The organism is Pseudoxanthomonas koreensis (assembly GCF_041890415.1).
Taxonomy (GTDB): domain Bacteria; phylum Pseudomonadota; class Gammaproteobacteria; order Xanthomonadales; family Xanthomonadaceae; genus Pseudoxanthomonas; species Pseudoxanthomonas koreensis_A.
Map to the genome: position 1 here is coordinate 57672 of NZ_CP169056.1, position 111978 is coordinate 169649.

The 111978-nt window shown below is 70.7% G+C and carries 105 protein-coding genes, 1 tRNA gene and 1 riboswitch (2 of these 107 running past the window's edge); of the genes, 67 read left to right on the top strand and 39 right to left on the bottom strand.

The genetic code is table 11. The features are described from left to right. Positions 1-943, top strand: the 3' portion of a protein-coding gene (locus tag ACEJ41_RS00255; protein WP_374012810.1) for an NAD(P)H-dependent glycerol-3-phosphate dehydrogenase. The gene continues 95 nt to the left of window position 1, outside the view; only the last 943 of its 1038 coding nucleotides appear in the window; the start codon falls outside the window, past its left edge; it ends in the stop codon at positions 941-943. 643 nt (positions 944-1586) lie between these two features. On the opposite strand, the gene ACEJ41_RS00260 is transcribed toward ACEJ41_RS00255, so the two are convergent. From ACEJ41_RS00260 to ACEJ41_RS00270, 3 genes are all read right to left on the bottom strand, one after another. Then, positions 1587-2144, bottom strand: a complete 558-nt coding sequence (locus ACEJ41_RS00260) for an Ax21 family protein (RefSeq protein ID WP_374012811.1) — start codon at positions 2142-2144, stop codon at positions 1587-1589. A gap of 197 nt (positions 2145-2341) precedes the next feature. After that, entirely contained in the window at positions 2342-2818 is a 477-nt protein-coding gene (trmL, locus tag ACEJ41_RS00265) for a tRNA (uridine(34)/cytosine(34)/5-carboxymethylaminomethyluridine(34)-2'-O)-methyltransferase TrmL (RefSeq protein WP_374012812.1), read from the bottom strand. A 43-nt stretch (positions 2819-2861) separates the two neighbouring features. Further along, the gene (locus tag ACEJ41_RS00270) at positions 2862-3227 is read right to left on the bottom strand and encodes a hypothetical protein (RefSeq protein ID WP_374012813.1); all 366 of its coding nucleotides are present in this window, start codon (positions 3225-3227) and stop codon (positions 2862-2864) included. 203 nt (positions 3228-3430) lie between these two features. Between ACEJ41_RS00270 and ACEJ41_RS00275 the strand changes: the two genes are divergently transcribed. The 3 genes from ACEJ41_RS00275 to ACEJ41_RS00285 all read left to right on the top strand — a co-directional run bounded on the left by ACEJ41_RS00275 (position 3431) and on the right by ACEJ41_RS00285 (position 7820). Continuing rightward, on the top strand, positions 3431-6277 hold the full coding sequence (locus ACEJ41_RS00275) for a M16 family metallopeptidase (protein ID WP_374012814.1): 2847 nt from the start codon (positions 3431-3433) through the stop codon (positions 6275-6277). 114 nt (positions 6278-6391) lie between these two features. Then, entirely contained in the window at positions 6392-6712 is a 321-nt protein-coding gene (locus tag ACEJ41_RS00280) for a DUF4156 domain-containing protein (RefSeq protein WP_374012815.1), read from the top strand. Positions 6713-6803: 91 nt separating this feature from the next. After that, positions 6804-7820 carry a 3-oxoacyl-ACP synthase III gene (locus tag ACEJ41_RS00285; protein WP_374012816.1) on the top strand — a complete coding sequence of 339 codons (1017 nt, stop codon included), beginning with the start codon at positions 6804-6806 and terminating at the stop codon, positions 7818-7820. A gap of 184 nt (positions 7821-8004) precedes the next feature. Here the strand turns inward: ACEJ41_RS00285 and ACEJ41_RS00290 are convergent, their stop codons facing one another. Next, on the bottom strand, positions 8005-8568 hold the full coding sequence (locus tag ACEJ41_RS00290) for a uracil-DNA glycosylase family protein (RefSeq protein WP_374014018.1): 564 nt from the start codon (positions 8566-8568) through the stop codon (positions 8005-8007). 34 nt (positions 8569-8602) lie between these two features. Continuing rightward, on the bottom strand, positions 8603-9334 hold the full coding sequence (locus ACEJ41_RS00295; RefSeq protein ID WP_374012817.1) for a UPF0149 family protein: 732 nt from the start codon (positions 9332-9334) through the stop codon (positions 8603-8605). A gap of 120 nt (positions 9335-9454) precedes the next feature. Here ACEJ41_RS00295 and ACEJ41_RS00300 point away from each other — a divergent pair, with 120 nt between their 5' ends. Beyond that, the gene (locus tag ACEJ41_RS00300; protein ID WP_374012818.1) at positions 9455-10387 is read left to right on the top strand and encodes an alpha/beta fold hydrolase; all 933 of its coding nucleotides are present in this window, start codon (positions 9455-9457) and stop codon (positions 10385-10387) included. Positions 10388-10518: 131 nt separating this feature from the next. On the opposite strand, the gene ACEJ41_RS00305 is transcribed toward ACEJ41_RS00300, so the two are convergent. After that, the gene (locus ACEJ41_RS00305; protein ID WP_374012819.1) at positions 10519-10947 is read right to left on the bottom strand and encodes a YkgJ family cysteine cluster protein; all 429 of its coding nucleotides are present in this window, start codon (positions 10945-10947) and stop codon (positions 10519-10521) included. A gap of 129 nt (positions 10948-11076) precedes the next feature. On the opposite strand from ACEJ41_RS00305, the gene oleC reads away from it, so the two are divergent. The 5 genes from oleC to ubiB all read left to right on the top strand — a co-directional run bounded on the left by oleC (position 11077) and on the right by ubiB (position 16448). After that, on the top strand, positions 11077-12723 hold the full coding sequence (gene oleC / locus ACEJ41_RS00310; protein WP_374012820.1) for an olefin beta-lactone synthetase: 1647 nt from the start codon (positions 11077-11079) through the stop codon (positions 12721-12723). Further along, complete coding sequence (gene oleD, locus ACEJ41_RS00315; protein ID WP_374012821.1) at positions 12720-13727, top strand: 2-alkyl-3-oxoalkanoate reductase; 1008 nt, start codon at positions 12720-12722, stop codon at positions 13725-13727. The genes oleC and oleD overlap by 4 nt, the downstream gene beginning before the upstream one ends. Before the next feature lie 68 nt (positions 13728-13795). After that, positions 13796-13954 carry a DUF1328 domain-containing protein gene (locus tag ACEJ41_RS00320; protein WP_374012822.1) on the top strand — a complete coding sequence of 53 codons (159 nt, stop codon included), beginning with the start codon at positions 13796-13798 and terminating at the stop codon, positions 13952-13954. 203 nt (positions 13955-14157) lie between these two features. Beyond that, on the top strand, positions 14158-14790 hold the full coding sequence (locus ACEJ41_RS00325) for an SCP2 domain-containing protein (RefSeq protein WP_374012823.1): 633 nt from the start codon (positions 14158-14160) through the stop codon (positions 14788-14790). After that, on the top strand, positions 14787-16448 hold the full coding sequence (gene ubiB, locus ACEJ41_RS00330) for a ubiquinone biosynthesis regulatory protein kinase UbiB (protein WP_374012824.1): 1662 nt from the start codon (positions 14787-14789) through the stop codon (positions 16446-16448). The genes ACEJ41_RS00325 and ubiB overlap by 4 nt, the downstream gene beginning before the upstream one ends. 16 nt (positions 16449-16464) lie before the next feature. On the opposite strand, the gene ACEJ41_RS00335 is transcribed toward ubiB, so the two are convergent. After that, positions 16465-19236 (bottom strand): M16 family metallopeptidase, encoded by a 2772-nt coding sequence (locus ACEJ41_RS00335; RefSeq protein ID WP_374012825.1) that lies wholly within the window; start codon positions 19234-19236, stop codon positions 16465-16467. Positions 19237-19330: 94 nt separating this feature from the next. Between ACEJ41_RS00335 and ACEJ41_RS00340 the strand changes: the two genes are divergently transcribed. Further along, positions 19331-20035: a pseudouridine synthase gene (locus ACEJ41_RS00340; protein WP_374012826.1), complete on the top strand. Its 705-nt coding sequence runs from the start codon at positions 19331-19333 to the stop codon at positions 20033-20035. Positions 20036-20046: 11 nt separating this feature from the next. On the opposite strand, the gene ACEJ41_RS00345 is transcribed toward ACEJ41_RS00340, so the two are convergent. The 3 genes from ACEJ41_RS00345 to ACEJ41_RS00355 all read right to left on the bottom strand — a co-directional run bounded on the left by ACEJ41_RS00345 (position 20047) and on the right by ACEJ41_RS00355 (position 23096). Then, positions 20047-21600: a PH domain-containing protein gene (locus tag ACEJ41_RS00345; RefSeq protein WP_374012827.1), complete on the bottom strand. Its 1554-nt coding sequence runs from the start codon at positions 21598-21600 to the stop codon at positions 20047-20049. Then, positions 21597-22115: a PH domain-containing protein gene (locus ACEJ41_RS00350; RefSeq protein WP_374012828.1), complete on the bottom strand. Its 519-nt coding sequence runs from the start codon at positions 22113-22115 to the stop codon at positions 21597-21599. The genes ACEJ41_RS00345 and ACEJ41_RS00350 overlap by 4 nt, the downstream gene beginning before the upstream one ends. A 72-nt stretch (positions 22116-22187) precedes the next feature. Then, positions 22188-23096: a lauroyl acyltransferase gene (locus tag ACEJ41_RS00355; protein WP_374012829.1), complete on the bottom strand. Its 909-nt coding sequence runs from the start codon at positions 23094-23096 to the stop codon at positions 22188-22190. A 58-nt stretch (positions 23097-23154) separates the two neighbouring features. Here ACEJ41_RS00355 and dtd point away from each other — a divergent pair, with 58 nt between their 5' ends. The 3 genes from dtd to ACEJ41_RS00370 all read left to right on the top strand — a co-directional run bounded on the left by dtd (position 23155) and on the right by ACEJ41_RS00370 (position 25773). Further along, on the top strand, positions 23155-23595 hold the full coding sequence (dtd, locus tag ACEJ41_RS00360; protein WP_374012830.1) for a D-aminoacyl-tRNA deacylase: 441 nt from the start codon (positions 23155-23157) through the stop codon (positions 23593-23595). Positions 23596-23708: 113 nt separating this feature from the next. After that, the gene (gene rpoD / locus ACEJ41_RS00365) at positions 23709-25577 is read left to right on the top strand and encodes an RNA polymerase sigma factor RpoD (RefSeq protein WP_374012831.1); all 1869 of its coding nucleotides are present in this window, start codon (positions 23709-23711) and stop codon (positions 25575-25577) included. Positions 25578-25697: 120 nt separating this feature from the next. Next, positions 25698-25773 (top strand) — tRNA-Ile (locus ACEJ41_RS00370). Positions 25774-25828: 55 nt separating this feature from the next. Here ACEJ41_RS00370 and ACEJ41_RS00375 read toward each other — a convergent pair. After that, complete coding sequence (locus ACEJ41_RS00375; protein WP_374012832.1) at positions 25829-26305, bottom strand: hypothetical protein; 477 nt, start codon at positions 26303-26305, stop codon at positions 25829-25831. A 43-nt stretch (positions 26306-26348) separates the two neighbouring features. Further along, positions 26349-29822, bottom strand: a complete 3474-nt coding sequence (locus ACEJ41_RS00380) for a PAS-domain containing protein (protein WP_374012833.1) — start codon at positions 29820-29822, stop codon at positions 26349-26351. Positions 29823-29986: 164 nt separating this feature from the next. Between ACEJ41_RS00380 and ACEJ41_RS00385 the strand changes: the two genes are divergently transcribed. The 3 genes from ACEJ41_RS00385 to ACEJ41_RS00395 are packed head-to-tail and all read left to right on the top strand — an operon-like array spanning position 29987 to position 34325. Beyond that, positions 29987-31378, top strand: a complete 1392-nt coding sequence (locus ACEJ41_RS00385; RefSeq protein ID WP_374012834.1) for an MFS transporter — start codon at positions 29987-29989, stop codon at positions 31376-31378. Further along, positions 31375-33798 carry a GH36-type glycosyl hydrolase domain-containing protein gene (locus tag ACEJ41_RS00390; RefSeq protein ID WP_374012835.1) on the top strand — a complete coding sequence of 808 codons (2424 nt, stop codon included), beginning with the start codon at positions 31375-31377 and terminating at the stop codon, positions 33796-33798. The genes ACEJ41_RS00385 and ACEJ41_RS00390 overlap by 4 nt, the downstream gene beginning before the upstream one ends. Then, on the top strand, positions 33795-34325 hold the full coding sequence (locus ACEJ41_RS00395) for a gluconokinase (protein WP_374012836.1): 531 nt from the start codon (positions 33795-33797) through the stop codon (positions 34323-34325). The genes ACEJ41_RS00390 and ACEJ41_RS00395 overlap by 4 nt, the downstream gene beginning before the upstream one ends. A gap of 171 nt (positions 34326-34496) precedes the next feature. On the opposite strand, the gene rpmG is transcribed toward ACEJ41_RS00395, so the two are convergent. From rpmG to ACEJ41_RS00425, 6 genes are all read right to left on the bottom strand, one after another. Next, positions 34497-34661, bottom strand: coding sequence for a 50S ribosomal protein L33 (gene rpmG, locus ACEJ41_RS00400; RefSeq protein ID WP_374012837.1), 165 nt, complete (start codon positions 34659-34661; stop codon positions 34497-34499). A gap of 13 nt (positions 34662-34674) precedes the next feature. Next, positions 34675-34911, bottom strand: coding sequence for a 50S ribosomal protein L28 (gene rpmB, locus ACEJ41_RS00405; protein WP_013536506.1), 237 nt, complete (start codon positions 34909-34911; stop codon positions 34675-34677). Positions 34912-35129: 218 nt separating this feature from the next. Continuing rightward, complete coding sequence (locus ACEJ41_RS00410; RefSeq protein ID WP_374012838.1) at positions 35130-36053, bottom strand: ParB/RepB/Spo0J family partition protein; 924 nt, start codon at positions 36051-36053, stop codon at positions 35130-35132. Beyond that, positions 36053-36853, bottom strand: coding sequence for a ParA family protein (locus ACEJ41_RS00415; RefSeq protein WP_374012839.1), 801 nt, complete (start codon positions 36851-36853; stop codon positions 36053-36055). The genes ACEJ41_RS00410 and ACEJ41_RS00415 overlap by 1 nt, the downstream gene beginning before the upstream one ends. 54 nt (positions 36854-36907) lie before the next feature. Beyond that, positions 36908-37549, bottom strand: a complete 642-nt coding sequence (gene rsmG / locus ACEJ41_RS00420; protein ID WP_374012840.1) for a 16S rRNA (guanine(527)-N(7))-methyltransferase RsmG — start codon at positions 37547-37549, stop codon at positions 36908-36910. 133 nt (positions 37550-37682) lie between these two features. Next, entirely contained in the window at positions 37683-38282 is a 600-nt protein-coding gene (locus ACEJ41_RS00425; RefSeq protein ID WP_374012841.1) for a 4'-phosphopantetheinyl transferase superfamily protein, read from the bottom strand. 120 nt (positions 38283-38402) lie between these two features. Here ACEJ41_RS00425 and ACEJ41_RS00430 point away from each other — a divergent pair, with 120 nt between their 5' ends. Continuing rightward, positions 38403-38654, top strand: coding sequence for a GlsB/YeaQ/YmgE family stress response membrane protein (locus tag ACEJ41_RS00430; RefSeq protein ID WP_374012842.1), 252 nt, complete (start codon positions 38403-38405; stop codon positions 38652-38654). A 64-nt stretch (positions 38655-38718) separates the two neighbouring features. On the opposite strand, the gene xth is transcribed toward ACEJ41_RS00430, so the two are convergent. After that, entirely contained in the window at positions 38719-39489 is a 771-nt protein-coding gene (gene xth, locus ACEJ41_RS00435; protein WP_374012843.1) for an exodeoxyribonuclease III, read from the bottom strand. Between the two features lie 294 nt (positions 39490-39783). Here xth and ACEJ41_RS00440 point away from each other — a divergent pair, with 294 nt between their 5' ends. The 8 genes from ACEJ41_RS00440 to ACEJ41_RS00475 all read left to right on the top strand — a co-directional run bounded on the left by ACEJ41_RS00440 (position 39784) and on the right by ACEJ41_RS00475 (position 47543). Further along, the gene (locus tag ACEJ41_RS00440) at positions 39784-40359 is read left to right on the top strand and encodes a gamma carbonic anhydrase family protein (RefSeq protein WP_374012844.1); all 576 of its coding nucleotides are present in this window, start codon (positions 39784-39786) and stop codon (positions 40357-40359) included. Between the two features lie 124 nt (positions 40360-40483). After that, complete coding sequence (locus ACEJ41_RS00445; RefSeq protein ID WP_374012845.1) at positions 40484-41209, top strand: RDD family protein; 726 nt, start codon at positions 40484-40486, stop codon at positions 41207-41209. After that, on the top strand, positions 41206-42213 hold the full coding sequence (locus ACEJ41_RS00450) for a stage II sporulation protein M (protein ID WP_374012846.1): 1008 nt from the start codon (positions 41206-41208) through the stop codon (positions 42211-42213). Before ACEJ41_RS00445 ends, ACEJ41_RS00450 begins: the two co-directional genes overlap by 4 nt. Then, the gene (locus ACEJ41_RS00455; RefSeq protein WP_374012847.1) at positions 42203-43771 is read left to right on the top strand and encodes a DUF4129 domain-containing protein; all 1569 of its coding nucleotides are present in this window, start codon (positions 42203-42205) and stop codon (positions 43769-43771) included. The genes ACEJ41_RS00450 and ACEJ41_RS00455 overlap by 11 nt, the downstream gene beginning before the upstream one ends. Continuing rightward, positions 43768-44901 (top strand): DUF4350 domain-containing protein, encoded by a 1134-nt coding sequence (locus tag ACEJ41_RS00460; RefSeq protein ID WP_374012848.1) that lies wholly within the window; start codon positions 43768-43770, stop codon positions 44899-44901. The genes ACEJ41_RS00455 and ACEJ41_RS00460 overlap by 4 nt, the downstream gene beginning before the upstream one ends. Then, positions 44898-45887, top strand: coding sequence for an AAA family ATPase (locus ACEJ41_RS00465; protein ID WP_374012849.1), 990 nt, complete (start codon positions 44898-44900; stop codon positions 45885-45887). Before ACEJ41_RS00460 ends, ACEJ41_RS00465 begins: the two co-directional genes overlap by 4 nt. A gap of 28 nt (positions 45888-45915) precedes the next feature. After that, entirely contained in the window at positions 45916-47214 is a 1299-nt protein-coding gene (locus ACEJ41_RS00470) for a DUF58 domain-containing protein (protein ID WP_374012850.1), read from the top strand. An 89-nt stretch (positions 47215-47303) separates the two neighbouring features. Beyond that, the gene (locus ACEJ41_RS00475; RefSeq protein WP_374012851.1) at positions 47304-47543 is read left to right on the top strand and encodes a hypothetical protein; all 240 of its coding nucleotides are present in this window, start codon (positions 47304-47306) and stop codon (positions 47541-47543) included. 71 nt (positions 47544-47614) lie between these two features. On the opposite strand, the gene ACEJ41_RS00480 is transcribed toward ACEJ41_RS00475, so the two are convergent. The 5 genes from ACEJ41_RS00480 to ACEJ41_RS00500 all read right to left on the bottom strand — a co-directional run bounded on the left by ACEJ41_RS00480 (position 47615) and on the right by ACEJ41_RS00500 (position 52229). Beyond that, positions 47615-48412, bottom strand: a complete 798-nt coding sequence (locus ACEJ41_RS00480; RefSeq protein ID WP_374012852.1) for a ThuA domain-containing protein — start codon at positions 48410-48412, stop codon at positions 47615-47617. Positions 48413-48458: 46 nt separating this feature from the next. Then, positions 48459-48824, bottom strand: coding sequence for a hypothetical protein (locus ACEJ41_RS00485; RefSeq protein ID WP_374012853.1), 366 nt, complete (start codon positions 48822-48824; stop codon positions 48459-48461). A gap of 41 nt (positions 48825-48865) precedes the next feature. After that, positions 48866-49717 (bottom strand): shikimate dehydrogenase, encoded by an 852-nt coding sequence (aroE, locus tag ACEJ41_RS00490; RefSeq protein WP_374012854.1) that lies wholly within the window; start codon positions 49715-49717, stop codon positions 48866-48868. A gap of 75 nt (positions 49718-49792) precedes the next feature. Then, positions 49793-50806, bottom strand: coding sequence for a porphobilinogen synthase (gene hemB / locus ACEJ41_RS00495; RefSeq protein ID WP_374012855.1), 1014 nt, complete (start codon positions 50804-50806; stop codon positions 49793-49795). 67 nt (positions 50807-50873) lie between these two features. Next, positions 50874-52229: a hypothetical protein gene (locus tag ACEJ41_RS00500; RefSeq protein ID WP_374012856.1), complete on the bottom strand. Its 1356-nt coding sequence runs from the start codon at positions 52227-52229 to the stop codon at positions 50874-50876. Between the two features lie 287 nt (positions 52230-52516). Here ACEJ41_RS00500 and ACEJ41_RS00505 point away from each other — a divergent pair, with 287 nt between their 5' ends. Continuing rightward, positions 52517-52954, top strand: a complete 438-nt coding sequence (locus ACEJ41_RS00505) for a hypothetical protein (protein ID WP_374012857.1) — start codon at positions 52517-52519, stop codon at positions 52952-52954. 205 nt (positions 52955-53159) lie between these two features. Here the strand turns inward: ACEJ41_RS00505 and ACEJ41_RS00510 are convergent, their stop codons facing one another. After that, positions 53160-55379 (bottom strand): DPP IV N-terminal domain-containing protein, encoded by a 2220-nt coding sequence (locus tag ACEJ41_RS00510; RefSeq protein ID WP_374014019.1) that lies wholly within the window; start codon positions 55377-55379, stop codon positions 53160-53162. Positions 55380-55551: 172 nt separating this feature from the next. On the opposite strand from ACEJ41_RS00510, the gene ACEJ41_RS00515 reads away from it, so the two are divergent. Further along, positions 55552-55989 carry an MAPEG family protein gene (locus ACEJ41_RS00515; protein ID WP_374012858.1) on the top strand — a complete coding sequence of 146 codons (438 nt, stop codon included), beginning with the start codon at positions 55552-55554 and terminating at the stop codon, positions 55987-55989. A gap of 36 nt (positions 55990-56025) precedes the next feature. On the opposite strand, the gene ACEJ41_RS00520 is transcribed toward ACEJ41_RS00515, so the two are convergent. Beyond that, positions 56026-56712, bottom strand: coding sequence for a glutathione binding-like protein (locus tag ACEJ41_RS00520; RefSeq protein WP_374012859.1), 687 nt, complete (start codon positions 56710-56712; stop codon positions 56026-56028). Between the two features lie 108 nt (positions 56713-56820). On the opposite strand from ACEJ41_RS00520, the gene ACEJ41_RS00525 reads away from it, so the two are divergent. The 3 genes from ACEJ41_RS00525 (at position 56821) to ACEJ41_RS00535 (ending at position 60508) form a co-directional block, all read left to right on the top strand. Further along, positions 56821-57456 carry a TIGR00645 family protein gene (locus tag ACEJ41_RS00525; protein ID WP_374012860.1) on the top strand — a complete coding sequence of 212 codons (636 nt, stop codon included), beginning with the start codon at positions 56821-56823 and terminating at the stop codon, positions 57454-57456. Positions 57457-57771: 315 nt separating this feature from the next. Next, positions 57772-59964, top strand: coding sequence for a DNA helicase II (gene uvrD, locus ACEJ41_RS00530; RefSeq protein WP_374012861.1), 2193 nt, complete (start codon positions 57772-57774; stop codon positions 59962-59964). Between the two features lie 97 nt (positions 59965-60061). Further along, complete coding sequence (locus ACEJ41_RS00535; protein ID WP_374012862.1) at positions 60062-60508, top strand: universal stress protein; 447 nt, start codon at positions 60062-60064, stop codon at positions 60506-60508. Positions 60509-60523: 15 nt separating this feature from the next. Here the strand turns inward: ACEJ41_RS00535 and ACEJ41_RS00540 are convergent, their stop codons facing one another. The 3 genes from ACEJ41_RS00540 to ACEJ41_RS00550 form a co-directional block, all read right to left on the bottom strand. Then, positions 60524-61087, bottom strand: coding sequence for a manganese efflux pump MntP family protein (locus ACEJ41_RS00540; protein ID WP_374012863.1), 564 nt, complete (start codon positions 61085-61087; stop codon positions 60524-60526). 77 nt (positions 61088-61164) lie between these two features. Beyond that, positions 61165-61272, bottom strand: a riboswitch (yybP-ykoY riboswitch). A 71-nt stretch (positions 61273-61343) separates the two neighbouring features. Continuing rightward, positions 61344-63188, bottom strand: a complete 1845-nt coding sequence (locus ACEJ41_RS00545; protein ID WP_374014020.1) for an ABC transporter ATP-binding protein — start codon at positions 63186-63188, stop codon at positions 61344-61346. A 116-nt stretch (positions 63189-63304) separates the two neighbouring features. Further along, entirely contained in the window at positions 63305-63598 is a 294-nt protein-coding gene (locus ACEJ41_RS00550) for a DUF2782 domain-containing protein (protein WP_374012864.1), read from the bottom strand. Between the two features lie 91 nt (positions 63599-63689). On the opposite strand from ACEJ41_RS00550, the gene polA reads away from it, so the two are divergent. Then, positions 63690-66500: a DNA polymerase I gene (gene polA / locus ACEJ41_RS00555; protein WP_374012865.1), complete on the top strand. Its 2811-nt coding sequence runs from the start codon at positions 63690-63692 to the stop codon at positions 66498-66500. A 1129-nt stretch (positions 66501-67629) separates the two neighbouring features. Here polA and hemF read toward each other — a convergent pair. Then, complete coding sequence (gene hemF / locus ACEJ41_RS00560; protein WP_374012866.1) at positions 67630-68556, bottom strand: oxygen-dependent coproporphyrinogen oxidase; 927 nt, start codon at positions 68554-68556, stop codon at positions 67630-67632. A gap of 53 nt (positions 68557-68609) precedes the next feature. Next, positions 68610-69173 (bottom strand): hypothetical protein, encoded by a 564-nt coding sequence (locus tag ACEJ41_RS00565; protein WP_374012867.1) that lies wholly within the window; start codon positions 69171-69173, stop codon positions 68610-68612. A 220-nt stretch (positions 69174-69393) separates the two neighbouring features. Here ACEJ41_RS00565 and ACEJ41_RS00570 point away from each other — a divergent pair, with 220 nt between their 5' ends. After that, positions 69394-70809, top strand: coding sequence for an AMP-binding protein (locus ACEJ41_RS00570; protein ID WP_374012868.1), 1416 nt, complete (start codon positions 69394-69396; stop codon positions 70807-70809). 97 nt (positions 70810-70906) lie between these two features. After that, the gene (locus ACEJ41_RS00575) at positions 70907-71908 is read left to right on the top strand and encodes a patatin-like phospholipase family protein (RefSeq protein WP_374014021.1); all 1002 of its coding nucleotides are present in this window, start codon (positions 70907-70909) and stop codon (positions 71906-71908) included. A 21-nt stretch (positions 71909-71929) separates the two neighbouring features. Here the strand turns inward: ACEJ41_RS00575 and ACEJ41_RS00580 are convergent, their stop codons facing one another. Both ACEJ41_RS00580 and ACEJ41_RS00585 read right to left on the bottom strand, forming a co-directional pair. Further along, positions 71930-73231: a serine hydrolase domain-containing protein gene (locus ACEJ41_RS00580; protein ID WP_374012869.1), complete on the bottom strand. Its 1302-nt coding sequence runs from the start codon at positions 73229-73231 to the stop codon at positions 71930-71932. A 106-nt stretch (positions 73232-73337) separates the two neighbouring features. Continuing rightward, positions 73338-74381 carry a pteridine-dependent deoxygenase gene (locus ACEJ41_RS00585; protein WP_374012870.1) on the bottom strand — a complete coding sequence of 348 codons (1044 nt, stop codon included), beginning with the start codon at positions 74379-74381 and terminating at the stop codon, positions 73338-73340. Positions 74382-74596: 215 nt separating this feature from the next. Between ACEJ41_RS00585 and ACEJ41_RS00590 the strand changes: the two genes are divergently transcribed. From ACEJ41_RS00590 to fabG, 8 genes are all read left to right on the top strand, one after another. Then, positions 74597-74866 (top strand): phosphopantetheine-binding protein, encoded by a 270-nt coding sequence (locus ACEJ41_RS00590; RefSeq protein WP_374012871.1) that lies wholly within the window; start codon positions 74597-74599, stop codon positions 74864-74866. Between the two features lie 49 nt (positions 74867-74915). After that, the gene (locus tag ACEJ41_RS00595) at positions 74916-75599 is read left to right on the top strand and encodes a ketosynthase (protein WP_374014022.1); all 684 of its coding nucleotides are present in this window, start codon (positions 74916-74918) and stop codon (positions 75597-75599) included. Between the two features lie 9 nt (positions 75600-75608). Next, positions 75609-75920, top strand: a complete 312-nt coding sequence (locus tag ACEJ41_RS00600) for a hypothetical protein (RefSeq protein WP_374012872.1) — start codon at positions 75609-75611, stop codon at positions 75918-75920. After that, positions 75913-76923, top strand: a complete 1011-nt coding sequence (locus tag ACEJ41_RS00605) for an acyltransferase (protein ID WP_374012873.1) — start codon at positions 75913-75915, stop codon at positions 76921-76923. Before ACEJ41_RS00600 ends, ACEJ41_RS00605 begins: the two co-directional genes overlap by 8 nt. 19 nt (positions 76924-76942) lie before the next feature. Next, positions 76943-77509 (top strand): LolA-related protein, encoded by a 567-nt coding sequence (locus tag ACEJ41_RS00610; RefSeq protein WP_374012874.1) that lies wholly within the window; start codon positions 76943-76945, stop codon positions 77507-77509. A gap of 10 nt (positions 77510-77519) precedes the next feature. Continuing rightward, a complete protein-coding gene (locus tag ACEJ41_RS00615; protein ID WP_374012875.1) occupies positions 77520-79862 on the top strand; it encodes an MMPL family transporter in 2343 nt (780 codons plus the stop codon). Positions 79863-79870: 8 nt separating this feature from the next. Beyond that, a complete protein-coding gene (locus ACEJ41_RS00620; RefSeq protein WP_374014023.1) occupies positions 79871-80302 on the top strand; it encodes a phosphotransferase in 432 nt (143 codons plus the stop codon). A gap of 80 nt (positions 80303-80382) precedes the next feature. After that, positions 80383-81120 carry a 3-oxoacyl-ACP reductase FabG gene (gene fabG, locus ACEJ41_RS00625; RefSeq protein WP_374012876.1) on the top strand — a complete coding sequence of 246 codons (738 nt, stop codon included), beginning with the start codon at positions 80383-80385 and terminating at the stop codon, positions 81118-81120. Between the two features lie 13 nt (positions 81121-81133). Here fabG and ACEJ41_RS00630 read toward each other — a convergent pair whose 3' ends face one another. From ACEJ41_RS00630 to ACEJ41_RS00645, 4 genes are all read right to left on the bottom strand, one after another. Beyond that, positions 81134-82384 (bottom strand): cation:proton antiporter, encoded by a 1251-nt coding sequence (locus ACEJ41_RS00630; protein ID WP_374012877.1) that lies wholly within the window; start codon positions 82382-82384, stop codon positions 81134-81136. 93 nt (positions 82385-82477) lie between these two features. Continuing rightward, entirely contained in the window at positions 82478-83236 is a 759-nt protein-coding gene (locus ACEJ41_RS00635) for a glycosyltransferase family 2 protein (protein ID WP_374012878.1), read from the bottom strand. Next, on the bottom strand, positions 83229-84014 hold the full coding sequence (locus ACEJ41_RS00640; RefSeq protein ID WP_374012879.1) for a beta-ketoacyl synthase chain length factor: 786 nt from the start codon (positions 84012-84014) through the stop codon (positions 83229-83231). The genes ACEJ41_RS00635 and ACEJ41_RS00640 overlap by 8 nt, the downstream gene beginning before the upstream one ends. Continuing rightward, entirely contained in the window at positions 84011-85192 is a 1182-nt protein-coding gene (locus ACEJ41_RS00645) for a beta-ketoacyl-ACP synthase (RefSeq protein ID WP_374014024.1), read from the bottom strand. The genes ACEJ41_RS00640 and ACEJ41_RS00645 overlap by 4 nt, the downstream gene beginning before the upstream one ends. A 209-nt stretch (positions 85193-85401) precedes the next feature. On the opposite strand from ACEJ41_RS00645, the gene ACEJ41_RS00650 reads away from it, so the two are divergent. The 5 genes from ACEJ41_RS00650 (at position 85402) to ACEJ41_RS00670 (ending at position 91657) form a co-directional block, all read left to right on the top strand. Beyond that, positions 85402-85653, top strand: a complete 252-nt coding sequence (locus tag ACEJ41_RS00650; RefSeq protein WP_374012880.1) for a YcgL domain-containing protein — start codon at positions 85402-85404, stop codon at positions 85651-85653. Continuing rightward, positions 85646-88957 (top strand): ankyrin repeat domain-containing protein, encoded by a 3312-nt coding sequence (locus tag ACEJ41_RS00655; RefSeq protein WP_374012881.1) that lies wholly within the window; start codon positions 85646-85648, stop codon positions 88955-88957. The genes ACEJ41_RS00650 and ACEJ41_RS00655 overlap by 8 nt, the downstream gene beginning before the upstream one ends. Positions 88958-89144: 187 nt before the next feature. Next, the gene (locus ACEJ41_RS00660; RefSeq protein WP_374012882.1) at positions 89145-89723 is read left to right on the top strand and encodes a hypothetical protein; all 579 of its coding nucleotides are present in this window, start codon (positions 89145-89147) and stop codon (positions 89721-89723) included. A 146-nt stretch (positions 89724-89869) separates the two neighbouring features. Beyond that, entirely contained in the window at positions 89870-90625 is a 756-nt protein-coding gene (locus tag ACEJ41_RS00665; protein WP_374012883.1) for an energy transducer TonB, read from the top strand. Between the two features lie 144 nt (positions 90626-90769). After that, the gene (locus tag ACEJ41_RS00670) at positions 90770-91657 is read left to right on the top strand and encodes a hypothetical protein (protein WP_374012884.1); all 888 of its coding nucleotides are present in this window, start codon (positions 90770-90772) and stop codon (positions 91655-91657) included. A gap of 365 nt (positions 91658-92022) precedes the next feature. Here ACEJ41_RS00670 and rho read toward each other — a convergent pair whose 3' ends face one another. After that, the gene (rho, locus tag ACEJ41_RS00675) at positions 92023-93771 is read right to left on the bottom strand and encodes a transcription termination factor Rho (protein ID WP_374012885.1); all 1749 of its coding nucleotides are present in this window, start codon (positions 93769-93771) and stop codon (positions 92023-92025) included. A 233-nt stretch (positions 93772-94004) separates the two neighbouring features. Next, on the bottom strand, positions 94005-94343 hold the full coding sequence (trxA, locus tag ACEJ41_RS00680; RefSeq protein WP_374014025.1) for a thioredoxin TrxA: 339 nt from the start codon (positions 94341-94343) through the stop codon (positions 94005-94007). Between the two features lie 213 nt (positions 94344-94556). Between trxA and rhlB the strand changes: the two genes are divergently transcribed. The 20 genes from rhlB to trpC all read left to right on the top strand — a co-directional run. After that, entirely contained in the window at positions 94557-96356 is a 1800-nt protein-coding gene (gene rhlB, locus ACEJ41_RS00685; RefSeq protein WP_374012886.1) for an ATP-dependent RNA helicase RhlB, read from the top strand. An 81-nt stretch (positions 96357-96437) separates the two neighbouring features. Then, on the top strand, positions 96438-97124 hold the full coding sequence (gene ftsE / locus ACEJ41_RS00690; RefSeq protein ID WP_374012887.1) for a cell division ATP-binding protein FtsE: 687 nt from the start codon (positions 96438-96440) through the stop codon (positions 97122-97124). Then, positions 97121-98077 (top strand): permease-like cell division protein FtsX, encoded by a 957-nt coding sequence (gene ftsX / locus ACEJ41_RS00695; protein ID WP_374012888.1) that lies wholly within the window; start codon positions 97121-97123, stop codon positions 98075-98077. Before ftsE ends, ftsX begins: the two co-directional genes overlap by 4 nt. Then, positions 98077-98919, top strand: a complete 843-nt coding sequence (locus ACEJ41_RS00700) for a response regulator (RefSeq protein WP_374012889.1) — start codon at positions 98077-98079, stop codon at positions 98917-98919. Before ftsX ends, ACEJ41_RS00700 begins: the two co-directional genes overlap by 1 nt. A 13-nt stretch (positions 98920-98932) precedes the next feature. After that, on the top strand, positions 98933-99661 hold the full coding sequence (ung, locus tag ACEJ41_RS00705; RefSeq protein ID WP_374012890.1) for a uracil-DNA glycosylase: 729 nt from the start codon (positions 98933-98935) through the stop codon (positions 99659-99661). Between the two features lie 197 nt (positions 99662-99858). Then, positions 99859-100569: a pirin family protein gene (locus tag ACEJ41_RS00710; protein ID WP_374012891.1), complete on the top strand. Its 711-nt coding sequence runs from the start codon at positions 99859-99861 to the stop codon at positions 100567-100569. Positions 100570-100758: 189 nt separating this feature from the next. After that, positions 100759-101637, top strand: a complete 879-nt coding sequence (gene rpoH / locus ACEJ41_RS00715) for an RNA polymerase sigma factor RpoH (protein WP_374012892.1) — start codon at positions 100759-100761, stop codon at positions 101635-101637. A 377-nt stretch (positions 101638-102014) separates the two neighbouring features. Further along, complete coding sequence (locus ACEJ41_RS00720) at positions 102015-102335, top strand: hypothetical protein (RefSeq protein ID WP_374012893.1); 321 nt, start codon at positions 102015-102017, stop codon at positions 102333-102335. Positions 102336-102390: 55 nt separating this feature from the next. After that, positions 102391-103191, top strand: a complete 801-nt coding sequence (atpB, locus tag ACEJ41_RS00725) for a F0F1 ATP synthase subunit A (RefSeq protein ID WP_374012894.1) — start codon at positions 102391-102393, stop codon at positions 103189-103191. Positions 103192-103275: 84 nt separating this feature from the next. After that, complete coding sequence (gene atpE, locus ACEJ41_RS00730) at positions 103276-103557, top strand: F0F1 ATP synthase subunit C (RefSeq protein ID WP_162311566.1); 282 nt, start codon at positions 103276-103278, stop codon at positions 103555-103557. Positions 103558-103669: 112 nt separating this feature from the next. Beyond that, on the top strand, positions 103670-104140 hold the full coding sequence (locus ACEJ41_RS00735) for a F0F1 ATP synthase subunit B (RefSeq protein ID WP_374012895.1): 471 nt from the start codon (positions 103670-103672) through the stop codon (positions 104138-104140). Position 104141: 1 nt separating this feature from the next. Then, entirely contained in the window at positions 104142-104669 is a 528-nt protein-coding gene (locus ACEJ41_RS00740) for a F0F1 ATP synthase subunit delta (protein ID WP_374012896.1), read from the top strand. A gap of 75 nt (positions 104670-104744) precedes the next feature. Continuing rightward, entirely contained in the window at positions 104745-106307 is a 1563-nt protein-coding gene (gene atpA, locus ACEJ41_RS00745; RefSeq protein WP_374012897.1) for a F0F1 ATP synthase subunit alpha, read from the top strand. 108 nt (positions 106308-106415) lie between these two features. Beyond that, on the top strand, positions 106416-107279 hold the full coding sequence (gene atpG, locus ACEJ41_RS00750; protein WP_374012898.1) for a F0F1 ATP synthase subunit gamma: 864 nt from the start codon (positions 106416-106418) through the stop codon (positions 107277-107279). A 98-nt stretch (positions 107280-107377) separates the two neighbouring features. Beyond that, entirely contained in the window at positions 107378-107770 is a 393-nt protein-coding gene (locus tag ACEJ41_RS00755; RefSeq protein ID WP_374012899.1) for a DUF5339 family protein, read from the top strand. Positions 107771-107876: 106 nt separating this feature from the next. Beyond that, the gene (gene atpD, locus ACEJ41_RS00760; protein WP_374012900.1) at positions 107877-109286 is read left to right on the top strand and encodes a F0F1 ATP synthase subunit beta; all 1410 of its coding nucleotides are present in this window, start codon (positions 107877-107879) and stop codon (positions 109284-109286) included. 16 nt (positions 109287-109302) lie between these two features. After that, positions 109303-109728 carry a F0F1 ATP synthase subunit epsilon gene (locus ACEJ41_RS00765; protein WP_374012901.1) on the top strand — a complete coding sequence of 142 codons (426 nt, stop codon included), beginning with the start codon at positions 109303-109305 and terminating at the stop codon, positions 109726-109728. A 236-nt stretch (positions 109729-109964) separates the two neighbouring features. Then, on the top strand, positions 109965-111008 hold the full coding sequence (gene trpD, locus ACEJ41_RS00770) for an anthranilate phosphoribosyltransferase (RefSeq protein ID WP_374012902.1): 1044 nt from the start codon (positions 109965-109967) through the stop codon (positions 111006-111008). After that, a complete protein-coding gene (locus ACEJ41_RS00775; RefSeq protein WP_374012903.1) occupies positions 111005-111352 on the top strand; it encodes an antibiotic biosynthesis monooxygenase in 348 nt (115 codons plus the stop codon). The genes trpD and ACEJ41_RS00775 overlap by 4 nt, the downstream gene beginning before the upstream one ends. A 67-nt stretch (positions 111353-111419) precedes the next feature. After that, positions 111420-111978, top strand: partial view of an indole-3-glycerol phosphate synthase TrpC gene (gene trpC / locus ACEJ41_RS00780; RefSeq protein WP_374012904.1) — the 5' portion only. 236 nt of this gene lie beyond the right edge of the window; only the first 559 of its 795 coding nucleotides appear in the window; it begins with the start codon at positions 111420-111422; its stop codon lies beyond the right edge, outside the window.

Below are 111978 nucleotides of genomic sequence, written 5' to 3' on the forward strand. Positions count from 1 at the left end.
CCATCCCACCACCCTGTGGGGACGCGATGCGGCGATCGTCGAGGCGATCGACCGCGAGCACCTCAATCCCCGCTACCTGCCCGGCATCGAGCTGCCGGGCACGCTGCGCGCCACCACCGACCTGGCCGCCGCCCTGCGTGGCTGCGCATGGGTACTGGTGGTGGTGCCCTCGCACGCATTCACCGAAACCCTGCACGCGCTCAAACCGCACCTGCCCGCTGGTGTCGGGGTGGCGTGGGCGACCAAGGGCTTCGAGCCCGGTTCCGGGCGGTTCCTGCACGAGGTGGCCGAGGACGTGCTTGGTGCCGACGTGCCCCTGGCCGTAGTCACCGGCCCGTCCTTCGCCAAGGAAGTCACCCTGGGGCTGCCGACCGCGGTGACCGTGCACGGTGCCGCGCCGCTGTTCGCCAGGCAGGTGGCCGCTGCACTCCACGGCCCGGCCTTCCGCGCCTACACCGGCAACGACATGGTCGGCGCCGAGCTGGGCGGGGCGATGAAGAACGTGCTGGCGGTGGCCACCGGCGTATCCGACGGCATGGAGCTGGGGCTCAACGCCCGCGCCGGTCTGATCACCCGCGGCCTCAACGAGATGCTGCGCCTGGCCGCAGCCATCGGCGCGCGCCCGGAAACCCTGATGGGCCTGGCCGGCCTGGGTGACCTGGTGCTCACCTGCACCGGCGACCTGTCGCGCAACCGCCGCCTGGGCCTGGCCCTGGGCCGTGGCCAGCCGATGGACCAGGCCATCGCCCAGATCGGGCAGGTGGTGGAATCGGTGCAGACCGCCGACGAGGTGATGCGCCTGGCCGGGCGCCACGGCATCGACCTGCCGATCTCGGCCGGCGTGCAGGCGGTGCTGCACGGCGACATCACCCCGGTCGATGCCCTGCGCCAGTTGCTGGCGCGCGAGCAGAAGCCCGAATACCCCGACGCGCTGTTCCGCTGAGCGCGGTGTCAGCGCCGCGCGCGGCAGCGGGCTGACCTGGACGAAAGCAGCGGGCTCTTCTTCCAGGAGCGGGTAGGGCGCGGATGCGGTGCTGCAGCGCTTTGTACGTGCCAAATCGTTCCAGCCGGGCTGGCGGCAAGGCGCCTCTTGCAGGAGCCGGCCTTGCCGGCGACCCGATGCAGGCTGCGGCATTGCGACACACCGCCCCGCACCGCGGTCGCCGGCAAGACCGGCTCCTACATGCGGCGGTCGAGGAACGTTGGACGGTGTGGTGCGATGCCTGCTGACGGGAAGTCAAGGAGGAGGCTGCGGCCGCAGGCCGCAGCCGGGGGACATGAACGGCAGCAGGCATCGCGCCGCACCGCCACGATCAAGCCACCCGCCCCGCTTCGTTCCGGCGACATGAGCGACAGCAGGCATCGCTCTGCGCTGCCGCGGTCACGCCACCCGCATCGCTGCGTTCGGTACAAGGCGCTGCCGCGCCGCATCCGGGTACATCCGTTCCTGGTCGGGGAGCCAGCAAAGAAAGAGCCCGGCTTGCGCCGGGCTCCGGTACTGGCGTGGAGGGAGGGACACGCCAGATGCGTCGCGCGGGGCCAGGGCGGGGAGAGAGGCCGCCCCGGCCCCGCGCATTTGAGCGATGTCACCAGGTGTAGCGCGGGCCCACCAGCCACTGGGTGTCGCCATCGACGAACTTCACGTCGCCGCTCACGCCCCAGCTCGGGCTGAACTTCACCTGCGCGCCGAGGCGGCCGTAGAACTCGCCGTCGTATGCGTCGCCGTCTTCGTAGCCGGCCATCACGTAGCCTTCGAAGTTGCTGGCCAGCGCGCCGCGCACGCCGACCTCGGCGCTCCAGCCGTCGTAGTCGAAACCGCTGCCGGCATCGAACTTTTCGTAGGCCACGCGGGTGACCAGGTCCGCGCGCGGGGCGATTTCGCGGTTGTAGCCCACGCCCAGGCGGTACTGGTCGAAGTCGATCGAGGTGTGGTCGATCTCCTGGCTGGTGTAGCCGCCGAACAGATGGAAGTTGGGCGCGATCGCGACCGAGCCGTCCGCGCCCCAGCCGTCGGCATCGTTGCCGTCGGTGTTGGTGGCGGCGTAGCCACCCTGGATGTAGTTGTACGACATGCCATCGGCAGCGGAGGCGGCGAAGGGGAGGGCGGCCAGCAGGGCCAGGGCAAGGATGTTCTTGTTCTTCATTCGGCTGGTTCCGTTGTTGTTCTTGTGGGGCCTGGTGCGGCAATGCCGGATCCAGGCCGGCGCATTGTTTCGAAGCGCCGCGCAACCTCGCCTGAATACAGAACTGACTAGTACATGAATTGCCGCAGCGACCATGCCTGATGGGGGATGCGCTGCGGCGGTGTACGCAGCCGTGGCTTGCCGGTCGCGCTGCCGGGTTACAGCCCGCCGGCGAAACCGGCCTGGCGCCAGGCTTCGAACACCACCACGGCAACCGAGTTGGACAGGTTCAGGCTGCGGTTGTCCGGGCGCATGGGCAGGCGCAACCGCTGCGCCTCGGGGATCGCCTCCAGCACCCGGTCCGGCAGGCCGCGGGTTTCCGGGCCGAACAGGAAGGCATCGCCGTCGCTGTAACAGGGCTGGTCATAACGCACCTGGCCTCGGGTACTCAGGGCGAACAGGCGCCGGGGGCGGATCGTGTCCAGGGCCGTGTCCAGATCCGGGTGGACCCGCACCCGCGCGAACTCGTGGTAGTCCAGGCCGGCGCGGCGCAGGCGCTTGTCATCCATCTGGAAGCCCAGCGGCTCGATCAGGTGCAGGCGCGCGCCGGTATTGGCGCACAGCCGGATCACGTTGCCGGTGTTGGGCGGGATCTCGGGCTGGAACAGCAGGACGTCGAAGGTGGGCGCGGGCATCCCACCCATTCTATTGCTGCCGCCATGCCCGCCGGGCCGCGCCTCAAGGCCGGGCCTGCGCGGCCAGCTCGGCAGCCAGTTCCGAGGCCAGCGCGGTGGCCGCCGCCCCGGCCTGGCGGCTGGCCAGCACGGAGGCGCGTTCGGCTAGTTGCTGGGCGGTGGGCCGGACATGGACGGTGGCCAGGGTGACCACGCGCGCGCTGGCCTGCGCCAGCATGCCGGCCGCAAGCCCTGCCTGCGGGCGCACGTGCACGGTCGGCAGGGTCACGATGTGGTCGACCCGCGGGGCCGGGGCGCGGACCTGGACGGCCGGGAGATCGACGATATGGTCGACGCGGGGCTCGGCGGCGTGGACGCAGGGGGCGGCCAGGGCGAGGATCAGGGCGAAGGCGGAAGTCTTGGTGTTCATGGTGTTCCTGTGTTCTTGGTATGTGGTGTTGTAGTGAAGTAAAACACTTGGGCAGGGAGCTTGCAAGTGGCCAGCGCAGATGCGGCCGGAAGATTCATGTTTTGTTCATTCAAGCGGGCCGTGCGCGGCCGCATGCCTTGTGGCCCATGCCGAGCCAAGTGGCCACTGGGTAGGATCGGGCATCCCCGCCCTGGAGCACCCCCATGAAGGCATTCCGCCGGTCACGCACCGCTGCCCTGGTCCTCGCCGTTGCCGCCTCCCTCGGCGCGACCGGCCTGGCACCGCTGCACGCCATGGAAGATGCCGCCCCAGCCGAGGCGCTGATTCCCTATGAGCGGTTCACTCTTCCCAATGGCCTGCGCGTGGTGGTCCACACCGACCGCAAGGCGCCGATCGTGGCGGTGAACATCTGGTACCACGTGGGCAGCAAGGACGAGCCGGCCGGCCGCAGCGGCTTTGCCCACCTGTTCGAGCACCTGATGTTCAACGGCTCGGAGAACCACCGCGGCGAGTACTTCGAGCCGTTCGAACTGGTCGGTGCCACCGACATGAACGGCACCACCTGGCTGGACCGCACCAACTATTTCCAGAACGTGCCCACCACAGCGCTGGACCTGGCGCTGTGGATGGAGTCCGACCGGATGGGCCACATGCTCGGCGCGATCGACCAGAAGACCCTGGACGAACAGCGCGGCGTGGTCCAGAACGAAAAGCGCCAGGGCGAGAACCAGCCCTATGGCCAGGCCGACGACGCGATCTACCGCGCGCTGTACCCGAAGGGCCACCCGTACCACCACAGCACGATCGGCTCGATGAACGACCTCAATGCCGCCTCGCTGGAGGACGTCAAGCAGTGGTTCCGCGCCTGGTACGGCCCGAACAACGCGGTGCTGGTGCTGGCCGGCGACATCGACCTGGCCACCGCCAGGCAGAAGGCCGCCCGCTACTTCGGCCACATCCCGGCCGGCCCCCGCCTGGAGCGGGTCAGCGCCGGCCCGGCCCGACGTGCCACCTCGCACGAGACGATGACCGACCAGGTGCCGCAGGCACGCATCTACCGCGCCTGGAGCGTGGACCGCTATGGCAGTGCCGATGCCGACTACCTGGCCGTGCTTGCACGGGTGCTGGGCGGCAGCCGCAGCTCGCGCCTGGACCGCCGCCTGGTGTTCGAGGAAAAGCTCGCCGACAAGGTGAGCGCCTACGTGCAACCGTTCGAGCTGGCGTCCACCTTCTACGTCACCGCCGACGTCAAGCAGGGCGTGGACCCGGCGAAGGTCGAGGCGATCGTGGCCGAGGAAATCGACCGGTTGCTGGCCGACGGCCCCACGGCCGGAGAGCTGCAGCAGGCCCGGACCGTGATCAAGGCGCAGGTGGTGCGGGGGGCCGAGCGCATCGGCGGCTTCGGCGGCAAGGCCGATGCCCTGGCCGAATGCGCCGTGTACACGGGCGACCCGGGTTGCTACCGCCACAGCCTGGCGCTCATCGAGCAGGCCACGGTACGCGACCTCCAGGCCGCAGGCCGGCGCTGGCTGGGCGAAGGCTCGCACACGCTGGTCGTGGTCCCCGGTGCACGCACCGTGCTGGCCGAGGAGCCCTCGCCGACCCCGGCGCCGTTCGAGCTGCCGCCGGCCGACCCGCGCTTCAGTGCCAGCCCGACGGCTGTGGACCGCAGCCTCGGCGCGCCGATGCCCGAGCGCTTCCCGGAGCTGAAGTTCCCGGCCCTGGAGCGCGCGCGCCTTGGCAACGGCACCGAAGTGATCCTGGCCCGCCGCGATGCGGTGCCGGTGGTCCAGTTCAGCTACGAGTTCAAGGGCGGCTTTGCCGCCGACCAGGGCCGCAAGCTGGGCACCTCCAGTTTCACCATGGGCATGCTCGACGAAGGCGCCGGCACGCTGGACGCCCTGGGCTTTGCCGACCGCGCCGAGTCACTGGGTGCGGCACTGGGCGCGGGGGCGTCGCTGGATGGTGGCAATGCCTACCTGTCGGCGCTGAAGGACAACCTGGACCCGTCACTGGCCCTGTTTGCCGACATGCTGCAGCGGCCACGCTTCGAGCAGAAGGAGATCGAGCGGGTGCGCGCCACCTGGCTGGCCGGCATCGCCCAGGAGAAGGCGCGCCCCAACGGCGCCGCCCAGCGCGTGCTGCCGCCGTTGCTGTACGGTGCCGGCCACCCGTATGCGATCCCCTTCAGCGGCAGCGGCAACGAGGCCTCCATCGCCGCACTCACCCGCCAGGACCTGGTGGATTTCCACGCCCAGTGGGTGCGTCCGGATGGCGCCACCCTGATCGTGGTGGGCGATACCACCCTGGAAGAGGTGATGCCGCTGCTGGACAAGCACTTCGGCCACTGGAAGGCGGCCAGCCCGGCGCCGGCCACCAGCACCATTCCGGTGGTGCAGCGTCCGGCCGCAGCGGCGGTGTACCTGATCGACCAGCCCGGCGCGGTGCAGGCCACCATCCTGGCCGGCCAGGTGGTGCCCTCGACCACCGACCCCGACACCATCGAATTCGACGTGGCCAACGCGGTGCTGGGCGGGGAGTTTTCCTCGCGCCTGAACATGAACCTGCGCGAGGACAAGCACTGGGCCTACGGCGCCTACAGCTACGCCTCCGGTGCGCTGGGCCAGCGGCCGTGGCTGGCGTTCGCGCCGGTGCAGATCGACCGCACCGCCGATGCGCTGGCCGAGCTGGACCGGGAGATGCGCCAGTACACCAGCGGCAAGGCGCCGCCGACCGCCGCCGAAGTGGCGAAGATCCAGGCCACCGAGAGCCGCAGCCTGCCCGGCGCATTCGAGACCGGGCGTGCAGTGATGGGGGCCATCGGTGGCATCGTCCGCTACGGCCGGCCCGACGATTACGTGTTCCAGCGCAAGGCCCGGATCGAGGCGCTGACCCCGCAGCAGGTCGCGCAGGCCGCCACTACCCTGGACCCGGACCGCCTGGTGTGGGTGGTGGTGGGCGACCTGGACCAGGTCGAGCAGCCGGTGCGCGCACTGGGCCTGGGCAAGGTGCAGGTGGTGGACGCCGACGGCAACCCGCCGGCCCCCTGACCGCCCGGCACCTGCAGGCGCGCATACGCACACCATGCAGTGGCCCCGCTACCATGGCGTTCATCCTGCGCCCGGCAGCCTTGGCCTGCCGACCGCCCAATCCGGACCCGTCCCATGACCCTGCGCCTTGCCGCCCTGCTCGTTCCCGCCCTGCTCCTGGCCGCCTGTACCTGGGTGCCGCTCCAGCCCGATGCCAAGGCGGTGCGGGTGATTGCCGCAGGCGCGGCGCCCGCCGGCTGCACCAGGCAGGGCGAGGTGGAGGTGTCGGTCAAGCACAACGTGGCCTTCTACCGGCGCAACCGGGTCAAGGTCCGCGACGAGCTGGAAACCCTCGCCCGCAATGAGGCTCCGGGCCTGGGCGCCAACGTCCTGCAGCCCCTGGGCGAACCCGTCGGCGGCAGCCAGCGCTTCGCCGGCTGGCGCTGCGCTCCCTGAACGGGCGCGGCATTTCCGTACCCGCAGGTGCGGTAACGCCATCCAACCGGTAGAATTGTCGGTCCTTTCGCCGACTGGCGCGCGTGAAGCCATGCTTTTCAAGAACGTCTCCATCGCGGGGCTGGCGCATGTCGATGCGCCGCACACGCTGACCTCGCAGGAAATCAACGCGCGCCTGAAGCCGACCCTGGACCGGCTCGGCATCCGCGTGGACGTGCTCGGCGACATCGCCGGGATCCACGCCCGACGCCTGTGGGACGACGGCATCCAGGCCTCCGACGTGGCCACCCTGGCCGCGCGCAAGGCGCTGGAGGATGCCGGCATCGGCGTGGAGCGGGTCGGCCTGCTGGTCAACACCTCCGTCAGCCGCGACTACCTGGAGCCATCCACCGCGTCCATCGTGTCCGGCAACCTGGGCGTGGGCGACGAGTGCCAGACCTTCGACGTCGCCAATGCCTGCCTGGCCTTCATCAACGGCATGGACATCGCCGCCCGCATGCTCGAGCGCGGCGAGATCGACTACGCGCTCGTGGTCGATGGCGAGACGGCCAACCTGCTGTACGAAAAGACCCTGCAGCGGATGATGGCGCCGGACGTCACCGCGCAGCAGTTCCGCGACGAGATGGCCGCCCTGACCCTGGGTTGCGGTGCCGCCGCCATGGTCCTGGCCCGGCGCGAGCTGGTGCCGGACGCACCGCGCTACAAGGGCGGGGTGACCCGCTCGGCCACCGAGTTCAACCAGCTGTGCCGCGGCAACCTGGACCGCATGGTCACCGACACCCGGCTGTTGCTGATCGAGGGCATCAAGCTGGCCACCAAGACCTTCTCCGCGGCCAAGATCGCGCTGGGCTGGGCGGTGGACGAGCTGGACCAGTTCGTCATCCACCAGGTCAGCCGCCCGCACACCCAGGCCTTCATCAAGGCACTGGGCGTGGACCCGAAGAAGGTCATGACCATCTTCGGCGAGCACGGCAACATCGGCCCGGCCTCGGTGCCGATCGTGCTGAGCAAGCTCAAGGAACTGGGCCGCCTGAAGAAGGGCGACCGCATCGCCCTGCTGGGGATTGGTTCGGGCCTGAACTGCTCGATGGCCGAGGTGGAGTGGTAAGCCAGGCCCGGAGACGCTGACCGGCTTCGCCCGACGCCCGCCTTGCGCGGGCGTCGGCATTTCTGCTGCAAGGAAAATTTCCGGCCTGTTTTTTTCCCTGGACTCGGGCGCGGCACCTGCAAGGAAAGCCGGACGCCGGGCCAGGCCACGCGTCGTTACGTCCCCGGCCCGGTGACGACCACCCTCACCCGATCGCCTCTGCCACGCGCCGCTGCAGTTCCGGCAGCACCTCGGCCTCGAACCACGGGTTGCGCTGCAGCCACAGCCGGTTGCGCGGGCTCGGGTGGGGCAGCGGCAGCACGCCGCGCTCCAGGTGCTGGCGCCAGTCATGCACGGTGTCGGTGAGGGTGCGCCCGCGCCTGCCCACCAGCACGCCGGCGTGCGCGTACTGGCCGATGGCCAGGGTCAGCCGCACCTGTTGCAGGTGTGCCAGCAGCGGGCGGTGCCAGGTCGGGGCGCACTCCGGTCGCGGCGGCAGGTCGCCGCTCTTGCCGGTGCCGGGGAAGCACAGCCCCATCGGTACGATGGCAAACCTGTCCGCGTCGTAGAACGCGGCCGGGTCCACGCCCAGCCATTGGCGCAGGCGCTGGCCGCTGGCGTCGTTGAAGGGGACGCCGGTGTCGTGGACCTTGCGCCCGGGGGCCTGGCTGACGATCAGCACGCGTGAGCGCGGCGAGGCCTGCAGCACCGGGCGGCAACCCAGCGGCAGGTGCGCCTGGCACAGGCAGCAGGCGCGCACGCGCGCCATCAGGGCGTCGAAGGATCCACTCACGGCGCCGGCTTCAATGCACCGCGCAGCACTTCTTGTACTTCTTGCCGCTGCCGCAGGGGCAGGGGTCGTTGCGGCCGGGGCCTTCTTCGCGGCGGATCGGTTTGCGCGGGGTCAGGGCGTGCACGCGGTGGTGGTTGAGGTCGGCCAGCATCGAGGGCAGGTCCATAACGATGGCCAGGCGTTCGCGGTAGCCCACCGGCGTGGCCGCTGCGGTCGGGTCGTCGGGGTTGATCGCCTCGCCACTGGCCAGGCGGTCGAGGTGGTCGAAGATCTCCTCGATCCAGTCGTGCTCGTCCAGCCACAGGTCCCAATCCTGCTCGCGCAGCATCACTGCGGTGAAGAAGCCCAGCGCCCAGTCGCGGCCCACGTCCAGCTCGTCCTCGTGCAGGGCTTCCTCGCCGGTCAGCTCCGGGTCTTCGGGCAGCCACAGCAGCGGCGCCAGGTGGTCGGGCAGGGAATCGCCGTCCAGGCGCGTGCGCGCGGCGCACATGTTCCAGTGGCCCATCAGCAGCAGCTGCACCTGCAGCGCTTCGTCCTCGCTTTCCCAGCGCGGCGCCTGGCCACCCCAGACCAGCGGCTGCCATTCGCTGGGCATCACCAGCGACGGCGACACCACCAGGGCCGAGAGGAATCCATCCAGGGCTTCCAGGTTGAGGCCTTTGAACGGCACCGCACGCTGCTCGAGCAGGTCGGACAGGTGCTGGATCTGGTCGTCTTCGAGATAAGGCGGGGGCGTGGGCATGGCGTCGGTTCCGGTGCGGGCGTGCATGGTATCGCTGGCGGTCGTCGCAGGCACGGCAGCGCCGGGACGGCCCCGCGCCGCACTGGCCTACAATGCGCGGTCCCCGCACAAAACGCCGCCGTGCCCCAGTTCCCCGGCTACCCTTCCCATCCGCAGCGCTTCTACGTGCGCCCCGGCATCGCCATGTCCTACCTGGACGAGGGCCCGCGCGACGGCGAGGTGGTCGTGGCCCTGCACGGCAACCCGTCGTGGAGCTATTACTGGCGCACGCTGGTGGCCGGGCTGGTCGACCCCGCGCCCGGCAAGCCGTACCGGGTGATCGTGCCCGACCAGGTCGGCATGGGGCTGTCGGACAAGCCCGACGACCGCCCGGGTGCGACGCCGCGTTACGACTACACGCTGCAGTCGCGGGTGGACGACCTGCAGGCTCTGCTGCACCACGCCGGCATCGACGACGACACCCCGGTGACCCTGGCCGTGCACGACTGGGGCGGGATGATCGGTTTCGGCTGGGCGCTGGCGCACGCCGCCCAGGTGAAGCGGCTGGTGATCCTCAACACGGCCGCCTTCCCGATGCCGGCGGCCAAGCCGATGCCGTGGCAGATCGCACTGGGGCGCGACTACTTCGTCGGCGAGGTGCTGATCCGCAGCTTTAATGCGTTTTCGTCCGGTGCCTCGTACCAGGGCGTGCAGCGCAGGATGCCGGCGGACGTGCGCGCCGCGTATGTCGCGCCCTACGACAGCTGGCGCAACCGCATCTCCACCGTGCGTTTCATGCAGGACATCCCGCTCTCGCCGAAGGATCCGGCCTGGCCGCTGCTGGAAGCGGCGGGCCATGCGCTGGCGTCGTTCGCCGACCGCCCGGCCTTCATCGGCTGGGGGCTGAAGGACTTCGTGTTCGACCATCATTTCCTGCAACGCTTCCGCACCGACCTGCCGCAGGCGCAGGTCATGGCCTTCGATGATGCGGGCCACTATGTGCTGGAGGACAAGCACGAGGTGCTGGTCCCGGCGATCCGCGCCTTCCTCGACGCGCATCCGCTGCCGGCCTGACGTCTACCCTCGTAGGAGCCGGCCTTGCCGGCGACCGCGGCGAGGTGTGACGCGGCGGAGTTGTTCCGTGCTGCGAGGTCGCCCGCAAGACGGGCTCCTGCAGGAGCAGTGTCACCTGGCTCGTCGTGTGGTCATGCTGCGATCGGCGTGACCGGCGGCGAGGTCGGGCTGTTGCCGTTGTCGTCCGGGTGGTCGTCGTCGTTGCCGGCATCGTCGCGCCAGCGCCAGTGCGCGGCGGTGAGCACCGGCAGGCCGTGGGCCAGGCGGGCGCGGTCGCACTGCGGGCTGGGCACGCCGAACTCCCATGAAGCATCCACCTCGCGGCACACCGAGGGCCGGTTGGGATGGATGCTGCAGCGCGAGCGCACGCCGATCTCCGCATCCAGGGCCACGCACCGCACCGGCGCCGAATAGGTGCCGCGCATGCACAGGCGATGGGCATCCAGGCGCTCGGTCATGCCTGCCGGCACCCCGCCGCCGGTGCATTCGTCCGACTCCATCCAGTGGAAGGCGACGCGGTACTGGGTACAGCAGGCACCGCAGGTCAGGCAGGGATGCATGGGGAGCCGGGCCTTGCGCGGCAATGCTGGGGATGGATGCGCGATTCTGCCGCAACTGGCGCCCGTGCAGGAGCCGGCCTTGCCGGCGACCTGCCGTGGCGGACGCGCGCCATCGGCGATAATCGGCCGATGACCGATCCCTGCAACATCGCCGCAGCCTTGCCGCGGCTGGCGGCCGCCGCGCCCGGGCGGGTGGCGATGCATTGCCCCGGCCGCGACGGTGCCTATTCCCTCACCCTGACCTATGGCGAACTGGACGCACGCAGCGACGCCATCGCCGCCGGGCTGGCCGGCCACGGCATCGGCCGCGGCACCCGCACGGTGGTGATGGTGCGCCCCTCGCCTGAGTTCTTCCTGCTGATGTTCGCGCTGTTCAAGGCCGGGGCGGTGCCGGTGCTGGTTGATCCGGGCATTGCCCGGCATGCGTTGAAGCAATGCCTGGACGAGGCCCAGGCCGAAGCCTTCATCGGCATTGCGCTGGCGCACCTGGCGCGGCGCCTGCTGGGCTGGGCCAGGTCGGCGGACAAGCTGGTCACGGTGGGCACGCGCTGGGGCTGGGGTGGCCCCACGTTGGCGCAGGTGGAGCGCGCCGGCGCCGGCAGCGGTCCGCAACTGGCGGACACCGCGCCGGACGAGGTGGCCGGCATCCTGTTCACCAGCGGCTCGACCGGCGTGCCCAAGGGCGTGGTGTACCGCCACCGCCATTTCGCCGCCCAAGTCTGGTTGCTGCGCGAGGCCTTCGGCCTGGAACCGGGCGGGGTGGACCTGCCGACCTTCCCGCCGTTTGCCCTGTTTGATCCGGCGCTGGGCCTGACCTCGGTGATCCCGGACATGGATCCCACCCGCCCGGCCCGCGCCGACCCGCGCAAGCTGCATGCGGCCATCGCCCGCTTCGGGGTGACCCAGCTGTTCGGCTCGCCGGCGCTGATGAAGGTGCTGGCCGACCACGGTGCGCCGCTGCCCACGGTGCGTCGGGTCACCTCGGCCGGGGCGCCGGTGCCGGCCGAGGTCGTCGCCAGGATCCGCACCCTGCTGCCGGACGACGCCCAGTTCTGGACGCCCTACGGCGCCACCGAATGCCTGCCCGTGGCGGTGATCGAAGGCCGCGAGCTGGAAGGCACGCGCGCCGATACCGAGTCCGGCGCCGGCACCTGCGTGGGCCGGCCGGTGCCGCCCAACCAGGTGCGGATCATCGCCATCGACGATGCGCCCATCGCGGACTGGTCGGCGGTGCGCGAACTGGCGGCCGGCGAGGTCGGCGAGATCACCGTGGCCGGGCCCACCGCCACCGACGCCTACTTCAACCGCGAGGCGGCCACGCGCGCGGCCAAGATCAGCGAGCGCCTGGGCGATGGCAGCGTGCGCATTGTGCACCGGATGGGGGACGTGGGCTGGTTCGATGCGCAAGGCCGGCTGTGGTTCTGCGGGCGCAAGACCCAGCGGGTGGAGACGGCCGACGGGCCGCTGTACACCGAGCAGGTGGAGCCGGTGTTCAACGTCCACCCGCAGGTGCGCCGCACCGCGCTGGTGGGCGTGGGCCCGGCGGGCGCGCTGCAGCCGGTGCTGTGCGTCGAGCTGGCGCCGGGCGTGCACCGGCGTGAGTTCGCCGGCATCGAAGCCGGGCTGCGCGCCATCGGCGCGCGTCATGCGCACACCGCGCGCGTGGACGTGTTCCTGTGCCACCCCGGCTTCCCGGTCGACATCCGCCACAACGCCAAGATCGGCCGTGAGACGCTGGCCGCCTGGGCCGCCACCCGCATCGGAGCGAGGGCATGAAGATCCTGGTCACCGGTGGTGGTGGCTTCCTCGGCCAGGCACTGTGCCGCGGGCTGCGCGCGCAAGGGCACGAGGTGGTGAGCTTCCAGCGCCGGCATTCGCCGGAACTGGCGGCCATGGGCGTGGGCCAGATTCGCGGAGACCTGGCCGACGCCAGCGCGGTGACGCATGCGGTGGCCGGCACTGACGCGGTGTTCCACAACGCAGCCAAGGCCGGCGCCTGGGGCAGCCATGCCAGCTACTTCCAGGCCAACGTGATCGGCACCCGCAACGTGATCGCCGCCTGCCGCGCGCATGGCGTGGGCCGGCTGGTCTACACCTCCACGCCCAGCGTCACCCATCGTGCCAGCCATCCGGTGGAGGGCCTGGGCGCCGACGAGGTGCCATACGGCGAAGATTTCCAGGCGCCCTACGCTGCAACCAAGGCCATTGCCGAACAGGAAGCGCTGGCCGCCAGCGACTCCACCCTGGCAGTGGTGGCGCTGCGTCCGCGGCTGATCTGGGGGCCGGGCGACGCACAGCTGCTGCCGCGCCTGGTCGAGCGTGCGCATGCCGGGCGCCTGCGCCTGGTCGGCAGCGGCGACAACCTGGTGGACACCACCTACATCGACAACGCCGCGCAGGCCCACTTGGATGCATTCGCGCACCTGGCGCCGGGCGCCGCCTGCGCCGGCAAGGCCTATTTCATTTCCAACGGCGAGCCGCTGCCGATCCGCGAGGTGCTCAACCGCCTGCTGCAGGCTGCAGGTGCACCGCCGGTGACCCGGTCCATTTCGTTCAAGGCCGCCTGGCGCATCGGCGCGGTGTGCGAGCGGTTGTGGCCGCTGCTGATGCTGCGCGGCGAACCGCCGATGACGCGCTTCCTGGCCGAACAGCTCAGCACCGCGCACTGGTACAGCATGGAGCCGGCACGGCGTGACTTCGGCTACGTGCCCCAGGTGTCGTTTGACGCAGGGCTCACCAGGCTGAAGGCCGCATGGCCACAGGCGCCCTCCATCACCTGATCGCGACCGCATCCCCAGCACCATCTGCGGCAACCGCCCGCCAAGGGCTTCACCAAGGGGTTGCCTACATGCTGCACTACGCCGTCGTGTTCTTCGTCATCGCCGTGATCGCCGCGCTGCTGGGTTTCAGCGGCATTGCCGGCACGGCCACCAGCATCGCCTGGATCCTGTTTGTCGTGTTCCTGATCCTGGGCGCGGTCTCGCTGCTGCGCGGACGCAAGGTCTAGGGCGTCCAATCGACCCGGCTCGTCTACCCGGCTCGATCCGGCGCTCACTGATCGCGGATCGAGCCGCGCGGTGCCCGGCGCCGGCGCGTACTTGAATACCTGCGTGGTGACCGGTCACCGCAACGACAGGTCCGCGGGCATGCGATCGGGACGGCACGCTGCCGATCCGCCCGGCCGGGGTGGCGGCCGGTAGAATGCCGGCCATGTCCACGCCCCTGCATGCCCTCAAACCGCTGGCCGGCCGCGCCCTGGAAGCCGCGCTCAACCGCGCCGTGGCGCTGGACCCCGACACCCGCGACGCGCTGATGCCATTGCATGGCCGGCGGGTGTCGCTGGCCCTGGAAGCACCGCCGCTGGCGCTGGACATCAGCGTGCACCAGGGCCACCTGCAGGTCGGGCCGCCGCTGCATGCGCCGGACCTGGCCGTGCGCGGCACTCTGGCCGGGCTGCTCGGGCAGTTGCCGTTCTTTGCCGAAGGCGCGCGTGCGCGCCCGGCCGGACGCCTGCACGTATCCGGCGATGCCGACCTGGCCCGGCGCCTGCAGCAACTGGCCAGCGCGTTCGATCCGGACTGGCAGCAACCGTTCGTGGCCGCGTTCGGCGAGGTGGTCGGCGTGCAGGTGGCCAATGCCGCCGCCGCAGCACTGCAAGGTGCACGCCGCACGGCCACGGGCCTGGCCCGCTCCGGTGCCGAGTACCTGACCGAGGAGGCACGCCAGGTCGCTGCCGCAGGCGAGCTGGCCGCCTTCCATGACGACGTCGATGCACTGCGCGACGACGTCGAGCGCCTGGCCGTGCGCGTTGCCCGCCTGGATGCGGCGGGACGCACGCCATGAGGGCGGCACTGCGCGCCTGGCGGATCGGCCGGGTAATCCTGCGTCATCGCCTGGACGAATTGCTGGCCGGTACCGCGTTTGCACCCTGGCTGCGCCTGGCGCGGCCATTCGCGCCGCGCGCCCCGGCCGCGATTGCCACACAACCGCGTGGTGCGCGCGTGCGCCTGGCGTTGCAGGCGCTGGGGCCGATCTTCGTCAAGTTCGGCCAGATCCTGTCGACCCGCCGCGACCTGGTGCCGGCCGACATCGCCGAAGAACTGGCGCTGCTCCAGGACCAGGTCGCCCCGTTCGATGGCGAGGTTGCGCGCGCCATCGTCGAGCAGGCGCTGGGCCAGCCGGTGGCCACCGCATTTGCCGCGTTCGACATCACCCCGCTGGCCTCGGCCTCGGTGGCCCAGGTGCATGCCGCGCGCCTGCACGACGGGCGCGAGGTGGTGGTCAAGGTGCTGCGCCCGGGTATCGAGGCGCAGATCGATGCGGACATCACCCTGCTGCGCTCGCTGGCCGCGCTGGTCGATCGCACCCACCCGCATGCCGACAGGATCCGGCCGCAGGCCGTGGTGGACGAGATCCAGTCCACCCTGGCCGCCGAGCTGGACCTGCAGCGCGAGGGCGCCAATGCCAGCGTGATGCGCCGGTTCTGGAAGGATTCGCCGGACCTGTACGTGCCCGAGGTGGTGTGGACCCACACCGCGCAGCGGGTGATGACCATGGAGCGGGTGCGCGGCATTCCGTCCGACGACATCGCTGCGCTGGATGCGGCCGGCATCGATCGCAAGGTGCTGGCGGCCAAGGGCGTGCGGGTGTTCTACACCCAGGTGTTCCGCGACAACTTCTTCCACGCCGATGCCCACGCCGGCAACATCTGGGTGGACGATGACCCGGCGCGACGCCACGACCCGCGCTTCATCGTGCTGGACTTCGGCATCGTCGGCCAGCTCTCGGACCAGGACCAGTACTACCTGGCCGAGAACTTCATGGCCATCTTCCGCCAGGATTACCGCCGCATCGCCGAGCTGCACGTGGAAGCCGGCTGGATGCCCGCCGACGTGCGCATCGAGGAACTGGAGGCGGCCACCCGCGCGGTATGCGAGCCGTACTTCACCCGCCCGCTCAGCGAGATTTCGCTGGCCCAGGTGCTGGCCAAGCTGTTCCGCACCGCGCAGCGCTACCAGCTGACGTTGCAGCCGCAGCTGATCCTGTTGCAGAAGACCCTGCTCAACATCGAGGGCGTCGGCCGCCAGCTGGACCCGCGGCTGGACATCTGGGCGGTGGCCAGCCCGGTGCTCGGGCGCATCCTGCGCGAGCGCTACAGCCCGCGCCGGCTGCTGCGCCAGCTGCGCGCGCGCGCGCCGGAACTGATGACCCGTGCGCCGGAGATGCCGCGCCTGCTGCATGCCTGGCTGGAACAGCAGGTCCAGGGCCGGCACAGCACCGCCATCCGCTCGCCCGACCTGGCCGAGCTGGCGCATACGCTCAAGGTGATGCAGCGCCGCTCGGTGGCCGCCATCCTCGGCAGCGGCCTGCTGCTGGTGGCCGCGGTGCTGTATGCGCTGGAGGCCGGCGGGCCGCGTCTGCTGGGCGTGCCGGCGCCGGCCTGGGTGGCCGGCATCGGCGGGCTGTGGGCAATCGTGGCCGCGCTGCCGCGGCGCGGCTGAGCGCAGGCCACCTCCGTTACGGCGTTGCCGGCTCGGCGCCGAAGTCACCGGCGGTGATTACCGTCAGCTGCTCCGGCTTGAAGTGGCGGCCGATCGCCGCGTTCACCTGCTCCAGGGTCAAGGTCTGGAAGCGCTCGTCCAGCCCTGCGGTGAATGCCATGGTCCGGCCGAAGTACAGCTGGTCGCGCAGCATGCCGGCCACGCTGCGGTCCTCGGCGCGCGCCTGCCGGCGCTGGTTGAGCAGCCCGGACACCGCGTCTTCAAGCTCGGCGGCGGTGATGCCCTCGGCGACCAGGCGCGCCAGTTCCTCGCGCACCGCCGCCTCGACCCGCTCGATGTTCTGCGGCGCGGCGATGGCCTGGATCGTGAAGCTGCCGGCGTCATCGCGGCCGTCGTGGCTGTCGTCGGCGTTGACCGCACTGGAGACCGAGTAGCTCAGGCCCTCTTTCTGGCGGATGCGGTCACCGAGCCGCGACTTCAGCGCGCCGCCGCCGAACACCCGGTTGGCCACCATCAGCGCCGGGTAGTCCGGGTCGGTCACCCTCAGCGCAATGTTGTGGCGGGCCATCAACACCGCATTGGGCTTGTCCACCGCGGGCAGGCGCAGCTGCACCGGCGGCACCGGCGCGTACGCGGTGCCCACCGGCGCGTAGGAGTTGGGGCTGCGCCAGTCAGCGAACAGTTGCTGCAACTGCTGCTTCACCGCGGCCGGGTCGAAGTCGCCGACGATCGCGATTTCGCCGCGCGCGGTGCCGTAGAAATCCCGATGGAAGGCGACCAGGTCCTCGCGCCGCATCGCCCGCACCCGGGCCAGCGATTCGTCCAGGGTTTCCACGTGGTAGGGGTGTCCCTCCGGCCACGGATCGAAGTGCAGCGCCAGCGCCTGGCTGGCGATGTTGCCCGGTTCCATGCGGGTGGCTTCCAGCCCGGTGATCGCCTGCAGCCGCAACTGCTCGAACTCGTCGGCGGGGAACGCCGGCTCGCGCAGCAGCGAGGCCAGCAGCGCCAGTGCCTCGGGCAGATGCTGGCGACGGCTGAGCATGGACAGGCTGGCGCCCTGCAGGTTGCCGCCCACGCCGCCGGTGGTCTGCAGCGCCTGCAGGCGGCTGTCGATCTGCGCGCGGGTGAGCTGCTGCGAGCCGCGCATGAGCATCACCCCGGCCAGGCCGGCCGCCGCGCTGCGGCCGCGCAGCGAGTGCTCGTCGCCGAAGCGGAACAGGCCTTCCACCACCACCGTGCCGCCGCGGGTGCGCTTGGGCAGCAACGCGACCTGCAGGCCGTCGCCGATGACCAGGCGCTCGGTGCGCGCTTCCAGGTTGGCCGGGTCCGGGTCGAACTGCTCGCCCGCCTCCACCGCCGCACGCCCGGTGTAGCCGGCCACCACGCTGGCCGCGGGCGGGGCGGCGGGAACTTCGACCCGGTCCGGCGCGTCGGTGGGCACGAAGCGGCCCAGGGTGCGGTTGCCTGCACGCAGGTAGGTGGCCGCGACCCGGTTGACGTCCGCGGCGGTGACCGCCTCGATCGCATCGCGGCTGGTGAACAGCAGGCGCCAGTCGCCGGCCGCCTGGAATTCGGACAGGGCCATGCCCACGGCGTTGACGTCGGTGAAGTTGCGCTCGTAGGCATTGGCGATGCGCTGCCTGGCCTGCGCCACTTCCTCGTCGGTGACCGGCGCGTCGGCCAGGGCTTCCACCTGGGCCAGCAGCATGTCCTGCGCCCGGTCCGGGTCCCCTTCCGGAACCTGCACCACGAATGCGATGAACAAGCCGGCATCGGCCAGGCCTTCGGCCAGGGCGCCGGCACCGGCGGCCACATGCGGCTCCACCAGTGTCCGGTGCAGGCGGCCACCCGGCGTGTGCCCCAGCACTTCGGCCAGCACCGCCAGGGCCGCGTTGTCGGCATGGGTGCGGGCGGGGATGTGGTAGGCGGCCGCGGCCAGGCGCAGGCCGCCGTTGCGGCGCACGGTCACCGCGCGCTCGCCGTCCTGGGCCGGCTCCACGGTCGGGGACCGGGGCATTGCCGATGCCGGCTTGCGCAGCGGGCCGAACGTGGCCTGCACCTTGCGCAGCACAGCGTCCGGCTCGATCCGCCCGGCGACGATCAGGGTGGCGTTGTCCGGGCGGTACCAGGTGCGGTAGAAGGCGCGCAGCTGGTCGATGTCCACGCCTTCCACGTCTGCGCGCGCGCCGATCGTGGAGTTGCCGTAGTTGTGCCAGAGGAAGGCGACCGCACGCAGGCGCTTGAACAGCACTCCGGCCGGATTGTTCTCGCCGGCTTCCATCTCGTTGCGCACCACGGTCATCTCGCTGTCCAGGTCGGCCCTGTCCAGGCGTGAGCGCAGCATGCGGTCGGCCTCCATCCCCAGCACCCACTCCAGGTTTTCCGCGCTGGCGGGGAACGCGGCGAAGTAGTTGGTGCGGTCAAGCGAGGTGGTGGCGTTGTAGCTGATGCCGCGGCGCTTCATTTCGCCGCTGATGTCGTCGTGGCGCGGCGTGCCCTTGAACAGCATGTGTTCGAGCAGGTGGGCCATGCCGGTCTGGCCGTAGTTCTCGTGCACCGAGCCGACCCCGTAGACCAGGTTGACGGTGACCGTGGGCTTGGTCGCGTCGGGAAACAGCAGCACCCGCAGGCCGTTGCCCAGGGTGTACTCACTGATGCCTTCGACGCTGGGCCCGGCGACCACACCCTTGGGCAATGCCGGTGCCGGGGCGTGCGCGCGCAGCGGCGCGCAGGCAAGGGCGAAGGCGAATGCCAGGGCGAATGCGAGAATTGGTCTGCTGGCGATCATCCATGGTCTCCGGGGACGGCGTGATGCCGCACAGTTTCGCAGATGCGCGGTGGCACGGCTGACGAGGCCGGGACCGTGGTGCCGAGGAGGAAAGATGCCGTCAGCATTGCCGGTGTTGTACGAGGACGGGTGCCTGGCGGTGGTCGACAAGCCGGCAGGGTTGATGGTGCACGACAGCGTGCTGGCCGCCCACGAGACCGACTTTGCCGCTGATCGCCTGCGCGCGCAGTTCGGCCGCCCGATCTTCCTGGTCCACCGCCTCGATCGCGCCACCAGCGGCTGCCTGCTGCTGGCGTTCGACCGCGACACCGCCTCGGCGCTGGGCAGGGCGGTGATGGCGCAGCAACTGGACAAGCGCTACCTGGCGGTGTGTCGCGGCTGGCCGGAAGAGGCATTCACCATCGATCATCCCCTCGACGGCGGGCCCGGCAAGCCGCAGAAGAAGCCCGCGACCACGCACTTCCGCCGGCTGGCGACAGGCGAGCTGGCCGAGCCGTCGTCGGGCTTCCAGACCTCGCGCTACGCGCTGCTGGAATGCACGCCGGTGAGCGGCCGCTTCCGCCAGATCCGTCGCCACCTCAAGCATGCCTCGCACCACCTGATCGGCGACACCAGCCACGGCGATGGCCGCCACAACCGCACCTTCCGCATGCGTGGCGTGCACCGGATGCTGCTGCATGCATGGATGCTGGGCTTCCCGCATCCGCATGACGGCCGCCTGCTGCAGGTGGCGGCCGCGCCAGCGGACGGGTTTGCCGCGGCGATGGACCTGTTCGGCTGGACGTTGCCGCCGACCTGAACCGCGCCGGCCTACCAGCGCATCCGGCGCGCGGCCAGCACCCGGCCCAGGCGCGCATGCAGGGCCCTGGCTTCGGCGTGCGGCAGGAAGCGGATGCGCAACGGTGGCGACAGCGGGCCAGCCCCGGCCGTGTCCAGCCACAGGCTGGCGGTGCCCAGCAGGCGGTCCAGTGGCGAGCGCTGCAGTTGCAGGGCCTGCACCTTGTCGAGCTCGGCCATGCGCCACCAGCGCGACCACCAGCCACCGCGCACCGCCAGCAGGCGTGCATCCACCACGTATCCCAGGCGTCCGGCCTGCTGCCACGCCGCATACGCCGACCACGGCAGCCACAGCGCGGCCAGCAGGCTCCACGGCCCCAGGTGCCACCACAGCACCGCCACCAGCAACACGGTCCACGGCACCGAGCTGGCGAACAGCCGCCACCAGCAGCGGCGCGGCACGCCCTGCCATGCGGCCGGTGGCCATTGCACGCCCGGCAGCAGGTGGACGAACAGCGCCTCGCACGCGGCGGGCGTGGCGATCGGTGCCAGTTCGCGCAGCTTGCGCGGATCATTCTCGCCGCCGCCGGTAGCGGTATCGATGCGCAGCGCACGGCGTCCAAACCAGCGGTGCAGCAGGGTTTCCTGCTGGTACCAGGCCTGGATGCGCCGGGGCGCAACGCTGGTGCGCAGGCGCGCGAACAACCCGCGTTCGACCACCAGCCGTCCCTGCGTCTGGATCAGGCGGAAGCCGTAGTACTGGCTCAGGGCCAAAGCCACCGACAACAGGCGGATGGCAGCCATGGCCACCGCCACCAGCACCAGGGCCGCACTTGCCATCCCGAGCCACCCCAGGTGCAACTGCTCGGCATAGCCGGCCGCGCCGCGCACCTGCTGTTCCAGCCAGTTGCCCATCATGCGCTCGGGACTGGCCTGCGCCACCAGGCCTGCGGCGGCGGCCACCACCAGCATCCCGCGGTTGGAGACCAGGCCCATCCGCACCACTTCGCCCAGTGGCATGGACAGCAGCGTGCGGCCCTCGGCCTGCCCGGCAGGCGCCGCCCCGTCCGGCCTTTCCGCAATGCCTGTCGTGGTCGCCGCGCCGCTGCCGTGGTGGCGGACCAGTTGCTCCAGCGCCAGCGCCTGCTGCAGGCCAAGCACGCGCATCTGGCCTTCGGGCTTGTTGCCGCCGGCCGACTCCAGCCGCACCTCGGCCACGCCGAACAGCCGGTGCAGCAATGACTGGTGCACGCCGACGTTGTGGATGCGGGTGAACGGGATCTCGCGCAGGTTCCGCTGCAGCAACCCGCTGCGGATGCTGATGCCTTCAGCGCCGATCCGGTAGCGATAGGTGAAGTACTGCAGCACCGAAACCACCACCAGCGCCAGTACGCCGGCCAGCGGCGCGTACTCGGCGTACTCGGCATATGGCCAGGCATCGTGGTCGCCGCGGCCGGCGAACATCAGCACCAGCAGTGGCACGATGAACTGGCGCAACTGCTGCAGCAGCACGAACAGCCACGACCACGGATGCAGGCGCTGGTCGGGCGTGCCGGTCGCAGTGGCGTCGGTGTCGGTCTCGCTCACAGGGCGTCGTCGGTTGCGACCTGGCGCGCCAGGTGCTCGCGCAGGCGCTCGGCGTCGGCGAAGCCCAGCAGTGGAAGTTTCACCGCGGCCATGCGGGTGCCGGCCGTGTGCACCACCAGCGTGGCCAGGCCCAGGCGCCGCTCCAGCGGCCCGCGTTCCAGGTCCAGGTGCTGCACGCGCGAAACCGGCACCAGGGTCTCAGACCACCACAGCCCGCCGCGGCGCGTGGCGAAGCCGTCGGCGTCGAGTTTCCAGCCGATCCTGCGGTGCCGGAACACGCCGAAGGCCGCGCCGGCCAGCAGCACCAGTGCGGCCACCACCAGGATCGTGCGCAGGCGCTCAAGGTCGAACACGACGCTGACGGCCACGCCCAGGCCCAGGCCGATGCTGACTCCCAGGGTCAGGCCGGTGGCGGCCGCGTACAGCAGCGCGCCGCGCCGGGGCAGCGGTTGCCATCCGCCCGTGTGATCGATGCGGGGCAGGTCGGGAGGGAATAGGTCCGGGGAATCGGTCACGGGCAGGTGCGGCCGGCAGCGGTGGTCCCCGATCCTAAGCGTTCGGCGCGGGTCGGGCACGCCCGCCGTTGATCATTGTCGCGCGTAGGGCGTGGATTCCCCGCTGCCCGGCGGGCGCAGGGTGTAGCGCTTGTAGGTCCACTGGTACTGGGCCAGCTCGCGCCGGGCGATGCGTTCGACTTCGGCATTGAGGCAGGCCACCGCCACCTGCGGGTCCGGATCGGCGATCGCGGCCGGGGCCGGCTCCACGTGCAGGGCAAACTGCGGCCCATCGCCGATGCGCTCGCACCAGGCCAGCAGCACCGGCGCGCCGGTACGCTCGGCCAGGCGCGAGAGCAGGGTCATGCTCAGCGCCTGCACGCCGAAGAACGGCGCGAATTCCCCATCGCCGGCCTTGGGCTGCTGGTCCGGCAGGATCCCGACCGCGCCGCCTTGCTTGAGCACCTTCCACAACTGGCGCACGGCCGGCCCTTCGGCACGTACCTGGCGCACGTTGTCCAGGCCGCGGACCTGCTGCAGGAAGGCGTCGCCGGTGGCCGACTCGGGCGGCCGGTACACCACCGCGATCGGCCCGCGCGAGGCCAGCCACTGGTTGAGCAGTTCCCAGTTGCCGAAGTGCGGCGCGGCCACGATCACCCCGCGGCCGGCGGCCAGCGCGGCGTCGTACAGTGCTTCCCCGTGGCGTTCGCGCAGCAGCCGCTGGAGGTTGCCCGGTGCGGGCCGGGTCCACAGTTTCAGGGTTTCCAGCGCCTGGCGCGCGGTGGTGCGCAGGATCCGGCGGTGCAGGGCCGCGCGCTCAGGCGGGTCCATGCCGGGGAAGGCCAGCTCCAGGTTGCGCCGTGCAACCCGGCTCTCGCGCGCATCGCTCCAGCGCCACAGCGCGGCAACCGCATCGCCCAGCCGGTACAGCACCGGCCAGGGCAGGCGCCCGGCCAGCGATGCGACGGCGACCAGCAGGCGGGCGTTGCGATGCGCGGACATGGCCGGCAGTCTAGCGGCCCGCGTCCCAGTCCGGTCCGCGGCCAATGCGGAGGACACCATGCTCGCCCTGATCCAGCGCGTTACCCAGGCCAGCGTGCAGGTCGATGGACAGGTCATTGGCCAGATCGGGCCGGGGCTGCTGGCGCTGGTCGGCGTGCAGCCCGGCGACGGCCCCGCGCAGGTCGAGCGCATGACCCGCAAGCTGCTGGGTTACCGCGTGTTCGCCGACGATGCCGGCAAGATGAACCTGTCGCTGACCGACGTGCAGGGCGGCCTGCTGCTGGTGAGCCAGTTCACCCTGGCCGCCGATACCTCCGCCGGCATGCGCCCCGGCTTCAGTACCGCAGCCGTGCCGCACGAGGCCGAAGCGACCTTCAGCCAATTGCTGCATGCGTGCCGCCAGGCCCACGCCGGGGGGGTGGAAAGCGGCCGGTTCGGCGCCCATATGGTGGTTGGCCTGGTCAACGACGGCCCGGTCACCTTCCTCCTGCGGGTTTGACCCAGCTGAACAGGAAGCGGTGCAAGTTGTTGACTTGAAAGGTCAAACGGGCCGCCAGAGCGGCAGCCTGTTATAATGCTAGGTTCTCTTACCCACAGACGGTGGCGCGCCAGATGGCCAACGAACGTCCAGCCCAATCCGAAATCAAGCAGCTCATCAGCAAGGGCTTGGAGCAGGGCTACCTGACTTACGCCGAAGTCAACGATCACCTGCCCGACGATATCGTCGATGCGGAGCAGATCGAAGACATCATCGGCATGATCAACGGCATGGGCATCGATGTCCATGAGGTCGCGCCCGATGCCGAGACCTTGCTGCTCAATGACGGCAACACCGGCAATCGCGAGATCGACGACACCGCCGCCGAGGAAGCCGCCGCCGCGCTGACCGCGCTGGATTCGGAAGGTGGCCGCACCACCGACCCGGTGCGCATGTACATGCGCGAGATGGGCACGGTGGAACTGCTGACCCGCGAGGGCGAGATCGCCATCGCCAAGCGCATCGAGGAAGGCCTGGGCCAGGTCCAGGCCGCGCTGGGCAGCTTCCCGTGGACGATCGAGCTGCTGCTGGAGGAGTTCGAGCTGCACAGGGCCGGCAAGAAGCGCCTGGCCGAAGTGGTGGTGGGCTTCAACGACCTGCTCGACGAGGTCCCCGAGCCGGTTGCCGCCGCTCCCGCCCCCGCTGCTGACACCGCTTCGGACGCGGATGCCGAAGAGGACGAGGACGCCGACGATTCCAGCGACGACGAGGCCGAGGCCGGCCCCACCGGCCCGGACCCGGCCGAAGTGGCGCGGCGCATGGATGAGATGGCCGCCTCGTACGCCAAGTTCAAGCGCGCCCACGCCAAGGGCGGCCCGCAGGCCAAGAACGTGGTCAAGCTGCGCGCCGAGATGGCCGAGCAGTTCGTCTCGTTCAAGCTGCCGCTGCCGCTGACCGACGTGCTGGTGCGAAAGCTGCGCGACATGATGGGCCAGATCAAGGACCACGAGCGCCGCGTCCTGTACCTGGCCACCACCGTGGCCCGGATGCCGCGCCGCGACTTCATCCGCTCCTGGGACGGCAACCAGATCAACCTGGGCTGGGTGGACGAGGTCCTCAAGCGCAAGCAGAAGTGGTCCTCGGCGCTGCGTGACGTCAAGGACCAGATCATCGCCGAGCAGGAAGCCACCATCGCCATCGAGCAGGCCATGTACCTGGACCTGGCCGACATCCGCGAGATCGGCCGGCAGATGGCCTATGGCGAAGCCAAGGCGCGCAAGGCCAAGAAGGAAATGGTCGAGGCCAACCTGCGCCTGGTGATCTCCATCGCCAAGAAGTACACCAACCGCGGCCTGCAGTTCCTGGACCTGATCCAGGAAGGCAACATCGGCCTGATGAAGGCGGTGGACAAGTTCGAATACCGCCGCGGCTACAAGTTCTCGACCTATGCGACCTGGTGGATCCGCCAGGCGATAACCCGCTCGATCGCCGACCAGGCGCGCACCATCCGCATCCCGGTGCACATGATCGAGACGATCAACAAGCTCAACCGCATTTCCCGGCAGATGCTCCAGCAGTACGGCCGCGAGGCCACCCCGGAGGAGCTGGCCAAGGAAATGGACATGCCCGAGGACAAGATCCGCAAGGTCATGAAGATCGCCAAGGAGCCGATCTCCATGGAGACGCCAATTGGCGACGACGAGGACTCGCACCTGGGCGATTTCATCGAGGACACCAATGTGCAGTCCCCGATCGACACCACCACCGACATCAACCTGATGGAAACGGTGCGCGACGTGCTGGCCGGGCTGACCCCGCGCGAGGCCAAGGTGCTGCGCATGCGCTTCGGCATCGACATGAACACCGACCACACCCTCGAGGAAGTGGGCAAGCAGTTCGATGTCACCCGCGAGCGCATCCGCCAGATCGAGGCCAAGGCGCTGCGCAAGCTGCGTCATCCCTCGCGGTCGGAGCAGCTGCGCAGCTTCCTCGACCTCGAGTAAGCCGGCCGCTGCACGCCTGGTCGAGTCGAAGGCCCCGCCCGGTGCGGGGCCTTCGCTTTTTTGCCCGCACGGCACGCTGGCCGCTGCCCGCGCCGCTCCACTACACTCGCGTTCCAGCGCGGGCCCATAGCTCAATGGTTAGAGCACGGGACTCATAATCCCTTGGTTCCAGGTTCGAGTCCTGGTGGGCCCACCATCTGGGAGCAGCCCGGGGCGCCGCCGCAGCCGGCGGGCCGCACCGGTGCGGCCTGTTACCGGATCAGTTCGGCGATGTCGGTGTCGCGGAAGTGCACGGGCATGTCCTGCTGTGCACACAGTCGGGCCGCGTGTTCCCAGCCCTCGCTGTCGCGCAGGGAGAACGACGTGCGGTCGGTGATGACCCATTCGGCCGGGGTCGGTTCCGGCGCGCCGTGGTGGTCGCCGCAGGCCTGCTGCACGCGGAAGGTGGTCGGGCCGGTCTGCTCGATCCCGGCGAACCTGCAGAACGAGCCTCCCCAGAACAGCCCTTCCCGCCGCAGCAGGGCGGTGGTGGCACCGGACGCGGTGGCGCAGGTGTCGTCGGTGCGCACGTAGTAGCCGCGTTCCAGCGGCAACGTGTCGATCTGGCCCGGCGTAGCCGCGGTGTCGGCGGCGGTGTCAGCCGCTCCCGCGCCGGAGCAGCCGGCCAGGGCAATGGCAGCCGCGGCGATGCCGACGCGGGCCGAGCTGTGAAAAGCGAATGCGATCATGTGCTGGTCCCCGATCCGGCAGCCGGTCTGCTGCCTCCGTCGTCTAGAAAACAGGGCCCGGCTGAACACCGGATGACAGCCGCCCGGGGTCGCCGGCCGGCACCTGCGCGGCCAGCCACGCGCGCAGCGAGGCCGGCTTCACCGGCTTGGTCAGCAGCAGGTAGCCGCGCTGGCGCGCGTGGTGCTTGAGCGCGTCGCGGCCATCGGCGGTGAGCAGCGCGCCGGGGATCGGGCCACCGGCGCGGCGCAGTGCGTCCAGGGTGTCGAGCCCATCCATGCGGTCATGCAGGTGGTAGTCCACCAGCATCACCTGCGGTGCGCTGTCGGCCACGCGCGCCAGCGCGTCATCCACGGTGCTGGCGGTGATCGCCGCGGCACCCCAGCGCGCCAGCAGCAGGCGCATGCCGTCGAGGATCTCGCGGTCGTTGTCCACGCACAGCACGCGCAGCCCGGCCAGTGAGCCGGAGGCGGCCAGTGCCGGCACCGGCGCCACGGTCGCGTCGGCATCGGCGCGCGGCACGGTGATCGAGAACATGCTGCCGCGGCCCACCTGGCTGCGCGCGTCCAGGCCATGGCCCAGCAGGCGCGAGATGCGCTGGCAGATCGACAGGCCCAGGCCCAGGCCGCGCTCGCCCCAGTCGAACGGCTGCTCGTAGCGGTGGAACTCGTCGTAGATCTGGCGCATATGCGGGGCGGGGATGCCCGGGCCGCTGTCCCATACCTGCAGCACCACGTCGTCGCCGCGCACGCGCAGGCCCAGCACGATGCGGCCCTGGCGGGTATAGCGCAGCGCATTGGCCAGGAAGTTCTGCAACACCCGGCGCAGCAACCGGCGATCGCTGCGCACGGTGCAACTGCGCGCGTGCACGCGCAGGCCCAGGCCGCGGCCGGCGGCCACCGGTGCGTACTGGGCGGCCAGTTCGCGCAGCAGTTCGCCGGCGTCGAACACGGTCAACTCGGCCTGCAGTGCGCCGGTGTCCAGGCGGGAGACGTCGAGCAGGCCGTCGAGCAGTTCCTCGGCCGCGCGCAGCGAGGCGTCCACCCGTTCGGCCAGGTGCCGTTGCTCCTCGGGTGCGCCGTCGCGCAGGGCCGAGGCGAACAGGCGCGCGGCGTTCAGCGGCTGCAGCACGTCGTGGCTGATCGCGGCCAGGAAGCGGGTACGCGACTGCTGCGCGTCCTCGGCCTCGCGGGTGCGCGCGGCCACGCGCTGCTCCAGGGTCTCGTTGGCTTCGCGCAGGGCCTGCTCGGCGTGCTTGTAGGCGGTGATGTCGTTGTAGCTGGTGACGTAGCCGCCGCCCGGCAGCGCCTGGCCGCGCATCTCGATCACGCTGCCGTCGGTGCGCACCCGCTCGAACACGTGCGGGGTGCCGGCGCGCATGTGCTCGATGCGCTTGTGCACGTGCTCGCCGATGTCGCCCTCGCCCAGCTCGCCGCGGGCGGCGTTGTAGCCGATCAGGTCGGCCACGGGGCGGCCCACGTAGAGCATCCCGGCCGGATAGCCGAACATCTGCTGGTAACGGCGGTTCCAGGCCACCAGGCGCATGTCCGGGTCCACCACGCTGACTCCGGCGCTGATGTTCTCCAGGGTGGTGGAGAGCACCTGCCGGTTGAAGCGCAGCTCCTGGCCGGCCTCGTCCAGCAGGGCCACCACCTCGCCCAGCTCCATGCCCGAGCCGCTCAGCGCGCTGGTCAGCACCAGGCGCGCGGAGGCCGCACCGATGGAGGCGGCCAGCAGGCGCTCGGTGAACTGCATCCAGGCCCGGTCGGCGACAAGTGCCGGTTGCAGCTCGCCGCCCAGGGTGCGGGCATGCTCGGAAAACGCGCGGTCGGCATGGCGCTCGCCGACGATGCGCCTGGCCAGTGCCATCAGCTCGCCGATGCTGACGTTGCCGGTCCATTCTCCGTGGCCGAGGGCCTGGCGCTGCGCATACGGGTCCAGGAACGGGGCGATGCGCAGGCGCTCGTCCATGTCCGGCCGCCAGCGCGCCGACACCACCATCATCACCGCGCTGTTGAGCAGCAGCGACCAGAAGGTGCCGTGGGTCAGCGCGTCCCAGCCGCTGAGTCCGAACAGCTGCTGCGGTCGCAGCCACAGCAGTCCGAACGGGCCATGCTCCATCCACGGCGCCTGGAACAGCCCCGAGTCGGCCAGCGCCGGCAGCAGCAGGGTGTAGACCCAGGTGGCGAAACCGGTCACCAGGCCCAACTCCACGCCACGGCGGCTGGCGCCGCGCCAGTACAGCCCGCCGATCAGGCCCGGCGCGAACTGCGCCACCGCGGCGAAGGTCATCACCCCGTAGGCGGCCAGGCTGGTATCGCCGCCGATCCAGCGGTAGTACGCATAGGCGCACAGCGACAGCAGCACGATCGCGGCCCGGCGTACCCACAGCACCAGCGAGGCGACGTCGGCGGCGGCATGGCGCTGGCCCCAGCCGCGGCGCAGCAGCACCGGCATCACCAGGTCGTTGCTGACCATCGTGGCCAGCGCGATGCTGGCCACGATCACCATGCCGGTGGCCGCCGAAAACCCGCCCACGTAGGCCGCCAGTGCCAGTGCGTCGCGGCCCTGCGCCAGCGGCAGGGCCAGCACGAAGGTGTCGCTGGACACCTGCCCGTCGCTGCCGAACAGGGCCACGCCGGCCGCGGCGATCGGCACTACCATCACCGAGATCAGCAGCAGGTAGCCACCGAACATCCAGCGCATCTTGCGGATGTCGGCCACGTCGCCGCATTCCACCACCGCCACCTGGAACTGGCGCGGCAGGCACACGATGGCCAGGAAGCCCAGCAGGGTCTGGGAGACGAAGCCGACCGGCGGCGCCTGCTGGAACAGGGTGCGGGCCGAGTCGGCGATGCGCAGCTCCTGGCCGCCCAGCCAGGCCCAGGCGAACACTCCAACCGCGACCATCGCCATCAGCTTGACCACCGATTCCAGCGCGATGGCCAGCATCATCCCGTGGTGGTGCTCGGTGGCATCCACCTGGCGGGTGCCGAACAGCGCGGCGAACAGCGCCATCAGCAGGGCCACGTACAGCGCCGGGTCGGCGGTCACCGCGCCCTGGCCGGCGTCGTGGCCGGACAGCACCGACAGGCTCATCGCCACCGCCTTGTACTGCAGGGCGACGTACGGCACCGCACCGAGCAGAGCGATCACCGTCACCAGCGTCGCCAACCGCCGCGAGCGGCCGTAGCGGGCGGAGATGAAGTCGGCGATGGAGACGGTGTTCTGGCTGCGTGCGATCAGCGCCAGGCGCTCGATGATGCGCCAGCCGAACAGCAGCAACAGGATCGGCCCCAGGTAGATCGGCAGGTAGCCGATGCCGTTGCGTACCGCGCTGCCCACCGCGCCGTAGAAGGTCCACGACGAGCAGTACACCGCCAGCGCCAGGCTGTAGACCACCGGGCGCAGCCACGGCCGGTGCGGGTACATCGGCCTGCGGTCGCCGAACCATGCCACCGCGAACAGCAGCGCCGCATAGCCGATCGACACCAGCAGCAGGATCCAGCTCGGGACCAAAGCGGCCCTCCTTCGGCGTGAACGCGCGAGTGTACTGTCCGCCGGCGGCCGACGCCGCTTGCCTGCGCGGCCCGATACCGGCAAGCTCGACAGCGCTGTCAGGCGAGCCGGTGCATGCGCGAGGGGCGCGATCCCGGTCTTCGAGGCGAAGGGGACACGCACGCATGCATCAACACCACGACACGGCTGCGGCCGCACTTCCGTCCGCGGCCCGGCAACGCCTGCGGTTGCGCGAGAAGATCGGCTACGGCTTCGGCGATTTCGGCTTCAATCTCTACTGGGCCAACATCTCGGCGTTCCTGCTATTGTTCTATACCGACGTGATGGGCCTGGCCGCCGCGGCCGTGGGCACCATGATGCTGGTCACCAAGCTGTTCGACGCGGTGACCGATCCTCTGATGGGTGCACTGGCCGACCGCACCCGCAGCCGCTGGGGGCGGTTCCGCCCTTATATGCTCTTCGGTGCGCTGCCGCTGGCATTCACCGGCGTACTGACCTGGACCGTGCCGGACCTGAGCGACGGCGGCAAGCTGGTGTGGGCCTACGTGACCTTCAGCCTGATGATGCTGGCCTACACCGTGCTGAGCATGCCGTACTCGGCACTGAGCGGGGTGATGACCTCCGACAGCCAGCAGCGCACCACGCTGGTCAGCTTCCGCTTCATCGCCGCCTTCGCCGGCACCACCGTGGTCAATGCGCTGACCCTGAAGCTGGTGGGCGTGCTGGGTGGCGGCAACGAGCCGCTGGGCTGGCAGCTCACCCTGGGCCTGTACGGCGTGGTGGCCAGCATCGCGTTCCTGACCGCCTTCGCCACCACCCGCGAGCGCATCCAGCCGCCGCCGCAGCAACGCAACCAGGTGCGCCAGGACATCGCCGACCTGTTGCACAACCGCCCGTGGCTGGTGCTGTTCGTGCTGACGCTGGTGATCATGGTGACCATCGTGATGCGCAGTGGCTCGCTGGTGTACTACCTCAAGTACTACGTGGAGCGGCCGGAACTGACCTGGCTGTTCCTGACCTGCTACTCCGTGGCGCTGGCCGTGGGCGCGGCGCTGACTCCCGTGCTGACCCGGTTCATGGACAAGCGCGCGGCGATGATCTGGCTGATGGTGGGCGTCGGGGTGGTGTCGTGCGGCATGTACTTCGTGCCGAGCGACCAGATCTGGACCATGCTCGCGCTCAATACCCTGGTCGGCCTGCTGCTGGGGCCGAAGTCGCCGCTGGCGTTCTCCATGTATGCCGATTGCGCCGACTACACCGAGTGGAAGACCGGACGCCGGGCCACGGCCATGACCTTCGCCGCGGCCACGTTCTCGCAGAAGCTGGGCGGCGCGGTGGCCTCGGCCACCATCGCCTGGGTGCTTGCGGGCATGGGTTACGTCGCCAACCAGGCGCAATCCGACGCCTCGCAGCTGGGCATCATCCTGCTGCTGACGGTGATTCCGGGCGTGGTGGCGCTGCTGGCCGGGTGGGTGATGCGCGCCTATCCGCTGGATGACGCCACCCTGGTGCAGTTGCAGGCCGAACTCGACGCACGCCGGGAGTTGCAGGCATGAACGGTCCCACCCGCAGCCTGGTCCATTACGGTTTCGTCGAGCAGGGCCGCCGCTTCGTCCTGAGCAGCCCCACGGTGATGCCGCAGGCGTCCACCTTCCTGTGGAACCGGCGCATGCTGCTGCAGCTCAACTGCCGCGGCTATGCCACCGCGCAGTTCATGCAGCCCGAGCCCGCCAAGTACGCGCACGCGCCGAACCTGGAGGCGCGGACCTTCATGCAGCCGGAGCAGCCGTACTACGCGCACCACCCGGGCCGTTTCTGCTACGTCAAGGACGAGGACAGCGGGCTGCTGTTCTCGGTGCCGCACGCGCCGGTGAACCGCACCCCGGACCGCTACGCCTTCACCATCGGCGCCGGCGAAGTGGCCTGGACGGCAAGCTGCAACGGCATCGAAGTGGAAATGAGCGTGGCCCTGCCAGTGGACGACGTGGTCGAGCTGTGGACCGTGCGCGTGCGCAACCGCTCCGGGCGGCCGCGGCGGATCAGCCTGTACCCGTATTTCCCGGTCGGCTACATGTCGTGGATGAACCAGTCCGGCAGTTACCGCGCCGACCTGGGCGGCATCGTCTGTGCCAGCGTCACCCCGTACCAGAAGGTGGCCGACTGGTTCCGCCAGCGTGACTTCATGGATCGCACGGTGCTGCTGCACGAGCGCGCGCCCGATGCATGGGAGGCCAACCAGGCCACGTTCGAGGGCGAGGGCGGGCTGCACGCGCCGTCCGCCATCGTCGGTGCCGAACAGCTGGCTGGCGGCGATGCGCTGTACGAGACGCCCACCGCCGCATTGCAGTACCGCATGCGCCTGGTGCCCGATGCGCAGGAGGAGTACCGCTTCCTGTTCGGCCCTGCGCGCGACGATGCCCAGATCACCGAGCTGCGCCGTCGCCACCTGTCCGCGCGTGGCTTTGCCGATGCCGCCGCCGCGCATGCGCAGTACCTGGAAGGCGGACGTGGCTGCCTGCACATCTCCACCCCCGATCCGTGGCTGGATGACTTCACCAACCACTGGCTGCCGCGCCAGGTCTACTACCACGGTGATTCCAACCGCCTGAGCACCGACCCGCAGACCCGCAACTACCTGCAGGACCACATGGGCATGGCGTACCTGCGCCCGTCCACGGCGCGCGCCGCGTTCCTGCACGCGCTGTCGCAACAGGAGCCCAATGGCGCCATGCCCGACGGCATCCTGCTGGCCGAAGGCGCGGAGCTGAAGTACATCAACCAGGTGCCGCACACCGACCACTGCGTGTGGCTGCCGGTGTGCCTGCGCGCGTTCCTGGACGAGACCGGCGACGACGCCTTGCTGGACGAGATGGTGGCAGATCGCCAGGGCAATGCCGCCAGCGTGGCCGAGCGCCTGGACCGGGCCATGCAGTGGCTGCTGGACCAGCGCGATGCGCGCGGCCTGAGCTACATCGCCCAGGGCGACTGGTGCGACCCGATGAACATGGTCGGCTGGAAGGGCAAGGGTGTGTCCGGTTGGCTCTCGCTGGCCAGCGCCCATGCCCTGAACCTGTGGGCCGACATCTGCGAGCGGCACGGCCGCCACGCCCAGGCGGCGAGCTTCCGCGACGGCGCCGCGGCGTTCAATGCGGCGGTCAACGCGCAGCTGTGGGACGGTGACTGGTACGGCCGCGGCATTACCGACGAGGGCGTGGTCTTCGGGGTCAAGGCCGATACCGAGGGCCGCATCTACCTCAACCCGCAGAGCTGGGCCATGCTCGCCGGCGCCGCCGACCAGCCACGCCGGCAGCGGCTGCTGGCCGCGGTGGATGCGCACCTGGTTTCGCCGGCGGGCGTGGCCATGCTCGACCCGCCCTATACCGGCATGCGCGAGGACGTGGGTCGGCTGACCCAGAAGTTCCCGGGCTCGGCCGAGAACGGCGCCGTCTACAACCACGCCGCCGCCTTCTGGATGCATGCGCTGTACACGGCGGGCGAATCGGACCGGGCGTTCCGCACGCTGCGCGCGATGCTGACCGGGCCACGCCTGGACGAATGCGTGCAGCGCGGCCAGTTGCCGGTGTTCGTGCCCAACTACTACCGCGGCGCCTGGCGCCTGCATCCACGCACCGCCGGCCGTTCCAGCCAGCTGTTCAACACCGGCACCGCGGCCTGGATGTACCGCTGCCTGGTGGAGGAACTGTTCGGCCTGCGCGGCCAGGGCCAGGGGCTGCGCATCGCCCCGCAACTGCCTTCGCACTGGCCGCGCGCGCACGTCCTGCGGCGCTTCCGGGGCGCCGAGTTCGAGGTGCAGATCGAGCGCGTGGATGGCGTGACCCGGCCGCGCGTGGCGGTGGACGGGCATTGGCTGGACGGGGACGTCTTCAGCGACATCGCGCCCGGCCGCCGTTACGAGGTGCGGGTGGAACTGCCGCACGCGCCGCGCGCCGCGGACGGGGCAGGGCCGGCGGCATGAGCGCCGGCGGCAGCAGCGCGGCGCGCGTGGCCGTGGTGATGGGCGTGTCCGGCAGCGGCAAGACCACCCTGGCCCGTGCCTTGGCTTCGGCATGGGGCGCCACCTTCCTCGATGCCGACGACTTCCACAGCGAGCAGGCCAAGGCGCTGATGGCCAGCGGCCAGCCGCTGACCGACGCCATGCGCCAGCCCTGGGTGGAGCGCATCGCCGCCGACCTGGCGCGCCGGGTGGCGGCCGGCGAGAACGTCACCCTGGCCTTCTCGGGCCTGCGCCGCGCGCACCGTGACATGCTGCGCCAGGCCGGGTTGCCGCTGCAGTTCCTGTTCCTGCACGGCGAGGCGGAACTGATCGCCTCGCGCATGCGTGCGCGCAGCGACCATTACATGCCGGTCTGCCTGCTGGACAGCCAGTTCGCCGCCCTGGAACCGCCGCACGACGAGGCCGACGTGGCCCGTATCGCGGTGGAGCTGGCGCCGGACGCACAACTGCGCTGCGCGCTGGACGCGCTCGGCGTGGCGGCAGGCTGAACGACGAAGACTGCGACCGCGCGACCGCGCGACCGCGCTTCGGGCCGGATGCCACCACGTGCGGGAGCGCCGCTCCACCCCGGCCCGGAAAAGCAGAAGCCCCGCCGGAGCGGGGCTTCTGCGACACGGGTAACGCGTGGGTGCACCCGCTGGCGCGGGCGCAACGCTACGTCACTTGATCTTGCCTTCCTTGTAGATCACGTGCTTGCGAATGACGGGATCGTACTTCTTGATCTCCATCTTGTTCGGCGTGTTCTTCTTGTTCTTCTCGGTGGTGTAGAAGTGGCCGGTACCGGCCGAGGAGGTCAGGCGGATCTTGTCGCGCTTGGATGCCATGGTCGGTTGCTCCTCAGATCTTTTCGCCGCGGGCACGCAGCTCGGCCAGAACGGAATCGATGCCGTTCTTGTCGATGGTGCGCAGGGCAGCGGCGGAAACACGCAGCTTCACCCAACGATTCTCCGAGGCCACCCAGAAGCGGCGCTCGTGCAGGTTGGGGAGGAAACGGCGGCGGGTCTTGTTGTTTGCGTGCGAGACGTTGTTGCCGGTCTGCACGCCCTTGCCGGTTACTTGGCAAACGCGGGACATACGCACCTCGAAAGGTCTGGTGTCGCCCATAGCCCGGGAGACGGCGGCCCTGCGGCCGCATCCCCGTGGGGCGGGCCGTGCGCGATGCGGGAAGGGTTGCGCTTGCCGAGGCGGCCCCGGATCGCGCTCCAGGGCCCGCGATCCGGACAACCGGACGCAGCGAGCCGCGCATTATGCAGTGCCCAAGTGCCTGATTGCAACCGGGTTCCGGCGTTGGCTCAGCCCTTCCGGTGGCGCAGCCGCTCCAGCACGCCGTCCAGGGTGTCCAGGTCGGTGTAGTGGATCACCAGCCGGCCCTTGCCGCTGCGGCCGTGGGCGATGGCGACCTTGGCGCCGAGGGACTCGGACAGTTCGGTCTCGAGGGCGGCGATGTCCGGCTGCTGCGCGCGCGCGCCGCGGGCCTTGCGTGCGGCGCCGCCGGAGGCCGGCACCTTGCCGGCGGCGAACTGCTGGGCGCGGTGTTCGACCTCGCGCACCGACCAGCCGTTCTCGGCGGCTTCGTGCGCCAGCCTGGCGGCCAGGTCGGGGGACAGGGTGAGCAGCGCGCGGGCGTGGCCCATCTCCAGGCGGCGGGCCTCGACCAGGGCGCGGATGGCCGGCGGCAGGTCCAGCAGGCGCAGCAGGTTGGAGACCGCCGCACGCGAACGGCCCACCGCGGCGGCGGCCTCGGCGTGGGTCAGCGAGAATTCGTCGATCAGGCGCTGCAGGGCCTGGGCCTCTTCCAGCGGGTTGAGGTCCTCGCGCTGGATGTTCTCGATCAGCGCCATGGCGATGACGGTGCGGTCGTCCAGCTCGCGCACCACCACCGGCACCTGTGCCAGCCCGGCCAGCTGCGCGGCCCGCCAGCGGCGCTCGCCGGCCACGATCTCGTAGCGGTCCTGGCCGATCTGGCGCACCACGATGGGCTGGATCACGCCCTGGGCCTGGATCGAGGCGGACAGCTCCTCCAGCTTGGCCGGATCCATGTCGCGACGCGGCTGGTACTTGCCGGGCTGCAGCCGGGCCACCGCCAGGGTGCGCAGCACGTCGCCCGGCTGCGGCTGGTCGATGGCCTCGCCCGGCGCGGTGGCTGCGGTGCCGGCCTTGGAACCGAGCAGGGCTTCCAGTCCGCGGCCCAGGCCGCGCTTCTTGGCAGCGCTCATCAGCTGGCCTCCGCGATCGGGCGGCGCGCCAGTTGGCGCTCGTGCTGGCGGCGGATGACCTCGCCGGCCAGGCCCAAATAGGCCACGCCGCCGCGCGAGGCGCGGTCGTAGCCGACGATGCTCTGGCCATGGCTGGGCGCCTCGGCCAGGCGCACGTTGCGCGGCACGATGGTGCGGAACACGCGGTCGCCGAAGTGGTCGGTCAGTTCGGCCGAGACCGCATTGGCCAGGTTGTTGCGCACGTCGAACATGGTCCGCAGCACGCCTTCGATCTCCAGTTCCGGGTTGAGCTGCCCGCGCAGCGCCTCGATCGTCTCGATCAGCGCGCTCAGGCCCTCCAGGGCGTAGTACTCGCACTGCATCGGCACGATCACCGAGTCGGCGGCGGTCAGCGCATTGAGGGTCAGCAGCGACAGTGCCGGCGGGCAGTCGATGAGGATGAAGTCGTAGTCGCCGCGCAACGGCTGCAGCGCCTGCTTGAGCTTCTGCTCGCGGCCGTCGGCCTCCATCAGCTGGACTTCGGCGGCGGTCAGGTCGGTGTTGCCCGGCAGTAGGTCGAAGCCTTCGGCGGTCGTCACCATGGTGGCGCGGGCGTCGCGCTCGCCCAGCAGCACGTCGCAGGTGGAGGCTTCCAGCTCGCGCTTGTCCACCCCGCTGCCCATGGTGGCGTTGCCTTGCGCGTCCAGGTCCACCAGCAGCACGCGCTTGGGCGCGCGGGCCAGGGCGGCGGCCAGGTTCACGGCCGTGGTGGTCTTGCCGACGCCGCCTTTCTGGTTGGCGATGGCGATGATGCGGGCCATGCGAGGCTGCCTTGGAGGGGACGCGCGTGTCCGGGACGGACCATTATGCGGGTTTCACGCCGCCCGGCCCACCTCGACCAGATGGCGCTCGGCCTCGAGCCCGGGCACCGCCAGCGGATGCAGGGCCAGCGCGGCCCAGCCGGCCGGCAGCGCGGCGATCTCGGAGGCCGGGTGGATGCCCTTCATCGCCAGCAGGCGCCCGCCGGGTGCGAGCAGGTGGCCGCCGACGGCGATGATGCCGGCCAGGGTATCGAGCGCGCGCGCGGTGACCTGGGCGTAGGCGCCGGGTTCGTCGAGCGCCTCGGCGCGCGATTCGGCCACCCGCGCATTGCCCAGGCGCAGCTGGCGCACGGCCTCGCGCAGGAAGCGGGCCTTCTTGCCGTTGCTTTCCACCAGGGTGACGTGCACCTGCGGCAGGGCGATGGCCAGCGGGATGCCGGGCAGGCCGGGGCCGGTGCCCAGGTCGGCCAGCGCGCCGGGGCGCAGGTACGGATGCATGGCCAGCGAGTCGAGCAGGTGGCGGGTGACCATCTCGTCCGGGTCGCGGATGGCGGTGAGGTTGTAGGTGCGGTTCCAGCGCAGCAGCAGGGCCAGGTAGTCCAGCAGCGGCACGGCCAGGGCGCGATCCAGTCCGAGGGCATCCAGGCCCTCGTCCAGGCGCTGGCGCAGCGGTTCGGGAAAATCGGAGGCAGGCATCCGCGCAGTATCGCCCATGCATGGCGCGCCGATGTGCGGCGTGGCCCGGTACCCGGGTGATGCGCCGGCCGCCGGCGTGGCGGCCTCAGGAATTGCGCGGCAATCGGCGGCGCCATCGCGCCCGGTTGCCGGCCTACGTCGAAAGGTGCGGATACCAGGCCACGGCGGCCAGGTAGCCCTCCTGCGGAATCCATTCGCGCACCTGCCAGCGTGCTGCATCTCCCAGCGCCGCATCGCAGGCCAGCAACTGCAGTGGCGCCGAGGGATGGTCGCCCTGCGGTGCGAACTCCAGCCGGTGCAGGCCGAACGATAGGCCGCGGCCGTGCGCCTTCAGCAGCGCCTCCTTGGCGCACCACAGGCGCAGGAATGCGGTCTGGCGCAGTTCCGGGGCCAGTGCGTGCAGGAGGCGGGCTTCGCCCGGGGCGAAGAAGCGCTCCGCAAGTTCCAGCGCACGCGGGCGCGGGCGCTGGCGTTCCAGGTCCACGCCCAGGGTGACGTCGCGGCCCAGGGCCAGCAGCAGGCGCTCGCCGCTGTGGCTCCAGCCGGCATCGTGGTCGTGGAAGGGCGCGTGCAGGCGCGGGCGGCCGTAATCGTCGCGGGCCAGCGGCAGGGCGTCCGGAGCCTGCTGCAGCCAGCGGGCCAGCAGGTCGCGTACCTGCGGCTCGCCGCGCACGCCGGCCTGGTAGGGCAGGGCCTGCACCCGCACCGGGCCGAAATTCCAGGCGTCGCTCACCGCAGGCCTCCACCGTGCCGGTGCGGCGGATATACGGCCGCTTCACGGCAGCACGGGTTTGATGGCCCGGAGTGCTCCGTACGCCGGAGTGGACTCCATAGACCCCAGGAGGGAGACAACATGGGCATCATCATCTGGTTGATCGTGGGTGGCATCGTCGGCTGGCTGGCCAGTCTGATCATGAAGCGCGACGGGCAGCAGGGCATCCTGCTGAACATCGTCGTGGGCATCGTCGGCGCGATGCTGGCCGGCTGGCTGTTCGGCGGCGGCATCAACGACGCCATCACCATACGGACATTCCTGTTCTCGCTGATAGGTGCAGTGATCCTGCTGGCGATCGTGAACCTGTTCACTCGCGGCAGGGCACGCTGACAGCAGCGCCAGGGATGGAATGGCGAAGGCCCGGTACCTGCCGGGCCTTCGCGGCTTTCACGGGTCAGCGCGCCAGTTCGACCCATGCCGGAGCGTGGTCGCTGGGCCGCTCCCAGGTACGCGGTTCGCGCTCGATCCCGGCGCCGACCACCGAGCCGCGAAGCGCATCGGACACCAGGGTCAGGTCGATGCGCAGCCCGAGGTTGCGGCGGAATGCGGCCTGGCGGTAATCCCACCAGCTGAACTCGGTGCCTTCCGGCTGCGCCAGGCGATAGCCGTCGTGCAGCCCCAGGTCCAGCAGCGCCCGCAGTGCGCTGCGCTCGGCAACCGAGCTGAGGATGTGGCCGTCGTGCCACACCGCCGGGTCGTGCACGTCGCGCGCGTCCGGAGTGATGTTGAAATCGCCCAGCACCACCAGCTCCGGATGGTCGCGGATTTCCTGCGCCAGCCACGCATGTACCGCGGCCAGCCACTCCAGCTTGAAGGCGTACTTGTCGGTGCCCACCGCCTGGCCGTTGACCACGTACAGGTTGACGATGCGGATCCCGTCTACCGTGGCGGTGATCGCACGCCGGTGCTCGTGCTCGAAGCCGGGGATGCCGACCACCACGTCCTGCAGCGGCCCGCGCGCCAGGATCGCCACCCCGTTGTAGGTCTTCTGCCCGGAAAACACGCTGCGGTAGCCTAGCGCGGCCAACGCCTCGTCGGGGAAGCGGTGGTCTTCCAGCTTGGTTTCCTGCAGCCCCACCACGTCGGGGCCGAAGGCGCGCAACCACTGTTCCAGGTGCGGTAGGCGCACGTTGAGCGAGTTGACGTTCCAGCTGGCGATTTTCATGGGTGCGATATCCAGCGCATCAGTGGATTCTGGATCAGGAAGCGGGCTCGATACCCCGGCCTGCCCTGCGAGTGGATCGGCAGGCTGCGCGGTGTGCAACAGCGGCGTCATCCATTCACGCACTGCCAACAGGCGTCCATCGTGTTGCACGCCATTGCAGGCGCCTGGCGGATGATCGCATGGCACGGGTGCCGACATCGCTGGACAGCGCCGTGGCGGCACGGGTCGGCCACTCGAAGGTTCGATGATCTGCCACGGCGGGTGGGCCCGGACCGCCGCCGCTACAATCCCGGCATGGCTCCTTCCATCCGTCCCTATCTCGACCGCGTGCCCGTGCTGGGCGCGCGCGTGTACGTCGATCCGGCCGCGACCGTCATCGGCGATGTGGAACTGGCCGAGGATGCCTCGGTATGGCCGGCCTGCGTGCTGCGCGGCGACGTCAACTTCATCCGCGTCGGCGCGCGCAGCAACCTGCAGGACGGCACCATCGTCCACGTCAGCCACCACAGCCCGTACAACACGGCCGGGTATCCGACCCTGATCGGTACGGACGTCACCATCGGCCACGGTGCCATCATCCATGCCTGCACCATCGAGGACCTGTGCCTGGTCGGCATGGGCGCGCGGATCCTGGACGGCGCCACGGTGCGCCGGTACGGCTTCGTCGGTGCCGGCGCGGTGGTCGGCCCGGGCAAGACCGTGGGCGAGGCCGAGCTGTGGCTGGGCAATCCGGCGCGCCTGGCGCGGCGCCTGAGCGAGCGCGAGATCGAGGGCCTGCACTATTCGGCTGCGCATTACGTGCGGCTCAAGGACCACTACCTGCAGGCGGCCGCCGCACCGGCGCACCCTGGCGCGGCCGGCACGCCGTAACTTCCGCGATCGCGCGCGGCCATCGCGGCTGGGCAAGGCCGCGTCCGGCCGTTACAGTCGCGCGCAGGTACGCTCAGGGGAACGCATGCCGCCACAGGCCACCAGCCGGCAGGATCGCCGGCCGATGTCGACTGCCGCCACGGCGGTCCAGGCGCATGCTGCGCCAGCCATGCTCGACACCTGGCGCGAGGTGGTCACGCCCGAGGGCGTGGCCCTGCGCCTGCCCGCGGCCGGTCCGGTGCCACGTGCGCTGGCCTGGATCATCGACCTGGTCGTGCGCATGGTGATACTGATGGTGCTGGGCATGGTGCTGGGGCTGCTCGGCGGGCTTGGCGAGGGCGTGTACCTGGTCGCCATGTTCCTGGTGTTCTGGGCGTATCCCATCGTGTTCGAAGTGGTGTGGCGCGGGCAGACGCCGGGCAAGCGCGTGCTGGGCCTGCGCGTGGTCGCCGGCGACGGCGCGCCGGTGGGATGGCTGCCGGCGATCGTGCGCAATTTGCTGCGCACCGTGGACATGCTGCCGTTCGGCTACGCCGCCGGACTGGTGACCTGCCTGTGCGACCGCGACAGCCGCCGACTCGGTGACCTGGTGGCCGACACGGTGGTGGTACACGTGGCGCCGCGCAGCGTGCTGCACCCGGTGCCGAGCGTGCCGGCACTGGCGCCGGGGCAACCACTGCAGGCGTCCGAACAGGCAGCCATCGTGGCGTTCGGTGAACGCGCCGCGCGGCTGGTACCGGCGCGCCAGGCGGAACTGGCCGGATTGCTGCAGCCGCTGACCGGTGCCACCGGCCAGGAAGGCGTGCAACGCCTGTATGGCATCGCCAATGCACTGCTGGGGCGGCGATGAGGCAGGAGCAGTTCATCGCCCGCCATCGCGCCGAGTGGGACGCGTTCGAGCAGTGGCTGCGGCGGCGTGGGGCGGGCCCGCGGCGGCTGCGCACCGCCGGCACCGGCGCGGTGCCCGACGAGGAGATTCCTGCACGCTACCGGCGCCTGTGCCAGCACCTGGCCCTGGCCCGGCGACGCGGCTACAGCCCGCCGCTGCTCCAGCACCTGCAGCAGCTCATGCACGATGGCCATGCGGCGCTGTACCGCGCGCCGCCGCCGCGCTGGCGCCGCGCGCTGGAGTTCCTGGTCGCCGGATTCCCGCAACTGGTGCGCAGCCAGGGCGGCCTGATGTGGGCGTCGGCGGCGTTGTTCGTGGTTCCGCTGGTGGGCGTGTTCCTGGTCCTGCAGTGGCGGCCGGACCTGATCTACCAGATGCTGGATCCGGGCCAGATCGCCCAGTTCGAACGCATGTACGATCCGGCCGACCCGCGCCAGGCGCTGGGCCGCGAGAGCGGCAGCGACTGGCGCATGTTCGGCTACTACGTGATGAACAACATCAGCATCGGGCTGCGCACCTTCGCCGGCGGGCTGCTGGCCGGCGTGGGCACCATCGCGGTGCTGGTGGTCAACGGAGTGAGCATCGGCGCGGTGGCCGGGCACCTGCAGGCGGTGGGCCACGGCGAGCCGTTCTGGCGTTTCGTGGCCGGGCACGCGCCGCTGGAGCTGACCGCCATCGTGATCGCCGGCGGTGCCGGCCTGCGCCTGGGCCTGGACCTGGTGGCGCCGGGCAACCGCCGCCGCCGCGATGCGCTGGTCGATGCCGGCCGCATCGGTGCACGGCTGTGCCTGGGCGTGGCGGTGATGCTGCTGCTGGCGGCGGTCGTGGAGGCGTTCTGGTCGTCCACCCACTGGGTGCCGGCGGGCGTCAAGTTCGGCGTGTCGGCGGTGTTGTGGGTCCTGGTGCTGGGCTGGCTGTGGCGCGGTGGCCGTGGCGATGCGCTGGAGTCCGGCGATGCGCCCTGAGGACCTGCAGGTCAACCTGCGCCCGCGCTCGTCCTGGGAGGCGATGGAACTGGGCACGGCGCTGTTGCGCCGGCATGCTGGCGCGGTATGGCGGCCATGGTTGCTGGCCATGCTGGCAGGCTTTGTCCTGGTCAACGCTGTGGCCTGGGCGCTGGGCCAGCTGTGGCTGGCCGGGCTGCTGCTGTGGTGGTTGAAGCCGGCGTTCGAGCGGATCGTGCTGTACGTGCTGTCGCGGGCGGTGTTCGGCCGTGCGCCGCCAGCGGCCGAAGCGTTGCGCGCGCAGTGGCGCTTCGGCACCGCGATGCTGCCCGCCTACCTCACCTGGCGGCGGCTTGGCCCCGCCCGCGCGCTGCTGATGCCGGTGGACCTGCTGGAGGGCAATGCGCCCGCGCAGCGTCGCGCTCGGCGCTCGGCGCTGGCCGGGCCGGCGTACTCGCACGGGATCATGCTGACCACGGTGTGCGTGCATTTTGAACTGGCGCTGATGCTGGCTTGCGTGGCAGCGGTGTTCCTGTTCATTCCGGCCGAACAACTGGCCACGACGCTGCACGCTTCATGGGGCCTGCTGCGGCAGGCGCCGCCGGCCTGGATGGCACTGGCGGCCAACACCGCGGGCTGGCTGGCGGCGGTGGTGGTGGGCCCGTTCTACGTGGCTGCCGGCTTCGGCCTGTACCTCAACCGTCGCAGCGAGAGCGAGGCCTGGGACGTGGAGCTGGCGTTCCGGCGCCTGCGCGAACGCCTTCTGGCCCACACCGCGCCGCTGCTGCTGGCGCTTGCCGCCGGCCTGACGCTGCTGGTGCCGGTACCGGCGAGCGCCCAGCACGGCCACGACGATGCAGCGCACGGCAATGGCCGGGTCCGGAAGAACAGCGCCGCGGCCGCGCCGACATTGCCTGCCGTGTTCGGTACCGAGTTGCAGGACGATGCGCGCTTCCGCGACGCGGCCACGCGCGCCTACCAGGACCCACTGATCGGCGCGCGCCGTACCGTGGTCAGCTGGCAGCCGAAGGGCGTCCGCGGTGACACCGTGCGGCCGCCGTTACAACTGCCCAAGTCGCTGCAACAGATGGTCGCCATGGTCGCGCGCGCGGCCGAGTGGGCCTTGTGGCTGCTGCTGGTCGTGCTGCTGCTGGTGGTCGTGGGTACCGCGCCGCGCTGGTTGCCGTGGCTGCGCGGCGGCGGATTGCGGCGGCGTCGGCCGGCTCCACCGGAGGCCGACAGCCACGCGCTGGCCGAGCCGGAAACATTGCCCGACGATGTGCCCGCCGCCGTGCGCAAGCTGTGGGCACAGGGCAACCCGCGCGCGGCGCTGGCACTGCTGTACCGCGCAAGCGTGGAGGCCATGGCCGGGCGCGTGCAGGCCACGCTGCCGCCGGGTGCCACCGAGGCGCAGTGCCTGCGCATCGCGCGGCGGCTGCCGGACGGCCAGTCGCGCGAGCTGTTCGCGCGCACCGTGCGGGTCTGGCAGTACACCGCCTATGCCGGCCGGCTGCCGGACGCGCCGGAGTTCGAGGCGCTGCTGCTGCAGGCGCAGGAGCATTGGGGGTGGCGCGCATGAGCCTGGTCCAGCGTTGGGCACTGGCCATTGCCGCGGTGCTTGCGATCGTCGCCGTGGGCGTCGCGCTGGGAGCGTGGTTCGTGCATACCCATGAGCGGGTGGAGCGCAGCGTGCCGCTGCCGCCCAGCGGCGAGGCCGCGGTCAATCCGCTGTATGCCCTGCGCCAGACCCTGCGTGCCGAGGGCATCGACACGCACTCGCGGCTGCGCCTGCAGCCGGAGGAGTTTGCCGATGCTGCCGATGACACGGTGCTGCTGCACGGCGACCCCTCGCTGCTGACCATGCCCGAGGTCGAGGCGCTGCTGGCCTGGGTGGCACGCGGTGGCCACCTGCTGCTGCGCACGCCGCCAGAGCGCGCGGGCACGACCGCATCGGTGCCACCGCTGCTGCGCCGGCTGGGCGTGGACGCGCTGCACCCGGCCGAATGCGCGTCGCTGCACGTGCAGGGCCAGCCCGGGCACACCGAGTTCTGCAATGGCAGCCGCTTCACGCTGAAGCCGGATGTCGCCCCGCGCCTGCAGTGGAGTGACAGCGAAGACGGCCACGTGTACGTGCGCATCGCTCGCGGCCGCGGCAGCGTGGACCTGCTGGCCGACTTCGATTTTCTTGGCAACCGCGTCCTCGACGAAGCCGCGCACCAGGCGCTGGCACGGCAGCTGCTGGGCGCGCGCCACGGCGCTGGCACCGTGCACCTGGTGCACGGCGGCCAGCCGGTTTCGCTGTGGCGCAACCTGGCGCGGCGCGCGTGGCCGGCGTGGGTGCCGTTTGCGCTGCTGCTTGCGGCCTGGCTGTGGCGCCGCGGCCAGCGTTTCGGCCCGTGGCTGCCAAGCCCGGAAGCGGGCCGCCGCTCGCTGCTGGAACACGTGCGCGCCAGTGGCGACCTGCTGTATCGCTATGGCCAGTCGAAGCTGCTGTACACGGCCGCGCGCGAGGCCTTCCTGGCCCGGCTGCAGCGACGCGAGCCGGCCGCTGCGGCCCTGGCCGGCGATGCGCGCGTGGCCGCCATCGCCACGCGCCTGCAACTGCCACACCTGACCGTGCGTGATGCATTGACCACGCCTCAGGCCAATGACCGCCATGCCTTCTTCGCCCGCGTGCGAACCCTGATCCAGATGAGGAACCGGCTATGACCGCAACCCCCGCACCGCTGCCGCCGATCACCGGCGAACACCTGGCCGAGCGCACCGCCGCCGTCCGCGACGAAGTGGCCAAGGCCTTCATCGGCCAGGAGCAGGTCCTGGACCAGATCCTGGTCGCACTGCTGGCCGGCGGCCACGTGTTGATCGAGGGCGTGCCCGGGCTGGGCAAGACCCTGCTGGTGCGTGCCCTGGGCCAGGCGCTGGCGCTGGACTACGCACGCGTGCAGTTCACCCCGGACCTGATGCCCAGCGACGTCAGCGGCCATGCGGTGTACGACCCCAAGACCGAGAGTTTCAAGATCCGTCGCGGCCCGGTGTTCACCAACCTGCTGCTGGCCGACGAGATCAATCGCGCCCCGGCCAAGACCCAGTCGGCGCTGCTGGAAGTGATGCAGGAAGGCCAGGTCACGATCGAGGGCCGTGCGTTTGCGCTGCCGCCGCCGTTCATGGCCCTGGCCACCCAGAACCCGGTGGAACAGGAGGGCACCTATCCGTTGCCCGAAGCGCAGCTGGACCGCTTCCTGTTGAAGGTGGTGATCGGCTATCCGGCAGCCGAGGACGAGAAGCGCATGGTGGCGCAGATCACCGGTGGACGCAGCGGCGGCGATTTCGAACTGTCGCAGGTGCGGCGGGTGGTCGATGCCGGCGAGTTGGTAGCGATGCAGCAGGGCACCGCGCAGGTTGCGGTGGACCCGGCGGTGATCGACTACGCGGTGCGCATCGCCGCGGCCACCCGGCAATGGCCGGGTATCTCGCTGGGCGCCGGCCCACGCGGCAGCATCGCCCTGGTCCGCGCCGCGCGCGCGCAGGCGGTGCTGGGCGGGCGCGACTTCACCACGCCCGACGACGTGCGTGCGGTGGCGGTGCCGGCGCTGCGGCACCGGATCATGCTGGCGCCGGAACTGCAGATCGACCAGCAATCACCCGACGATGTACTGCGTGCGCTGCTGGCACGGGTGGAGGCGCCGCGGCAGTGAGCAGCGCAACTGCCGCGGACGCATCGGCATGAGGCCGGCGCCGGCCCTGCTGGTGCTGCTGGCCCTGTGCGGCCTGGCCGGCCTGTTGCCGGTGCTGGGCGTGCTGTCGGTGGCTGCCTGGTGGCTGCTGGTGGCGGTGCTGGTGCTGCTGGCCGCCGTCGATGCGCTGCGCCTGTGGCGCACGCCGACGCCGGTGGTCACCCGCACCCTGCCCGACGCGCTGGCGGTGGGCGTGGCGCGCGAGGTGGAGATCGCGCTGGAGTCGCGGCGCCGCATGTGCGTGGACGTGTTCGACCTGCACCCCGGTGGCTGGCAGGCCGATGACCTGCCGCGCCGGTTGCGCTTGCCGGCGGCCAGCGTCACCCGCATGCGCTACCGGCTGCAGCCGGCCGCGCGCGGCTGCTTCGTGTTTGCCGGCGTGCACCTGCGCCTGCAGTCGCCCTGGCGCCTGTGGACCGGCCTGCGTACCGCCGGCCAGGCGCAGGAGACGCGGGTCTACCCGGATTTCGCGCCGCTGGCCCGGCTTACCCTGTTCAGCATCGAACAGGCCTCGATGCTGGTGGGCGCGCACCTGCGCCGCCGCCGCGGCGAAGGCACCGATTTCCGCCAGATGCGCGAGTACCGCACCGGCGACAGCCTGCGCCAGGTGGACTGGAAGGCGACCGCCCGCGCCCGCAAGCTGATCTCGCGCGAGTATCAGGACGAGCGCAACCAGCAACTGCTGCTGGTGGTCGATACCGGCCGGCGCATGCTGGCCAGCGAGGGCGGGCTGTCTCACTTCGACCATGCCCTCAACGCCGCCCTGGTGGTGGCCTGGCTGGCGCTGCGCCAGGGCGACGCGGTGGGCCTGATGGCCGCAGGCGCGCAGGCCCGATGGGTGCCGCCGCGGCGCGGGCCTGGCGCACTGCAGGGCCTGTTGCGCGGCAGCTACGACCTGCAGCCGGCCGGGGTGGCAACCGACTACCTGGCCATGGCCGAGGAGCTGACCCGGCACCAGCGCCGGCGTGCCCTGGTCATGCTGGTGACCAACGTGCGCGACGAGGACAGCGACGACCTGCTGGTGGCCGTGCGCCTGCTGCAACGCCGCCACCTGGTGTGCGTGGCCAGCCTGCGCGAGCAGGCGCTGGACCAGGCGCTGGCACGCGAGGTCACCGACCTGCACGGCGCCATCGGTGCCGGTGCCGCGGCCCGCTACCTGGCCGAGCGCGCGCAGGCGCACGATGCCCTGCGCCGGCAGCGGGTGATGACCCTGGACGTGGCCGCCACCGACCTGCCCTCGGCCCTGGTCGAACGCTACCTGGCGGTCAAGCGCGACGGCCTGCTGTAACCGCAGCCCGGGCGGCGTACATGACGTCCTTCACTGGCATCTGCGCCGGTTCCGGCGAAGATGGGCCATACCACCCAGGGAGACGCGACATGGGAAGCGGACAGGGTTCGACCGGAAACGTGATTGCCGCCATCTGCAGTTTCTTCGTGCCGGGCCTGGGGCAACTGGTGCAGGGCCGGGTGATGTCGGCGGTGTTCTGGTTCCTGGCCGCATGCGTGGCCTGGCTGGTGACCTGGGTGCTGACCGTATCGCTGCTGCCGTTCGGCTGGTTCGTGGTCAGCGTGCTGTCGTGCATCAGCGCGGCGCTGTACCGCCGGCCGGCGCCCTGATCCATCGCGTGGGATGACCGCTGCGGCCCGGCGCGGGCCACGCCGGGAGCCGGCCGCGGCCGGCGCGGCGCTTACTCGCGCGCCCGATGTTCTTGCGCGGGCTCCGGCTCGATGCCCTTGCCCGTGGCCGCCCACCACAGGCCGCCGTACAGGTGTTCCAGGTACAGCGCATCGTCGTACAGGGCCGGGGTGTGGCCCAGCGCGGTGGCGAACACGCGGCCGCCGTCGTAGTGGTGATACCAGGCCACCGGATGCTCGGCGCCCATCCCGCGCGATACCTGGCCGGGCCAGATGCGGGTGGGGTCGTAGCTGCGCTCGTCCACGCTCAGCACGGTGCGCAGGCCGTCCACCAGTGGCGGGCCGAACTCATACCACTCGTCGGTCCAGATCCAGCGCGCCGGCAGGCCGAAGGTGGCCGGGAAGGCCGGGTCTTCCACCCGCACCGTGGCGGTCTGCACGATCGGGTGGATGATGAAGGCGCGACCGACCAGCTTCTCGAACCAGGGCCAGTGGCCGGGCTGGTCGAACACCATCGCCCGGTGCACCGCCACCACGCCACCACCGCCGCGCACGTAGGCCTCCAGCGCCTTGCGCTGGGTGGTCTCCAGATCGCCGCCGGCGGTATTGAGCAGGACGATGGCTGCATAACCGGACAGGTCCGCGTCGAACGGGCGGTTGCTCCACGCCCAGTCCATGTCGAAGCCATGCCGCTGCGCCATGCGCTCGAACTGCGGCCTGGCCACCACCGTGTAGTCGTGGTGGTAGCGGTTGGGGATGGCCACCACCAGTACCTTGAACTGGCCTTCGGCGAAGGCCGGTGCGGTGATGGTGACGGCCAGCAGCAGGCAGGCCAGGAGGAATCGTTTCATCGGCCCATGCTAGCCCGGCACGCGGCGGCGGGCACGCCGGTACCGCTCAGCGAGGCAGCAGGCGCATCGCCCGGCTCGCGCCCATGGCCAGCAGGAGCAGGCCCACGGCGCTGGCCAGCCCCAGCAGCACGCCGCTGACATTCAGCGCGGTGACCAGGATCCCGTGGTCGCTGAAGGGACTGCCGTGGTCGACCAGGCGCGCCAGCAGCCGGCCATGGATGGCGTTGGCGACCAGGCGCAGCAGGGTCGCGCCCAGCAGCACGCCCACGCCTGACAGGGCCAGGGTCTGGCCATGGACCACCCGGCCGCCGCGCGGCCATAGCAGCCAGAGCGCGCCGGTGCAGGCCAGCAGCCACGGAAGCTGGTGGAGGATCATGCTGATCAGATGGCCAACGGCGTCGGAGTCGATCACGGGTCAGGTCCTGGCTGGAAACGGTGCCGGTGCGCCGGGGGTCATTCGGCGGTGACCAGGTTGTCGTCGCGCGCGCGCAGCGCTTCGTACACCGGGCCGGTGTCGGGACGCACCCCGTGCCACAGCTTGAAGCTCTCGGCGGCCTGCTCGACCAGCATGCCCAGGCCATCGACCACCTTGTGGCAGCCGCCGGCCCGCGCCCAGGCCAGGAACGGAACCGCCACCTGGCCGTAGTTCAGGTCCACCGCCAGGGTGCGGCTGTTGACCAGGGTGAAGGGCGCGCTGAAGCCGCTGCTGCCGGCATCGCGCCCGGCCGAGGTGGCGTTGATGATCAGCTCGAAGTCGCCCTGGTTGGACAGGTCGTCCCAGTAGCGCGAATGCGCGCGCCGCGGCTGGCCCAGCGCATCGACCAGCGCGTCGGCGCGCTGCGGCGTGCGGTTGACCACCACCAGTTCGAGGATGCCCGCGTCCAGCAGCGCCGGTGCCACGCCGCGCGCGGCACCGCCGGCGCCCAGCAGCAGGGTGCGGCGCCCGCGCAGGTCCAGGCCGTGGCGGCTGGTGAGGTCGCGCACCAGGCCGGCGCCGTCGGTGTTGTCGCCATGCCACTGGCCGTCGTTGCGCACCAGGGTGTTGACCGCACCGGCCAGGCGCGCGCGTTCGCTCACCTGGGTGCACAGGGCGAAGGCGGTTTCCTTCAGCGGCAGGGTGACGTTGCCGCCGCGCCCGCCGCTGCCGGCGAATTCGTCAAGGATCGCGGCGAAGCGTTCCGGCGGTGCATCGATGGCGGTGTAGTCCAGGGCGATGCCGGCCTGGGCGGCAAAGGTCGCGTGGATGCGCGGCGACAGCGAATGGGAAATCGGGTGGCCGAAGACGGCATAACGGGCGGTGGACATGCGTGCTGTGTACCCCCAGTGAGCGATGGACCTGCAGCCTGCCCGATTGCGCGTGGGCGCCGCGTCTGCCGCAGTCTACTCCGCGCCAGGCGGGCCGGCCCGGCCCTCGCCCAGCCAGCGGGCCGCGTCCAGCGCATGGTAGGTCAGCACGCCATCGGCACCGGCGCGCTTGAATGCCAGCAGCGCCTCCAGCACGCAGGCCCGCTCGTCCAGCCAGCCGTTGGCGGCAGCGGCCTTGAGCATCGCGTACTCGCCGCTGACCTGGTAGGCGAAGGTCGGCACGCCGAACGCGTCCTTGACCCGGCGGATCACGTCCAGGTACGGCAGGCCGGGCTTGACCATCACCATGTCCGCACCTTCGGCGATGTCCAGCTCGACCTCGTGCAGTGCTTCGTCGGAGTTGGCCGGGTCCATCTGGTAGGTGAACTTGTTGCCCTTGCCCAGGCTGGCCGCGCTGCCGACCGCGCTGCGGAACGGGCCGTAGAACGCGCTGGCGTACTTGGCCGCGTAGGACATGATCCGGGTGTTGATGAAGCCGGCGTCCTCCAGCGCTTCGCGGATCGCGCCGATGCGCCCGTCCATCATGTCGCTGGGAGACAGGATGTCGGCGCCGGCGGCGGCATGGGCCAGCGACTGCTTGACCAGCGCTTCGACCGTTTCGTCGTTGAGGATGTAGCCGGAGTCGTCGATCAGCCCGTCCTGGCCATGGGTGGTGTACGGGTCCAGGGCCTGGTCGCTCATCACTCCCAGCTCGGGGAAGCGCGCCTTCAACGCGCGGATGGCGCGCGGCACGATGCCGTCCTCGTCCCATGCGATGCGCCCGTCGGCGGTCTTGGCCGCCGGGTCGGGCACGCCGAACAGGTCGAGCACCGGGATGCCGAACTCCAGCGCCTGCTCGGCCACGCGCAGCAGTTCGTCGATCGACAGCCGCTCCACGCCCGGCATCGACGGCACCGGCGCACGGCCCGCCTGCTCGTGCACGAATACCGGGTAGATCAGGTCATTGGTGGTGAGCAGGTTCTCGCGCATCAGGCGCCGCGAGAACCCGTCGCGGCGCATCCGCCGCGGGCGCTGGTAGGGATAGGCCATGGAGACTCCTCGACAGGCCTCCATGATACGCCGCCGGCGCCGCACGGCCGGCGGCGCCGGCGCGTGCTCAGCCGTGCAGCTGCGGGGTGTGTTCCTGCGCGTGGTGTTGCGCGGGGCGCTGCGCCTGGTGCGCGGCCGGGGTGGCGTCCAGGTCCACCCGGGCCATGTGGGTGGGGTGGTTGCCGCGGATCACCAGCCCGCCTTCGTGCATGGCCAGGCTGATCGCCTCGCCCGGCTGGATGCCCGCCTGGCGCGCGGCCGCGGTCAGTTGCGCCACCCGCAGGTCGGGCAGGGTGGCGCCGTCCGGCAGTTGCGCCTCGAGTGCCTGGCGAACGTGCCGCTGCAGCGGATCGGAGGCCGCCGCGCCGGTGTCCACGGCGCCAAGCGGGTCGCGCCTGGACGGCAGCACCATGCCGTTGTCCACCGGAATGTGCCGGTTCTGCAGGAACCGCGTGCGCTGGCCGCTGCCCTGGTCCAGCACCTCCAGGTCGCGCCCCGGGAAGCCGAAATACACGCCGACGTCCTTGATCCGGCGCGCGTCCAGGCCCAGATCCCGCATGTCGATGCGCACGGCCTGGTCGTCGCGGCCGGCATTGCGCAGCTCGTACTGGAGGTTGCTCAGGATGTGCGAGGCGGCGTAGTTGCGGTGGTCGGCGTTGGCCGCCGGCCCCAGGCGCACGTGCGGGCTGTCGAAGTGGCAGCGGGCCAGTGCTTCGCGCTGGCTGGCCGGCACCTGGCCCTGCGCATCCAGCGACAGCCCGGCGGGCAGGCGGCCCGGAGCGGCGGCTTCCTTCATGCACGGCGCACCGGCCGCGCTGGCGCGGCGCGCCAGGGTCGCCTCGTCCGGCGCTTGCCCGATGTCCCGGGCGATCCGCTCCGACAGCGCGTTGAACGCCGCGCCCCCGGCCTCGGCGGCCTGGTTGCGGAATGCGTCCAGGCGCGCGCGCACCGCGCCGGTGAAGTCGACGTCCTGCTGTCCGGCGCCACGCTCCAGGCCGTCCCGCACCTGCTGGCGGAATGCCCTGTCATCGGCCAGGGTCTGCGCGCGGCCGGTGGCCAGCGACGCCTGCTGGGCCAGGGTCATTACCAGCGAGTCGTGCAACTCCTGGCGGCCGAAGCCGCTTGCCGGGTCGGCCGCCGCCTGGAACGGCCCGGGCTGCAGGAAGATCTCGCGCTCGCGCATGCTGTAGGTGCCGGCGCCGCGGCCGGTGCCGGGCTTGTCGACCGCGATCATCGCCAGGTCGCCGTTGGCGTGTGCCTGCTCCAGCATCCGGCGCAGGCCCGGTGCACTTTCGATGGCCGCGGCGATCTCCTGGGCACGCGCCGGGTCCATCCGGTTCTGCATGTGCAGCAACTGGTCGATGGCAGTGGGGGTGGCCGGGTTGCAGACGCGGTCGAGCACCGAGGCGGGCACGTGTTCCATGGAGTCGGGTCCTTCTGACGGGCGGTGTGGGCTGCCGCTCCCCCTGCGGCGGTGACGCCAGGCCGGACGGCGCGGGCATGGTGCTGCGCAGTCGTGCAGGTGGCACGGCCCCGGCGTGGCGGACCCGGATCGTGTCAGACCTGTGCACGGGGGTAAAGAATACGCACGGGTATGCCGGCGCCACTGGCGCGGCCTTGCCGGTTGGGCCGGCGTGCGCGCGGGCGCGGTTCGCAGGCCGTTCACCCGCACCGCCGGAAGATGCCCGCACGTCCTGCCGGGAGCCGACGATGCGCGCCCTGACCCTTGTCCTAGCCGTCCTGCTGGCCGTGCCGGGCCTTGCCGGTTGTGCCGGTGTCTCGCGGGTGATGCTGGCCCCGGCCCGTCCTCCGGTCGACCCGGCCCAGGTGCAGCTGTATGCAGTGCCACCGCCCGGCTCGCAGGAGATCGCCCAGCTTGAAGCCTCCAGCGCGGTCGGCTTCGGCACCCAGGGCCAGACCGACGCGGCCATCGCCCGGCTCAAGCGCGAGGCCGCGGCGCTGGGCGCCAATGGCGTGGTGCTGATGGGGGTGGGGTCGTCCGGCTCGCCACTGGGCATGTCGGTGGGCGCCGGCAGCTACGGCCGTCACAGCGCCGGTGGGCTGAGCGTCGGCATCCCCACCACCCAGAAGAAAGCGGCCGGCATGGCCATCTGGGTCCCGCCGGACGCGGTGCAAGCCGCGCCATAGCGGGCCAGTCGATTGCGGCGCATTTGCAGGAGCCGGCCTTGCCGGCGACCGCGGCGCGGGCCACCGCCGCGGTGCCGCCGCCGGATGCCGTTGGTCTGCCAGGTCGCCGGCAAGACCGGCTCCTGCAGGGGCGTGGTCGCGTGTCGGCAAGACAGGTGCTGCGATTGCTCCGGGTCGCCGGCAAGGCCGGCGGCAACGGTTGGCGCTACGGCTTCAGGCAGCGGTTGAAGAAGTCCTCCGTCAGCCGGTAGCGGTGCAGCGCGTCCTTGCCCGCAAGGCCGTGCTTGGCGCCGGGGTAGGCCATCAGTTCGAACGGCTGCCCGCGCTGCTGCAGCGCGGCCATCACCGCGGTGGTGTTGGTGAACAGCACGTTGTCGTCGGCCATGCCGTGCACCAGCAGCAGCTTCGGCACGTCCGCACCGGCCAGGCCGTCGACGTGCTGCAGCACGCGCGCGTCGCGGTAACCGTCGGGGTTGGCCGCCGGCAGGCCCATGTAGCGCTCGGTGTAATGGGTGTCGTACAGCGCCCAGTCGCTGACCGGTGCACCGGCCACGCCGCAGGCATAGGCGTCGGTGCGGGCCAGCAGCATCAGGGTCATGTAGCCGCCGTTGGACCAGCCATGCACGCCGATCCGTGCCGGGTCCACCCACGGTTGCGACTTCAGCCATGCGATCCCGCGCAGCTGGTCGTCCACCTCCACCGTGCCCTGGCGGCCATGCAGCGCGCCACCGAAGTCGCGCCCGCGGCGCGGGGTGCCGCGGTTGTCCAGCGAGAACACCACATAGCCCTGTTGCGCCAGGTACTGGTTGAACAGCGCATCGCTGCGCGCCGGCCAGGTACGGGTCACGGTCTGCGCCGCGGGGCCGCCGTACACGTACACCACCACCGGATATTTCCTGCGCGGGTTGAAGCGCGCCGGCCGGACCAGGCTGTAGTGCAGCGGCGTGGCGCCGTCGGCCGCGACCAGGGTGCCGAACTCCACCGGCCGGTGCGCGCCGAGGTAGCGCGCATATGGGTGATCCGAATCGGTCGGGTCGTTGCGCAGCAAGGTGGCCAGGCGGGTGCCGTCGCTGGCGAACAGCTCGATCTGCGGCGGGGTGCGGTCGCTGGACCAGTGGTCCACGTAGACGCTGGCGTTGCGCGCGAAGCCGGGTGCGTGCATGCCGGACTCCCGGGAGAGCTTCTCCACTGCGCCGCCGGCCAGCGGCACGCGGTACACGTGCTTTTCCAGCGGCGATTCGGCGGTCCCGGTGAACCACGCCCAGCCGGCCTCCGGGTCCACCGCCAGCAGGTCGTCCACCACCCACTGGCCGCTGGTGAGCGGGGTCAGGGTGGTGCCGTCCTCCGAGGCCAGGTACAGGTGCTGGTAGCCGCTGCGCTCGGACGACCACACGAAGCGGCCATCGGGCAGGAAGCGCAGCGCGTCGTGCAGCGGCACCCAAGTGTCGGACGTCTCGGTCAGCAGCACCCGCTGCGCGCCGGTGGCCACGGTTGTCTCCACCAGCTCCAGCGTGCGCTGGTCGCGCGACTGGCGCTGGAAGGTGAGCCGCCGCGGATCGCGCCAGTCCACCCGCGCCAGGTAGATGTCCTGCTCCGGGCCCAGTTCGATCCAGCGCGCCCGCGCCCCGCTGCGCGGCGCGACCACGCCCAGGCGCACCTGCACGTTGGGTTCGCCGGCGGCGGGGTAGCGCTGCTCGATCACGTCGGTGCGGTCCGGATACACCTCGTAGCGCTTGCGCACCGGCACTGGCGATTCGTCGATGCGGACGAAGGCGATGGCGCTGTCGTCCGGCGCCCACCAGTAGCCGGTGTGGCGGCCCATCTCCTCGTCGGCCACGAACTCGGCCACGCCGCTGGCTATCGTGGCGCTGGCATCGCGGGTCAGGCGGATTTCGCGGCCGCTGCGCAGGTCGATCACCCACAGGTCGCGCTCGCGCACGAAGCTGGCGTAGCCGCCGCGTGGGGACAGCTTCGGATCGGTGGCAAAGCCCTTGCCGGAGGTCAGCTTGCGCACCACATCGGCGCCGTCACTGGCCAGGTCGTACAGGTACAGCTCGCCGCCCAGCGGGAACAGCAGCGCCTTGCCATCCGGCGCCCACTGATAATCGACGATGCCCGAATAGGCGGCGATGCGCTGGCGCTCGCGCCGCGCCTTCTCCGCCTCGCTGAGCACCTCGTCACCGGGCAGCACCACGCGCGAATCCACCAGCAACCGGGTCTGCCCGCTGGCCACGTCGTATTCCCACAGGTCCAGCCGGTTGCGATCGTCTTCCTTGCCGCGCAGGAACGTCACGCGGCTGCCATCCGGCGCCACCTTCGGCTTCATCAGGGTCGGCCCGGACAGCGGTGCGCTGCCGGTGATGGCCTCCAGGGTCAGCCGCCCGGGCGCCGGTGCGGCGCTGGATGTCGCGGGAGGCAGGGTCATGGCGACGGCGAGCAGCAACGGCGAGGCGAGTGCCGTGAACAGGTGCGGGCGCATGGCAGGGTCCGGACAAAGGTCATGCGGCATTGTAGGCAGCCGGGCCGCGCCGGGCGGTGACCGGGCGCATACACTGGGCATCCGGGCCGGCACGGCCCGGCCACACAAAGGCCCCGCCATGTCCGCCAACGCCCTGTCCCTTGTGTATGCCGCCGTCGCGATGATCCTGCTGACGGCCGCGGTCGCCGTCACGATGCTGGTGACGCGTATCCGTGAAATGAAGGCGCGGCGCATACATCCGCAGGCGGTGGCGACGGCAGGGGCGATGGCCGCCCGGCTGGAGAACTCGCAGGCGGCCGACAACTTCCGCAATCTTTTCGAGACGCCGGTGCTGTTCTACGCGCTGGTGGCCATGGCGGTGGGCATGGGGTTCGTGCCCGGATGGCTGGCGGCGGCGGCGTGGGTGTATGTGGCGTTGCGTGTCGCGCACAGCCTCATCCACTGCACCTATAACCGGGTCATGCATCGCCTCGCGGCCTTCCTGCCGGGCTTCCTGTTGCTGGTGGCCATGTGGGCGGGGTATGCAATGCAACTGGCGGCGCGCACCACCGGATGAAGGCGACAGCTGCGCAGCTGCGCAGCGCCGCCCAGGTCAACGCCCGAACAACTGCCTGCGCTGCTCCTCGGTGAGCGGCTTGCCGGCATCCGGGTTCACCTTGGCGGTCAGTGCGTAGGCGCGCCCGGTGGCCGGGCGCGCGGCGATGCTGGCGTGCCAGCGGCGCAGCTCCGGGTAGGGGGCCAGGTCCAGCGGAGCCCTGGTGTACGGGTTGATCCACGGATAAGTGGCCATGTCGGCGATGGTGTAGTCGTCGCCGGCGATGAAGGCGCGTCCGGCCAAGCGCGCATCGAGCACGCCCAGCAGGCGTTGCACCTCGCGGCTGTAGCGGTCGATGGCGTAGTCGATCTTCTCTGGCGCGTAGGTGGTGAAGTGGCCGTACTGGCCGGTCATCGGGCCCTGCCCGGCCACCTGCCACATCAGCCACTGGTTCACTTCCAGGGTCTGGCGCGCGTTGCTGCCGCCGAAGCGCCCGGTCTTGCCGGCCAGGTACTGCAGGATCGCGCCGGACTCGAACACGCTCACCGGCTCGCCCAGGTCATTGGGCTCGTGGTCGATGATGGCCGGCATCTTGTTGTTGGGCGAAAACGCCAGGAACTGCGGCTGGAACTGGTCGCCCTTGCCGATGTCCACCGGCTTGATGGTGTAGGCCAGGCCCGCTTCTTCCAGGAACAGGGTGATCTTGTGGCCGTTGGGTGTGGGCCAGTAGTACAGGTCGATCATGGGGCGCTCCTGCGTCATGGATTTGCCACCAGTGTAGGCCTGCCCGGCGCTTGGCAGGGGTGGGCGCTGCCGTTAACCTGCGCCGTCTTTTTTCCGCCGGACCGCCCCATGTCGCTGCCGCCCGCATCCACCTCCGCTGCTCCGTACCGCCTCAGCCCGCTGTCCACCCTGATCTTCGCCTCGCGCTGGCTGCAGCTGCCGCTGTACCTGGGGCTGATCGTGGCCCAGTGCGTGTACGTGTTCCTGTTCGCCAAGGAGCTGTGGCACCTGATCCACGATGCACCGGCCATGGGTGAGCAGCAGATCATGCTGATCGTGCTGGGCCTGATCGACGTGGTGATGATCTCCAACCTGCTGGTGATGGTGATCGTGGGTGGCTACGAGACCTTCGTTTCGCGCCTGCGCCTGGAGGGCCACCCCGACCAGCCTGAATGGTTGAGCCACGTGAATGCCTCGGTGCTGAAGGTGAAGCTGGCCATGGCCATCATCGGCATCTCCTCCATCCACCTGCTCAAGACCTTCATCGCCGCCGGTACCTTGAACGGGCTGCCGTTCTGCCCGCCGGAACTGGTGGCCACCGCCGCCTCCAACGTCGGCGCGGCGCGCTGCACCGCACTGACCACCGACGGCGTGCTGTGGCAGACGGTGATCCATATCGTGTTCATCCTCTCGGCGCTGGGCATCGCCTGGACCGACAAGCTGATGACCCACACCAGCCACAAGCGCGAGCAGGCCACACTGTAGGAGCCCGTCTTGCGGGCGACCGCGCGCGTGGGTGGAACTCGCGGCTGTTCGGTGTCGCGTGGTCGCCGGCGAGGCCGGCTCCTGCAGGTGGGGCGGCACGGCTGTTGTTGTTTGTAGGAGCCCGTCTTGCGGGCGACCGCGCGTATGGGTGGAACTCGCGGCCATTCGGTGTCGCGTGGTCGCCGGCGAGGCCGGCTCCTACAGGTGGGGCGGCACGGCTGTTGTTGTTTGTAGGAGCCCGTCTTGCGGGCGACCGCGCGTATGGGTGGAACTCGCGGCCATTCGGTGTCGCGTGGTCGCCGGTAGAATGGGCGGATGGATGTCTCACACCTGCTCGACGACCTCAACGCCGCACAGCGCGAGGCCGTTTCCGCCCCGCCGGGGCATTACCTGGTACTGGCCGGCGCCGGCTCCGGCAAGACCCGGGTCCTGACCCACCGCATCGCCTGGCTCAATGAAGTCCTGGGCGTGCCGGCGCACGGCATCCTCGCCGTCACCTTCACCAACAAGGCCGCCGGCGAGATGCGCGCGCGTGCCGACGCGCAGTTGCGCAATGGCGCGCGCGGGATGTGGATCGGCACCTTCCACGGCATCGCCCACCGCCTGCTGCGCCTGCACTGGAACGAGGCGCACCTGCCGCAGGCGTTCCAGGTGCTCGACAGCGACGACCAGTTGCGCCTGGTCAAGCGCGTGGCCCAGCAGCTGGAGCTGGACGACGGCCGCTTCCCGCCGCGGCAGATCGCCTGGTGGATCAACGCGCAGAAGGACGAAGGCCGCCGCCCGCAGCACATCCAGCCTGGCGACGACCCGTGGACCGATGCCCTGCGCCGTGCCTACGCGCTGTACCAGGAGCGCTGCGACCGCGCCGGCCTGGTCGATTTCGCCGAGCTGCTGCTGCGTGCGCACGAGTTGCTGCGCGACACTCCGGCCCTGCTGGCGCATTACCGCACCCGCTTCCGCGACCTGCTGGTGGACGAGTTCCAGGACACCAACGCGATCCAGTACGCATTCGTGCGAGTGCTGGCCGGTTCCGCTGATGATGGCAGTGCCGGCCGGGTGTTCGTGGTCGGCGACGACGACCAGGCCATCTACGGCTGGCGTGGTGCCAAGGTCGAGAACGTGCAGCAGTTCCTGCGTGACTTCCCCGGCGCGCAGACCATCCGCCTGGAACAGAACTACCGATCCACCGCCAACATCCTCAACGCCGCCAATGCGGTGATCGCGCACAACCCGGACCGCATCGGCAAGCAGTTGTGGACCGACAGCGGCGAAGGCGATCCGGTGGACGTGTACGCGGCCTACAACGAGATGGACGAGGCGCGCTTCGTGGTCGAGCGCATCCGCCAGTGGGTGCGCGACGGCGGCAGCTGGGGCGAGGCAGCGGTGCTCTACCGCAGCAACGCGCAGTCGCGCGCGCTGGAAGAGGTGCTGCTGGCCGAGCAGGTGCCATACCGGGTGTACGGGGGCATGCGCTTTTTCGAGCGTGCCGAGGTCAAGGACACCCTGGCCTACCTGCGCCTGGTGGCCAGCCGCGCCGACGACGCCGCGTTCGAGCGCGCGGTCAACACGCCTGCGCGCGGCATCGGCGACCGCACCCTGGACGAAGTGCGCCGGCGCGCCCGCGAACGTGCGCAGTCGCTGTGGGACGCGGCCAGCGCGCTGGTGTCGGAGAACGCGCTGGCCGCGCGCGCGCGTAATGCCGTAGCCGGCTTCCTGTCGCTGATCGAAGTGCTGGATGCGGAAACCACCGACCTGGACCTGAAGGACAGGGTGGACCACGTGCTGGCGCGCTCGAACCTGCGCGAGCACTGGTCGCGCGAAGCGCGCGGCCAGCTCGATGCCGAGTCGCGGCTGGAGAACCTGGACGAACTGGTATCGGTGGCTTCGCGCTTCTCGCGCGCCGAGCTGGACGATGACCAGGAAAGCATGAGCGAACTGGTCGCATTCCTGTCCTACGCGGCACTGGAGGCCGGCGAAGGCCAGGCCCAGGCCGACGAGGACGGGGTGCAGCTGATGACCCTGCATTCGGCCAAGGGCCTGGAGTTCCCGCTGGTGTTCCTGGTCGGCGTGGAGGAAGGCGTGTTCCCCAGCAGCAAGTCGCTGGAGGAATCCGGCCGCCTGGAGGAGGAACGACGCCTGGCCTACGTGGGCATCACCCGCGCCCGGCACAAGCTGGTGATGACCTATGCCGAGACCCGGCGCATCCATGGCACGGACATGTACGGCATGCCATCGCGCTTCCTGCGCGAGATCCCCGGCCACCTGCTCAACGAGGTGCGTCCGCGGGTGCAGGTGGCCCGGCCGATGGCCGCGCCGCCGCGCATGGCGCACCCGGCCATCGAGATGCCGGCGCTGCAACTGGGCCAGGGCGTGATGCACGCCAGCTTCGGCCGTGGCGTGGTCACCGATTACGAGGGCAGCGGCGCCCACGCGCGGGTGCAGGTGAACTTCGACGAGGCCGGCAGCAAGTGGCTGGTGCTGGCTTTCGCCAACCTGCAGCCGCTGTAGCGACGCGCGTTCGCTGACCCTGGCCGCAACCTGCGCGGTTGCCCCGGTGCGCCGGCGGGTGTGCAATGGTCCGCGTGTGCCCATGCCGGAGAGCGCCATGTACGACCGCATCCTGATCGCCACCGACGGCTCGGAACTGGCCGCCAGGGGGCTGCAGCACGGCCTGCGCCTGGCGGCCGCGTTGTCCACGCCGGTGCTGGTGCTGACCGTGACCGAGCCGTGGACGCCGGCCTTCGTCGATGCGGTGGCGTTGGCGGCCGATCCCTCGCTGCAGCAGGAATACCGGCAGGGCTGCGTGCAGTCGGCCGAGCAGATCCTGGAGGCCGCCGCGGCGCAGGCAGCGGCGCTTGGCGTTGCGTGCACCACGGTGCACGTGCCCGAGGGCTATCCATCCGAGGTCATCGTGGCCGCCGCCGCCGAACACGGGGCCGGCCTGGTGGTGATGGCCTCGCACGGGCGCAGCGGGCTGGGCCGGGTGCTGCTGGGCAGCCAGACCCAGGCGGTGCTGTCGCATTCGACCGTGCCGGTGCTGGTGGTGCGCTGAGCGCGGCCCGCGCGCTCAGGCCGCGCCGGACAGGTGCTCGTACAGGATCGCCGCACCGACCACGATCATGATCACGCCACCGGCCACTTCGGCGCGCTTGCCGGCCAGCGCGCCGAGCACGCGGCCCAGCATGATCCCGATGGTGACCATGACCAGGGTGCACAGGCCGATCACCACGGCGACCACGCCGATGTGCACGTCGAGGAACGCCAGGCTCACGCCGATCGCCATGGCGTCGATGCTGGTGCCCAGGCCGGTGGCGGCCAGCGCCCAGAACCCGTGCCGCTGCGGCGCGTCCTGCGCGCCGGGCCTGCAGCCGTTCCAGATCATGTGCAGGCCGAGCAGGCACAGCACGGTGAAGGCGATCCAGTGGTCGAGCACGGTGATGTAGCGCGCCGCCGCCGTGCCCAGCAGCCAGCCGATCACGGGCGTCACGCCTTCGATCACGCCGAAGATCAGGCCGGCACGCAGCGCCTGGCGGAAGCGCGGCCGGCGCATCGCCGCGCCCCTGCCCACCGCCGCGGCGAATGCGTCGGTGGACATGGCCAGGCCGATCAGGAGGATGGAAAGCGGGTTCATCGTGACAACCGGGCCGGAAGCGGACGCAGCGTGCCGGCGTCCAGCCTCGGGCGCATCGACATGCCGTTGGTCTCGCCAGCCCGGCGTTGCCGGGTTGTCCGCGCCACGGCCGCGTTGGCGGGCCGAGTATGTTGACGCGGACGCTGCGCGCAGGATGCGCGAAGCAGGCTACTCCCCAAAGGAGGCCGCGCAGGATAGCACGCAGCCTGCGATGGACCGCGCGGGCATGGTGCTGCCTGCGCTGCGCAAACGCCGCTCAGCTGGCCGGCGGATCGCCCAGCTCGAGGAAGCCACCGGACTGGCGCTGCCACAGCTGCGCATACAGCCCGCCGTGGGCCAGCAGCTGTTCGTGCGTGCCCTGCTCGACGATCCGGCCCTGATCCATCACCACCAGCCGGTCCATCGCCGCGATCGTGGACAGGCGGTGGGCGATGGCGATGACCGTCTTGTCCTGCATCAGCCGGTACAGGTTCTCCTGGATCACCGCTTCCACTTCCGAGTCCAGCGCCGAGGTTGCCTCGTCCAGGACCAGGATCGGCGCGTTCTTCAGCAGCACCCGGGCGATGGCGATGCGCTGGCGCTGGCCGCCGGACAGCTTGACCCCGCGCTCGCCGACCTGGGCGTCGTAGCCGTGGCGGCCGTGGGCGTCGACCAGTTCGGCGATGAATCCGTGGGCGTTGGCCTGGCGCGCTGCCTCGACCATCTCCGCCTCGGTGGCGTCCGGTCGGCCGTAGAGGATGTTGTCGCGCACCGAGCGGTGCAGCAGCGAGGTGTCCTGGGTGACGACGCCGATCGATGCGCGCAGCGAGTCCTGGGTCACCGTGGCGATATCGGTGCCGTCGATGCGGATGCTGCCGCCTTCGCGGTCGTAGAAGCGCAGCAGCAGGTTGACCAGGGTGGACTTGCCCGCGCCGGAACGGCCGACCAGGCCGACCTTCTCGCCGGGGCGGATGTACAGGTCCAGGCCTTCGATCACCCCGCCCTGCTTGCCGTAGTGGAAGGTCACGTGGTCGAACGCGATGTCGCCGCGCACGTCCTGCAGCGGCGTCGCGTCCGGCGCGTCGTCAACCGTGGCCGGCAGGGCGATGGAGTTGATCCCGTCCTGCACCGTGCCGATGTTCTCGAACAGCGCCGACATCTCCCACATCACCCATTGCGACATGCCCATCAGGCGCAGCACGAAGGCGATCGCCACCGCGATCGCACCGATGCTGGCGGCGTCCTGCATCCACAAGCCGATGCCGGTGGCCGCCACCGCGAACAGCAACAGCATGTTCAGCGCATCGTTGCTGACGTTGACGAAGGTGACCAGGCGCATCTGCTTGTGCACCGTGACCAGGAACTGCTCCATTGAATCGCGGGCATAGCCTTCCTCGCGCCGCGAGTGCGAGAACAGCTTGACCGTGGCGATGTTGGTGTAGCTGTCCACGATCCGCCCGGTCATGGTCGAGCGCGCGTCGGCCTGCTCGCGCGCGATCCGGTTCAGGCGCGGGATCACGAAACGCAGCAGCGCCACGTAGGCCAGCAGCCAGCCGGCGAACGGCAGCATCAGCCGCCAGTCGGCCGCCGCAGCCACCAGCAGCGCGCCGCCGAAGTACACGACCACGTAGTTGCCCACGTCCAGCAGCTTGATCACCGTCTCGCGCACGGCCAGCGAGGTCTGCATCAGCTTGGTCGCGATGCGCCCGGCAAACTCGTCCTGGAAGTAGCCCATCGACTGCCGCAGCAGGTAGCGGTGTACCCGCCAGCGGATGCGCATCGGGAAGTTGCCCAGCAGGGTCTGGTGGATCACCAGCGAGCTGAGCAGGTTCAGCGCGGGCATCAGCAGCAGCACCACGGCCGCCATCAGCGTGAATTTCCAGCCTTCCTCGGCCAGGAAGGTGGCGGGGGTATGGCTGGACAGGCGGTCCACGATCGAGCCGGTGAACGCGTACAGCGATACTTCGGTGATGGCGATGGCCGTGGTCAGCAGCGCCATCAGCACCAGCCACGGCTCGGTGCCACGGGTGTAGTGGCGGCAGAAGGCGTACAGCGAGCGCGGCGGCTGGGTGACCGGTGCCGGCGGATACGGGTCGATGCGCCGCTCGAACCAGCCGAACACGGCGCTGCGGCGGATGCCGGAGGGTGGAGGGGTGGCGTTGGTGTCCATGCGTCTTGGTGGGGGATTCGGGGTCGGATGCCGCACGCCCGTGCGCCGCTACCGGGGCGGCGGGGCGATCACCACTCGAACAATTTCCAGTACACCTGCGGCAGTTCCTCGCGGCCGTCGGCGTCGAGCACGCCGTCGCCGTTGCGGTCGTAGAGGTAGTAGGCCGGGCCACGCAACGGGATGATCTTCACCATGCGCAACTGGTCGCCCACGCGGTACTCCTCCAGCACGTCGCCGTTGTCCAGGGTGCGGCTGGCCACCTCGGCGCCGCGCACGTCCACCGGGGCGTCGCCGGTGGTGGCGCAGCCGCCCAGGGACAGGCCGGCGGCCAGGGCTGCGGCGGACAGGATCGACATGCGCATGGCGGTGCCTCCGGGGGATGGGTCCGGCATTATGCGGCAGGCGCCGTCAGCGCAGGGTCGCGGGCGCGTCCGGCGCCGCTAGAATGCGCGGATGACGCGCCTCGTACTGATCGACGGTTCCAGCTACCTCTACCGCGCCTTCCATGCCCTGCCGCCGCTGACCAACGCGGCCGGCGAACCGACCGGGGCGCTGTTCGGCGTGGTCAACATGCTGCGCGCCACCCTGAAGGAAAAGCCCGATTACGTGGCCTTCGTGGTCGATGCGCCCGGCAAGACCTTCCGCGACGACCTCTATCCGGACTACAAGGCCAACCGCCCGCCCATGCCCGACGAGCTGCGCGCGCAGGTGCAGCCCATGTGCGAGATCGTGCACGCGCTGGGCATCGATATCCTGCGGGTGGACGGGGTAGAGGCCGACGACGTGATCGGCACCCTGGCGGTGCAGGCCGCCGATGCCGGGATGCAGGTGACCATCTCCACCGGCGACAAGGACTTCGCCCAGCTGGTCCGCGAGCCTGGCGCCGGTGGCGGGTCCATCGCCCTGGTCAACACCATGAGCGGCAGCCGCACCGAATCGGACGCGGCGGTGGTGGAGAAGTTCGGCGTGCCGGCCGCGCGCATCGTCGACCTGCTGGCGTTGATGGGCGATGCCATCGACAACGTGCCCGGCGTGGACAAGTGCGGGCCCAAGACCGCGGCCAAGTGGCTGGGCCAGTACGGCTCGCTGGACGGGGTGATCGACAACGCCGACGCGATCAAGGGCAAGGTGGGCGACAACCTGCGCGCGGCGCTGGCACGTTTGCCGCTCAACCGCGAGCTGGTGACGATCAGGACCGACGTGCCGGTGGGGCGCGCGCCCGACACCCTGCGCCTGCGCGACCCGCATGTGGACGAGTTGCGCGTGCTGTACGGGCGCTATGGCTTCAACCAGGCGCTGAAGGAACTGGAGGCCGGGTCGCTGGCCGGCGACGGCGCAGGCCTGGCGGCGGTTGCCGAGCGCGAACCGGCGCGCGCGCGCGGTGGCGGCTTCGTGGCGGCGGCGGTGACTCCGGTGGCGGTCGATCCAGCGCTGTCGGTGCCGGGCCGGTACGAGGCCGTGACCACCATCGACCAGCTGGAAGCCTGGATCGCGACCCTGCGCCGCGCCGGCAGCTTCGCCTTCGATACCGAGACCGACAGCCTGGACCCGATGCGCGCCACCCTGGTGGGGCTGAGTTTCGCCGCCGAGCCGGGCCACGCCGCCTACGTGCCGTTCGGGCACGATTATCCCGGCGTGCCGGCGCAGCTGGACCGCACCCGGGCGCTGGAGCTGCTGCGCCCGATGCTGGAGGACCCGGGCGTGCGCAAGCTGGGCCAGCACGGCAAGTACGACCTGCACGTCATGCGCCGCCACGGCGTGGCGCTGGCCGGGTATGCCGACGACACCCTGCTGCAGAGTTTCGTGCTGGAGGCGGGCAGCGCCCGCCATGACCTGGACAGCCTGGCCCGCCGCCACCTGGGCTACGAGACCCTCAAGTACGAAGACCTGTGCGGCAAGGGCGCCAAGCAGATTCCCTTCTCCCAGTGCGCGCTGGACGACGCCACCCGCTACGCCGCCGAGGACGCCGACATCACCCTGCGCCTGCACCGGGTGCTGGCGCCGCGGCTGGCCGCCGAGCCGTCGCTGGAACACGTCTACCGCCAGATCGAGATGCCGCTGGTGCAGGTGTTGCAGCGGATCGAGGCCAACGGGGTGAAGGTGGACATGGACGAGCTGCGCCGCCAGAGCGGCGACCTGTCCAAGCGCATGCTCGCCGCCCAGCAGCGCGCCACCGAACTGGCCGGGCGCACGTTCAACCTGGATTCGCCCAAGCAGCTGGGGGCGCTGCTGTTCGAGGAGCTGAAGCTGCCGGCGCTGGTGAAGACCCCCAAGGGCCAGCCCAGCACCAACGAAGACGCGCTGGAGGCGATCGCCGACCTGCACGAGTTGCCGCGGGTGATCCTGGAGTACCGCGGCCTGGCCAAGCTGCGCGGCACCTACACCGACAAGCTGCCGGAGATGGTCAACCCGGATACCGGCCGGCTGCACACCAGCTACCACCAGGCCGGCGCCGCCACCGGGCGCCTGTCCTCGTCCGATCCGAACCTGCAGAACATCCCGATCCGCACCGACGACGGCCGCCGCATCCGCCGCGCCTTCGTCGCCCCGCCCGGGCGCAAGCTGGTGGCCTGCGACTATTCGCAGATCGAGCTGCGGATCATGGCCCACCTGTCCCAGGACGCCGGCCTGCTGCGCGCGTTCGAATCCGGTGCCGACATCCATCGCGCCACCGCCGCCGAGGTCTTCGCCCGGCCGCTGGAAGAGGTCACCGGCAACGAACGGCGCGCGGCCAAGGCGATCAACTTCGGCCTGATGTACGGCATGGGGGCGTTCGGCCTGGCCCGCCAGCTGGGCATCGGCCGTGGCCAGGCGCAGGACTACATCGCCCTGTACTTCAGCCGCTACCCGGGCGTGCGCGACTACATGGAGCGCACCCGCGAGCAGGCGCGTGAACGCGGCTACGTGGAAACGGTGTCCGGCCGGCGCCTGTACCTGGAGTACATCAACGCCCGCAACCAGGCCCAGCGTGCCGGTGCCGAGCGCGCGGCGATCAACGCGCCGATGCAGGGCACCGCGGCGGACATCATCAAGCGCGCGATGGTGGCGGTGGACGCGTGGCTGGGGGAGCTGGGCGGGGCCGGCGGCAGCAGCCCGGCGCTGATGATCCTGCAGGTGCACGACGAGCTGGTGTTCGAGGCCGAGGAGGCCTTCGTGCCGGTGCTGCTGGAGGAGGTCGGGCGGCGCATGGTGTCGGCTGCACAACTCAGCGTCCCATTGGTGGTCGACAGCGGTGTGGGTGACAACTGGGACGAGGCGCACTGACGGAGAATCAGGTGCTTGCGAGGGTTTTCCGGAACCTCGTCACGGCGCCTTTACATCCTCGGTGACAATCCCATGAACCCATCCTAAATCTTTCCGTTTGAGGCCCGGATTCTTCACGAACCATCAATGGTTCCGGTGGTCATATAGCCCGTGACAGGTGCAACGCCTGTCGCGGATCTACTCCCTTCCCCTGGAGCAGATCTAGGAACGGGGCTCCTCCCCAAGCGCCGTTCCCTGGCCCCGCCGACCTCCCCCTGGTCGGCGGGGCTTTTTTATGGCTTTTCTCCGGCCCCGCGCCGGTGAACTCCACTGGCGCGCGGGGGTTCGGCTTCGGATGGGGGCCGGCGTCTGGCCGGGGGAATGGCGTGCCTTCGTTTGCGAAGGCAACGACGCAGGCAAACCGCGCACCCCAATCACCGACGTATGCGCTGCACTTGTCGTGTAGGAGCCGGCCTTGCCGGCGACCGCGGTACGGTGCGGTGTGACGCGGTGCGTGGACATGCGGATGTGTCGGGTTCGGCTTCGGATGGGGCCGTCGCCCGACCGGGGGGATGGTGCACCCCTTGGGCGCACATCCATGTGCGTACTCGGGGCCGTGGCACGTCCCTGTGCCACTTGCCCCATCCCCCCGGCCGGATGACGTCCTTCGGTGTATTGATTACGCGGCTTCGTTTGCGACGGCAACGGCGTACGCGCACCGCGCATCTGTGCGCTGCACTCGTTCGTGTAGGAGCCGGCCTTGCCGGCGACCGCGATGCAGGCTGCGGCATCGCGACACACCACACCACGCCGCGGTCGCCGGCAAGACCGGCTCCTACAAGTGAGGAGGCACAGACACGCCGAAGCCGTGGACGTGCGGGTGTGTCGTGGCAGCGGCCATGGATGGCCGCGGTAGCGAGTGCGCACATGGATGTGCGCCCGAGCGGTCACGCCACACCCGCACGTCCGCGGCTCCCTCCGAAGCCGGCCACCGCACGGCTTCAGCCTCCTGGCCCACACCGCTGCGCACGCTCCCTCCGAAGCCGACCACTGCCCAGTTTCGGCTTCCTGGTCCCCGCTGCGCGCAGTTCCCTCCGAAGCCGACGATCGATAGAGACACTCGCCCCCGGAAGCGCGGTGTCGGTTCCGGTTACGGGTTCGCCAGCCAGTCGCGCGGGAGCAGGTAATCCTGCAGGCGGGCCTCGGCGCTGCCCGGCTCGGGCTGGTAGCCATATTCCCAGCGCACCCGCGGCGGCAGGCTCATCAGGATCGACTCGGCGCGGCCGCCGCTCTGCAGCCCGAACAGGGTGCCGCGGTCGTAGACCAGGTTGAACTCGACATAGCGCCCGCGGCGGTAGAGCTGGAACTCGCGCTCGCGCTCGCCCCAGGGCGTGTCCCTGCGGCGCTCGACGATCGGCAGGTAGGCATCGAGGAAGCCGTCGCCCACCGCGCGCAGGTAGGCGAAGTCGCGCTCGAAATCCTCGTGCAGGTCGTCGAAGAACAGCCCACCCACGCCGCGCGTCTCGTTGCGGTGCCTGAGGAAGAAGTACTCGTCGCACCAGCGCTTGTGCTCGGCATAGCGCTGCGTGCCGAACGGCGCACACAGGCTGGCGGCAGTGCGGTGCCAGTGGGTCACGTCCTCGTCGAATGGATAGAACGGCGTGAGGTCGAAGCCGCCACCGAACCACCAGGCCACCGTCCGGCCCTCGCGCTCGGCGCGGAAGTGGCGCACGTTGGCATGGGTGGTGGGCAGGTAGGGATTGCGCGGGTGGAACACCAGCGAGACCCCGGTGGCCCGCCACGAGGCGCCGGCCAGTTCCGGCCGTGCCGCGCTGGCCGAGGGCGGCAGGCGGTTTCCGGATACGTCGGAGAAGCCGATCCCGGCCTGCTCGAACACCGCGCCATCGCGCAGCACCCGGGTGCGACCGCCGCCGGCATGGGCGCCGTCGAGTTCGGGCGCCCGGTTCCAGGCGTCCTCGATGAAGCGGGCCTGGCCGTCGGCCGCCTCGATGGCGGCGCAGATGCGGTCCTGGAGCCCGGTCAGGTAATGGCGTACGGCATCGAAATTGGCGTCCATGCGCGCATTCTAGCCGTGCACCCGCACCCGCCCTTGATCGCGATCAAGCCGGATCAACGGCCCGGCTGGCGGAATTCGTCGCGCGCCGGCGCGATGCACAGCTTCCACACGATCCATCCGTGCAGCACGGCCAAGGTCAGCGCCCCGATCCCGCCGGTCACCCAGGAGACCAGGCGGGTGCTCTGCATCTGCGCCACGAACTCCCGGCCCTCGCGGGTATCGAGGAACTCGACCGGGAATATCCCGATGAGCCCATCGAACACGGGGTCGATGACCGCCAGGCCGGCGAAATTGAGTGCCGCCCCGCCCACCAGGAACGCAATGAACACCCAGCGTGCCCACGGGTGGCGGCGCAGCAGGCCCCAGGCCGAGGCCAGGAACAGCACCGACAGCAGCAGGCACAGCCACGACAACCACACGCGCCACTCCAGCATCCACGCCAGTCCGGCCGGAAACTCCGGACGCCGCACCATTGCCGCCACGGCCGCATCCGACATCAGCAACGCCCCCAGCAGCTGCAGCAGCGCCACGGCCACGCCCACCGCGCCGAGCAGCAGCGAGATCTTGGCCATCACCGTGACCATTCCGGTGCGCGGCAGGGATGGCGGTGCGTTCATCGGCGTTCCTGGTGGTGGAGTGCGTGGCATTGTGCCGGGCCGCGGCGGTCACGGGTATCCATCGCCAGGGGATTGCCGCAGCGCAGGTGCGTGGGGCGACGGCAGCGTGGCCCCGGGACGCCGTTGCGCCCGCACGGGCTTGCCGGCAGCGGTCCATGCCGCCAAGCTTGCGCCATTGCAGGCAGCCATCGCGCCTGTCGCACAGGGGACGAACCACCCGATGTCAGCCGTCACCCAGACCGGAGCCAGGGACTGCGGCCGCTTGCCGCTGGCCAGTGGCGATCCGGAACGCGTGCTGGTGTTTGGTGGCACCACCGGCAGCGTGCGCCTGGGCCGTTTCCTGGCCCAGGCCCAGGCGTTGGCCGGGGGCTTGCCGGATGCGCGTCACGCGCTCCCGCTGGTCGAGGACCGGCATGGCTTCCTGCTGGCGTTCTGCGCAGCGGCGCTTCGTGGCCAATCGTTGCTGCTGCCGCCCTCGGGCACGCCCGGCACGGTGGCCGAGATCCTGCAGGCGCATGCAGGGACCGACGCCGGCGCCTACTGCCTCGGCGGCACGCCGCCGCCATCGCCGGCCTGGCATGTGCCATTGCCCGAGCCGGTCGATGCCGCGTCCTGCCACGACGTGCCGCAGGTGGACGCCGCGGCGCTGGCGGCGATCGGCTACACCAGCGGCAGCACCGGTCGTCCGCAGGCCCATGCCAAGCAGTGGAGTGCCTTCGCCCGGGGTACGGCGCAGAACGTGATGGCGCTGCGTGACCTGTGGGGCGATGCACAGCCGCAGATCGTGGCGACGGTGCCGCCGCAGCACATGTATGGCATGGAGCTGTCGGTGCTGTTGCCGCTGCTCGGCGGTGCGGCGGTGCATGCCGGGCGCCCTCTGCTGCCGGCCGACGTTGCGCGCGCGCTGGAACAGGCGCAGGGGCCACGGCTGCTGGTGACCACGCCGGTGCACCTGCGGGCGCTGCTGCGCTCGGGCGTCGTGCTGCCGCCGCTGGCCGGGATCGTCTCGGCCACCGCGCCGCTGGCGTCGGACCTGGCGGCGCAGGCCGAGGCACGCTATGGCACCCAGGTACGGGAGATGTTCGGTTCCACCGAAACCTGCATCCTGGCCACCCGCCGCACCGCGCAGGAGGCCATGTGGACGCCGATTCCCGGCGTGCGCCTGCGGCCGCAGCCGGACGGCACCCAGGTGCAGGCACCGCACCTGCCTGCAGCGGTGACCCTGGCCGATCTGGTGGAGGTGGCGCAGGACGGCCGCTTCCGCCTGTGCGGGCGCCAGGCCGACCTGCTGGAAATCGCCGGCAAGCGCGCCTCGCTGGGCGACCTGACCCGCCGCCTGCTGGCGGTGCCCGGGGTCGAGGACGGCGTCGTGGTGCAACTGGAGCCGGAGCGCGAAGGCGAGGTGGGGCGCATCGCTGCGCTGGCGGTGGCGCCGCGGCTGGTGGCCGCGCAGATCGTCGCCGCGCTGCGCGGGTCCATCGACCCGGTGTTCCTGCCGCGCCGCGTGCGGCTGCTGCCCGCGCTGCCGCGCAACGACACCGGCAAGCTGCGCCGCGACCTGCTGCTGGAACTGCTGGCCGACGCGCCGCCGGTGCATTCATCCGCCGTCGCGGATGGCGATGCCGGCCCGGCCTAGAATTGCGGGGCCGCATCCCGCGGCGCGCCCGGCCTGCCGATCCGTGAAAGCTTCCATCGTTCCGCGCCCGCGCCGCCGGTGGCACGGCACGGCCCCGTTGCTGGCGTGCCTGCTGCTGGGCGCGTGCGGCGGCACCCGGCCCGAGCCTCCTCCGGCCCCGGTGGCAGCGCCCGATCCGGTGCTGGCGCCGCCCCGGATCGGGCTGGCGCTGGGTGGTGGCGCCGCCAAGGGCTTCGCCCATATCGGCGTGATCAAGATGCTGGAGGCCAACGGCTTCAAGCCCGACGTGGTGGCCGGCACCAGCGCCGGCAGCGTGGTCGGCGCGATGTATGCCAGCGGCATGGATCCGTTCCGACTGCAGGAGCATGCGGTGGCGCTGGACGAAGCCAGCATCCGCGACGTGCGCCTGTTCTCCGGCGGCCTGGTGCAGGGCCTGAAGCTGCAGGAATACGTCAACGACCAGGTGCGCGGCCGCCCGATCGAGCGCCTGCGCAAGCCCTTCGCCGCAGTGGCCACGCGCCTGGAAACCGGCGAACGCACGGTGTTCGTGCGCGGCAACACCGGCCAGGCGGTGCGCGCCTCCAGCAGCGTGCCGGGCGTGTTCGAGCCGGTCACCATCGGCGGCTACCAGTACGTGGACGGCGGCGTGGTCAGCCCGGTGCCGGTGGACGCGGCGCGCCAGCTGGGCGCGGAGTTCGTCATTGCCGTGGACATTTCCAGCAAGGCCACCGGGCGGCGCCCGGACGGGATGCTGGGCATCGTCAACCAGTCCATCGCGATCATGGGCCAGCGCCTGGGCGAACAGGAGCTGGCGCGGGCCGACGTGGTGGTGCGGCCGCGGGTGCTGGATATCGGCGGGGCCGATTTCACCCAGCGCAACCGCGCGATCCTGGAAGGCGAAAAGGCCGCACTGGCGGCGCTGCCGCAGATCCGCCAGGCGCTGGATGCATTGCAGGCGCAGCGCCTGCAGGACGTCCGCGAGCGCCAGGCACGCGCGGCGGCGCAACGTGCGGCCGATGCAGCGGCGCAATGCGAGGACGGCGGTTCACGCTGGAATCCGTTCCGCCGCGACGACGAGGCCTGCACCGCGGCCCGGTAGGCCGGCCTTCGCGCTGGCCGGTTACTCGCGCGGTGCGGCGGCCGAGGTGTCGTCGGCATAGACCGCGTCGCGGAACACCTTGTGCAGCGGCACCTTGCCGAACGGCACCCACTGCGCGAACAGCACTGCGGTGATGTCGTTGACCGGGTCCACCCAGAACAGGGTGTTGGCCGCGCCGTCCCAGAAGAATTCGCCCACTTCGCCGGAGGCCTCGTCGGCCCGCGCCGGCGGGGCGATGCGCACCGCGAAGTCGATGCCGAAGCCGACCCGTCCCTTGCCCGGCAGCCACGAGGTGTCGGTGATCCCGGCGGGCAGGGAATCGCTGGCCATCAGCCGCACCGTGGCCGGCTGCAGCAGGCGCACGCCATCCAGCTGGCCGCCGTTGGCCAGCATGCGCGCAAAGCGCATGTAGTCGTCCAGGGTCGAGGTCAGGCCCCAGCTGCCGGGCGTGAGCGCGACGCCGCCGCGGTTGAGCGGATAGGCCTTGGCATCGGGGATGCGGGTCATCACCCCGTCGTCGCTGCGCTGGTACAGCGCGGCCACGCGCGGCCAGTCGCCCTCGCCGAGGGTGTAGCCGGTGTCGTCCATGCCCAGCGGGCCGAGCACGTGGTCCTGCAGGTAGCGCGCGAACGGCTTGCCCGACAGCACTTCCACCAAGCGCGCCTGCACGTCCACCGCCGACGAATACAGCCAGCGCGTGCCCGGCTGGTACAGCAGCGGCACCCCGGCCAGGCGGCGGCTCATCTGCTCCAGGGTGTGGCCGAAGTTTTCCGGGTCGGCCTTGCGGTACATGGCGCCCACCGGGCCGGGCTCGTTGCCGCCGCTGGCAAAGCCGGCGGTGTGGCGCAGGATGTCGCGCACCAGGATCGGGCGGTCCGGCGCCACCAGCAGCGGCTTGCCCTTGACGTCGGTGCCGGCGTACACGCGCACCGCCGCGTACTCGGGCAGGTACTGCGCCAGCGGCGCGTCCAGGTCCAGGCGCCCCTGTTCGTACAGTTGCATCAGGGCCACGCCGGTGAGCGGCTTGGTCATCGAGTAGATCTGGACGATGGTGTCGCGCGCCATCGGCCGCCCGGCCTCGCGGTCGGCCAGGCCGAAGCTGCCGAAATAGGCTTCGCGTCCGTCCTGCCAGACCAGTGCCGAGACGCCGACCAGTTCACCCGAATCCACCAGCGTGGACAGCGCCTGGTCGATGCGCGGCGGCGCGATGCGGGCCACATCGGCTGCGCCGGAGGCCAGCCGCATGCCGGGCCCGGAGTTGGCAAGGGCCGGCAGTGCGGACCCGGACAGGAGCAGCAGCCACGGCAGGACGGCAAGACGCATGCGGATCATCGGCATTCCCCAGTCAGTGTGGATCCAGGCCTGCCATGCGCATGGTCGTCGCGCATGGCGGGTGCTTGTGGTGTGGGCCTGGCTGGCACGCGAGGCACTACCGCGCCTCGGCCGCGGGCCCGTGCACGCCGTCGATCTCCACCAGCAGTTCGCGCCGGCAGACCTGGGCGTGCAGCAGCAGGCGCGGCACCGACGCCGGCAGGCGCGCATCCAGCTGCGCGGCAATCGCGGCCGTGTCGGCCGGGTCACGCACATAGACCTTGAGCAGGCTGCCGGCGCCAAGCGCGGGCGGCAGGTCAGGCTGTTGCCGGCGTGCGGCGGCGATCAGGCTGTCGAGGTTGGCCAGGGTCTCTGCCGTCTGCGCCGCAGCCGCGCCGGTGTGCAGCGAGGCGTGGCCGACGATGGCGGCCGTGCCCGACAGCAGCAGCGGCATGTCAATGCCTGCGGGTGGCAGCATCGCCCGGGCGAAGCTGGGCGGCTGCGGCCCGTACTGGCGCGGGTACCGGTAGGCGCTGACTTGCCGGGGGTTCTCCACCGGCGTTCCCGGCTTGCGCGAGGCCAGCCAGTACACCTGCAGGCATCGGCGTCCGTCGCGGCGGCCGATCGCGGTGGCGGCCGGCAATCGCGCCGCATCCAACCCGTCCATCCCGCCCAGGCCGTTGGCGCGGCCCACGCAGAACTGGCGGTAGCGCTCGTCGTCGCTCTCGCCCAGGGTGATCGCGTCCATGTAATTCCATACCCGCAGGATGTGCGGGGTGCCGTGCACGGCCAGCGTCGCGGTCAGGCGCGCATAGGCACTGGCCGCAGCCGCGCCGATGCCGGCATCGCCCTCGTCGATCTCCAGTGCACCGAACAGCAGTTCGCCGTCGCTGGCCCACGCCACGCCGTCGACGCGGCCGGCACGCACCGGCGCGCTGGTGCGCCAGATCTCGATCCAGGGCGCAGTCCCGGGCAGCGGCTGCAGCGGCACCCGCAGCCAGCGCGGATCCTGGCCGCCGTCGGGCGCGTCATCGCCGAAGCCGAACACCGCCAGCACCCGTTCGTCCGCCAACTGCCGCGACAGGCTGTCCGGCGGTGCATATGTCACCTGCAACAGTGGCGCCAGGGCGTGGTCGCCGGTGGTGGGCCCGGCCCGGCTCATCATGCTTTCCCCCGTCCTGCGCCAGCGCCCACCGCCGCGCCCGCCGGCGGTGCGGGTGCGGGATTGTTCGACGCGGTGCGGATCATGCGGTGGAAACCGGGAAGGCGAAACGGCCCCGGATAATAACGCGGCGTGCGCCGAGGTGGCCGCCGGGCTTGCGCCGCGGCGGCCGATGCCGGATCGTTGCCGGCGTGCACCCTGGAACGGAAGATCAAATGCAGCAACAGACCGACGCCGAACGCGAGTTGGCCCAACTGCTGGTCGAGAGCCTGAACCTGGAGGGCGTGGACCCTGCCGGGATCGACCCGGAGGCCGCGCTGTTCAACGAAGGCCTGGGCCTGGACTCGATCGACGCGCTGGAGCTGTCGCTGGCCATCGGCAAGCGCTACGGGGTGCAACTGCGTTCGGAAGGCGAGGAGGACCGCCGCATCTTCGGGTCCCTGCGCGCGCTGTCGGCGCATGTCCAGTCGCAACGCACCGGCTAGTCCGCCGGCCGCAGGCCAGGCTGCCGCGCCCGATCCGGCCGAGGCGCTGGTGCTGCCGGTCCAGGTCGCGCTGGGCGTGGCGTATCCGTTCCTTGCCCACGCCGCCGACAGCCCCGGTTCCAGCAGCTGGGCCGCGCTGGCGCTGGCCGACCTGGTGCTGCTGGTGCTTGCCGGCCCGCTGCTGCATCGCCGGGTATGGGCGCTGGCCCTGCTGGCGGTGCTGCTGGCCGGGCTTGCATGGCTGGTCGGCACGCCCTGGCCGGACCTGATGCTGCTGGCGCCGCCGGTGGTGTTCACCGGCTGGCTGGCCTGGTGGTTCGCGCGCAGCCTGCATGCCGGGCGCACGCCGCTGATCACCCGGATCGTGGCCGCGCTGTATGCGCGCGCCGGCTGGCCTACTTCGCCTGCGCTGTTGGCCTATGCGCGCCGCCTGACCGGGGCCTGGGCCGCCGTGCTGGCGTTCCTGACGGTGGCCAATGCCGGCCTTGCCCTGTGCGCGGTGCCCGGCGGCGTGTTGCATGCGCTGGGCCGCGAGCCGTGGCTGGCGGTGTCGCACACGGCCTGGTCGTGGTTTGCGAACCTGCTCAACTACGGGGTACTGGGTGGCTTCATGGCGGGCGAATTCCTGTACCGCAAACGCCGCTTCCCGCAGCGGCCCTATCGCAACGCGATCCAGTTCGCGCAGCAGATGGCGGGCCTGGGCCCGGCCTTCTGGCGCGACCTGTTGCGCTGAGCCGTGGCCGTGCCGGGCGGCTATCCTTGGGCCATGCGCTTTTCCATTCCCCACCAGCACCCCTGCCTTGCCGGACACTTTCCCGGGCGCCCGCTGGTGCCTGGCGTGGTGCTCCTGGAGAAGGTGCTGGAGGCGGTGGAGACCGGCGCCGGGTCACTGGAGGCGCTGCGCTTGCCGCAGGTGAAGTTCCTGCGCCCGCTGCTCCCGGGCCACGAAGCCGAGGTGGTGCTGGACGGGGCGTGGCCGCGCTGGCGCTTCGAAATCCGTGGCAGCGAGGGCGTGCTGGCCCGCGGCGAGATCCGGGCCGGCGGACATGACTGAACACCGCGCTGAAGCCGAATCCGCATCCTGGAAGCGTCGGCCCGAGGGCGGCAGCCGGCGCTCGCTGGCGCTGATCGTGTGGATCGCGCTGCACGGCGGCCGCCGCCTGGCACGGCTGTGCCTGTATCCGATCACCCTCTATTTTCTGGTCATGCGCGGGCCGGAGCGGCGCGCGTCGCGTGCGTGGCTGACGCGGGTGCACGGCCGTCGGGCGGGTCTGTGGGCGGTGGCATGGCATATCTACGACTTCGCCGCGACCATCCTGGACCGGGTTTACCTGATCAGCGGGCGCGCCGGCATTTTCGATATCCGGGTGCATGGGCTTGAACCGGTGGATGCGCTTGCCGACACGGGCCGCGGCGCGCTGCTGTTCGGCTCGCACCTGGGCAGCTTCGACGCATTGCGGGTGCTGGCCCGGCGGCGCCCGGAGCAGACGGTGAAGGTCGTGCTCGATCGCGGCCACAACCCGATCCTGACCGGGATCTTCGAATCGCTCGATCCGGTGCTGGCCGCCAGCGTGATCGACGGCGGCCAGCCTGGCGCGGCCATCGCGCTGGAGATCCGCCATGCGCTGGAAGAGGGGGCCCTGGTGGCCTTGCTGGTGGACCGTGCGCTGCCGCACGAGACCACCGTCGCGGTGCCATTCATGGGCCAGCCCGCGCGCCTGCCGCTGACGCCCTGGGCCCTGGCCGCGGCGCTGCAGGCGCCGGTGCTGCTGTGCTTTGGCCTGTATCGCGGCGGCAACCGTTACGACCTGCATTTCGAGCCCTTCCTCGGCCCGGAAGACGCGGCTGCGCGGCCCCCTCGCGGCGAGCGCGCACAGTGGCTGCGCGACCGCGTCGCCCGCTACGCCGCACGGCTGGAACACCACGCCCGCGGCGCGCCCCGCAACTGGTTCAACTTCTATGACTTCTGGAACGATGATGCTCAAGACACCGCGCAAGCCCCTCCGGATCGCGGCGCTGCTGGGGTGCGTGCTGGCGCTGCCGTGCCACGCGGCTGAGCCGGCACCTGGCATCGACGTGGATTGGGTGTTGCAGGCGCTGGCGCGCCCTGCGCCCAGCCATACCCCGTTCGTCGAGCTGCGTGATTCGCCGATGCTCAGGCAGCCGCTGCGGCTGCAGGGCCAGTACCGGCGCCAGGCCGATGGCAGCCTGGTACGCCAGGTGGACTCGCCTTACCGCGAGACCACCACCCTGACCGCAGGCGACGCGGTGATCGAGCGCGACGGCCGGGCACCGCGCCGCATCGCGCTGGCAAAGGTGCCGGAACTGGCCGCGGTCCAGGCCGGTTTCGGGGCGCTGCTGGCCGGCGACCGGGAACTGCTGCAACGCACCTATACCGTGCAGGTGCAGGGCAGTCGCACGTCGTGGACCTTGCAACTGGTGCCGCGCGCCCCGCGCCTGGCCGCAGCGCTCGAGCGCATCGACCTGCACGGCCGTGGTGCCGAACTGCGCTGCGTGGAAAGCCATCCGGCCAAGGGGCACGCGCAGCGCACGCTGATGGCGGGAGCCGCGGCTGCGGCGGCCGGGGTGGAGGATCCCTCCGTGCTGGCCACGCTCTGCCGTGACGCCAGTGCCGCGCAATGAAGGCCGCGCAATGACCGCCGCGCCGCGCACCGCCACCCGCGTCGTGCTGGTGCTGTGCTGGCTGGCACTGCTGGCACTGGCCGGGCTGTGGCTCGGCCGCAGCCTGCACATGGAGGAAGACCTGCGCCGTTTCCTGCCCACGCCGCGCACGCCTGCGCAGGTGCTGCTGGTGGACGAACTTGGCGAAGGTCCGGGCTCGCGGCTCCTGCTGCTGGCCATCTCGGGTGCGACGCCGCAGGCGCTGGCGGCACGGTCCCAGGCACTGCGCGCCGCGCTGGCCGAACAGCCCGCGATCGCGGTCGTCGCCAACGGTGACGACGGCGGCCTGGACGCCGTGCCCGCGCACCTGCGTCCCTACCGTTACCTGCTGTCGGCGACCCTGGATACCCAACCGCTGGATGCGGCGTACCTGCATGCCGAACTGCAGCAGCGGCTGCAGGACCTGGGCTCTCCGGCGGCCGACCTGGTCGAGCCGCTGTTGCCATCCGACCCGACCCTGGAAACCTTGCGCCTGGCCGAGGCCTGGCAACCTGCCGATGCGCCGCAGCAGCGCCATGGCGTGTGGTTCGACCGTGCCGGGGAGCGGGCGCTGCTGATGGTGCAGACCCATGCGGCAGGCTTTGATGGCGCCGCCCAGGGGGGAGCCATCTCCACCATCGAGGCGGCCTTTGCTGCCGGTGCACAGCCGGCCGACACGGCGCGGCTGGAGATTTCCGGGCCGGGCGCATTCGCCGTCGCCATCCGCGCACGCACCGAGGCGGAGATGCGCTGGATCGGCACCGCCGACACCATTGGCCTGCTGCTGCTGCTGGCGCTGGCCTACCGGCGCTGGAGCACGCCGCTGCTGGGCGCACTGCCGCTGGCCAGCGGTGGGCTGGCCGGGCTGGGTGCGGTGGCCCTGCTGTTCGATGGCGTGCACGGCATCACCGTCGCATTCGGCTTCACCCTGATCGGCGTGGCCCAGGATTACCCGATCCACTTCTTCAGCCACCTGCGACCGGGCATGGCACCGCGTGCGAGCGTGCGCGCGCTGTGGCCAACGCTGGCCACCGGCGTGGCGGCCACGTGCATTGCCTACGCCACCTTCCTGCTGTCCGGAGTGGAGGGGCTGCAGCAGCTGGCGGTGCTGACCATGGTCGGGCTGGCCGTGGCGGCCGGCTCCACCCGCTGGCTGCTGCCGTCGCTGGTGACCCCGGCGCGGCATGATCCGGCGCATTCACCGCGCCTGGCCCGGCTCTGGCGCATGGCTGAACGCCTGCCGCGCCCACGCGCGGCGCTGGCCGTGGTGGCGCTGCTGGCCGCCGGAGTGGCGGCGTTTTCGCCGGGGCCGTTCTGGGAGAACGACCTCTCCCGGCTTACCCCGGTGCCGACGGCCGACCTGGAGCGCGATGCCCGCCTGCGCGCCGAACTGGGTGCCCCGGACGTGCGCTACCTGGTCACCGTGGCCGGCGCCGACGCGGACGCCGCGCTGCAGGCCTCCGAGCGCCTGCTGCCGGTGCTGCAGCGCCTGCGCCGGGATGGCGTGCTGGATGGATTCGACCTGGCGGCGCGCTACCTGCCCGCCGCGGCGACCCAGCGCGCGCGCCAGGCGCGCCTGCCCGACGATGTATCGCTGCGTCACGCGTTGCAGGCCGCACTGGCGGACACGCCGTTCCGTGACGATGTCTTCGCCCCGTTCCTCGACGATGTGGCCGCCGCGCGTGCGCTGCCGCCGCTGGGCCCCGACGACCTGGCCGGCACGCCACTGGAGCTGGCCGTGGGCGGCCTGCTGTTGCGCGCCCCGGACCAGGCCACCGCGCTGGTCTCGCTGTCGGGCCTGCACGATCCGCAGGCCCTGGAAGCCGCCCTGGCTCCGCATGGGGCCCAACTGCTGGACCTGAAGCAGGCGTCCGAGTCACTGGTGGCGCAATGGCGCTCGCGCCTGCTCGGCGCGCTGGCGCTGGCCGCGTTGCTGCTTGCCGGCGTGGTGTGGCTGGCGCTGCGTGCGCGGCAGCGGGTGTTGCGGGTGCTGGTGCCGATGGCGCTGGCCACTGTGCTGATCGTGGCGGTGCTGCGCGCCTGTGGCGTGGAGCTGAACCTGTTCCACCTGGTGTCGCTGATCCTGGCCGCCGGCCTGGGCCTGGACTACGCCCTGTTCTTCGAACATGCCGGCGACGACCGGGACGCCCAGTTGCGCACCCTGCATGCGGTGATCGTGTGCAGCTTGACCACGTTGCTGGTGTTCAGCCTGCTGGCGCTTTCCTCGATCCCGGTGCTGCGTGCCATCGGCAGCACCGTCGCCATGGGCGTGGCCTTCAATTTCGTGCTGGCCCTGCTGGTGGCGCGTGCACCGGCGGTGGAGCGGGCAGCATGAGTGCGCCGCTGCTGGACCGCGCAGGCATCCTGGCCTTGGTACCGCACCAGCAGGCCATGTGCCTGTGGGACGAAGTGACCGGCTACGACGCCGGCAGCGTGCGCGTGCGCGCATGGAACCACTGCGCGCCGGACCATCCGCTGCGCGCGCGTGGCCGGCTGTCCGCGCTGGCGTTGTGCGAGTACGGCGCCCAGGCGATGGCCGTGCACGGCGGGCTGCTGGCCCGCGAAGGTGGTGGTGGAGCCGGGCCCGGCGTGCTGGTGGCGTTGCGCGAGGTGGAACTGGCGGTGGCACGCATCGACGACCTGCCCGGTGCGCTGGACGGCGAGGCCGAGGTGCTGGCCGCCGGTGCCGGCAGCCAGCAGTATGCGTTTCGCATTTTCCACGGTGGCCGCCTGCTCGCCAGTGGGCGTGCGGCGGCCATGTCCACGCCTGTGTAGGGGCGCATGCACGCAACCACCATGCCCGGCGGATGCGACGCCTGCGCGGGCAGCGGCATTGGCGCTGGCACAATGGCGCGATGAACGAAGACCGTACCCTGCGCCGCGCCCTGGTCACCGGCGGCAGCGGCGACATCGGCGGCGCGATCTGCCATGCCCTGGCCGACGCCGGGCATGAGGTGATCGTGCACGCAGGCAGCAATCTTGCCCGTGCCGAAGAGGTCGCCGCCGCGATCACCCGGCGCGGCCTGCGCGCGCAGGCGGTGGCGTTCGATGTGGCGGACGCCGGCGCCACCGCCGCGGCGATGGCTGCGCTGCTGGAGCAGGGCCGCATCGACGTGCTGGTCAACAACGCCGGCATCCATGACGACGCGCCACTGGCCGGCATGAGCGATGCCCAATGGCACCGGGTCATCGACGTTTCGCTGCATGGTTTCCTGCACGTCACCCGGCCGCTGCTGCTGCCGATGGCGCGCGCGCGCTGGGGCCGCATCGTCAGCGTGTCCTCGGTGGCGGCGGTGCTGGGCAACCGTGGCCAGGCCAACTATGCGGCGGCCAAGGCCGGGCTGCATGGTGCCAGCCGCTCGCTGGCCAGGGAGATGGCCAGCCGCGGAATCACCGTCAACGTGGTGGCGCCCGGCGTGATCGAAGGGGCGATGACTGCCGGCCGCTTCCCGCCCGAGGCGCTCAAGCAGATGGTTCCGGCAGCGCGTGCCGGGCGTCCGGAGGAAGTGGCGGCGCTGGTGGCGTTCCTGTGCTCGGAGGCGGCCGGCTACGTCAACGGCCAGGTGATCGGGGTCAACGGCGGCATGGGCTGACCGGCGGCGCGCGTCACTCGACCATGCGTGCGCCGGCAGCCGGTTCGGTCGTGCCCCGGCGCCAGCCCGTCCATGCCAGCAGCGGCCCGGTCATCAGCGTGGTGATCAGCGCCACCAGCAGCAGCAGGGTGAACATCTCCGGGCCGATCAGGCCGGCGTCCAGGCCGACCTTCATCACGATCAGCTCGATCATCCCGCGTGCATTCATCAGCGAACCGACCGCGACGCTGTCACGCACGCTGTAGCCGGACAGCCACGCGCCCAGGCCACCACCGGACACCTTGCCCACCACCGCCACCGCCAGGACCAGCAGCAGGGCGCCCAGGCCGGCGCCGGTGAATGCTTCGGCGGTGGTGTCCATCCCGGCCAGGGCGAAAAACACTGGCATCAGCAGGACCAGCGCCAGGTGTTCGATGCGTTCCACCAGGCAACGCATCAGGCGGTCGTCGCGCGGCAGGCAGGCGCCGAACAGGAATGCGCCGAACACCGCGTGCACGTTCAGCCACTCGGTGGCCGCCGCGCACGAGAACAGGCCCACCAGCAATGCCGCCAGCACCGTGCCCGAGAGCGTGCCGTCGGCGGCATGGCGGCGCAGCAGCCAGGCGAACAGCGGCTTGAGCCCGGCGAAGATCACCACCAGCAGCAGCGCCAGGCCCGCCAGGGTGCGCATCAGCCCGGAATAGCCACTGCCTGCGGCCAGGGCGACCAGCAGCGCCAGCGCCACCCATGCGGCCACGTCCAGCAGGGCGGCCGCCGACAGCGACACGCGCCCGATCCGGGTCTGCTGCAGTCCGCGGTCCTTGAGGATGCGCGCCAGCACCGGGAATGCAGTGACCGACAGCGCCACGCCCAGGTACAGGGCGAAGGTCCACATGCCCACGCCTTCGGGCACCATCCGCGCGTGCAGCAGCGGCGCGATCGCAACGGCCAGGCCGAACGGCACCACCGCCGACAGCCCCGCCACCCGGGTCGCCGCCAGCACCTGCGCCCGCGCGCCTTCCGGCGCCCGCAGCTCCACGCCGATGACGAACATGAACAGCACCAGCCCCAGGGTGGACAGGGCCGACAGCGCCGGCAGCGAAGCGACCGGGAACAGGGAGGCGTGCAGGTCCGGAAGCGCGGCGCCGAACACGATCGGGCCGAGCAGGATGCCCGCGGCCATCTCGCCGATCACCGGTGGCTGGCCGAAGCGCGCAAGCAGCAGCCCGCACAACCGCGCCACGATCAGGATCACGGCCACCTGGACCAGCAACAGCCCCGCCATTTCGCGGCTCCTCCCCGTGGATAGCCGGACACTTATACCAGCACGGCGGGTGCGGCCACAGCGCAGGCGCCGGGTGGAGGGGGGCGGCCGGGGTCAGGCCTCGCGGTCGATCACCGGCGCCTGCGCCCGGACCCGCGCGTACTCGTTCCACACATCGCCGTGGGCAAGCACCTGGCGCACCACGTGCGAGGTGATCCGGTACAGGTCGCGCAGCGGCCGGAAGTGGCTGCAGCGCATCGGGTAGTCGGCGCCGCGGTAGCGGGTTTCCACCGGGATCGACACGCAGCGCACGCCGAGCCGGCGCGCGGCCGAGATCAGCAATTGCGCCTCGAACACGAAGTCCTCGCCGGGCACTTCGCCCAGTGCAAGCACTTCGGCCGGGTAGTAGCGCTGTCCGCTCTGGGTGTCGGCGATGCGGTGGCCGGCCGCCCAGGCCACGCCCCAGTCGCCGAAGGCATTGGCCATTCGCCGGTGGGTGGGTGCCGCGGCACGATGGCGCAGCCGCGCGCCGATCACGATCCGCTGCGGGTGCCGCGCGGCGGCGGCCAGCAGCCGTGGCAGGTCGGCCGGGTCATGCTGGCCGTCCCCATCGAGGGTAAGCACGCCGCAGGCCCCGCGAGCATGCGCTTCGGCAAAGCCGGTGCGCAGCGCCGCACCCTTGCCGCGGCGCTGCGGATGGCGCAACACCGTGACCGGCAGGCCTTCCAGGCATTGCGCGGTGCCGTCATCGGAACCGTCGTCGACCACGATCACCCAGGGGCAGTGGCGCAGGGTCTGCTCGACCACCTCGCGGATGCGCAGCGATTCGTTCAATGCGGGGATCACCACGGCCGGGTTGCGCAGCTCAGCCATGGGCAATCCCGATCCGCAACGCCTGGTTGTCGCCCGCCGGCAGCACCGCCCCGGCGGCCTGGTCGGCCAGCGCCGCCATCAGGGCCAGCATCGGCGCCATCGCATTGCCCGGCGCCACCTGCACCGGCGGCGGGGTCGGCGTGGCACCGACATCCAGGCGCGCAGTCAGCCGCGGACCGGTACCTTGCGCGCCCCGGGCCAGTACCAGTGCGCCACCCAGCAGGCCGTCGCTTTGCACCAGCTGGCGCAGCAGGCCGCTTGATGCCCCGTCGTAGCCCACCAGCAGCACCGCCTCGGTGCCCGTGGCCAGTTGCGCCAGCGCCTCCAGCAGGCCCAGCGCGAATGTGCCGGGTCCGGCGCTGAGCGCAGTGGCCGGCTGCATCGCGCCCGTGCCGATGGTCCAGTAGCCGGCGGCGGCGTTGTGCACCGAGTTGTGGAAGCGGATCGGCGAGATTTCCGTCGGTGCGCGCACAAGCGTGTCGCACAGATGGTCGTTGATGGCCAAGTCCCCGAGGGTGCAGGCGAACACCGACGGCAGCCCCGCCGGGTCGCGCTGCGCGGCGGCGCAGGCGGCCTGTGCGGCCTGCAGCGCCACCAGCACCGTGTCCGGTGCGCGCCGGCGCTCGTTTGGCGGCAGCAGCATCGGTGCAGGCCTGGCCGCTGCGTCGATCGCGGCTGGCGCGCCGCGGCGCAGGGCGCAGAACGCGTCCCAGGACGGCACGCCGGGCGCCCACAGCCCGATGCCTTCGACGGTGGCGGTCAGGACGGTCTCGTTCATGCGCGCGCGAACACCAGCGAGCAGTTGTTGCCGCCGAAGCCGAAGGCATTGTTCATCGCGTACTCGATGTCGGCGCGCGCGTTGTCGAACCGTACCTGGGGGCCGCAGACCGGGTCCGGATCGCGGCTGTTGAGGATGCCGGGCAGCACGCCTTCGCGCAGGGCCAGCAGCGTGAACGCCGATTCCACCATGCCCGCCGCGCCAAGGGTGTGGCCGGTCCAGCCCTTGGTGGAACTGGCGTGCAGCTGCGCCGGGAACAGTGCGGCCACCGCCTGTGCCTCCACCGCATCGTTGGCCGGCGTGGCGGTGCCGTGCAGGTTGAGGTGGCCCACCCGTGCGGGCTGCAGGCCGGCGCGGGCCAGCGCGTCCTGCATCGCCAGGCGTGCGCCCAGCCCTTGCGGGTGCGGGGTGGACATGTGGTGGGCATCGCTGGATTCGCCGTAGCCGAGCAACCAGCCCTGCGCGCGCGCGCCGGCGGACTCGCGTTCGAGCAGCGCAAACCCGCCGGCCTCGCCCAGCGACAGGCCATCGCGCCGCGCATCGAACGGGCGGCAAGGCTCGGCCGAGACCAGCTGCAATGCGTTGAATCCGAACAGCACGCTGCCGCACAAGGTGTCGACGCCGCCGACGATGGCCGCATCGGCCACCCCGGCCTGCAGCAGCCGCGCCGCATGCGCGAACACCTTGGCGCTGGACGAGCAGGCGGTGGCCACGGTCATGCATGCTCCGCGTGCGCCGGTGGCCACGCGCACGAAATCCCCCAGCGAATGCGGGTTGTGCACCCGCAGCGCCACTTGCCCGGGTTGCATGCGGCCGGCATCGGCCTCCAGGTAGGCGCGCTCGGTCTCGCCAATGCTCGAGGTGGAGGTGCCCATCACCACCGCCACGCGCCCGGCGCCATGGCGGGCCACCGCGGCGGCGGCGGCGTCGGCAAAACCGTCCTGGCACAGGGCCAGCCAGGCCAGGCGGTGATTGCGTGATTCCCAGATGCTCCAGGTGGCCGGCAGCGGCGCGTCCTCGAGCCCGTCGACGCGGCCGATCCAGCACTCCAGCGGCAGTCCGGGCAGGTCGTTGCGGCGCAGCCCGCCACGGCGTTCACGCAGCGCGTCGAGCTGCGCCGTCATGCCGCTGCCCAGCGCGGTGGTCGCGGTGCAGGCGGTGATCGCCAGGGGCGCGATCTGCGGAATGTCGGTCGGAATGGCCAAGAGCGGGTGGGTGGTGGCGGGCGTCGGCTGGCGCGCGAGTATAGCCACAGCCGCCCCAAGGCTTGTTCGACGTACGCCGGGGGCAAACTGAACGCCCATGCCTGCGCGCTTCCGCGCCTGCCGTATTTCCGACACAATCGCCTGGATTCCCCTTTCCCCCGAGGGTGGCGCGGCGCGCGCGCATGCAAGCCTACGTCTACAAGAGCCTTCGCAAGGTTGATACCTACGTGTATCTGGCCGCGCGCGATGATTTTTCGCGGGTGCCCGAGCCGCTGCGCGCGCAGCTGGGTGGGTTGGCATTCGTGCTGGAGGTGGCCTTGACCCCGCAGCGGCGCCTGGCCAGGGCCGATGCCGACGTGGTCCGCGGCAACCTTGCGGTGCAGGGTTTCCACGTGCAGTTCCCGCCGCTGCCGCAGGTCCAGGCCGGTGCCTGAACCCGGTATCCGCCGCTGGCCGCGCGCCGCCTGGGGAGCAGGGGTTTGCGGCATCGTCCTTGCGCTGTGCACCGGATTGGGCGGCGTGCCGGCCCTGTTGGCCGGACTGCTGGCGCAGCCGGCGCTGGCAATGGCGGTCGCCCGGGTGCGGCGCACCGCTCCGGTGGCGACGGACCATCGCGCGCTGGCCCGCTGGGGGCTGGCGCTGCTGGCCGTGTGGAGCTGCGGCCTGGTGCTGGCGTGGATGCTGCTGGCATGGCCACTGGCCGCCGTGCTCCGGCACGGCAGCCTCGGTGCCGCGCTGGGCCTGAGCGCGATGGCGACCGCGCTGGTGCTGGCGCTGTGGCGGACCTGGCCGATATGGCGCGCGCTGGAAGCCGAAGGCGGCAGCATGCTTGCGCTGTGGCAGCGCCTGCCGCAGCAGGAGGCCGGGAGCTGGTCCGGGCTCGGTGCGGCGGTGGCGGTGGCGCTGGCCCTGGCGGGCGTGCTGCTGGCGGCGTGGCCGCAGTTGCTGCCGGATGCCGCGCGCTGGCCGCTGGCGGCGGTCTATGCGCTGGCCCTGCCGGGCTTGCACCTGTGGTTGCAGCGGACCCCGCCGCCGGCAATGGGTGCATCGCCGCTGGATTTCCTTGTCGGCCAGGCGGACCCTGCCGATGCGGCCGATCCGGCGGCCACCGTGCCGGTCGATGCGGTGGCACTGTCGGCCGAACTGTATGCGGCCGCACGCGGCGGCCGGGTCGATCGCGCGCTGCAGCTGCTCGATGCCGGGGCCGATCCGCTGGCGCCGCCGCCGTCCGGCGAGCGTGACCGGCGCAGCCTGGCGGCGATGGCCGCGGTGCTGCCGGACCTGCGGCTGCTGCGTGCACTGATCGCCCGCGGCATCGACCTCAACCCCCGCGACGGCAGCATGAGCCCGCTGCTGGCGGCCACCCGCGACAGCTGGCACGGCCGCCCGGAAGCGGTGATGACCCTGCTGGCCAATGGGGCCGACCCGCGTGCGCGCGATGCCGAGGGCAACACCCCGCTGCACCATGCCGCGCGCAGCACCGACCCGGGCGTGGCCGCCTTGCTGCGCGATGCCGCCGCCGACATCGACGCCCTCAACCACGAGGGCCATGCACCGCTGGGGGTTGCCTGTGCAGCCGGCAACTGGCGCCTGGCGCGGTTCCTGCTGGAACGCGGTGCCAGCCCCGAGCCGGCGGGCGGCCAGCCGGTGCTGCTGGCCGCCGCCGGTACCGAGGAGGACGATCCGGCCGGGGTGCAACTGCTGCTCAAGTTCAAGGCCAAGGTCGGCGCGACCAGCCGCGACGGGCGCACCACATTGCATGAAGCAGCCCTGGCCGGGCATGCCGACATCGTCGCCGCATTGCTGGCCGCCGGCGCCGATCCGCACTCGCGCGATGCCGCCGGGCGCACGCCCTGGCTGGAAGCGGCCCGGGCCCTGCGCGGCGGCGTGCTGGAACAGCTGCTGGCTGCCGGCGTGGCAGTGGCGGCGACCGATGCGGAGGGCCGCAACGCCCTGGTCCTGGCAGCGGCGGCCGAGCGCGCATCGCCGGCACTGGTCAAGCGCCTGCTCGATGCCGGCGTCGACCCCGCCCAGGCCGACTCCGCAGGGCGGCGTGCGGTCGATCTGGCGGCCGAAGCCGGGCGCTGGACGGTGGTTGCTGCGCTGGACCCCGGCTATCCGTTGCCGGCGGCCGTGGCCGACACCGTGGCCGCTGCACCCGCACAAGCCGACGAGCGTCCACCGCTGGCGCTGTTGCGCGATGGCCTCCAGGCCGGCCAGTGGGAGGGCCTGGCGGCGTTGGCCCGGCTGTGCTCGGCCGCCGAGCTTGGCAGCCTGCTGCACGATCCCGCACTGCGCCTCCAGCCGCAGGTGCTGGCCTGGTTGCTGGACCAGGGCGCCGACGCCGATCTGGTGATCGACGGCGAAACCGCGCTGAGCGCATTGCTGGGCCAGGGTGGCGAAGGTGCCGCGGCGATCCGGTTGCTGCTGGCCCGCGGCGTGTCGCCGGCCGGGGCCGGCGGGTTGGCGCGCTTCCTCGCCGCATGCGTGCAGCGCGACCAGGCCGGGCAGGAGCACGAACCGCTGGCGCTGGACCTGTTCACCCAGGGCGCCGACCCGTTCGCGCCATCGGCGGCGGGTGATCCGCCGTTGTCGCTGGCGGTGCGCCTCGGGTGGCCGCGGCTGCTCGAAGCCCTGCTGGTGTCGGGCATCGACCGCGAGGCCCGGGACAGCCACGGCATGACCGCCTTGCACTTGGCCGCAGCGCTGGGTCGCGAATCGGCGCTGCGCCGGCTGGTGGCGCAGGGCGCCTCGCCCGAAGCGCGCGCCGCCGATGGGCAGACGCCCCTGGGCGTGGCCCTGGCCAGTGGCCGCCGCGACCTGGCCGACTGGCTGGACTGGCGCGGCTGGCCGTTGCCGCGGCGCCCGCTGCGTGCCGCGGACGTGGTGGCCGCAGCGATGGCCGGCGATGCCGATGCGGTCCATCGCCTGCTCGAGCTGGGCTTTCCGGTGGACGCGACCGACGCCCAGGGCTGCACCGGCCTGCTGCGCGCCGCAGGCGGCGGCCATGCCGCGGCAGTGGACCTGCTGCTGGCACGCGGCGCCGATCCACAGCACCCCGCGCACAGTGGCGCCACTCCGCTGTCGGCGGCGGTGAGCATGCGCCAGACCGCCATCGTCGCCGCCCTGCTCGATGCCGGCGCCGACATCGAACACCGCCTGCCCGGCGGGGTGACCGTGCTGATGCTGGCCTCGGCGCTGGGCCTGGCCGACATCGCCGCGCGCCTGCTCTCGGCCGGTGCCGACATCCTGGCCTGCGACAGCCAGGGCCTGGCGCCGCTGCACTGCGCGGCGCTGTACGGCTTCACCGCGCGCGACCGCCCGCGCCTGCTGGCCTTGCTCGACACCCTGCTGTTGAACGGCGCCGAGCCCGACCAGCCGGCCGCCGGCGGGGTCACGCCGCTGCTGCTGCTGCTGGGTGCGCGCGCCGAACCGGGCAGCCCCTGCGACGAGGGCGTGATCCTGGCCGCGATGGAGCGTCTGCTGGAAGAAGGTGTGTCGCTGGATGCGCAGGAACCGCGCGGCTTCGGCCCGCTGCACCTGGCTGCGCTGCACGGCCTGGGCAGCGTGGTCCAGCGCCTGCTGCGCGGCGGTGCCGACCCGGACCTGCGCGATACGCTCAACCGCAGCCCGCGCGAGATCGCGGTGATGCGCGGTTTCGTCGACGTCGCCGCAGAATTCGCCCCGGTGCAGCCGGGCGTGTCGATGGCCCGGTTCCTGCGCGAGCCACGCGGCTGACGGCCGTACCGGCGGTGCCCGCCGAGGGCCCGCCACGCCGTTGGACCCCCATGGCGTACCCCTCGTCCGAGCATCCCGCAGGCTGCGATCCGGCAGCCTGCGCCCGGGCTAGACTGCCGCGTCCAGGAAGAGGCGGTCGGCCGTTCTGGCGTGCGTTCCGCGCAATGTGCCTAAGGGGAGGCAAGCAATGAGCAGCCGAGCGCTCGTCCTGTTGGCGGTGTTGGTCCTGGCTGGCTGCAATCAGCCGCCCAACCCCATGCCCTATGCCTCCACCGCGCTGGAGAAGATCGAGGTCGTGGATGTCGAGTACGACGTGTCCCGCTTCTGGAGTTGCGGCTGGAGTGGCAAGTGCCCGCGCAAGACGTGGCGCTACTGCCTGGCGGTCACGCCACTGACCGACGACGCAGCGGTGAAGTGGTACGGCACCTACCACCGTGAGCAGCTGGAAAGCGCCCGTTCGAGCCTGGCCAGGGCGGCGCGTGCCGGCATTGGCGACCAGCCCGTTCCGCCGGTGCAAACCCACGCCTCGGACGGTCGCCCGCTCGAGCAGTACGAAATCGAGGAAGCGCAGGAGGCGCACGCGGTGCAGGTGCGGATGCAGCGCTTCCGTCGTGATGTGCAGCTGTACGACAGCGGCGATCCCGGGTTCCGCACGGAAATCATCGAGCAGATGAAGGCCGGCATCCGCATGCAGGCGTATTTCAGTGTCGCCGGCTCCGGCAGCGAGCGCAGCTCGTATGGCTGGATCCTGACCCCCGGCTGCTGAGTACGATGCGTCCACCCCAGCGCCCTGCATCCACGAGAGGAATCGGCATGCGCAGTCCATGGTGGTTGGTGTGCGTGTTGTGTGCCGCAAGCGCCATCGCACCCGGCAAGGCGCCGCCCGTGCCGGAAGCGGAAGCCGGGATAGGCGTGGAAGGCACGATCCTGGTCGGACCGGAGGGCAAGGCCCTCGACTACCAGCTGCGCGATCCGGACGCGTTGCCGGAGGAAGTACGCCGGTACCTCGAGTACCAGATTCCGCGCTGGGAGTTCGAGCCGCCGACCCTGGACGGGCAGCCGGTGGCCTTGCACAACCGCATGTCCCTGCACCTGAAGGCGGTTCCGCATGCCGACGGTGGCATGCGCCTGCAGCTCCACGGCACGTCCTTCCTGCCCACCCAGGTGCCCGCCGACTACGACTTGACCCCGGACCGGCTCGCGCTGCCCGCGTATCCGTCCGTCCCGTGGAGCCCGGTCACCTACCAGGTGGGTGCGACCGTGTACGTGGTGCTGAAGGTCGGCCGCGACGGGAAGGTGCTGGACCTGCTCGACGAGCAGGTGAACCTGCATTTCGTGCCGGAGCCCGGGACGGCCGCGATGTGGCGCAAGCATTTCGCCCGCGGCACGCTGCGCACGGCGCGCGGATGGACGTTCCACCCACCCACCAAGGGCGAGGCGGCCGCCGAGTCCCATTGGAGCGTGCGGGTGCCGGTCCAGTACACCGCGGTGGACGAGGAGGTCCGCTACGGGCAGTGGCACGCCTACGTGCCGGGGCCGCGTCGGGCGGTGCCCTGGTTGCCCGCCGAGGAACAGCGCGCGCCGCTCGAAGGCATGGCCGCCAGCCACGCCCATCCGGTCGGGCAGGGCGGCGGCCTGAAGCTGCGCCCGCCACCGGAAGGAGGCTGAGCACCAGCCAGCGTCGCGGGCAAGCCGCGCCCGAACCAGTTCCACCGCAGGCACCGGCCCGGCCGGCGTCCGCACCGCGTTTCACCGACACCATGGAGGATGGCAATGAAATGGAATTCACCGCGTTTGACCCTGTCTGCCCTGTTGGCGCTGTGCCTGGCAGCCGCGCACGCACATGCCGGCGCCATTGTTGAAGACGCCGCAGTGGCTGCCGGTCTCCACGGGCAGGAGGTCGATGCTGTTCCTGCACCCGCGGCGCCAGCGGTCACGGTCGAACTTGTGGCTCGGCCGCAAACCGGTGCCGAGACGACGTCGGACCTGCGCCTGGTGACCCGCGGCGACACCGCCAAGGTCACCTCGCTCAAGGTGGCCGGCGCCCTGCTGGGGGCGTTTGCCGGCGGGCGGCATCACACCACCGGTTTCAGCAAGGAGCAGTTGAAGGGGAAGCGGCTCGAGGCACTGCCCGATCCCACCGGCGCGCTGATGCTGCCGATGCTGGAACAGCGGATCGGCGCGCTGCTGCAGTCCCGCTCCGGCCACTCAGCGGCGCCGGCCGCGCTGCGGATCATGGCCACCCCGGGGGACTGGACCCTGATCTACCAGCACCTGAAGCGCTCGGACACGCCCTACGAGCTGCGTTACCAGGCGTCCATCTCGGCCGAGGAGGCGGGCGTCGACGGTCCGGGTCCTGCGCGGTGGATGCCCACCGTGCAATGCAGACCCGAGCCGCAGGCCATGCCCCTGGGCCTCTGGCAGGAAGATGCGTATGCGCAGGTGCACGGCGTGGCGGCCGACTACGCGCGCCAGTGCGCGGATCTGGTCGAGGCCCAGGTCGGCGAATGGCTGGCGATGCTGGACGCCCCGCCCCCATCGGAGACGGACGCGGACGCGGACGTGGATGTGGATGCTTCCGGAACTGCGGAGGACGCCGCGGCCGTTGTCCAGGTCGTGGCCATCGATCCGTCACTGCCCGGCCTCCGCGACCAGCATGCGCCGGCCACCGCCGACGTCCACCAGAACGCGGAGCAGTAGACGCGCGATGCCCGATGCGGCCATCGCCGGAGGGCAGCATCGGTGGCTGGCGGCCTCGTCTGCGGATGCGGTGACTTCCCGTCAGCAGGCATCGCACCACACCGTGTCGCGTTCATCGGCCCCCACATGCAGGAGCCGGTCTTGCCGGCGACCGCCAGCTGGAAAACGGCCTGCCGGCGATCCGCCAGCCATGCAAGGTCGCCGAGAGGCATCCAGCCGCCAGGCCGGGACCGCGGGACATGGGCGGCAGCACACCACATGCCCAAGCGCCGCCGCACTGCACCCGGAGGCTGCCCGCACCCGGGCGACGAACCAAAAAGAAGCCCCGCCTGGGCGGGGCTTCCGTGCGCTGGCGGTGCAGCGCCTCAGCGCTTCATCGAAGCGAAGAACTCGTCGTTGGACTTGGTGTTCTTCATCCGGTCCAGCATGAACTCCATCGCCCCGATCTCGTCCATCGGGTGCAGCAGCTTGCGCAGGATCCAGATCTTCTGCAGCAGCTCCGGCTCGATCAGCAGGTCCTCGCGGCGGGTGCCGGAGCGGTTGATGTCGATGGCCGGGAACACGCGCTTCTCGGAGATCCGGCGCGACAGGTGCACTTCGGAGTTGCCGGTGCCCTTGAACTCCTCGTAGATCACCTCGTCCATCTTGCTGCCGGTGTCGATCAGCGCGGTGGCAATGATGGTCAGCGAGCCTCCTTCCTCCACGTTGCGCGCAGCGCCGAAGAAGCGCTTGGGCCGGTGCAGGGCGTTGGCGTCGACGCCGCCGGTGAGCACCTTGCCTGAGCTGGGCACCACGTTGTTGTAGGCGCGCGCCAGGCGGGTGATCGAGTCGAGCAGGATCACCACGTCCTTCTTGTGCTCGACCAGGCGCTTGGCCCGCTCGATCACCATTTCGGCCACCTGTACGTGGCGCGCAGCCGGCTCGTCGAAGGTGGAGGAGATGACTTCGCCGCGCACGGTGCGCTGCATCTCGGTCACTTCTTCCGGGCGCTCGTCGATCAGCAGCACGATCAGGTGCACGTCCGGGTGGTTGGTGGTGATGGCGGTGGCCATCTGCTGCATCATCATCGTCTTGCCGGCCTTGGGCTGGGAGACGATCAGCGCACGCTGGCCCTTGCCCTGCGGCGCCATCAGGTCGAGGATGCGGCCGGTGATGTCCTCGGTGCTGCCATCGCCGCGCTCCAGGCGGAAGCGCTTGCGCGGGAACAGCGGGGTGAGGTTCTCGAACAGGTTCTTGCTCTTGGACGCCTCGATCGGCTCGCCGTTGATCGTGTCGACCACGCTCAGGGCGAAGTAGCGCTCGCCATCCTTGGGCCAGCGGATGCGGCCGGACAGGTGGTCGCCGGTGCGCAGGTTGAAGCGGCGGATCTGGCTGGGCGAGATGTAGGTGTCGTCCGGGCCGGCCAGGTAGCTGGCCTCGGCCGCGCGCAGGAAGCCGAAGCCGTCGGGCAGGATCTCCAGCACGCCGTCGGCGGCCACGCCCTCGCCATGCCGGGTCAGTACCTTCAGCAGCGCGAAGATCACGTCCTGCTTGCGCGCACGGGCCACGCCCTCGTGGATCTGCAACTGCTCGGCGATTTCCAGCAGCTTGTGCGCGGGCATCCGCTTCAGGTCGCCCAGCGAATACTGGGGGAAGCCCTCGGGCACGCTCGGATGCGGACGCGACACGTGCTGCTGCTGGCCGTTGCCGTCGTCCTGCATGTCGCCATCGTCGCGGCCGCGCTCGCGCTGGCGGTCGCGGCGGTTGCGGAAGCGCTCGCGCCGGTTGTTGCCGTGGCGGCCACCTTCGCGCTGCTCGCGCTCGCCGCCACCACCGCTACCGTCGCCACCCTGCGGGGCCGCGCCGCCCTCGTTGCCGGCGTCCTGGCTGGCCGGTGCCTGGCCGGCACTCGCCGCGGGCGCCGCTGCCGCGGCCGCGGCCGGAGCCGAAGCTGCCGCCGGAGCCGGAGCCTGCGGAGCCGGGGCTTGCGGAGCAGCAGGGGGTGCGGGTGGCGAGCCGGCCGCGGGGGCTGGCTCGTGCGCGGCTTCGGCCGGCTTGGTCACGCGCTTGCGTGCACGCTTTTCGGCGGGTGCGTCATCGCTCCCGGTCGCTTCAGGCAGGGTGTTATCGGACAAGACTGCGATTCCTCGCTGGAAGGTGCGAGCGCCCTGGGACGGGCGGAGGGACTCGTGGGGTGGGTGCGCCGGAGGGGACGGGAATACCGCTTCCCGGCGAGGTGCGGCCACCGAAGGTGACCGGATTGGATGACACTAGCACCGCTTCCGGGGCTGCGGCAAGCAGGGCCTTGCCCCGGTTCAGGCAATGGCAGGACGGCGCAACACCGGCCGTCCAGCCATCCCGGAAGCACTCAGGCCGCCGCGCCCAGGGTCTTGTCGATCATCTGGGTGAGCTGGCCCTTGCCGACCGCGCCGACCTGGGTGGCCTGCACCTGGCCATCCTTGAACAGCAGCAGCATCGGGATCGAGCGCACGTGGTACTTGATCGCGGTGGCGCGGTTCTGGTCGATGTTGACCTTGGCCACCTTCATGCGGCCGTCGTAGGCCTGGGCCAGCTCATCGACGATCGGCGAGATCATCTTGCATGGGCCACACCATTCGGCCCAGAAATCGACCAGCACTGGTTCGGCGGATTGCAGCACGGCGCTGTCGAAATCGGCATCGCCGATATGCATCACCTTGTCATTCACTTGGGGGGTCTCCATGGGGATTGCCTGCGAACGGGCCGTCGGGTAGGCCCGCGCATTGGGGTAAACTGGGGCGTTCCGCAGGGTTGTCAAGGGGTCCGCCATCCCCATAGACGGCCGCACAACCCGGTGCCGAGCGCAGTGTGCGGCGGCCGGGAACCCGATGCAAGACCGCTGCCGGCACCTCCGCACAGGCGGCCCCATGAAGACTGGATGATGAGCGACAAACCGCTGACCGATATTGTTTTTTCCTCGTTCGACCTGCACCCGGCATTGCTCGCGGGGCTGGAGTCGGCCGGGTTCACCCGATGCACGCCGATCCAGGCGCTGACCCTGCCGGTAACGCTGGTCGGCGGCGATGTGGCCGGCCAGGCGCAGACCGGCACCGGCAAGACGCTGGCGTTCCTGGTGACGGTGATGAACCGCCTGCTCACCCGCCCGGCGCTGGCCGAGCGCAAGCCGGAAGACCCGCGCGCGCTGATCCTGGCGCCGACCCGCGAGCTGGCCATCCAGATCCACAAGGATGCGGTGAAGCTCGGTTCCGAGCTGGGCCTGCGCTTCGCCCTGGTCTATGGCGGCGTGGACTACGACAAGCAGCGCGAACTGCTGCAGCAGGGCGTGGACGTGATCATCGCCACCCCGGGCCGGCTGATCGACTACGTCAAGCAGCACAGGGTGGTCAGCCTGCATGCCTGCGAGGTGTGCGTGCTGGACGAGGCCGACCGCATGTTCGACCTGGGCTTCATCAAGGACATCCGCTTCCTGTTGCGGCGCATGCCCATCCGCACCGAGCGCCAGACCCTGCTGTTCTCGGCCACCCTGAGCCACCGCGTGCTGGAGCTGGCCTACGAGCACATGAACGAGCCGGAAAAGCTGGTGGCCGAGGCCGAGTCGATCACCGCCGCGCGCGTGCGCCAGCTCATGTACTTCCCGGCCGACGAGGAGAAGCTGCCGCTGCTGCTGGGGCTGCTCTCGCGCAGCGAGGGCACGCGCACCCTGGTGTTCGTCAACACCAAGGTGTTCGTCGAGCGCGTGGCCCGCGCCCTGGAGAGGGCTGGTTACCGCGTGGGCGTGCTGTCCGGCGACGTGCCGCAGAAGAAGCGCGAGAGTCTGCTCAACCGCTTCCAGAAGGGCCAGCTCGAGATCCTGGTGGCCACCGACGTGGCCGCGCGCGGCCTGCACATCGATGGTGTCAGCTCGGTCTACAACTACGACCTGCCGTTCGACGCGGAGGATTACGTCCACCGCATCGGCCGCACCGCCCGCCTGGGCGCCGAGGGCGATGCCATCAGCTTCGCCTGCGAGCGCTACGCGATGGGCCTGCCGGACATCGAGGCCTACATCGAGCAGAAGATCCCGACCGCGCCGGTCACCGCCGACCTGCTGGTGCCGCTGCCGCGCACGCCGCGCGCGTTGCCGGCAGGTGGCGCCGACGAGGGCGACGAGGGTGAAGGCGAGAGCATCGGCCAGATCTTCCGCGAGGCGCGCGAGCAGCGCGCGGCCGAGGAGGAGCGCCGTGGCGGTGGCAGCCGCAGTGGCAGCAGCCGTGCAGGTGGCAGCCGCAGTGGCGGCAGTGGCACAGGCGCGCGCCGTGATGGCGAGCGCCGTCCGCGGCGCCCGCGTGGCGAGGGCGTGGCGCCCGTAGCCGGCACTCCTGCCCCGGCCACCGCCGTGGCGGCTGCCGAAGGCGCGGCTCCGGCTGGCGATGCGCCGGCGGCGCCGGCACGCGCGCCGCGGCGTCCGCGTGTGGAAGGAGACGCCCGGCCTGCGTCCGTCGAGGCCGGTGCCGAGGGCGAACGAGCGCCGCGCAAGCGTCGTCGCCGTCGGCGTGGCAAGCCCGTTGACGGTGCTGCCGCCGATGCGGCTTCGCAGTCGCAGGGCCGTGCGCCGAAGCCGCAAGCGGGCGGGCGCCAGGGCCAGCCGCAGGCACCGGCGCGGCCTGCACCGGCCGAACAGGGCGATTCACTGTTCAGCCGCATCGGCCGCAAGCTGCGTTCGCTGGTTTCGGGAAGCTGAGTTCCCCGGGGCACGGGTGCGGGGCCGCCGTGCTGGCGTGCACCGTATCCCCCCGGGCGCAGGCCCCGGCATAATCGCCGCATGAGCGTGCTGCGATTCGACAGTGTCAGCAAACAGTATCCCGGCGGCCACCAGGCGCTGGTGGACGTGAGCTTCGAGGTGGCCGAGGGCGAGATGTTGTTCGTCACCGGCCACTCCGGTGCCGGCAAGAGCACCCTGTTGCGGCTGATCCACCTGTCCGAGCGGCCCACCCGCGGCACCGTGCTGCTGGGCGATCGCAACCTGCAGCGGGTGCGCGGCGGCAAGGTCGCCCTGCATCGCCGCCAGGTCGGCGTGGTCTACCAGGATCATCGCCTGCTTACTGATCGCAGCATCGGCGAGAACGTCGCCCTGCCGCTGATCCTGCGCGGCACCCGGCGGGCGGAGATCGGCAAGCGGGTGCGGTCGGTGCTCGAGCGCATGGGCCTGGGCCACCGCGAGAAGGCGTTGCCGTCGCAGTTGTCCGCGGGCGAGCAGCAACGCGTGGGCATTGCCCGGGCGATCATCGCCCAGCCACCGCTGCTGGTGGCCGACGAGCCCACCGGCAATCTCGACCCGACCCTGGCCGCCGAGATCATGGAGCTGTTCGCCGGGCTGCCCGAGCGCGGCACCAGCGTGCTGGTGGTCAGCCATGACCTGCCTCTGCTGCGGCGCATGCGCAAGCGCGTACTGGTGCTCGATCACGGCCGCCTGGTCGATGACATCTCGCCACAGGACCTGGCCGAATGACGCGCGCCACGCACGCCAGGCCTGCAGCGGCGGACACGCCCTCGCGTCCGCGGGTCTGGCTGGACCAGCATCTGCACAGCCTGGCCTTCAGCCTCGGCCGGGTGTTGCGCAAGCCGTGGGCCACGTTGCTGACCGTAGCGGTGATGGGCCTGGCGTTGGCGTTGCCGCTGGGGTTGTCGATCGTGATGGACAACCTGCGCCATTTCACCGGCAGCGTGCAGCAGTCGCGCGAGATCGGCGTGTTTCTGAAGATGGACGTGGCGGCGGACGCGGCGGCGACGCTTGCCGGGCGGCTGCGCGCGCGCGCCGACGTGGCCGCGGTGGAGATACGCACGCCGGAGCAGGCGCTGGCCGGTTTCCGCCAGGGCAGCGGCCTGGGCGAGGCGATCGATGCGCTGGGCCAGAACCCGCTGCCCACGCTGCTGGTGGTGGTGCCGCAGGGCAGCGACGATGCCGCCCTGGCCGGCGCGCTGGAGGCGCTGCCGGAGGCCGACCTGGTCCAGCACGATGCACTGTGGCGCCGTCGCCTGGATGCGTGGCTGGGCTTCGGCCAGCGCGTGGTCCAGGTGTTGTCGGTGCTGCTTGGCCTGGGCGCGTTGCTGGTGGTGGGCAACACCGTGCGCCTGGACATCCAGTCGCGGCGCGAGGAGATCGGCGTGCTGCAGTTGCTCGGCGCCAGCGATGGCTTCATCCGCCGGCCCTTCCTCTACCTGGGCGTGTGGTACGGCCTGGGTGCAGGGCTGCTGGCGCTGGGCCTGATTGGCGCCGCCGGCCTGGCCCTGCGCGATCCCCTGGCCGCGCTCAGCGCCAGCTACGGCAGCGCCTTCGCATTGAAGGGACTGGATGCCTTGCACTCGGGAGTGGTATTGGTGGGGACCATCCTGCTGGGGTGGCTGGGAGCCTGGGCGGTCACCGGTCATTTCCTGCGCCAGACCCGGCCTACGGAGACCTGATGGCTTCGCACGAGCTCAAGCACCTGATCAGCGACGCACCGCGGGTAATGGTGGCCGACGGCTCCAAGCTGGTGCGCAAGCTGATCGCCGACGTCCTCAAGCGCGAGCTGCCGAACGTGGACGTGGTCGGCTGTTCCAGCATCGCCGAGGCGCGCCAGGCGCTGGAAGCCGGCGCGGTGGACCTGGTCACCACCGCGCTCTCGCTGCCCGATGGCGACGGCCTGGAACTGGCGCGCAGCGTGCGCGAGGCAGCCGGGCAGGCCTACGTGCCGGTGATCGTGGTATCCGGCGATGCCCAGCAGCACCTGGTCGAGCGCCGTTTCACCGAGTACGTCACCGACTACTTCGACAAGTCGCTCGGGCACGAGGCGCTGGCCGAGTTCATCCGCGGCTACGTGCAGCCGCAGGCCATCCCCGGTGCCACCGTGCTGTACATCGAGGACAGCCGGGTGGTGGCCGAAGCCACCAAGCGCATGCTCGAGCGCCAGCACCTGAACGTGGTGCACGTGATCACCGCCGAGGAGGCATTCGGCCTGCTCACGGTCGAATCGCTGGGCCGCTCCAAGCACAAGACCGACCTGGTCCTGACCGACGTCACCCTCAAGGGCGAGCTCAGCGGGCGCGACGTGGTCCAGCGCATCCGCGTGGATTTCGGTTACGGCAAGCGCCGCTTGCCGGTGCTGGTGATGACCGGCGACGCCAACCGCCACAACCAGTCCGAGCTGCTCAAGGCCGGGGCCAACGACCTGGTGCAGAAGCCGATCGAGGAGCGCCTGCTGGTGACCAAGGTGCTGTTCCAGCTGCGCCTGGCGCGGCTGGACGGTGCAGCGGAGCCGGGTTGATGCAGCGGCCGGCATGAGCCAGGCCGGGGAAAGCATCCGCCTGGAGCCCTCCTGGCGTGCGCGTATCGGCGACTGGCTGCTGCGCCCGGAGATGCGCGAGCTGTCCGCATTCCTGCGCCAGCGCAAGGCCGCCGGAGTCCAGGTCTACCCGCCGGGGCCGCGGATCTTCGCGGCCTTCGACGCCACGCCCTTCGAGTCCGTCAAGGTGGTGGTCCTGGGCCAGGACCCGTACCACGGCCCGGGCCAGGCGCACGGCCTGTGCTTCTCGGTACCGCCCGGGGTGGCGGTGCCGCCCTCGCTGGACAACATCCTCAAGGAAATCGGGGCCGAACTCGGCCTGCCGCGGCCGGACCACGGCTGCCTGCTGCCCTGGGCGCGGCGCGGCGTGCTGTTGCTCAATGCGGTGCTGACGGTGGAGCAGGGCCGTGCCGGCGCCCACCAGGGCAAGGGCTGGGAGGGCTTCACCGACCACGTCATCGAGACCCTGGCGCGCGAACGCGAGGGGCTGGTGTTCATGCTCTGGGGCAGTTACGCCCAGGCCAAGGGCAAGGTGATCGACCCGCGCCGGCATCGGGTGCTCAAGGCGCCACACCCCTCGCCGTTGTCGGCCTACCGCGGGTTCATGGGCTGCGGCCATTTCGCCGCCGCCAATGACTACCTGGCCCGGCGCGGGCAGGCGCCGATCGACTGGTCGCTGCCGCCGCGCGCCGAGGTCGAGGCGATGCTGGCAGGGGCCGGCTGACCGGCTGACCGGGGCAGGCCCGCCCGTGCGGGCTGGAGGCCAAGAGCCCGGCGGTGCTGCGGTACCCGGATGCCCCGGTGCGTTTATTCCATAAATAGAACAATAGCACTCAGATTGATGTATTTATTCCAGTGGTGATATCAGTCACTCTGTACTCCAGCGCCGGGTCCGCCCGGCTTCCCATCCCTGGAGGCACCATGATCATCCTGCGACCGGCCGCCGAGCGCGGCCACGCCAACCACGGCTGGCTGGATTCCCGGCACAGCTTCTCCTTCGCCGACTACCACGACCCCGCGCACATGCACTGGGGGCCGCTGCGGGTCATCAACGAGGACCGGGTGGCCGCAGGCCAGGGCTTCGGCAGCCATGGCCATCGCGACATGGAGATCATCAGCTACGTGCTGGAGGGCGCGCTGGCGCACAAGGACTCGATGGGCAATGTCGAAACGATCGTGCCCGGAGAGGTGCAGCGCATGAGTGCCGGCACCGGCGTGACCCATTCGGAGTTCAACTACGACACCACCGGCACCACCCATTTCCTGCAGATCTGGATCCTGCCCGAGCGCACCGGGATCACCCCCGGCTACGAGCAGAAGCGCTTCGACGAAGCCGGCAAGCGCGGCCGCCTGCGCCTGGTGGTCAGCCCGGACGGTGCCGACGGCTCGTTGCGCATGCACCAGGATGCGCGCATGTATGCCGGCCTGTTCGATGGCGACGAGGCGGCGGACCTGGACATCGCCCCCGGGCGGCTGGCCTACGTGCACCTGGTCCGCGGCACCGCCACGGTCAACGGCCACGCCCTGGCCGCCGGCGACGCGTTGATGTATCGCGATGAGCCGCAGATGCGGATCCAGGCCGGGCAGGACGCGGAGGTACTGGTGTTCGACCTGCCGCCCCTTGCCGCGTAGGCGCCGGCCCTGCCCCGACCGCCCATGGACGGCGGCCACGCCGCCGGGCGCTCCCTGCGGTGCTGCTGCGGTGGCGTACATGCCTGATTCAGAAGGTATTGGCGACGCCCGATATCGTTGCGCCGATGCAACGCAGGGAACCATCCCCGGCGTTAGCAGTCCAATCGTCCGATTGCTAAGATGAGTGCCATGACCCAGACCATCCGTTCGACCCAACTCGTCGCCAACAACCTTCCCGTTCCCAGTCCGCTGGGCTCGCTGGAGGCCTATGTCGGCGCGGTGCACCAGATCCCGGTGCTGAGCGTGGAGGAAGAGCAGGCCCTGGCCCGCCGTTTCCGCGACCATGAGGACCTGGATGCAGCCCGGGAGCTGGTGCATTCGCACCTGCGCTTCGTCGTCCACGTGGCCCGCGGCTACAGCGGCTACGGCCTGCAACTGGGCGACCTGATCCAGGAAGGCAACATCGGCCTGATGAAGGCGGTCAAGCGCTTCGACCCCGAGCTGGGAGTGCGCCTGGTCAGCTTCGCCGTGCACTGGATCCGCGCCGAGATGCACGAGTTCATCCTCAAGAACTGGCGCATCGTCAAGGTCGCCACGACCAAGGCCCAGCGCAAGCTGTTCTTCAACCTGCGCAAGGCCAAGACCCGGCTGGGCTGGATGAACGCGGCCGAAGTCAGCGCCGTGGCCCGCGACCTCAACGTCTCCGAGCGCGAGGTGCTGGAGATGGAATCGCGGCTGTCCGGCCGTGACATCGGTTTCGATGCCCCCACCGACGAGGACGACGAGCGCGCCCCGCCGGCACCCGCGGCCTACCTGGTGGCGCACGACGAGGACCCTTCGGTGGCCTACGAGCGTGCCGACAGCGAGGACAACCAGCTGCAGCTGCTGCGCCAGGGCCTGGCCAGCCTGGACGAGCGCTCGCGCGACATCGTGGCCCGCCGCTGGCTGGATGCCGACAACAAGCTCACCTTGCAGGAACTGGCCGACGAATACGGGGTTTCGGCCGAGCGCATCCGCCAGATCGAGGCCAATGCGATGAAGAAGATGAAGGCGTTGCTGGCCGCCTGACGGCTGCCATCGGCTGTACCACCCCAAGCAACGGCCCGGGCAACCGGGCCGTTTGCCGTTGGCGGGCGTGCGGCGGCGTGCATCTACCGGGGCCGGTGACGGATCAATGGAAAGGCCCCGGTCGCGAAACCGGGGCCGTGGCGCCGGGCTGGACCGACGAGGTTCTCCGTCCCGGCACTGCTGCGACCCGGCAGCCTCGTGAAAGTTCCAGCGGCACCGGCAGCGTATGGCGGTTGTCCCCGAAAATGTCCCGCTGCTATACTTTCGCGGCTCGGCGAGGCGCATCCTGCATGCAGCCAGCCTCCGCTTCCTCCACAGGTACCCGTCACGTGCTGAACTCCGTTGCCGCAGGCCGGCGACAGGCCCGGCGTGTAATTGTGTGGCAGGCAGCAGCGACGTTGCTGGTCGCGCTGGTGTGCCTCTGGTGGGGCGGCCTGCGGCCTGCGGCGGCGCTTGCAGGCGGCGCGGCGGTGATGCTGGCCGGGGCGCTGGCGGCGCGGATCTCGCTTGGAGGCGGGGTCGAAGGCGCCGGGCCTGCGGTCGCGCGGCTGCTGGCCGGGATGCTGGCCAAGTGGCTGGTCCTGGTCGCTGCGCTGGCGCTGGGCGTGCTGGCCTGCGGGCTGCCACCGCTGCCGATGCTGGCCGCGGTTGCCGCCGCGCTGGCGGCGCAGGTGCCTGCCCTGGCACTTGCGCGCTGAACGTGGGGTCGGGCGAAAACAATCCAGATTGCGTTGAGAACAGGAAAACGGACCTATGGCGGGCGAGGCGGAACTGACCCCTACCAGCTACATCCAGCACCACCTGCACAATCTGACCGCCCAGGTCGGCGACGGCGGCACGTTCTGGACCGTGCACCTGGACACCCTGATCAGCTCGGTGCTGATCGGCCTGCTGATGGTGTTCCTGTTCTGGCTGGCCACGCGCAAGGCGACCGCCGGCGTGCCCGGCAAGTGGCAGGCCTTCGTCGAGATCTGCCTGGAGTTCGTCGACCGCCAGGCCCGCGACACCTACCACGGGACCAGCAAGCTGGTGACGCCGATCGCGATCACCCTGTTCTTCTGGATCCTGCTGATGAACACGATGAAGATGATCCCGGCCGACTTCATCGCCAAGCCGCTGGAGTGGATGGGCGTGCCCTACTGGAAGCCGGTGCCCACCGCCGACGTCAACGCCACCCTGGGCCTGTCGATCAGCGTGTTCTTCCTGACCCTGTTCTTCGGCCTGCGTGCCAAGGGCCTGGGCCACTTCACCCTCGAGTTCCTGACCGCGCCGTTCGGCAAGTGGATGATGCCGTTCAACCTCATCCTCAACATCGTCGAGTGGCTGAGCAAGCCGATCTCGCTGGCGATGCGACTGTTCGGCAACATGTTCGGCGGCGAGATCGTGTTCCTGCTGATCTGGGTGCTCGGCGGCGCCAGCCTGCTGGGCCTGGTGGGCGGCGCAGTGTTCGGCTTCGGCTGGATGATCTTCCACCTGCTGGTCATCCCGCTGCAGGCATTCATTTTCATGATGCTGTCGATCGTGTACCTCAGCCTGGCTGAAGACAGCCACTGATCACGGTTGCGGCACCCAGGGCTTCGCTTCATCCCCCATCCCCTTCACCCTTTCACCCTTCGCCATTCATATCCGGAGAAAACCATGGAAACCGCACTGACCGCACTCGCTTCCGTCCAGGCTTCGACCGTCCTTGCCGTCGGCATCATGATCGGCCTGGCTGCGCTGGGCGCAGGCCTGGGCCTTGCCATCATGTCGGGCAAGTTCCTGGAGTCGGCCGCACGCCAGCCCGAGCTGATCCCGGTCCTGCAGGTGCGCATGTTCATCACCGCCGGCCTGATCGACGCCGCGTTCATCATCAGCGTCGCGGTGGGCCTGCTGTTCGCCTTCGCCAGCCCGTTCCTGGTCGGCGGCCTGGCCCCGTAACCGTCGGGCCGGTTATCCCCGACGGCTGCCGCCGGTCCATGCCGGCGGCCGCATCCAGGAAACCCGGTGGCGTCCGCGCCGCGGGCGTCCCGAGTACAGGCAGAGCGCACCCATGAACCTCAATCTGACCCTAATCGCCCAGGCCCTGGCATTCGCCAGCATGATCTGGCTGATCGCGACCTTCATCTGGCCGCCGCTGCTCAAGGCACTGGAAGAGCGCCAGCAGAAGATCGCCGAGGGCCTTGCCGCGGCCGACCGCAGCCAGAAGGACCTGGCGCAGGCGCAGGACAAGGTCAACGAGCTGCTCAAGGAAGCCCGCGGCAAGGCCAACGAGATCATCGACCAGGCCCACGCCCGCGGCAACCAGATCATCGACGCCGCGCGCGAGGAAGCAATCGCCGAAGCCAACCGGCAGAAGGCTGCCGCGCTGGGCGAGATCGACGCATCGGCCAACCGCGTGCGCGAGGAGCTGCGCAAGCAGGTCTCGGTGCTGGCGGTGAGCGGTGCCGAGAAGCTGCTGCGCCGCGAGATCGACGCCAACGCCCACAAGGCGTTGCTCGACGAGCTGGCGGCCGAGATCTGACATGAGCCAGGCCCTCACCCTTGCCCGCCCCTACGCCCGCGCCGCCTATGGCGTGGCCCGCGATGAAGGCCGCGTCGACGCCTGGTCGGCGGCGCTGGCGCTGTCCGCACAGGTCGCCGCCGACCCGCGCGTGGACGGGTTGCTGCGCAATCCGGCGTTGCGCGACGACGAAGCGGTGGTGCTGCTGGCCCCGCAGGGCGTTGATGCGTCCTACGGCCGTTTCCTCGCGCTGCTGGCGCAGGCCGGCCGGTTGCCGCTGCTGGGCGAGGTGGCCGGCTTGTTCGAGCAACTGCGTGCCGAAGACCAGCGCGTGGTCCGGGCCCGGGTGACCTCCGCCACCGAGCTGGCGCCGCAGGAGCTGGAGCGGCTGCGTGATGCCCTCAAGCGCCGCTTTGGCCGCGATGTCGAAGTGGTCGCGTCGGTCGACGCCGGGCTGCTGGGCGGCGCGCTGATCGATGCCGGCGACGTGGTGATCGACGGTTCGCTCAAGGGCAAGCTGGCGCGCCTGCAGGCTGCCCTGGCGGGCTGACGCACGCCGCACCCAGACAGTTCACTTTTCAGGTCGCAAGCCCACTTTCCGGCGCGCGCCTCCAAGGAAATCAACATGGCTACCACGCTCAACCCCTCCGAAATCAGCGACCTGATCAAGACCCGCATCGAGCAGGTCAAGCTCTCTGCCGAGGCCCGCAACGAGGGCACCGTGACCTCCGTGTCCGATGGCATCGTGCGCATCTTCGGCCTGGCCGACGTGATGCAGGGCGAGATGGTCGAGCTGCCGGCCGCCGGCGAGGGCTCGCCCACCTACGCGCTTGCGCTGAACCTGGAGCGCGACTCGGTCGGCGCCGTGGTCCTGGGTGACTACGAGCACCTGCGCGAAGGCGACGTGGCCAAGACCACCGGCCGCATCCTCGAGGTGCCGGTCGGTCCGGAGCTGCTGGGCCGCGTGGTCAACGCGCTGGGCGAGCCGATCGACGGCAAGGGCCCGATCACCGCCACCCAGACCGCACCGGTCGAGCGCGTGGCCCCGGGCGTGATCTGGCGCAAGTCGGTCGACCAGCCGGTGCAGACCGGCTACAAGTCGGTGGACGCGATGATCCCGATCGGCCGCGGCCAGCGCGAGCTGGTCATCGGCGACCGCCAGACCGGCAAGACCGCGCTGGCCATCGATGCGGTGATCAACCAGAAGGACACCGGCATCAAGTGCGTGTACGTGGCCATCGGCCAGAAGGCTTCGACGGTGGCCAACATCGTGCGCAAGCTGGAAGAGAACGGCGCCATGGCCCACACGATCGTGGTGGCGGCCACCGCGTCCGAATCGGCGGCGATGCAGTACATCAGCCCGTACTCGGGCTGCACCATGGGCGAGTACTTCATGGACCGCGGCCAGGATGCGCTGATCGTCTATGACGACCTGTCCAAGCAGGCCGTGGCCTACCGCCAGATCTCGCTGCTGCTGCGCCGCCCGCCGGGCCGCGAAGCCTACCCGGGCGACGTGTTCTACCTGCACTCCCGCCTGCTCGAGCGCGCCGCGCGCGTGTCCGAGGAGTACGTGGAGAAGTTCACCAACGGCGAGGTCAAGGGCAAGACCGGCTCGCTGACCGCGCTGCCGATCATCGAGACCCAGGCTGGCGACGTGTCCGCGTTCGTGCCGACCAACGTGATCTCGATCACCGACGGCCAGATCTTCCTGGAAACCGACCTGTTCAACGCCGGCATCCGCCCGGCGGTGAACGCCGGCATCTCGGTGTCGCGCGTGGGTGGCGCGGCCCAGACCAAGATCATCAAGAAGCTGTCCGGCGGCATCCGCATTGCGCTGGCGCAGTACCGCGAGCTGGCGGCGTTCGCCCAGTTCGCCTCCGACCTGGACGAGGCCACCCGCAAGCAGCTCGAGCGCGGCCAGCGCGTGACCGAGCTGATGAAGCAGAAGCAGTACCTGCCGATGTCCATCGCCCAGCAGGCCGTGTCGATCTACGCGGTCAACGAGGGCTACCTGGACGACGTGCCGGTGGCCAGGATCGGTGCGTTCGAGGATGGCCTGCACGCGCATTTCGCCAACACCCAGGGCGCGCTGATCGAGCAGATCAACAAGACCGGCGCCTGGAACGACGAGATCGAAGCGGCGTTCAAGACCGGCATCGAGGAGTTCAAGACCACCGGTTCGTTCTGAGCCGGTGCGACAGTTGTCCAACAGCAACATCAGGTGGTGACAGGCGGGGATCCGGTATGGCGGATCACCCATGGCCAATCACCCACCACCGCGAGCGGAGCAAGCTAGATGGCAGGCGGCAGGGAAATCAAAACCAAGATCAAGAGCGTGCAGAACACCCGCAAGGTGACCCGCGCGCTGGAGATGGTGTCGGCCTCCAAGATCCGCAAGGCGCAGGAGCGGATGCGCACCTCGCGCCCCTACGCGAACGCGATGAAGCAGGTGATCGGCCACCTGGCCCAGGCCAACACCGATTACCCGCACCCGTTCCTGGTCGGGCGCGAGCGCGTGGAGCGGGTGGGCTACATCGTGATCTCTTCCGACCGCGGCCTGGCCGGCGGCCTGAACAACAACCTGTTCCGCAAGCTGCTGGGCGAAGTACGGCAGTGGAACGAGCAGGGTGTGGAAGTGGACATGGTCACCATCGGCCAGAAGGCGCAGGCCTACTTCCGCCGGATCAAGGTGAACATGGTCGGCAGCGTCTCCCATATCGGCGACGTGCCGCGCCTGGACCAGCTGGTGGGCGTGATCAAGGTCATGCTCGACGCCTACACCGAAGGCAAGGTCGACCGCGTGTTCGTGGTCTACAACAACTTCGTCAACACCATGAGCCAGAAGGTCACCTTCGACCAGCTGCTGCCGTTGCCGGCCGTGGGTGAAGGCGTGCCCAGCCACGAGTGGGACTACCTGTACGAGCCGGACGCCGGCAGCGTGCTGGAGCACGTGCTGACCCGTTACATCGAGTCGCTGGTGTACCAGGCGGTGCTGGAGAACGTGGCGTCCGAACACGCCTCGCGCATGGTGGCCATGAAGGCCGCCAGCGACAACGCAACCAAGATGATCGGCACCCTCAACCTCGTCTACAACAAGGCGCGGCAGGCGGCCATCACCCAGGAAATTTCCGAGATTGTCGGTGGTGCTGCTGCCGTGTGACCGGAAAAGGGAGGCACCGCGGCGCGGTCGGTGTCTGTGCAACCAGTACTACTGCGTGCGAAGTATCCGTTTTTTCTATTGAAAGCCAAGGAATGACAATGAACAAGCTGATGACTGTCGCACTGCTTGCAGTGCTGATGACCGCCTGTGGTGACAAGTCCGCCGAAGCCCCCGCGGCCGACGTCGCCCCGGCGACCGATGCCACCGAGGCTGCGCCGGCCGATGCCGCCGTGGAAGAGAGTGCCGACGCCGCGGCTGTCGACACTTCGGTGGGCGCTGGCCTGCCGGCGGCGTGCGAGGAGTACCTGACCCGCGCCAAGGCCTGCTTCGCCAAGACTGGCGGCGGTGCTTCGGCTGCGGCGTTCCAGCAGGGCGTGGACCAGGCGCGCGAGCAGTGGGAAGCGCTGCCTGACAAGTCCGGCCTGGACACCGCCTGTGCGGCTGCGAACGACCAGTTCGCCCAGACCGCTGCGATGCTCAACTGCGAGTAAGCGGCAAAGCCACCTGCGGGCTGCAAGGCCCGCAGGTTCCGCGGGTGTTGCGGAAAGCCCGGCGGTTTTCCACAACATCCGAACTTTGGGACAAGCGAGTAGCCAGATGAATGTCACCTCTCCTCAAGGCAAGATCGTCCAGATCATCGGCGCCGTCGTCGACGTCGAATTTCCGCGCGCCGAAGTGCCGAAGGTGTACGACGCCCTGAAGGTCGACAACACCGCCATCACCCTGGAAGTGCAGCAGCAGCTCGGCGACGGCGTGGTACGCACCATCGCCCTGGGCTCCACCGACGGCCTGCGCCGCAACCTGGTCGCCACCAACACCGGCAGCGCGATCTCGGTGCCGGTCGGTGCCGGCACCCTGGGCCGGATCATGGACGTGCTGGGCCGCCCGATCGACGAGGCCGGCCCGGTCGAGGCCTCGGCGCACTGGGAGATCCACCGTGCCGCGCCGTCCTACGAGGACCAGTCCTCGTCCACCGAATTGCTGGAGACCGGCATCAAGGTCATCGACCTGATGTGCCCGTTCGCCAAGGGCGGCAAGGTCGGCCTGTTCGGCGGTGCCGGCGTCGGCAAGACCGTCAACATGATGGAGCTGATCAACAACATCGCCAAGGCGCACAGCGGCCTGTCCGTGTTCGCCGGCGTGGGCGAGCGTACCCGCGAGGGCAACGACTTCTACCACGAGATGAAGGACTCCAACGTCCTGGACAAGGTGGCGATGGTCTACGGCCAGATGAACGAGCCGCCGGGCAACCGCCTGCGCGTGGCCCTGACCGGCCTGACCATGGCCGAGTACTTCCGCGAGGAAAAGGACGCGTCCGGCAAGGGCAAGGACGTGCTGCTGTTCGTGGACAACATCTACCGCTACACCCTGGCCGGCACCGAGGTCTCGGCGCTGCTGGGCCGCATGCCGTCGGCGGTGGGCTACCAGCCGACCCTGGCCGAGGAAATGGGCGTGCTGCAGGAGCGCATCACCTCGACCAAGTCCGGTTCGATCACCTCGATCCAGGCCGTGTACGTGCCTGCGGACGACCTGACCGACCCGTCGCCGGCAACCACCTTCGCCCACCTCGATGCGACCGTGGTGCTGAGCCGCAACATCGCATCGCTCGGCATCTACCCGGCCGTGGACCCGCTGGACTCGACCAGCCGCCAGCTTGATCCCAACGTGATCGGCCACGAGCACTACGACACCGCGCGCCGGGTCCAGGCCACGCTGCAGAAGTACAAGGAGCTCAAGGACATCATCGCGATCCTGGGCATGGACGAGCTTTCGGAAGAGGACAAGCTGGCGGTGTCGCGCGCCCGCAAGATCGAGCGCTTCTTCAGCCAGCCGTTCCACGTGGCCGAGGTGTTCACCGGCTCGCCGGGCAAGTACGTCTCGCTGAAGGACACCATCCGCGGCTTCAAGGGCATCGTGGACGGCGAGTACGACCACCTGCCGGAGCAGGCGTTCTACATGGTCGGCACCATCGACGAAGCGGTCGAGAAGGCCGGCAAGATCGCCTGACAAAGAGAAGCCAATCATGAGCACCACCATCCGTTGCGACATCGTCAGCGCCGAGCAGGAGATCTTCCATGGCGAGGCCACCCTGGTCGTGGCCACCGGCGAGCTGGGCGAACTGGGCATCGCGCCGCGGCATGCGCCGCTGATCACCCGCCTGAAGCCGGGCAAGGTGGTGGTGACCCAGGCCGATGGCTCGCAGCTGGATTTCGCCATTTCCGGCGGCATCCTGGAGGTGCAGCCGCAGGTGGTGACCATCCTGGCCGACACGGCCATCCGTGCCGAGGACATCGACGAGGCGGCGGTGCGCGCAGCCAAGGACGAGGCCGAGCGGGCGCTGGCCAACCGCAGCGAGGCGATGGACGTGGCCGAGGCGCAGCAGCGCCTGGCCGAGGTCACCGCCCAGTTGCAGGCGCTGGAGCGCCTGCGCCGCAACCTCAAGCACTAGGCCATCCTGCCGCCGGGCGCGCCCGGCAGCGATGCAATGAACGCCGGCCCCGTGGCCGGCGTTCGCATTTGCAGCGGCCGTCCACGCTGTGCAGGAGCCGGTCTTGCCGGCGACCGTCATGGCTGGCGGATCGCAGGCCGGAGGTTCCCCATGGCGGTCGCCGGCAAGACCGGTTCCTACAAGGAACGCGTCATCGCACGTTAGACTCGGCGGGTTCCCGCATGCGATCCGACACCATGACCATCACCCCCCAGGAAGCCCTCCAGCGCACGATCGAGCACCGCGAGATCTTCCACGACGAGATGGTCGGCCTGATGCGCCAGATCATGCGCGGCGAGCTCTCGCCGGTGATGGCGGCCGCCATCCTCACCGGGTTGCGGGTGAAGAAGGAAACGGTCGGCGAGATCGCCGGAGCGGCCCGGGTCATGCGCGAGTTCTCGCGCACGGTGGACGTGGCCGACCGCACCGGCCTGGTCGACATCGTCGGCACCGGCGGCGACGGCTCGCACACCTTCAACATTTCCACCTGCTCGATGTTCGTGGCCGCCGCGGCCGGTGCGCGGGTGGCCAAGCACGGCAACCGCAGCGTCTCGTCCAAGTCCGGCAGCGCCGACGTGCTGGAGGCGCTGGGTGCCTGCATCGAGTTGCAGCCCGGGCAGGTGGCCGAGGCGATCGAACAGACCGGCATCGGCTTCATGTTCGCGCCGATCCATCACCCGGCGATGAAGGCCGTGGCCCCGGTGCGGCGCGAGATGGGCGTGCGCACCATCTTCAACATCCTCGGGCCGCTGACCAACCCGGCCGGCGCGCCGAACATCCTGATGGGCGTGTTCCACCCCGACCTGGTGGGCATCCAGGCGCGCGTGCTGCACGAGCTTGGCGCCGAGCGCGCGCTGGTGGTCTGGGGTCGCGACGGCATGGACGAGATATCGCTGGGCGCGGCCACCCTGGTGGGCGAACTGCGCGACGGCGCGGTGCACGAATACGAGATCCATCCCGAGGACTTCGGCATCGCCATGTCGGCCAGCCGCAACCTCAAGGTGGTCGATGCCGCGCAATCGCGCGCCATGCTGCTGGGCGTGCTTGATGGCGCCCCCGGTCCGGCCCGCGACATCGTCACCCTCAATGCTGCCGCCGCGCTGTACGTGGCCGGGGTGGTGGAGGACATCGGCAGCGGCATCGAACGTGCACGCATGGCCATCGACGACGGCGCCGCACGCGCGCGCCTGCAGGCCTTCGTGGCCCTGACCCGTGCCCTGGCCGGCACCGCCACGGCATGAGCGGCGACGGTTTCGCCCCCCTGCCGGCGCCGCCGTACTACGCGGTGATCTTCAGCTCCACGCGCAAGGACGGGGACGATGCCGGCTACGCCGAAGCGGCCACGCGCATGCTCGAGCTGGCGCGCCTGCAACCGGGCTTCCTGGGCGTGGAATCCACCCGTGGCGGCGATGGCTTCGGCATCACCGTGTCCTACTGGGAGAGCGAAGCGGCGATCCGCGCCTGGCGCGAGCATGCCGAGCATGCGCAGGTGCGCCGGCATGGGCGCGCCCACTGGTACGAACACTACGAATTGCGGGTGGCCAGGGTCGAGCGCGCGTCCGGGTCCGGGACCCCTTCGCGGTAGGCGCCTACAGCAGTGTCGGCCCATGCGAGAATGCCCGGTCCGCTGCGCGCCCGTCCGTGACCGACCCATGAGCGACATCCTCCAGACCATCCTGGCCCGCAAGGCCGAAGAGATTGCCGAGCGCAGCGCGCGCTTGCCGCTGGCCGACGTGGCCGCGCGTGCGCGCGATGCCGGGCCGGTGCGCGGGTTCACCGCGGCGCTGCAGGCCGCCATCGCCCAGGGCGACCCGGCGGTGATTGCCGAGGTCAAGAAGGCCAGCCCCTCCAAGGGCGTGATCCGCGCCGACTTCCGCCCGGGCGAGATCGCGGTGGGCTACCAGTTCGGCGGCGCCTCGTGCCTGTCGGTGCTCACCGACGTGGATTTCTTCCAGGGCAGCGACGAGTACCTGCGCCAGGCGCGCGCGGCCTGCACCCTGCCGGTGCTGCGCAAGGACTTCACCATCGACCCCTACCAGGTGCACGAAGCGCGCATGCTCGGTGCCGACTGCATCCTGCTGATCGTGGCCGCGCTGGGCGACGACCAGCTGGCCGAGCTGTCCGGGCTGGCGCTGGAGCTGGGCATGGACGTGCTGGTGGAAGTGCACGACATCGACGAGCTCGAGCGTGCCATCCAGGTGCCGGTGCCGC

Bases quoted from the DNA above. Each gene is read 5' to 3' on its own strand.
- trmL (WP_374012812.1), bottom strand. From the start codon at position 2,818: ATGCCCGCGCCCACCTTCGACGTCCTGCTGTTCCAGCCCGAGATCCCG.
- ACEJ41_RS00450 (WP_374012846.1), top strand. From the start codon at position 41,206: ATGAGGCAGGAGCAGTTCATCGCCCGCCATCGCGCCGAGTGGGACGCG.
- rpmG (WP_374012837.1), bottom strand. From the start codon at position 34,661: ATGGCATCCAAGCGCGACAAGATCCGCCTGACCTCCTCGGCCGGTACC.
- ACEJ41_RS00395 (WP_374012836.1), top strand. From the start codon at position 33,795: ATGAGCGCCGGCGGCAGCAGCGCGGCGCGCGTGGCCGTGGTGATGGGC.
- ACEJ41_RS00710 (WP_374012891.1), top strand. From the start codon at position 99,859: ATGATCATCCTGCGACCGGCCGCCGAGCGCGGCCACGCCAACCACGGC.
- uvrD (WP_374012861.1), top strand. From the start codon at position 57,772: ATGGATGTCTCACACCTGCTCGACGACCTCAACGCCGCACAGCGCGAG.
- ACEJ41_RS00410 (WP_374012838.1), bottom strand. From the start codon at position 36,053: ATGAGCGCTGCCAAGAAGCGCGGCCTGGGCCGCGGACTGGAAGCCCTG.
- ACEJ41_RS00605 (WP_374012873.1), top strand. From the start codon at position 75,913: ATGACTGAACACCGCGCTGAAGCCGAATCCGCATCCTGGAAGCGTCGG.
- ACEJ41_RS00615 (WP_374012875.1), top strand. From the start codon at position 77,520: ATGACCGCCGCGCCGCGCACCGCCACCCGCGTCGTGCTGGTGCTGTGC.
- ACEJ41_RS00480 (WP_374012852.1), bottom strand. From the start codon at position 48,412: ATGAAACGATTCCTCCTGGCCTGCCTGCTGCTGGCCGTCACCATCACC.
- rpoH (WP_374012892.1), top strand. From the start codon at position 100,759: ATGACCCAGACCATCCGTTCGACCCAACTCGTCGCCAACAACCTTCCC.
- ACEJ41_RS00775 (WP_374012903.1), top strand. From the start codon at position 111,005: ATGAGCGGCGACGGTTTCGCCCCCCTGCCGGCGCCGCCGTACTACGCG.
- ftsE (WP_374012887.1), top strand. From the start codon at position 96,438: ATGAGCGTGCTGCGATTCGACAGTGTCAGCAAACAGTATCCCGGCGGC.
- xth (WP_374012843.1), bottom strand. From the start codon at position 39,489: ATGAAAATCGCCAGCTGGAACGTCAACTCGCTCAACGTGCGCCTACCG.
- ACEJ41_RS00660 (WP_374012882.1), top strand. From the start codon at position 89,145: ATGAGCAGCCGAGCGCTCGTCCTGTTGGCGGTGTTGGTCCTGGCTGGC.
- oleC (WP_374012820.1), top strand. From the start codon at position 11,077: ATGACCGATCCCTGCAACATCGCCGCAGCCTTGCCGCGGCTGGCGGCC.
- ACEJ41_RS00320 (WP_374012822.1), top strand. From the start codon at position 13,796: ATGCTGCACTACGCCGTCGTGTTCTTCGTCATCGCCGTGATCGCCGCG.
- ACEJ41_RS00385 (WP_374012834.1), top strand. From the start codon at position 29,987: ATGCATCAACACCACGACACGGCTGCGGCCGCACTTCCGTCCGCGGCC.
- dtd (WP_374012830.1), top strand. From the start codon at position 23,155: ATGCTCGCCCTGATCCAGCGCGTTACCCAGGCCAGCGTGCAGGTCGAT.
- ACEJ41_RS00460 (WP_374012848.1), top strand. From the start codon at position 43,768: ATGAGCCTGGTCCAGCGTTGGGCACTGGCCATTGCCGCGGTGCTTGCG.
- rpmB (WP_013536506.1), bottom strand. From the start codon at position 34,911: ATGTCCCGCGTTTGCCAAGTAACCGGCAAGGGCGTGCAGACCGGCAAC.
- ACEJ41_RS00700 (WP_374012889.1), top strand. From the start codon at position 98,077: ATGGCTTCGCACGAGCTCAAGCACCTGATCAGCGACGCACCGCGGGTA.
- rhlB (WP_374012886.1), top strand. From the start codon at position 94,557: ATGAGCGACAAACCGCTGACCGATATTGTTTTTTCCTCGTTCGACCTG.
- atpA (WP_374012897.1), top strand. From the start codon at position 104,745: ATGGCTACCACGCTCAACCCCTCCGAAATCAGCGACCTGATCAAGACC.
- ACEJ41_RS00540 (WP_374012863.1), bottom strand. From the start codon at position 61,087: ATGAACCCGCTTTCCATCCTCCTGATCGGCCTGGCCATGTCCACCGAC.
- atpG (WP_374012898.1), top strand. From the start codon at position 106,416: ATGGCAGGCGGCAGGGAAATCAAAACCAAGATCAAGAGCGTGCAGAAC.
- ACEJ41_RS00285 (WP_374012816.1), top strand. From the start codon at position 6,804: ATGCTTTTCAAGAACGTCTCCATCGCGGGGCTGGCGCATGTCGATGCG.
- ACEJ41_RS00455 (WP_374012847.1), top strand. From the start codon at position 42,203: ATGCGCCCTGAGGACCTGCAGGTCAACCTGCGCCCGCGCTCGTCCTGG.
- ACEJ41_RS00270 (WP_374012813.1), bottom strand. From the start codon at position 3,227: ATGAACACCAAGACTTCCGCCTTCGCCCTGATCCTCGCCCTGGCCGCC.
- atpE (WP_162311566.1), top strand. From the start codon at position 103,276: ATGGAAACCGCACTGACCGCACTCGCTTCCGTCCAGGCTTCGACCGTC.
- ACEJ41_RS00440 (WP_374012844.1), top strand. From the start codon at position 39,784: ATGGCTCCTTCCATCCGTCCCTATCTCGACCGCGTGCCCGTGCTGGGC.
- ACEJ41_RS00445 (WP_374012845.1), top strand. From the start codon at position 40,484: ATGTCGACTGCCGCCACGGCGGTCCAGGCGCATGCTGCGCCAGCCATG.
- ACEJ41_RS00525 (WP_374012860.1), top strand. From the start codon at position 56,821: ATGTCGCTGCCGCCCGCATCCACCTCCGCTGCTCCGTACCGCCTCAGC.
- ACEJ41_RS00535 (WP_374012862.1), top strand. From the start codon at position 60,062: ATGTACGACCGCATCCTGATCGCCACCGACGGCTCGGAACTGGCCGCC.
- ACEJ41_RS00755 (WP_374012899.1), top strand. From the start codon at position 107,378: ATGAACAAGCTGATGACTGTCGCACTGCTTGCAGTGCTGATGACCGCC.
- hemB (WP_374012855.1), bottom strand. From the start codon at position 50,806: ATGGCCTATCCCTACCAGCGCCCGCGGCGGATGCGCCGCGACGGGTTC.
- ACEJ41_RS00640 (WP_374012879.1), bottom strand. From the start codon at position 84,014: ATGAACGAGACCGTCCTGACCGCCACCGTCGAAGGCATCGGGCTGTGG.
- ACEJ41_RS00390 (WP_374012835.1), top strand. From the start codon at position 31,375: ATGAACGGTCCCACCCGCAGCCTGGTCCATTACGGTTTCGTCGAGCAG.
- ACEJ41_RS00355 (WP_374012829.1), bottom strand. From the start codon at position 23,096: ATGTCCGCGCATCGCAACGCCCGCCTGCTGGTCGCCGTCGCATCGCTG.
- ACEJ41_RS00475 (WP_374012851.1), top strand. From the start codon at position 47,304: ATGGGAAGCGGACAGGGTTCGACCGGAAACGTGATTGCCGCCATCTGC.
- ACEJ41_RS00375 (WP_374012832.1), bottom strand. From the start codon at position 26,305: ATGATCGCATTCGCTTTTCACAGCTCGGCCCGCGTCGGCATCGCCGCG.
- rsmG (WP_374012840.1), bottom strand. From the start codon at position 37,549: ATGCCTGCCTCCGATTTTCCCGAACCGCTGCGCCAGCGCCTGGACGAG.
- ACEJ41_RS00570 (WP_374012868.1), top strand. From the start codon at position 69,394: ATGTCAGCCGTCACCCAGACCGGAGCCAGGGACTGCGGCCGCTTGCCG.
- ACEJ41_RS00740 (WP_374012896.1), top strand. From the start codon at position 104,142: ATGAGCCAGGCCCTCACCCTTGCCCGCCCCTACGCCCGCGCCGCCTAT.
- rpoD (WP_374012831.1), top strand. From the start codon at position 23,709: ATGGCCAACGAACGTCCAGCCCAATCCGAAATCAAGCAGCTCATCAGC.
- ACEJ41_RS00635 (WP_374012878.1), bottom strand. From the start codon at position 83,236: ATGGCTGAGCTGCGCAACCCGGCCGTGGTGATCCCCGCATTGAACGAA.
- ACEJ41_RS00260 (WP_374012811.1), bottom strand. From the start codon at position 2,144: ATGAAGAACAAGAACATCCTTGCCCTGGCCCTGCTGGCCGCCCTCCCC.
- ACEJ41_RS00520 (WP_374012859.1), bottom strand. From the start codon at position 56,712: ATGATCGACCTGTACTACTGGCCCACACCCAACGGCCACAAGATCACC.
- ACEJ41_RS00735 (WP_374012895.1), top strand. From the start codon at position 103,670: ATGAACCTCAATCTGACCCTAATCGCCCAGGCCCTGGCATTCGCCAGC.
- ACEJ41_RS00505 (WP_374012857.1), top strand. From the start codon at position 52,517: ATGCGCGCCCTGACCCTTGTCCTAGCCGTCCTGCTGGCCGTGCCGGGC.
- ACEJ41_RS00280 (WP_374012815.1), top strand. From the start codon at position 6,392: ATGACCCTGCGCCTTGCCGCCCTGCTCGTTCCCGCCCTGCTCCTGGCC.
- ACEJ41_RS00465 (WP_374012849.1), top strand. From the start codon at position 44,898: ATGACCGCAACCCCCGCACCGCTGCCGCCGATCACCGGCGAACACCTG.
- ACEJ41_RS00510 (WP_374014019.1), bottom strand. From the start codon at position 55,379: ATGACCCTGCCTCCCGCGACATCCAGCGCCGCACCGGCGCCCGGGCGG.
- oleD (WP_374012821.1), top strand. From the start codon at position 12,720: ATGAAGATCCTGGTCACCGGTGGTGGTGGCTTCCTCGGCCAGGCACTG.
- ACEJ41_RS00565 (WP_374012867.1), bottom strand. From the start codon at position 69,173: ATGAACGCACCGCCATCCCTGCCGCGCACCGGAATGGTCACGGTGATG.
- ACEJ41_RS00590 (WP_374012871.1), top strand. From the start codon at position 74,597: ATGCAGCAACAGACCGACGCCGAACGCGAGTTGGCCCAACTGCTGGTC.
- ACEJ41_RS00325 (WP_374012823.1), top strand. From the start codon at position 14,158: ATGTCCACGCCCCTGCATGCCCTCAAACCGCTGGCCGGCCGCGCCCTG.
- polA (WP_374012865.1), top strand. From the start codon at position 63,690: ATGACGCGCCTCGTACTGATCGACGGTTCCAGCTACCTCTACCGCGCC.
- ACEJ41_RS00305 (WP_374012819.1), bottom strand. From the start codon at position 10,947: ATGCATCCCTGCCTGACCTGCGGTGCCTGCTGTACCCAGTACCGCGTC.
- ubiB (WP_374012824.1), top strand. From the start codon at position 14,787: ATGAGGGCGGCACTGCGCGCCTGGCGGATCGGCCGGGTAATCCTGCGT.
- ftsX (WP_374012888.1), top strand. From the start codon at position 97,121: ATGACGCGCGCCACGCACGCCAGGCCTGCAGCGGCGGACACGCCCTCG.
- ACEJ41_RS00295 (WP_374012817.1), bottom strand. From the start codon at position 9,334: ATGCCCACGCCCCCGCCTTATCTCGAAGACGACCAGATCCAGCACCTG.
- fabG (WP_374012876.1), top strand. From the start codon at position 80,383: ATGAACGAAGACCGTACCCTGCGCCGCGCCCTGGTCACCGGCGGCAGC.
- ACEJ41_RS00335 (WP_374012825.1), bottom strand. From the start codon at position 19,236: ATGATCGCCAGCAGACCAATTCTCGCATTCGCCCTGGCATTCGCCTTC.
- ACEJ41_RS00550 (WP_374012864.1), bottom strand. From the start codon at position 63,598: ATGCGCATGTCGATCCTGTCCGCCGCAGCCCTGGCCGCCGGCCTGTCC.
- ACEJ41_RS00650 (WP_374012880.1), top strand. From the start codon at position 85,402: ATGCAAGCCTACGTCTACAAGAGCCTTCGCAAGGTTGATACCTACGTG.
- ACEJ41_RS00275 (WP_374012814.1), top strand. From the start codon at position 3,431: ATGAAGGCATTCCGCCGGTCACGCACCGCTGCCCTGGTCCTCGCCGTT.
- ACEJ41_RS00470 (WP_374012850.1), top strand. From the start codon at position 45,916: ATGAGGCCGGCGCCGGCCCTGCTGGTGCTGCTGGCCCTGTGCGGCCTG.
- ACEJ41_RS00290 (WP_374014018.1), bottom strand. From the start codon at position 8,568: ATGGCGCGCGTGCGCGCCTGCTGCCTGTGCCAGGCGCACCTGCCGCTG.
- hemF (WP_374012866.1), bottom strand. From the start codon at position 68,556: ATGGACGCCAATTTCGATGCCGTACGCCATTACCTGACCGGGCTCCAG.
- ACEJ41_RS00515 (WP_374012858.1), top strand. From the start codon at position 55,552: ATGTCCGCCAACGCCCTGTCCCTTGTGTATGCCGCCGTCGCGATGATC.
- ACEJ41_RS00765 (WP_374012901.1), top strand. From the start codon at position 109,303: ATGAGCACCACCATCCGTTGCGACATCGTCAGCGCCGAGCAGGAGATC.
- trpD (WP_374012902.1), top strand. From the start codon at position 109,965: ATGACCATCACCCCCCAGGAAGCCCTCCAGCGCACGATCGAGCACCGC.
- ACEJ41_RS00430 (WP_374012842.1), top strand. From the start codon at position 38,403: ATGGGCATCATCATCTGGTTGATCGTGGGTGGCATCGTCGGCTGGCTG.
- ACEJ41_RS00415 (WP_374012839.1), bottom strand. From the start codon at position 36,853: ATGGCCCGCATCATCGCCATCGCCAACCAGAAAGGCGGCGTCGGCAAG.
- ACEJ41_RS00340 (WP_374012826.1), top strand. From the start codon at position 19,331: ATGCCGTCAGCATTGCCGGTGTTGTACGAGGACGGGTGCCTGGCGGTG.
- ACEJ41_RS00630 (WP_374012877.1), bottom strand. From the start codon at position 82,384: ATGGCGGGGCTGTTGCTGGTCCAGGTGGCCGTGATCCTGATCGTGGCG.
- ACEJ41_RS00580 (WP_374012869.1), bottom strand. From the start codon at position 73,231: ATGCGTCTTGCCGTCCTGCCGTGGCTGCTGCTCCTGTCCGGGTCCGCA.
- atpB (WP_374012894.1), top strand. From the start codon at position 102,391: ATGGCGGGCGAGGCGGAACTGACCCCTACCAGCTACATCCAGCACCAC.
- ung (WP_374012890.1), top strand. From the start codon at position 98,933: ATGAGCCAGGCCGGGGAAAGCATCCGCCTGGAGCCCTCCTGGCGTGCG.
- aroE (WP_374012854.1), bottom strand. From the start codon at position 49,717: ATGTCCACCGCCCGTTATGCCGTCTTCGGCCACCCGATTTCCCATTCG.
- ACEJ41_RS00500 (WP_374012856.1), bottom strand. From the start codon at position 52,229: ATGGAACACGTGCCCGCCTCGGTGCTCGACCGCGTCTGCAACCCGGCC.
- ACEJ41_RS00585 (WP_374012870.1), bottom strand. From the start codon at position 74,381: ATGAGCCGGGCCGGGCCCACCACCGGCGACCACGCCCTGGCGCCACTG.
- atpD (WP_374012900.1), top strand. From the start codon at position 107,877: ATGAATGTCACCTCTCCTCAAGGCAAGATCGTCCAGATCATCGGCGCC.